The organism is Bacillus sp. FMQ74 (assembly GCF_001875785.1).
In the GTDB taxonomy this organism is placed as follows: domain Bacteria; phylum Bacillota; class Bacilli; order Bacillales; family Bacillaceae; genus Bacillus; species Bacillus stercoris.
Genome location: NZ_MOEO01000002.1, coordinates 171,414 through 286,756 on the forward strand (window position 1 = coordinate 171,414; position 115,343 = coordinate 286,756).

Annotated in this window: 107 protein-coding genes, 1 tRNA gene, 2 pseudogenes, 1 riboswitch and 2 other annotated features (1 of these 113 only partly in view); of the genes and pseudogenes, 94 read left to right on the plus strand and 16 right to left on the minus strand. The window is 44.8% G+C overall.

The window, feature by feature from the left end; genetic code table 11:
• Nucleotides 1-81 precede the first annotated feature (81 nt).
• The 6 genes from ystJ to BLL41_RS05380 all read left to right on the plus strand — a co-directional run bounded on the left by ystJ (nt 82) and on the right by BLL41_RS05380 (nt 6,903).
• Nucleotides 82-1,314, plus strand: a complete 1,233-nt coding sequence (gene ystJ / locus BLL41_RS05355) for an NADP-dependent malic enzyme (RefSeq protein ID WP_014664951.1) — start codon at nt 82-84, stop codon at nt 1,312-1,314.
• 334 nt (nt 1,315-1,648) lie between these two features.
• Nucleotides 1,649-2,521, plus strand: coding sequence for an acetyl-CoA carboxylase, carboxyltransferase subunit beta (accD, locus tag BLL41_RS05360; protein ID WP_071577050.1), 873 nt, complete (start codon nt 1,649-1,651; stop codon nt 2,519-2,521).
• Nucleotides 2,506-3,483, plus strand: coding sequence for an acetyl-CoA carboxylase carboxyl transferase subunit alpha (gene accA, locus BLL41_RS05365; protein ID WP_071577051.1), 978 nt, complete (start codon nt 2,506-2,508; stop codon nt 3,481-3,483). The genes accD and accA overlap by 16 nt, the downstream gene beginning before the upstream one ends.
• Nucleotides 3,484-3,666: 183 nt before the next feature.
• The gene (pfkA, locus tag BLL41_RS05370; protein ID WP_017695751.1) at nt 3,667-4,626 is read left to right on the plus strand and encodes a 6-phosphofructokinase; all 960 of its coding nucleotides are present in this window, start codon (nt 3,667-3,669) and stop codon (nt 4,624-4,626) included.
• Between the two features lie 42 nt (nt 4,627-4,668).
• On the plus strand, nt 4,669-6,426 hold the full coding sequence (gene pyk, locus BLL41_RS05375; RefSeq protein WP_071577052.1) for a pyruvate kinase: 1,758 nt from the start codon (nt 4,669-4,671) through the stop codon (nt 6,424-6,426).
• Between the two features lie 93 nt (nt 6,427-6,519).
• Complete coding sequence (locus BLL41_RS05380; RefSeq protein WP_071577053.1) at nt 6,520-6,903, plus strand: FxsA family protein; 384 nt, start codon at nt 6,520-6,522, stop codon at nt 6,901-6,903.
• Between the two features lie 31 nt (nt 6,904-6,934).
• Here BLL41_RS05380 and ytvI read toward each other — a convergent pair whose 3' ends face one another.
• Nucleotides 6,935-8,050, minus strand: a complete 1,116-nt coding sequence (gene ytvI, locus BLL41_RS05385; protein WP_071577054.1) for a sporulation integral membrane protein YtvI — start codon at nt 8,048-8,050, stop codon at nt 6,935-6,937.
• Between the two features lie 96 nt (nt 8,051-8,146).
• Between ytvI and BLL41_RS05390 the strand changes: the two genes are divergently transcribed.
• From BLL41_RS05390 to coaE, 10 genes and pseudogenes are all read left to right on the plus strand, one after another.
• The gene (locus tag BLL41_RS05390) at nt 8,147-8,611 is read left to right on the plus strand and encodes a DUF441 domain-containing protein (RefSeq protein WP_004398695.1); all 465 of its coding nucleotides are present in this window, start codon (nt 8,147-8,149) and stop codon (nt 8,609-8,611) included.
• A gap of 333 nt (nt 8,612-8,944) precedes the next feature.
• Nucleotides 8,945-10,063 (plus strand): citrate synthase, encoded by a 1,119-nt coding sequence (citZ, locus tag BLL41_RS05395; protein ID WP_004398810.1) that lies wholly within the window; start codon nt 8,945-8,947, stop codon nt 10,061-10,063.
• 164 nt (nt 10,064-10,227) lie between these two features.
• Nucleotides 10,228-11,499 carry an NADP-dependent isocitrate dehydrogenase gene (gene icd / locus BLL41_RS05400; RefSeq protein WP_003229433.1) on the plus strand — a complete coding sequence of 424 codons (1,272 nt, stop codon included), beginning with the start codon at nt 10,228-10,230 and terminating at the stop codon, nt 11,497-11,499.
• A 43-nt stretch (nt 11,500-11,542) separates the two neighbouring features.
• On the plus strand, nt 11,543-12,481 hold the full coding sequence (gene mdh / locus BLL41_RS05405; RefSeq protein ID WP_003237775.1) for a malate dehydrogenase: 939 nt from the start codon (nt 11,543-11,545) through the stop codon (nt 12,479-12,481).
• A 211-nt stretch (nt 12,482-12,692) separates the two neighbouring features.
• Entirely contained in the window at nt 12,693-13,415 is a 723-nt protein-coding gene (phoP, locus tag BLL41_RS05410; RefSeq protein WP_071577055.1) for a two-component system response regulator PhoP, read from the plus strand.
• The gene (gene phoR, locus BLL41_RS05415; protein WP_071577056.1) at nt 13,408-15,138 is read left to right on the plus strand and encodes a sensory box histidine kinase PhoR; all 1,731 of its coding nucleotides are present in this window, start codon (nt 13,408-13,410) and stop codon (nt 15,136-15,138) included. The genes phoP and phoR overlap by 8 nt, the downstream gene beginning before the upstream one ends.
• A 242-nt stretch (nt 15,139-15,380) precedes the next feature.
• The gene (gene polA, locus BLL41_RS05420; protein WP_071577057.1) at nt 15,381-18,023 is read left to right on the plus strand and encodes a DNA polymerase I; all 2,643 of its coding nucleotides are present in this window, start codon (nt 15,381-15,383) and stop codon (nt 18,021-18,023) included.
• Between the two features lie 22 nt (nt 18,024-18,045).
• Nucleotides 18,046-18,873 carry a DNA-formamidopyrimidine glycosylase gene (gene mutM / locus BLL41_RS05425; RefSeq protein ID WP_083427939.1) on the plus strand — a complete coding sequence of 276 codons (828 nt, stop codon included), beginning with the start codon at nt 18,046-18,048 and terminating at the stop codon, nt 18,871-18,873.
• Nucleotides 18,874-19,024: 151 nt separating this feature from the next.
• Nucleotides 19,025-19,675: pseudogene (gene ytaF / locus BLL41_RS05430) on the plus strand (sporulation membrane protein YtaF); the annotation flags it as partial.
• Nucleotides 19,676-19,690: 15 nt separating this feature from the next.
• On the plus strand, nt 19,691-20,284 hold the full coding sequence (gene coaE / locus BLL41_RS05435) for a dephospho-CoA kinase (protein WP_071577059.1): 594 nt from the start codon (nt 19,691-19,693) through the stop codon (nt 20,282-20,284).
• 40 nt (nt 20,285-20,324) lie between these two features.
• On the opposite strand, the gene ytbE is transcribed toward coaE, so the two are convergent.
• Both ytbE and BLL41_RS05445 read right to left on the minus strand, forming a co-directional pair.
• Nucleotides 20,325-21,167, minus strand: a complete 843-nt coding sequence (gene ytbE / locus BLL41_RS05440) for an aldo/keto reductase YtbE (protein ID WP_071577060.1) — start codon at nt 21,165-21,167, stop codon at nt 20,325-20,327.
• Between the two features lie 23 nt (nt 21,168-21,190).
• Entirely contained in the window at nt 21,191-22,381 is a 1,191-nt protein-coding gene (locus BLL41_RS05445; RefSeq protein WP_071577061.1) for an MFS transporter, read from the minus strand.
• Between the two features lie 182 nt (nt 22,382-22,563).
• Here BLL41_RS05445 and BLL41_RS05450 point away from each other — a divergent pair, with 182 nt between their 5' ends.
• From BLL41_RS05450 to thrS, 9 genes are all read left to right on the plus strand, one after another.
• Nucleotides 22,564-22,944: a winged helix-turn-helix transcriptional regulator gene (locus BLL41_RS05450; protein ID WP_071577062.1), complete on the plus strand. Its 381-nt coding sequence runs from the start codon at nt 22,564-22,566 to the stop codon at nt 22,942-22,944.
• 207 nt (nt 22,945-23,151) lie between these two features.
• Entirely contained in the window at nt 23,152-24,174 is a 1,023-nt protein-coding gene (locus BLL41_RS05455; protein ID WP_040082168.1) for a glyceraldehyde-3-phosphate dehydrogenase, read from the plus strand.
• Nucleotides 24,175-24,412: 238 nt separating this feature from the next.
• Nucleotides 24,413-24,793, plus strand: a complete 381-nt coding sequence (gene speD / locus BLL41_RS05460; protein ID WP_003223584.1) for an adenosylmethionine decarboxylase — start codon at nt 24,413-24,415, stop codon at nt 24,791-24,793.
• Between the two features lie 269 nt (nt 24,794-25,062).
• Nucleotides 25,063-25,521 (plus strand): transcriptional regulator NrdR, encoded by a 459-nt coding sequence (gene nrdR, locus BLL41_RS05465; RefSeq protein ID WP_003223586.1) that lies wholly within the window; start codon nt 25,063-25,065, stop codon nt 25,519-25,521.
• A gap of 114 nt (nt 25,522-25,635) precedes the next feature.
• Entirely contained in the window at nt 25,636-27,054 is a 1,419-nt protein-coding gene (gene dnaB / locus BLL41_RS05470) for a replicative helicase loading/DNA remodeling protein DnaB (protein WP_071577063.1), read from the plus strand.
• A 27-nt stretch (nt 27,055-27,081) separates the two neighbouring features.
• Nucleotides 27,082-28,017 carry a primosomal protein DnaI gene (gene dnaI, locus BLL41_RS05475; RefSeq protein ID WP_014480531.1) on the plus strand — a complete coding sequence of 312 codons (936 nt, stop codon included), beginning with the start codon at nt 27,082-27,084 and terminating at the stop codon, nt 28,015-28,017.
• 33 nt (nt 28,018-28,050) lie between these two features.
• Nucleotides 28,051-28,692: a TVP38/TMEM64 family protein gene (locus BLL41_RS05480; RefSeq protein WP_071577064.1), complete on the plus strand. Its 642-nt coding sequence runs from the start codon at nt 28,051-28,053 to the stop codon at nt 28,690-28,692.
• Between the two features lie 78 nt (nt 28,693-28,770).
• Nucleotides 28,771-29,616, plus strand: a complete 846-nt coding sequence (gene ytxC / locus BLL41_RS05485; protein ID WP_071577065.1) for a putative sporulation protein YtxC — start codon at nt 28,771-28,773, stop codon at nt 29,614-29,616.
• Between the two features lie 398 nt (nt 29,617-30,014).
• Complete coding sequence (gene thrS, locus BLL41_RS05490) at nt 30,015-31,946, plus strand: threonine--tRNA ligase (protein ID WP_014480529.1); 1,932 nt, start codon at nt 30,015-30,017, stop codon at nt 31,944-31,946.
• 39 nt (nt 31,947-31,985) lie between these two features.
• On the opposite strand, the gene BLL41_RS05495 is transcribed toward thrS, so the two are convergent.
• Nucleotides 31,986-32,768 (minus strand): HAD family hydrolase, encoded by a 783-nt coding sequence (locus BLL41_RS05495; RefSeq protein ID WP_071577066.1) that lies wholly within the window; start codon nt 32,766-32,768, stop codon nt 31,986-31,988.
• A 166-nt stretch (nt 32,769-32,934) separates the two neighbouring features.
• Here BLL41_RS05495 and lytS point away from each other — a divergent pair, with 166 nt between their 5' ends.
• The 8 genes from lytS to BLL41_RS05535 all read left to right on the plus strand — a co-directional run bounded on the left by lytS (nt 32,935) and on the right by BLL41_RS05535 (nt 38,548).
• Complete coding sequence (gene lytS, locus BLL41_RS05500) at nt 32,935-34,716, plus strand: two-component system sensor histidine kinase LytS (RefSeq protein WP_071577067.1); 1,782 nt, start codon at nt 32,935-32,937, stop codon at nt 34,714-34,716.
• Complete coding sequence (gene lytT, locus BLL41_RS05505) at nt 34,694-35,419, plus strand: two-component system response regulator LytT (RefSeq protein WP_014664926.1); 726 nt, start codon at nt 34,694-34,696, stop codon at nt 35,417-35,419. Before lytS ends, lytT begins: the two co-directional genes overlap by 23 nt.
• A gap of 133 nt (nt 35,420-35,552) precedes the next feature.
• The gene (gene lrgA / locus BLL41_RS05510; protein ID WP_071577068.1) at nt 35,553-35,987 is read left to right on the plus strand and encodes an antiholin-like murein hydrolase modulator LrgA; all 435 of its coding nucleotides are present in this window, start codon (nt 35,553-35,555) and stop codon (nt 35,985-35,987) included.
• 20 nt (nt 35,988-36,007) lie between these two features.
• Nucleotides 36,008-36,703 (plus strand): antiholin-like protein LrgB, encoded by a 696-nt coding sequence (lrgB, locus tag BLL41_RS05515; protein ID WP_071577069.1) that lies wholly within the window; start codon nt 36,008-36,010, stop codon nt 36,701-36,703.
• A 204-nt stretch (nt 36,704-36,907) separates the two neighbouring features.
• Nucleotides 36,908-37,038 (plus strand) — a sequence feature (ribosomal protein L20 leader region).
• 58 nt (nt 37,039-37,096) lie between these two features.
• A complete protein-coding gene (gene infC, locus BLL41_RS05520) occupies nt 37,097-37,618 on the plus strand; it encodes a translation initiation factor IF-3 (RefSeq protein WP_010886591.1) in 522 nt (173 codons plus the stop codon).
• Between the two features lie 12 nt (nt 37,619-37,630).
• Nucleotides 37,631-37,831 (plus strand): 50S ribosomal protein L35, encoded by a 201-nt coding sequence (rpmI, locus tag BLL41_RS05525; protein WP_003222418.1) that lies wholly within the window; start codon nt 37,631-37,633, stop codon nt 37,829-37,831.
• 31 nt (nt 37,832-37,862) lie between these two features.
• Nucleotides 37,863-38,222, plus strand: coding sequence for a 50S ribosomal protein L20 (rplT, locus tag BLL41_RS05530; RefSeq protein ID WP_003222420.1), 360 nt, complete (start codon nt 37,863-37,865; stop codon nt 38,220-38,222).
• Nucleotides 38,223-38,278: 56 nt separating this feature from the next.
• Nucleotides 38,279-38,548 (plus strand): DUF1294 domain-containing protein, encoded by a 270-nt coding sequence (locus BLL41_RS05535; protein WP_071577070.1) that lies wholly within the window; start codon nt 38,279-38,281, stop codon nt 38,546-38,548.
• A 16-nt stretch (nt 38,549-38,564) separates the two neighbouring features.
• On the opposite strand, the gene ysdB is transcribed toward BLL41_RS05535, so the two are convergent.
• Nucleotides 38,565-38,957 (minus strand): sigma W pathway protein YsdB, encoded by a 393-nt coding sequence (gene ysdB, locus BLL41_RS05540; protein ID WP_003229493.1) that lies wholly within the window; start codon nt 38,955-38,957, stop codon nt 38,565-38,567.
• Between the two features lie 183 nt (nt 38,958-39,140).
• Between ysdB and BLL41_RS05545 the strand changes: the two genes are divergently transcribed.
• The 17 genes and pseudogenes from BLL41_RS05545 to BLL41_RS05625 all read left to right on the plus strand — a co-directional run bounded on the left by BLL41_RS05545 (nt 39,141) and on the right by BLL41_RS05625 (nt 56,359).
• Nucleotides 39,141-40,226, plus strand: a complete 1,086-nt coding sequence (locus BLL41_RS05545) for a M42 family metallopeptidase (protein WP_071577071.1) — start codon at nt 39,141-39,143, stop codon at nt 40,224-40,226.
• 199 nt (nt 40,227-40,425) lie between these two features.
• A complete protein-coding gene (abnA, locus tag BLL41_RS05550) occupies nt 40,426-41,397 on the plus strand; it encodes an arabinan endo-1,5-alpha-L-arabinosidase AbnA (protein WP_071577072.1) in 972 nt (323 codons plus the stop codon).
• Between the two features lie 181 nt (nt 41,398-41,578).
• On the plus strand, nt 41,579-43,069 hold the full coding sequence (gene araA / locus BLL41_RS05555) for an L-arabinose isomerase (protein WP_071577073.1): 1,491 nt from the start codon (nt 41,579-41,581) through the stop codon (nt 43,067-43,069).
• A gap of 13 nt (nt 43,070-43,082) precedes the next feature.
• Nucleotides 43,083-44,765, plus strand: coding sequence for a ribulokinase (araB, locus tag BLL41_RS05560; protein ID WP_071577074.1), 1,683 nt, complete (start codon nt 43,083-43,085; stop codon nt 44,763-44,765).
• 16 nt (nt 44,766-44,781) lie between these two features.
• Nucleotides 44,782-45,471 (plus strand): L-ribulose-5-phosphate 4-epimerase, encoded by a 690-nt coding sequence (araD, locus tag BLL41_RS05565; RefSeq protein WP_071577075.1) that lies wholly within the window; start codon nt 44,782-44,784, stop codon nt 45,469-45,471.
• The gene (araL, locus tag BLL41_RS05570; RefSeq protein WP_083427950.1) at nt 45,449-46,267 is read left to right on the plus strand and encodes a sugar-phosphatase AraL; all 819 of its coding nucleotides are present in this window, start codon (nt 45,449-45,451) and stop codon (nt 46,265-46,267) included. Before araD ends, araL begins: the two co-directional genes overlap by 23 nt.
• Nucleotides 46,264-47,448, plus strand: a complete 1,185-nt coding sequence (gene egsA, locus BLL41_RS05575) for a sn-glycerol-1-phosphate dehydrogenase (protein WP_071577077.1) — start codon at nt 46,264-46,266, stop codon at nt 47,446-47,448. The genes araL and egsA overlap by 4 nt, the downstream gene beginning before the upstream one ends.
• Nucleotides 47,449-47,477: 29 nt before the next feature.
• Complete coding sequence (araN, locus tag BLL41_RS05580; protein WP_071577078.1) at nt 47,478-48,779, plus strand: arabinooligosaccharides ABC transporter substrate-binding protein AraN; 1,302 nt, start codon at nt 47,478-47,480, stop codon at nt 48,777-48,779.
• A 35-nt stretch (nt 48,780-48,814) separates the two neighbouring features.
• A complete protein-coding gene (araP, locus tag BLL41_RS05585; protein ID WP_071577079.1) occupies nt 48,815-49,756 on the plus strand; it encodes an arabinooligosaccharides ABC transporter permease AraP in 942 nt (313 codons plus the stop codon).
• Nucleotides 49,757-50,602, plus strand: a complete 846-nt coding sequence (araQ, locus tag BLL41_RS05590) for an arabinooligosaccharides ABC transporter permease AraQ (RefSeq protein ID WP_071577080.1) — start codon at nt 49,757-49,759, stop codon at nt 50,600-50,602.
• A gap of 18 nt (nt 50,603-50,620) precedes the next feature.
• The gene (abfA, locus tag BLL41_RS05595) at nt 50,621-52,123 is read left to right on the plus strand and encodes an alpha-L-arabinofuranosidase AbfA (protein ID WP_071577081.1); all 1,503 of its coding nucleotides are present in this window, start codon (nt 50,621-50,623) and stop codon (nt 52,121-52,123) included.
• Between the two features lie 151 nt (nt 52,124-52,274).
• Nucleotides 52,275-52,601, plus strand: a complete 327-nt coding sequence (locus BLL41_RS05600) for a PadR family transcriptional regulator (RefSeq protein ID WP_071577082.1) — start codon at nt 52,275-52,277, stop codon at nt 52,599-52,601.
• Nucleotides 52,598-53,152 carry an HAAS signaling domain-containing protein gene (locus tag BLL41_RS05605; RefSeq protein WP_071577083.1) on the plus strand — a complete coding sequence of 185 codons (555 nt, stop codon included), beginning with the start codon at nt 52,598-52,600 and terminating at the stop codon, nt 53,150-53,152. The genes BLL41_RS05600 and BLL41_RS05605 overlap by 4 nt, the downstream gene beginning before the upstream one ends.
• Nucleotides 53,149-54,039, plus strand: a complete 891-nt coding sequence (locus tag BLL41_RS05610; RefSeq protein WP_071577084.1) for a DUF4097 family beta strand repeat-containing protein — start codon at nt 53,149-53,151, stop codon at nt 54,037-54,039. Before BLL41_RS05605 ends, BLL41_RS05610 begins: the two co-directional genes overlap by 4 nt.
• A gap of 110 nt (nt 54,040-54,149) precedes the next feature.
• Nucleotides 54,150-55,946, plus strand: a complete 1,797-nt coding sequence (gene cstA, locus BLL41_RS05615; RefSeq protein ID WP_071577085.1) for a carbon starvation protein CstA — start codon at nt 54,150-54,152, stop codon at nt 55,944-55,946.
• Nucleotides 55,889-56,076 (plus strand): annotated as a pseudogene (locus BLL41_RS22975) (hypothetical protein). Before cstA ends, BLL41_RS22975 begins: the two are co-directional and overlap by 58 nt.
• Nucleotides 55,991-56,359 (plus strand): VOC family protein, encoded by a 369-nt coding sequence (locus BLL41_RS05625; protein ID WP_256252390.1) that lies wholly within the window; start codon nt 55,991-55,993, stop codon nt 56,357-56,359. The pseudogene BLL41_RS22975 and the gene BLL41_RS05625 overlap by 86 nt, the downstream one beginning before the upstream one ends.
• A 38-nt stretch (nt 56,360-56,397) precedes the next feature.
• Here BLL41_RS05625 and BLL41_RS05630 read toward each other — a convergent pair whose 3' ends face one another.
• From BLL41_RS05630 to sspI, 4 genes are all read right to left on the minus strand, one after another.
• Nucleotides 56,398-57,732, minus strand: a complete 1,335-nt coding sequence (locus tag BLL41_RS05630) for a (Fe-S)-binding protein (protein WP_071577087.1) — start codon at nt 57,730-57,732, stop codon at nt 56,398-56,400.
• Nucleotides 57,729-59,141, minus strand: a complete 1,413-nt coding sequence (gene glcD, locus BLL41_RS05635; protein ID WP_071577088.1) for a glycolate oxidase subunit GlcD — start codon at nt 59,139-59,141, stop codon at nt 57,729-57,731. The genes BLL41_RS05630 and glcD overlap by 4 nt, the downstream gene beginning before the upstream one ends.
• A gap of 104 nt (nt 59,142-59,245) precedes the next feature.
• Nucleotides 59,246-60,352, minus strand: coding sequence for a CdaR family transcriptional regulator (locus BLL41_RS05640; RefSeq protein WP_071577089.1), 1,107 nt, complete (start codon nt 60,350-60,352; stop codon nt 59,246-59,248).
• A gap of 68 nt (nt 60,353-60,420) precedes the next feature.
• Nucleotides 60,421-60,636 (minus strand): small acid-soluble spore protein SspI, encoded by a 216-nt coding sequence (sspI, locus tag BLL41_RS05645; protein WP_003222464.1) that lies wholly within the window; start codon nt 60,634-60,636, stop codon nt 60,421-60,423.
• 118 nt (nt 60,637-60,754) lie between these two features.
• Here sspI and BLL41_RS05650 point away from each other — a divergent pair, with 118 nt between their 5' ends.
• Entirely contained in the window at nt 60,755-61,501 is a 747-nt protein-coding gene (locus BLL41_RS05650) for a TrmH family RNA methyltransferase (protein ID WP_071577090.1), read from the plus strand.
• Nucleotides 61,502-61,567: 66 nt separating this feature from the next.
• Here BLL41_RS05650 and BLL41_RS05655 read toward each other — a convergent pair whose 3' ends face one another.
• The gene (locus BLL41_RS05655) at nt 61,568-61,774 is read right to left on the minus strand and encodes a hypothetical protein (RefSeq protein WP_071577091.1); all 207 of its coding nucleotides are present in this window, start codon (nt 61,772-61,774) and stop codon (nt 61,568-61,570) included.
• 81 nt (nt 61,775-61,855) lie between these two features.
• On the opposite strand from BLL41_RS05655, the gene pheS reads away from it, so the two are divergent.
• Complete coding sequence (gene pheS / locus BLL41_RS05660) at nt 61,856-62,890, plus strand: phenylalanine--tRNA ligase subunit alpha (RefSeq protein WP_071577092.1); 1,035 nt, start codon at nt 61,856-61,858, stop codon at nt 62,888-62,890.
• A 14-nt stretch (nt 62,891-62,904) separates the two neighbouring features.
• The gene (pheT, locus tag BLL41_RS05665; protein ID WP_071577093.1) at nt 62,905-65,319 is read left to right on the plus strand and encodes a phenylalanine--tRNA ligase subunit beta; all 2,415 of its coding nucleotides are present in this window, start codon (nt 62,905-62,907) and stop codon (nt 65,317-65,319) included.
• Nucleotides 65,320-65,354: 35 nt separating this feature from the next.
• Here the strand turns inward: pheT and rnhC are convergent, their stop codons facing one another.
• Complete coding sequence (gene rnhC, locus BLL41_RS05670) at nt 65,355-66,296, minus strand: ribonuclease HIII (protein ID WP_071577094.1); 942 nt, start codon at nt 66,294-66,296, stop codon at nt 65,355-65,357.
• A gap of 133 nt (nt 66,297-66,429) precedes the next feature.
• On the opposite strand from rnhC, the gene zapA reads away from it, so the two are divergent.
• The 14 genes from zapA (at nt 66,430) to BLL41_RS05750 (ending at nt 82,811) form a co-directional block, all read left to right on the plus strand.
• Nucleotides 66,430-66,687 carry a cell division protein ZapA gene (gene zapA / locus BLL41_RS05675; protein ID WP_003229534.1) on the plus strand — a complete coding sequence of 86 codons (258 nt, stop codon included), beginning with the start codon at nt 66,430-66,432 and terminating at the stop codon, nt 66,685-66,687.
• Between the two features lie 6 nt (nt 66,688-66,693).
• Nucleotides 66,694-67,227, plus strand: coding sequence for a CvpA family protein (locus tag BLL41_RS05680; protein WP_014664899.1), 534 nt, complete (start codon nt 66,694-66,696; stop codon nt 67,225-67,227).
• 72 nt (nt 67,228-67,299) lie between these two features.
• Complete coding sequence (gene polX / locus BLL41_RS05685; RefSeq protein ID WP_071577095.1) at nt 67,300-69,012, plus strand: DNA polymerase/3'-5' exonuclease PolX; 1,713 nt, start codon at nt 67,300-67,302, stop codon at nt 69,010-69,012.
• A 20-nt stretch (nt 69,013-69,032) separates the two neighbouring features.
• Nucleotides 69,033-71,390, plus strand: a complete 2,358-nt coding sequence (locus BLL41_RS05690; RefSeq protein WP_071577096.1) for an endonuclease MutS2 — start codon at nt 69,033-69,035, stop codon at nt 71,388-71,390.
• 14 nt (nt 71,391-71,404) lie between these two features.
• On the plus strand, nt 71,405-71,809 hold the full coding sequence (locus BLL41_RS05695; RefSeq protein WP_003222485.1) for a DUF350 domain-containing protein: 405 nt from the start codon (nt 71,405-71,407) through the stop codon (nt 71,807-71,809).
• Nucleotides 71,810-71,997: 188 nt separating this feature from the next.
• Nucleotides 71,998-73,680, plus strand: a complete 1,683-nt coding sequence (lcfA, locus tag BLL41_RS05700) for a long-chain-fatty-acid--CoA ligase LcfA (RefSeq protein WP_071577097.1) — start codon at nt 71,998-72,000, stop codon at nt 73,678-73,680.
• 109 nt (nt 73,681-73,789) lie between these two features.
• Nucleotides 73,790-74,374 (plus strand): fatty acid metabolism transcriptional regulator FadR, encoded by a 585-nt coding sequence (fadR, locus tag BLL41_RS05705; RefSeq protein ID WP_069150016.1) that lies wholly within the window; start codon nt 73,790-73,792, stop codon nt 74,372-74,374.
• A 14-nt stretch (nt 74,375-74,388) separates the two neighbouring features.
• On the plus strand, nt 74,389-75,165 hold the full coding sequence (locus tag BLL41_RS05710; protein ID WP_071577098.1) for an enoyl-CoA hydratase: 777 nt from the start codon (nt 74,389-74,391) through the stop codon (nt 75,163-75,165).
• A 14-nt stretch (nt 75,166-75,179) separates the two neighbouring features.
• A complete protein-coding gene (gene etfB / locus BLL41_RS05715; RefSeq protein WP_071577099.1) occupies nt 75,180-75,953 on the plus strand; it encodes an electron transfer flavoprotein subunit beta in 774 nt (257 codons plus the stop codon).
• 35 nt (nt 75,954-75,988) lie between these two features.
• A complete protein-coding gene (etfA, locus tag BLL41_RS05720) occupies nt 75,989-76,966 on the plus strand; it encodes an electron transfer flavoprotein subunit alpha (RefSeq protein WP_071577100.1) in 978 nt (325 codons plus the stop codon).
• A 216-nt stretch (nt 76,967-77,182) separates the two neighbouring features.
• Entirely contained in the window at nt 77,183-78,670 is a 1,488-nt protein-coding gene (abfB, locus tag BLL41_RS05725) for an alpha-L-arabinofuranosidase AbfB (protein WP_071577101.1), read from the plus strand.
• A 322-nt stretch (nt 78,671-78,992) separates the two neighbouring features.
• Complete coding sequence (gene trxA, locus BLL41_RS05735) at nt 78,993-79,307, plus strand: thioredoxin (protein ID WP_003222500.1); 315 nt, start codon at nt 78,993-78,995, stop codon at nt 79,305-79,307.
• Between the two features lie 135 nt (nt 79,308-79,442).
• On the plus strand, nt 79,443-81,215 hold the full coding sequence (gene uvrC, locus BLL41_RS05740; protein WP_069150012.1) for an excinuclease ABC subunit UvrC: 1,773 nt from the start codon (nt 79,443-79,445) through the stop codon (nt 81,213-81,215).
• A gap of 64 nt (nt 81,216-81,279) precedes the next feature.
• Nucleotides 81,280-81,459: riboswitch (Lysine riboswitch) on the plus strand.
• Nucleotides 81,460-81,584: 125 nt separating this feature from the next.
• On the plus strand, nt 81,585-82,811 hold the full coding sequence (locus tag BLL41_RS05750) for an aspartate kinase (RefSeq protein WP_071577103.1): 1,227 nt from the start codon (nt 81,585-81,587) through the stop codon (nt 82,809-82,811).
• Nucleotides 82,812-82,854: 43 nt separating this feature from the next.
• Here BLL41_RS05750 and BLL41_RS05755 read toward each other — a convergent pair whose 3' ends face one another.
• The gene (locus tag BLL41_RS05755) at nt 82,855-83,301 is read right to left on the minus strand and encodes a YslB family protein (protein WP_003222508.1); all 447 of its coding nucleotides are present in this window, start codon (nt 83,299-83,301) and stop codon (nt 82,855-82,857) included.
• Between the two features lie 292 nt (nt 83,302-83,593).
• On the opposite strand from BLL41_RS05755, the gene sdhC reads away from it, so the two are divergent.
• From sdhC to BLL41_RS05820, 12 genes are all read left to right on the plus strand, one after another.
• Entirely contained in the window at nt 83,594-84,202 is a 609-nt protein-coding gene (sdhC, locus tag BLL41_RS05765) for a succinate dehydrogenase cytochrome B558 (RefSeq protein WP_003222512.1), read from the plus strand.
• Nucleotides 84,203-84,235: 33 nt separating this feature from the next.
• Complete coding sequence (gene sdhA, locus BLL41_RS05770; protein ID WP_014664887.1) at nt 84,236-85,996, plus strand: succinate dehydrogenase flavoprotein subunit; 1,761 nt, start codon at nt 84,236-84,238, stop codon at nt 85,994-85,996.
• 2 nt (nt 85,997-85,998) lie between these two features.
• Complete coding sequence (gene sdhB, locus BLL41_RS05775; protein WP_071577104.1) at nt 85,999-86,760, plus strand: succinate dehydrogenase iron-sulfur subunit; 762 nt, start codon at nt 85,999-86,001, stop codon at nt 86,758-86,760.
• A gap of 60 nt (nt 86,761-86,820) precedes the next feature.
• Complete coding sequence (locus tag BLL41_RS05780; protein WP_071577105.1) at nt 86,821-87,264, plus strand: acyl-CoA thioesterase; 444 nt, start codon at nt 86,821-86,823, stop codon at nt 87,262-87,264.
• Between the two features lie 115 nt (nt 87,265-87,379).
• Nucleotides 87,380-87,604, plus strand: a complete 225-nt coding sequence (gerE, locus tag BLL41_RS05785; RefSeq protein ID WP_003184172.1) for a spore germination transcription factor GerE — start codon at nt 87,380-87,382, stop codon at nt 87,602-87,604.
• Between the two features lie 246 nt (nt 87,605-87,850).
• Nucleotides 87,851-88,291: a MarR family winged helix-turn-helix transcriptional regulator gene (locus BLL41_RS05790; RefSeq protein WP_003229573.1), complete on the plus strand. Its 441-nt coding sequence runs from the start codon at nt 87,851-87,853 to the stop codon at nt 88,289-88,291.
• Between the two features lie 7 nt (nt 88,292-88,298).
• The gene (gene racE / locus BLL41_RS05795; RefSeq protein ID WP_083427940.1) at nt 88,299-89,117 is read left to right on the plus strand and encodes a glutamate racemase; all 819 of its coding nucleotides are present in this window, start codon (nt 88,299-88,301) and stop codon (nt 89,115-89,117) included.
• Between the two features lie 114 nt (nt 89,118-89,231).
• A complete protein-coding gene (gene gerM, locus BLL41_RS05800; RefSeq protein ID WP_071577107.1) occupies nt 89,232-90,332 on the plus strand; it encodes a spore germination protein GerM in 1,101 nt (366 codons plus the stop codon).
• Between the two features lie 110 nt (nt 90,333-90,442).
• Complete coding sequence (gene rph / locus BLL41_RS05805; protein WP_071577108.1) at nt 90,443-91,180, plus strand: ribonuclease PH; 738 nt, start codon at nt 90,443-90,445, stop codon at nt 91,178-91,180.
• Nucleotides 91,181-91,192: 12 nt separating this feature from the next.
• Nucleotides 91,193-91,789, plus strand: coding sequence for an XTP/dITP diphosphatase (locus BLL41_RS05810; protein WP_083427941.1), 597 nt, complete (start codon nt 91,193-91,195; stop codon nt 91,787-91,789).
• Nucleotides 91,790-91,804: 15 nt separating this feature from the next.
• Nucleotides 91,805-92,314 (plus strand): metallophosphoesterase, encoded by a 510-nt coding sequence (locus BLL41_RS05815; RefSeq protein ID WP_071577110.1) that lies wholly within the window; start codon nt 91,805-91,807, stop codon nt 92,312-92,314.
• Between the two features lie 129 nt (nt 92,315-92,443).
• Nucleotides 92,444-92,517: transfer RNA gene (locus BLL41_RS05820), tRNA-Arg, on the plus strand.
• Between the two features lie 63 nt (nt 92,518-92,580).
• Here BLL41_RS05820 and BLL41_RS05825 read toward each other — a convergent pair.
• The 3 genes from BLL41_RS05825 to cotQ form a co-directional block, all read right to left on the minus strand.
• The gene (locus BLL41_RS05825) at nt 92,581-93,405 is read right to left on the minus strand and encodes a YsnF/AvaK domain-containing protein (protein WP_071577111.1); all 825 of its coding nucleotides are present in this window, start codon (nt 93,403-93,405) and stop codon (nt 92,581-92,583) included.
• Nucleotides 93,406-93,573: 168 nt separating this feature from the next.
• On the minus strand, nt 93,574-94,035 hold the full coding sequence (locus tag BLL41_RS05835; protein ID WP_071577112.1) for a GNAT family N-acetyltransferase: 462 nt from the start codon (nt 94,033-94,035) through the stop codon (nt 93,574-93,576).
• 160 nt (nt 94,036-94,195) lie between these two features.
• Nucleotides 94,196-94,531 (minus strand): inner spore coat protein CotQ, encoded by a 336-nt coding sequence (cotQ, locus tag BLL41_RS05840; RefSeq protein ID WP_071577113.1) that lies wholly within the window; start codon nt 94,529-94,531, stop codon nt 94,196-94,198.
• Nucleotides 94,532-94,978: 447 nt separating this feature from the next.
• Nucleotides 94,979-95,225, plus strand: a binding site (T-box leader).
• Nucleotides 95,226-95,346: 121 nt separating this feature from the next.
• Here cotQ and ilvB point away from each other — a divergent pair.
• From ilvB to yihA, 13 genes are all read left to right on the plus strand, one after another.
• A complete protein-coding gene (ilvB, locus tag BLL41_RS05845) occupies nt 95,347-97,071 on the plus strand; it encodes an acetolactate synthase large subunit (RefSeq protein WP_071577114.1) in 1,725 nt (574 codons plus the stop codon).
• On the plus strand, nt 97,068-97,586 hold the full coding sequence (gene ilvN, locus BLL41_RS05850; RefSeq protein ID WP_004399096.1) for an acetolactate synthase small subunit: 519 nt from the start codon (nt 97,068-97,070) through the stop codon (nt 97,584-97,586). Before ilvB ends, ilvN begins: the two co-directional genes overlap by 4 nt.
• 23 nt (nt 97,587-97,609) lie before the next feature.
• A complete protein-coding gene (ilvC, locus tag BLL41_RS05855) occupies nt 97,610-98,638 on the plus strand; it encodes a ketol-acid reductoisomerase (protein ID WP_003222549.1) in 1,029 nt (342 codons plus the stop codon).
• Nucleotides 98,625-100,181, plus strand: coding sequence for a 2-isopropylmalate synthase (locus tag BLL41_RS05860; RefSeq protein WP_071577115.1), 1,557 nt, complete (start codon nt 98,625-98,627; stop codon nt 100,179-100,181). Before ilvC ends, BLL41_RS05860 begins: the two co-directional genes overlap by 14 nt.
• A gap of 20 nt (nt 100,182-100,201) precedes the next feature.
• Complete coding sequence (leuB, locus tag BLL41_RS05865; RefSeq protein ID WP_071577116.1) at nt 100,202-101,299, plus strand: 3-isopropylmalate dehydrogenase; 1,098 nt, start codon at nt 100,202-100,204, stop codon at nt 101,297-101,299.
• 50 nt (nt 101,300-101,349) lie between these two features.
• On the plus strand, nt 101,350-102,768 hold the full coding sequence (leuC, locus tag BLL41_RS05870; protein WP_071577117.1) for a 3-isopropylmalate dehydratase large subunit: 1,419 nt from the start codon (nt 101,350-101,352) through the stop codon (nt 102,766-102,768).
• Nucleotides 102,769-102,780: 12 nt separating this feature from the next.
• A complete protein-coding gene (gene leuD, locus BLL41_RS05875; RefSeq protein WP_071577118.1) occupies nt 102,781-103,380 on the plus strand; it encodes a 3-isopropylmalate dehydratase small subunit in 600 nt (199 codons plus the stop codon).
• A 118-nt stretch (nt 103,381-103,498) separates the two neighbouring features.
• Nucleotides 103,499-104,503: a DNA damage checkpoint antagonist DdcA gene (ddcA, locus tag BLL41_RS05880; protein WP_071577119.1), complete on the plus strand. Its 1,005-nt coding sequence runs from the start codon at nt 103,499-103,501 to the stop codon at nt 104,501-104,503.
• A 227-nt stretch (nt 104,504-104,730) separates the two neighbouring features.
• A complete protein-coding gene (tig, locus tag BLL41_RS05885) occupies nt 104,731-106,005 on the plus strand; it encodes a trigger factor (RefSeq protein ID WP_071577120.1) in 1,275 nt (424 codons plus the stop codon).
• A gap of 272 nt (nt 106,006-106,277) precedes the next feature.
• Nucleotides 106,278-107,540, plus strand: a complete 1,263-nt coding sequence (gene clpX, locus BLL41_RS05890) for an ATP-dependent protease ATP-binding subunit ClpX (protein WP_003229613.1) — start codon at nt 106,278-106,280, stop codon at nt 107,538-107,540.
• A 152-nt stretch (nt 107,541-107,692) separates the two neighbouring features.
• The gene (gene lonB, locus BLL41_RS05895) at nt 107,693-109,351 is read left to right on the plus strand and encodes an ATP-dependent protease LonB (RefSeq protein ID WP_071577121.1); all 1,659 of its coding nucleotides are present in this window, start codon (nt 107,693-107,695) and stop codon (nt 109,349-109,351) included.
• A 180-nt stretch (nt 109,352-109,531) separates the two neighbouring features.
• Nucleotides 109,532-111,856, plus strand: a complete 2,325-nt coding sequence (gene lon, locus BLL41_RS05900) for an endopeptidase La (protein ID WP_071577122.1) — start codon at nt 109,532-109,534, stop codon at nt 111,854-111,856.
• Nucleotides 111,853-112,440 carry a ribosome biogenesis GTP-binding protein YihA/YsxC gene (gene yihA, locus BLL41_RS05905; RefSeq protein ID WP_014114673.1) on the plus strand — a complete coding sequence of 196 codons (588 nt, stop codon included), beginning with the start codon at nt 111,853-111,855 and terminating at the stop codon, nt 112,438-112,440. Before lon ends, yihA begins: the two co-directional genes overlap by 4 nt.
• Before the next feature lie 21 nt (nt 112,441-112,461).
• On the opposite strand, the gene BLL41_RS05910 is transcribed toward yihA, so the two are convergent.
• Entirely contained in the window at nt 112,462-112,959 is a 498-nt protein-coding gene (locus BLL41_RS05910) for a hypothetical protein (protein WP_003229624.1), read from the minus strand.
• A 229-nt stretch (nt 112,960-113,188) separates the two neighbouring features.
• Between BLL41_RS05910 and hemA the strand changes: the two genes are divergently transcribed.
• Complete coding sequence (gene hemA, locus BLL41_RS05915) at nt 113,189-114,556, plus strand: glutamyl-tRNA reductase (protein WP_071577123.1); 1,368 nt, start codon at nt 113,189-113,191, stop codon at nt 114,554-114,556.
• 7 nt (nt 114,557-114,563) lie between these two features.
• Nucleotides 114,564-115,343 carry the 5' portion of a cytochrome c biogenesis protein gene (locus tag BLL41_RS05920; protein WP_003222575.1) on the plus strand. Its footprint extends 51 nt past the window's final position, so 780 of the gene's 831 nt are visible here — the first part of the coding sequence; the start codon lies at nt 114,564-114,566; the stop codon falls past the right edge of the window.

Sequence of the window (115,343 nt, forward strand, 5' to 3'; positions counted from 1 at the left end):
GATAGATTTTACTCCGCAGAATGCAGCAAACAACGCAGCAGTATACGAATCAAAAAATATCCATAAGGAGTGTTTAAGAGAATGTCATTAAGAGAAGAAGCATTACACCTGCATAAAGTCAACCAGGGGAAACTGGAGTCTAAATCAAAAGTAGAGGTCAGAAACGCGAAAGATTTAAGCCTCGCGTATTCTCCGGGTGTTGCAGAACCGTGTAAGGATATTCATGAAGACATTAACAAAGTATATGATTATACAATGAAGGGGAACATGGTAGCAGTTGTAACTGACGGTACAGCTGTGCTTGGCCTTGGAAACATCGGCCCTGAAGCCGCGCTTCCTGTTATGGAAGGAAAAGCCGTTCTATTCAAAAGCTTTGCGGGCGTAGATGCGTTTCCGATTGCTTTAAACACAAACGATGTTGATAAAATCGTAGAAACTGTTAAACTGCTTGAGCCGACATTTGGCGGCGTCAACCTTGAAGACATTGCAGCGCCAAACTGCTTTATCATTGAAGAGCGCCTCAAAAAAGAAACAAACATCCCTGTTTTCCATGATGATCAGCACGGTACAGCCATTGTAACGGTAGCAGGTCTTGTAAACGCGCTGAAACTGTCTGGAAAATCAATGTCATCCATTAAGGTTGTCGCAAACGGCGCGGGTGCGGCTGGCATTGCAATTATCAAGCTTCTTCACCATTACGGCGTTCGTGACATTGTGATGTGCGATTCTAAAGGGGCCATTTATGAAGGGCGCCCGAACGGCATGAACGATGTCAAAAACGAAGTGGCGAAATTCACGAACCAAGACCGCAAAGACGGTTCTCTGAAAGATGTCATCGTTGATGCTGACGTATTTATCGGTGTTTCTGTAGCGGGTGCGTTAACAAAAGAAATGGTTCAAAGCATGGCAAAAGATCCGATTATATTTGCAATGGCAAATCCAAATCCGGAAATCATGCCGGAAGATGCGCGTGAAGCCGGCGCAAGCGTTATTGGAACAGGACGTTCTGACTTCCCGAACCAAGTAAACAATGTCCTTGCATTCCCTGGCATTTTCCGCGGAGCGCTTGACGTGCGTGCTACTCATATTAACGAAGAAATGAAAATCGCAGCGGTTGAAGCCATTGCTTCACTGGTTTCAGAAGATGAACTTAGCGCAGACTATGTCATCCCTGCACCGTTTGATAAACGTGTTGCGCCTGCTGTTGCGAAGGCTGTGGCTAAAGCCGCGATGGAAACAGGTGTAGCAAGAATCACTGTTGACCCTGAGGAAGTCGCAGAAAAAACAAGAAAACTTACGATTATTGGCGAATAATTTTAATTCGTTCCAAAAATGGCAGCGCGTTGGCGGAGACCAGCGCGCTGTTCTCAAGTTAAACTGTCGGCTGAAATTTTTTTAGGGGGGCGGCCTTAAAAAAATTTCAGCCGGGTTTAACATTATTTTTGAATGCGCTGTCAACCTTGTCGTTTCAACACCTTATCTGATTTTATACAAGCCTTTCCGAGCACGTCGTCGAATAAAAAGTTGTCGAATTGAGGATGACAGCGTTTGACAAAAAAAGTACAATAGTTTCGGTAAAGTTATTAGCAAGTCTATCTGTTTGATGACATGCGGTGAAGAGAACCCTTCACAAAAGGGAGGTAATCATTTGTTAAAGGATATATTCACGAAAAAGAAAAAGTATGCTTCCGTACCATCTGATCAAGCGAAGCACGATGTTCCGGAAGGCATTATGACAAAATGTCCTAAGTGTAAAAAAATCATGCTCACTAAAGAGTTGGATAAAAATATGCGGGTATGCATGAACTGCGATTATCATTTCCCAATGAACGCAAAACAGCGTATCGAAAGCTTGATGGATGAACAATCCTTTGAGGAATTCAACCAAGGAATGCTGTCGGAAAATCCGCTTGGTTTCCCGGGATATCTGGAAAAGCTTGAAAAAGATCGCGAGAAAACGTCCTTAAACGAGGCTATTGTGACAGGTAAGGGCACCATCGGAGGACACCCGGCTGTTGTCGCCGTCATGGATTCTTCATTCAGAATGGGCAGCATGGGTTCAGTCGTCGGAGAAAAAATCACGCTTGCGATTGAAAAAGCAAAAGCTGATAAAGTTCCGTTTATTATTTTTACGGCTTCAGGCGGCGCTAGAATGCAGGAAGGCATATTAAGTTTGATGCAGATGGCTAAGACAAGCTCTGCGTTAAAACTGTTCAGTGAAGAACAGGGTCTTATCATTTCAGTGATGACACATCCGACTACAGGAGGCGTATCAGCAAGCTTTGCATCTCTTGGCGATTACAATTTCGCTGAGCCTGGCGCGCTGATCGGTTTTGCCGGAAGACGTATTATTGAACAGACAATAGGAGAAAAACTGCCTGAGGACTTTCAAACGGCTGAATTTTTATTAAAACATGGACAGCTTGATGCGGTTATTCATCGCGACGATATGAAAAAAACGTTAGAAAATCTGCTGGATATGCATCAAACAGGAGGTGACATTGAGTGGCTCCAAGATTAGAATTTGAAAAACCGGTGATTGAACTGCAAAACAAAATTGCCGAACTAAAAAAATTCACCCAAGATTCCGATATGGATCTAAGTGCGGAAATCGAACGGCTGGAAGACCGTCTCGCTAAGCTTCAGGATGATATTTACAAAAATCTGAAACCATGGGACCGGGTTCAAATCGCGCGTCTGGCTGACCGCCCGACAACGCTTGATTATATCGAACACCTGTTTACTGACTTTTTTGAATGTCATGGAGACAGAGCATACGGTGACGATGAAGCCATTGTCGGCGGGATTGCGAAGTTCCACGGCCTTCCTGTAACGGTAATCGGGCATCAGCGCGGCAAAGACACGAAGGAGAACCTTGTCCGCAATTTTGGGATGCCGCATCCTGAAGGCTACAGAAAAGCGCTGCGTTTGATGAAACAGGCTGACAAATTTAACAGACCGATTATCTGTTTTATTGATACGAAGGGGGCTTACCCTGGACGAGCAGCGGAAGAAAGAGGACAAAGCGAAGCCATTGCCAAAAACCTGTTTGAGATGGCCGGCCTCCGAGTACCTGTTATCTGCATCGTCATTGGTGAAGGCGGAAGCGGCGGAGCCCTTGGTCTGGGTGTAGGCAACCACTTGCATATGCTGGAAAACTCTACTTATTCTGTTATTTCTCCAGAAGGTGCCGCTGCACTTTTATGGAAGGATTCCAGTCTTGCTAAAAAAGCAGCAGAAACAATGAAAATCACTGCGCCGGATTTAAAAGAATTAGGTATTATAGATCATATGATTAAAGAAGTAAAAGGCGGAGCGCACCACGATGTAAAGCTGCAGGCAAGTTATATGGACGAAACCCTTAAACAATCGTTAAAAACTTTGTTGAAGCTGAGCGAAGAAGAATTAGTTCAGCAGCGCTATGAAAAATATAAAGCAATTGGCAAAGTCTCGGTTGAAGATCAATATATCGGGGTAAACTAAATAAACGTGAAGCCTTTGGCTCACGTTTATTTTTTGTGACATTCCTTAAATTTTATTTAAAAACAATTTATTTAATTGTATAATAGGTAAGGTTTCATAGGGAGGATGGAGATCCCTTTTCATTGTTTTTAGGGCAATGATCGTGTTATGTTTAATCATATATGTTGCTGAGGTGAATGGAGAATGAAACGTATAGGGGTATTAACGAGCGGCGGGGATTCCCCGGGAATGAACGCAGCAGTTCGCGCAGTAGTCAGAAAAGCGATTTATCATGACGTTGAAGTTTACGGTATTTACAACGGATACGCGGGATTAATCAGCGGAAAGATTGAAAAGCTTGAACTCGGTTCAGTTGGCGATATTATACATCGCGGAGGCACAAAGCTTTATACGGCAAGATGTCCTGAATTCAAAACAGTTGAAGGCCGTGAAAAAGGAATAGAAAACTTGAAGAAGCTTGGTATTGAAGGCCTTGTTGTTATCGGCGGAGACGGTTCCTATATGGGTGCGAAAAAATTAACGGAACACGGGTTTCCATGTGTAGGTGTACCGGGTACAATTGATAATGACATTCCGGGCACTGATTTTACAATCGGTTTCGATACAGCTTTAAATACAGTAATTGACGCAATTGATAAGATTCGCGATACAGCGACTTCTCATGAACGTACATATGTAATCGAAGTAATGGGCCGTCATGCCGGCGATATCGCATTGTGGGCCGGTCTTGCAGGGGGAGCGGAATCGATCTTAATCCCTGAGGCAGACTATGACATGCACGAAATCATTGCTCGCTTAAAACGCGGCCACGAACGCGGCAAGAAGCACAGTATTATTATTGTTGCCGAAGGTGTAGGCAGCGGTGTTGAATTCGGGAAACGCATTGAAGAAGAAACAAATCTTGAAACTAGGGTATCTGTATTGGGCCATATCCAGCGCGGAGGTTCTCCTAGTGCTGCTGACCGTGTGTTGGCAAGCCGTCTCGGCGCATATGCAGTTGAACTGCTGCTTGACGGAAAAGGCGGACGCTGTGTAGGTATACAAAACAATAAGCTTGTAGACCATGATATTATAGAAATACTGGAGACAAAACACACAGTTGAGCAAAACATGTATCAGCTTTCAAAAGAACTGTCTATCTAATGTGCAGCTGAAGGCTGAAGATTTCAGAAGGAAGTGAACCAAATGAGAAAAACTAAAATTGTTTGTACCATCGGTCCAGCAAGTGAAAGTATTGAAATGCTTACGAAATTAATGGAGTCAGGAATGAACGTGGCTCGATTAAACTTTTCTCACGGAGATTTTGAGGAGCACGGTGCAAGAATTAAAAATATCCGTGAAGCAAGCAAAAAACTTGGCAAGAATGTTGGAATTCTGCTTGATACAAAAGGTCCTGAAATCCGCACACATACAATGGAAAACGGCGGCATTGAGCTTGAAACAGGCAAAGAGCTTATCATTTCAATGGACGAGGTTGTAGGAACAACAGATAAAATTTCAGTGACATATGAAGGTTTAGTCGATGACGTTGAACAAGGTTCAACGATTCTGTTAGATGACGGCCTTATCGGTCTTGAGGTACTTGATGTAGATGCCGCTAAACGCGAGATCAAAACAAAAGTATTAAACAACGGAACACTGAAAAATAAAAAAGGTGTTAACGTACCGGGCGTAAGTGTCAATCTTCCGGGTATTACTGAGAAGGATGCGCGAGACATCGTTTTCGGTATTGAGCAAGGAGTAGACTTCATCGCGCCATCTTTCATTCGACGTTCCACGGACGTGCTTGAAATCCGTGAGCTTCTTGAAGAGCACAACGCTCAGGATATTCAAATCATCCCTAAAATCGAAAACCAAGAGGGCGTTGACAACATCGATGCGATTCTCGAAGTGTCTGACGGCTTAATGGTTGCGCGCGGAGACTTAGGTGTGGAAATTCCAGCTGAAGAAGTGCCGCTTGTGCAAAAAGAACTGATCAAAAAATGCAACGCGTTGGGCAAACCTGTTATCACAGCGACACAAATGCTTGACAGCATGCAGCGCAACCCGCGTCCGACTCGTGCGGAAGCAAGTGACGTTGCAAACGCGATCTTCGACGGCACAGATGCGATCATGCTTTCTGGTGAAACTGCTGCCGGAAGCTATCCGGTTGAAGCCGTTCAAACCATGCATAACATCGCGTCCCGTTCTGAAGAAGCTTTGAATTATAAAGAAATTCTCTCAAAACGCAGAGACCAAGTAGGCATGACAATTACAGACGCAATTGGACAATCTGTCGCGCATACGGCGATTAACCTGAATGCTGCTGCGATCGTAACGCCGACAGAAAGCGGCCATACAGCACGCATGATTGCAAAATACCGTCCGCAGGCACCGATTGTTGCGGTTACTGTAAATGACTCTATTTCCAGAAAGCTTGCCCTCGTATCTGGCGTATTCGCGGAAAGCGGCCAAAATGCAAGCTCAACAGATGAGATGCTTGAGGATGCTGTCCAAAAATCATTGAATAGCGGAATTGTAAAACACGGCGATCTGATCGTTATTACGGCAGGCTCTGTCGGTGAGTCTGGCACTACGAACTTAATGAAAGTTTATACTGTCGGCGATATCATCGCTAAAGGCCAAGGCATTGGACGCAAATCAGCTTACGGTACGGTTGTCGTTGCCCAAAATGCAAAAGAAGCTGAGCAAAAAATGACTGACGGTGCGGTACTTGTTACCAAAAGCACTGACCGTGATATGATTGCATCTCTTGAAAAAGCGTCTGCTCTTATTACAGAAGAAGGCGGCTTGACAAGCCATGCTGCGGTAGTCGGATTGAGCCTAGGCATTCCAGTTATCGTTGGTCTGGAAAATGCGACATCTATTTTGACAGAAGGTCAGGATATTACAGTTGACGCTTCCAGAGGCGCAGTCTACCAAGGCCGTGCGAGCGTTCTTTAATCACAGGTGAAAACGGAAGGGGAATCCCTTCCTTTTCTCTTTATCTTGCCTTATGTTGAACAGAGGCGTGTTACACGTGTGGGGGGCTTGGATATGAGATTTTTATTTTTGCTTTTTATTGTGTTTCCGGCAATAGAAATCGGCATATTCCTCTTTTCAGGCAAGCTGATTGGCATTTTGCCGACAGTTCTTTTAATGATTCTGACAAGCATTATCGGAGCAGCAGCTGCAAAAAAACAAGGAACCGAAGTGTATTATAAGGTTCAGCGTGATCTTCAATATGGCAAAATGCCTGGGGAAGCGATTGCTGACGGCCTGTGCATTTTCATTGGCGGCCTATTGCTGATGCTTCCGGGCTTTTTATCAGATTTGGCCGGCGCCTGTCTTCTTATCCCGTTTACCCGCGGCTGGTGTAAGCCGATTCTGTTCAAATGGCTGAGAGGAATGTCAAAGAATAAGCGGATCATCATCAAATAAAAACGGCAGCCATGTAAAATGGGCTGCTGTTTTATTTTTGCTGAACGGTGATGTAGGACCATACTTCCTTTAATGCGCCTGTCGTAATGAAAGCTTGGATGATGACGAGAACAGCCGGACCGGCAATCAGTCCTAAAAACCCGAATAATTTAAAGCCGGCAAACAGGGCGATGAGCGTTGCCAGCGGATCGATCCCGATAGATTTACTGAGTATTTTAGGTTCTGTCAGCTGCCGCTGAACAAGAACGACGAGGTACAGTATGCCAATTCCGATCGCTTGGGGCAGCTGGCCTGTAATCGATAAATACAAAATCCACGGCACAAATACGGAGCCCGCACCCAAGTAAGGGAGAAGATCAACAAGCCCGATTAAAAAAGCGATTGTTGCGGCATGTTCAACCTTTAAAAGAGAAAGGCCGATAAACACAATCACCATCGTGATGAAAACGAGGACGGCTTGTGCTTTGATAAAACCAGTCATTGCTTTTTTTAATTCGCTGCTGATCGCTTTGCTGTTAGCTGTCACACGATCCGGCAGAATCAAAACAAGCATTGCTTTCAGCTTATGCCAATCCTTTGTCATAAAAAATGTTGCCAGAAGAGAAAAAATCAGAACCGCCGCCGTATTGGGAAGAAGCGCGAAAAACCTCGGGATCATTTCTAGAATGTGGGACAGCAGCAGCCCGGCATTTTTAGCGGCTGAATCACCGAGTGTCTGGATGTGGGTGACGATGGAAGCCTGCTGGTTCGTTTCCAATTCTTGAAACAAAAGAGTTAACTCGTTATAGAGCGGCTGAATATGAGTTGTAAACAATTTTTCGCAATAGGAAATAAACGTGCTGATATGCGGAGGCAGCGTTTTTGCTAGATAGGCTGTTCCCGTTACGATTTCGGCTACCAGAATGGTGAGAACGCCGAAGGCTGCGAGCAGAAAAAAAGCAAGCACGCCCAGAACATTTATCGTTCGGGGGAATCCTGTCACTTTGTCCAAATAATCGACAACAGGATGAATCACTGATGAAAGAATAAGGGCGATCAGGAACGGATAAGTTAACGGAAACGAATAATAGGCCGCAGCTATCGACCCTGCGGTAATTGATATGACAAAGAGGGTTCTGAAAAAAATAGTGATATAAGATTGATTCACGAAAACGGTCCTCCTCTCGTCAGCATGTCCTATTTTTTATATGTATTCACGCTGCGGCTGAATATGAATACATTCATCTTAAAGGAGGGATGGCATGTGTTTACACAAGCGAATTTATTTTTAATTTTACTCTTGGCCATCGCACTTATCGCAAAAAACCAATCATTGCTTTTTGCTGTATCCGTCCTTTTGATCATCAAAATCGTTGGACTTGATCAGAAATTATTTCCGACCATCCAGTCAAAAGGCATTAACTGGGGTGTGACCATTATTACCATCGCCGTTCTTGTCCCGATTGCCACGGGAGAAATCGGATTTAAGCAGCTTGGAGAGGCAATGCGGTCTTCCTACGCATGGATCGCCTTGGGAGCGGGAATCGCAGTGGCGCTGATTGCCAAAAACGGCCTGACCCTGCTGGAAAATGATCCGCATATTACAACTGCTCTCGTGATCGGGACCATTCTTGCAGTCGCGCTTTTTGGCGGAGTTGCGGTGGGGCCGCTGATCGGAGCGGGGATTGCTTATTTAGCCATGCAGATCGTAAAACTGTTCACTTCATAAAAAAAAGCGGCCTAATAGCCGCTTTTTTTTTATGCAAAAAACCGCAAATAAAGGCGTTTTTTCGGGGAAATCACAGAATGAAAAAAAAAATTATAGGTAAACATTTAACAAATGTCTGATTATTGTTTATAATAAGAATAGGCTTAAACTTAAATAAGCTTATAAGAATTTGTTATGTTCTTTCATAAGCAAAGGGTTTTAGTACCAGCAGCCAGTAAAATGTAAGCATTTTCTTTTTGGGGGAGAGAAATACTTGCATCGTGCTTTTTAAGTAAGCCTCATGTTTTTACAACACTCTTAAAGGGGAAATTTATTGAAAAGGAGATGTTATATATGACAGCGACACGCGGTCTTGAAGGGGTTGTAGCAACAACATCATCTGTTAGTTCTATTATTGACGATACCCTTACATATGTGGGGTATGATATCGATGATTTGACAGAGAATGCAAGTTTTGAAGAAATCATCTACTTGCTTTGGCATCTAAGGCTGCCAAACAAAAAAGAGCTTGAAGAGTTAAAGCAGCAGCTTGCAAAGGAAGCTGCCGTTCCGCAAGAAATTATTGAGCACTTCAAATCTTATTCCCTCGAAAATGTTCATCCCATGGCTGCTCTTCGGACAGCAATTTCATTACTAGGCCTGCTTGACAGCGAGGCTGATACCATGAACCCGGAAGCCAACTACAGAAAGGCGATCCGCCTTCAGGCAAAGGTGCCTGGCCTGGTTGCAGCGTTTTCCAGAATTCGCAAGGGTCTTGAGCCTGTAGAACCGAGAGAAGATTACGGTATTGCGGAGAATTTTCTTTACACATTAAACGGTGAAGAGCCTTCACCAATTGAGGTTGAAGCCTTCAACAAAGCATTGATTTTACATGCTGACCACGAGCTGAACGCGTCAACGTTCACAGCGAGGGTCTGCGTCGCGACACTTTCTGATATCTATTCAGGCATTACTGCAGCAATCGGTGCGCTTAAAGGGCCTCTGCACGGCGGGGCGAATGAAGGCGTTATGAAAATGCTGACAGAAATCGGTGAAGTGGAAAACGCTGAGCCGTACATCCGCGCTAAACTTGAAAAGAAAGAAAAAATCATGGGATTCGGCCACCGTGTGTATAAGCATGGTGATCCGCGCGCGAAGCATCTCAAAGAAATGAGCAAGCGCCTGACCAACCTGACGGGCGAAAGCAAATGGTATGAGATGTCGATTCGTATAGAAGACATCGTCACATCAGAGAAAAAGCTTCCGCCTAACGTTGATTTCTATTCGGCTTCTGTATATCACAGTCTCGGCATTGACCATGATTTGTTTACACCGATTTTTGCTGTAAGCAGAATGTCCGGGTGGCTCGCTCATATTCTTGAGCAGTATGACAACAACCGTCTGATCCGCCCGCGGGCAGATTACACAGGCCCTGACAAACAAAAATTCGTTCCGATTGAAGAAAGAGCCTAAAGAACCATTGGAGGCTGGCTTGCGTCAATGAGGTTAGCCTCTTGTTCAGAACATCAAATTTGAGTTACACTTTAAATTGAATGTTGAGAAAAATCATTTTGTTTTCTATATAAGAAAAATAAAATGTTTTCTAAATATGAATTACATACTGGGAGGTTTTTATTGTGGCACAAGGTGAAAAAATTACAGTCTCTAACGGAGTATTAAACGTACCAAACAACCCGATTATCCCGTTTATCGAAGGAGACGGAACCGGTCCTGATATTTGGAACGCGGCTTCGAAGGTTTTGGAAGCAGCAGTAGAAAAAGCATACAAAGGTGAAAAGAAAATTACATGGAAAGAAGTTTATGCCGGAGAAAAGGCTTATAATAAAACAGGTGAGTGGCTCCCTGCTGAAACATTAGATGTGATCCGCGAATATTTCATCGCGATTAAAGGCCCGTTAACGACACCTGTCGGCGGCGGTATCCGTTCTTTGAACGTAGCGCTTAGACAAGAGCTTGACCTATTCGTCTGCTTAAGACCTGTAAGATACTTTACTGGAGTGCCGTCACCGGTAAAACGCCCTGAAGATACTGATATGGTCATCTTCCGTGAAAATACAGAAGATATTTACGCAGGCATCGAGTATGCAAAAGGCTCAGAAGAAGTACAAAAGCTTATCAGCTTCCTTCAAAATGAGTTAAACGTCAACAAAATCCGTTTCCCTGAGACATCAGGTATCGGCATTAAGCCTGTTTCTGAGGAAGGAACAAGCCGTTTAGTCAGAGCTGCCATTGATTATGCAATCGAGCATGGCCGCAAATCCGTAACGCTTGTTCATAAAGGAAACATCATGAAGTTCACTGAAGGCGCCTTCAAAAACTGGGGCTATGAACTTGCTGAAAAAGAGTACGGAGATAAAGTCTTCACATGGGCTCAATATGACCGCATTGCTGAAGAACAAGGAAAAGACGCTGCCAACAAAGCGCAAAGCGAAGCGGAAGCAGCAGGAAAAATCATTATCAAAGACAGCATTGCTGACATTTTCCTTCAGCAGATCTTAACGCGTCCAAACGAGTTTGATGTCGTTGCGACAATGAACTTAAACGGAGATTACATTTCTGATGCCCTTGCTGCGCAAGTAGGCGGAATCGGCATTGCTCCTGGAGCGAACATCAACTATGAAACAGGACATGCGATTTTTGAGGCGACGCACGGAACAGCTCCTAAATATGCAGGCCTTGATAAAGTAAATCCATCTTCAGTTATTCTTTCAGGCGTTCTGCTTCTTGAGCATTTAGGATGGAACGAAGCGGCTGATTTGGTTATCAAATCTATGGAAAAAACAATCGCTTCTAAAGTCGTAACTTACGATTTTGCCAGATTAATGGATGGCGCGACTGAAGTGAAATGTTCAGAGTTCGGAGAAGAACTGATCAAAAACATGGACTAAGCAAGGAAAAAGCCTAAAACTAGCCATAAAGGAGAAGAGAGACATGGGAAATACTCGTAAAAAAGTTTCTGTTATCGGAGCAGGTTTTACCGGAGCTACAACTGCATTTTTAATCGCTCAAAAAGAGCTGGCAGACGTTGTTCTTGTTGACATTCCGCAATTGGAGAACCCGACAAAGGGAAAAGCGCTTGATATGCTTGAAGCAAGCCCGGTTCAAGGCTTTGACGCAAAAATTACGGGAACATCCAATTACGAGGATACAGCTGGCTCTGACATTGTTGTCATTACCGCCGGTATCGCAAGAAAACCTGGTATGAGCAGGGATGATCTTGTCTCTACAAACGAAAAGATTATGAGAAGCGTTACGCGGGAAATCGTGAAATATTCTCCTGATTCTATTATTGTGGTGCTGACAAATCCTGTTGATGCAATGACATACGCGGTGTACAAAGAATCAGGCTTCCCTAAAGAGCGTGTAATCGGCCAGTCCGGTGTGCTTGATACGGCGAGATTCAGAACATTTGTGGCAGAGGAATTAAACCTGTCAGTGAAAGATGTGACTGGTTTCGTACTCGGCGGACACGGTGACGATATGGTGCCGCTTGTGCGTTATTCTTATGCCGGCGGTATCCCGCTTGAAACTCTCATTCCGAAAGAACGGATTGACGCAATTGTGGAGCGCACTAGAAAAGGCGGAGGCGAAATCGTGAATCTTCTTGGAAACGGAAGCGCGTATTATGCGCCTGCGGCTTCTCTGACAGAAATGGTCGAAGCGATCCTGAAAGATCAGCGCCGCGTCCTTCCTACAATTGCTTATCTTGAAGGAGAATACGGCTATGAAGGCATCTACCTTGGCGTTCCTACAATTGTAGGCGGCAACGGACTTGAACAAATCATTGAACTTGAACTGACAGACTATGAAAGAGCGCAGCTGAATAAATCAGTTGAATCTGTCAAAAATGTCATGAAAGTATTATCCTAATAAAAAGAGAGAAAGGCTTGCTTGATACAGCCTTTCTCTTTTTACTATGTATGAAAGCGTTATCATTCTCATTTTTATTTCTTTTAAAAATGGTGTAAAAGGCGAATTGTCGGAATGTCCTGCTTTCGGTAAAATAAAATCATGAAACATGTTAAGATGACATAAAATAGAGAAATAGGATGTCGGGGAATTATAATACTGGAGGCACAGCATGAACAAGAAAATTTTAGTTGTGGATGATGAAGAATCTATTGTTACTCTTTTACAGTACAATTTGGAACGATCAGGCTATGATGTTATTACCGCCTCGGATGGGGAAGAAGCACTCAAAAAAGCGGAAACAGAGAAACCTGATTTGATTGTGCTTGATGTGATGCTTCCAAAATTGGACGGAATCGAAGTATGTAAGCAGCTGAGACAGCAAAAACTGATGTTTCCCATTTTAATGCTGACAGCGAAGGATGAGGAATTCGACAAAGTATTAGGGCTTGAGCTTGGTGCTGACGATTATATGACCAAGCCGTTCAGTCCAAGGGAAGTAAATGCGAGAGTCAAAGCGATTTTAAGGCGTTCGGAAATGGCTGCGCCCTCTAGTGAAATGAAGAACGATGACATGGAAGGCCAGATCGTAATTGGCGATCTTAAAATCCTGCCTGATCATTATGAAGCGTACTTTAAAGAAAATCAGCTTGAACTGACACCGAAAGAATTCGAACTGCTGCTTTATTTAGGCAGACATAAAGGCAGAGTTCTAACAAGAGATCTGCTGCTGAGCGCAGTCTGGAATTATGATTTTGCCGGAGATACGAGAATAGTTGATGTGCATATCAGCCATCTTCGCGACAAAATTGAACATAACACTAAAAAACCGATCTATATTAAAACGATTAGGGGATTGGGGTATAAACTGGAGGAGCCAAAAATGAATGAATAAAAACCGTGTGCGCCTTTTTTCTGTATTCGTTGTCTGTTTGATTCTGGTGTTTTGTGTCCTCGGGCTGTTTTTACAGCAGCTCTTTGAAACATCTGGTCAAAGGAAAGCAGAGGAACACATTGAAAAAGAAGCAAAATACATGGCTTCGCTACTTGATGCCGGCAATCTAAATGATCAAACAAACGAGAAAATCATTAAAGATGCAGGCGATGCGCTTGATGTGAGGGCATCCGTTATCGATACAGACGGCAAGGTGCTGTATGGGTCAAACGGGAGAGCGGCAGATTCCCAAAAGGTGCAGGCGCTTGTTTCTGGCCATGAGGGGATTCTTTCAACAGCAGATAACAAGCTTTATTACGGACTTTCACTTAGAAGCGAAGGTGAAAAAACAGGATATGTGCTGCTTTCCGCCTCTGAAAAAAGCGACGGCTTGAAAGGCGAATTGTGGGGGATGCTGACGGCCAGTCTTTGTACTGCATTTATCGTCATTGTTTATTTTTATTCCAGCATGACCTCACGTTATAAAAGGTCAATAGAAGCAGCGACAAATGTAGCCACAGAACTTTCCAAGGGGAACTATGATGCACGGACGTACGGCGGCTATATCAGGCGCTCTGATAAGCTTGGCCGTGCGATGAACAGCCTTGCCATTGATCTGATGGAAATGACCCGAACGCAGGAGATGCAGCGGGATCGGCTGCTGACAGTCATTGAAAACATTGGCTCCGGACTGATTATGATCGACGGAAGAGGCTTTATTAATCTTGTAAACAGGTCTTATGCCAAGCAGTTTCATATCAATCCGAATCAGATGCTGCGCCGTCTTTATCACGATGCATTTGAACATGAAGAAGTGATCCAGCTAGTCGAAGATATTTTTATGACGGAGACAAAGAAATGCAAGCTGTTAAGACTTCCGATCAAAATAGAACGGCGTTATTTTGAAGTGGACGGCGTTCCGATTATGGGGCCGGACGATGAATGGAAGGGAATTGTGCTCGTTTTCCATGACATGACGGAAACGAAGAAATTAGAGCAGATGAGGAAGGATTTTGTGGCCAATGTTTCTCATGAGCTGAAAACGCCGATTACGTCCATAAAAGGGTTTACGGAGACGTTATTGGACGGGGCGATGGAGGACAAAGAGGCGCTTTCTGAATTTCTCTCTATTATTCTTAAGGAAAGCGAAAGACTTCAGTCTTTGGTTCAGGATTTGCTCGATCTCTCAAAAATCGAGCAGCAAAATTTCACGCTCAGTATCGAAACGTTTGAGCCAGCCAAAATGCTTGGTGAGATTGAAACGCTTCTGAAGCATAAGGCGGATGAGAAAGGCATTTCCTTACAACTGAATGTCCCGAAAGACCCTCAATATGTATCAGGTGACCCGTACAGGCTGAAACAGGTATTTCTTAATCTCGTAAACAATGCGTTAACCTACACGCCTGAGGGAGGTTCCGTGGCTATCAATGTAAAGCCCAGAGAAAAAGACATTCAGATTGAGGTCGCTGATTCCGGAATCGGAATTCAGAAAGAAGAAATTCCGCGCATCTTTGAACGCTTTTACCGGGTAGATAAAGACAGAAGCAGGAATTCGGGCGGAACCGGGCTGGGCCTTGCGATTGTCAAGCATTTAATAGAAGCTCATGAAGGGAAAATTGATGTCACAAGCGAGCCGGGGCGTGGAACTGTCTTTACCGTGACGCTGAAACGGGCCGCTGAATAATGTTTACAAAGGTTTAACAATATCTTCATGCACTGTTAAACCTATGCTGGTAGGATGTAGTAGAACCCCTTCATCCAAGGAGCCAATTTTGACGGCGGGAACCAATTTGTGTTCCCGTCCTTTTTTGTGTCTTCTCTTATAGTTCACGTATTTTCCTTTCAAATTGAACTTTGTTAAAATAAGAGGAGCTAATGACTATGTAAGAGATGAATGGAAGCTGAGGCTTCTTAGGAGGAAATTGAATGACGGAACGAAAAAAATTAGTGCTTGTAGACGGAAACAGTCTGGCTTACCGGGCGTTTTTTGCATTGCCGCTGTTAAGCAATGACAAAGGTGTTCATACAAATGCCGTATACGGCTTTGCGATGATTTTAATGAAAATGCTTGAGGATGAAAAACCGACGCATATGCTGGTTGCGTTCGATGCCGGGAAAACAACATTTCGTCACGGCACATTTAAAGAATATAAAGGCGGCAGACAGAAAACCCCGCCTGAGCTTTCCGAACAAATGCCGTTTATCCGCGAGCTGCTTGATGCCTACCAGATCAGCCGCTATGAACTGGACCAATATGAAGCGGATGATATTATCGGTACACTGGCCAAATCGGCTGAAAAAGACGGATTTGAAGTAAAGGTTTTCTCAGGAGATAAGGATTTAACCCAGCTGGCAACGGATAAAACGACAGTTGCCATTACGAGAAAGGGAATTACCGATGTTGAATTTTACACACCGGAGCATGTCAAAGAGAAATACGGGCTTACGCCTGAACAAATCATTGACATGAAGGGTCTGATGGGCGATTCCTCAGATAATATCCCGGGTGTGCCCGGCGTCGGAGAAAAGACTGCGATTAAGCTTTTAAAACAATTTGATTCCGTTGAAAAGCTGCTGGAGTCCATTGACGAAGTGAGTGGAAAGAAATTGAAGGAAAAGCTTGAGGAATTTAAAGATCAGGCATTGATGAGCAAGGAGCTTGCGACGATTATGACGGACGCTCCGATTGAGGTATCTGTTTCCGGCCTGGAATATCAAGGCTTTAATCGTGAACAGGTCATTGCCATCTTTAAAGATCTTGGCTTCAACACGCTTCTTGAACGGCTTGGGGAAGACAGTGCAGAAGCGGAGCAGGATCAGTCGTTAGAAGACATTAATGTCGAAATCGTTACAGACGTAACCAGCGGCATATTGGGTTCTCCATCCGCACTTGTCGTTGAACAGATTGCCGATAATTATCATGAAGAGCCGATTCTCGGATTTTCGATCGTAAATGAAACGGGAGCTTATTTCATTCCGAAAGACATTGCCGTTGAGTCTGAGGTGTTTAAAGAATGGATGGAAAATGACGAGCAGAAGAAATGGGTCTTCGACAGCAAGCGGGCTGTTGTTGCCTTGCGCTGGCAGGGCATTGAGCTAAAGGGTGCCGAGTTTGATACGCTCCTTGCGGCCTATATCATAAATCCGGGCAATTCATATGACGACGTTGCGAGTGTGGCAAAGGATTATGGCCTGCATATCGTTTCGAGCGATGAATCCGTTTACGGCAAAGGAGCAAAACGGGCAGTGCCGTCAGAAGACGTACTTTCTGAGCACCTTGTCCGAAAAGCGTTAGCGATTCAAAGCCTTCGGGAAAAGCTCGTTCAGGAGTTGGAAAACAATGACCAGCTTGAACTGTTTGAAGAGCTGGAAATGCCTCTTGCGCTTATTCTCGGCGAAATGGAATCAACTGGCGTTAAGGTCGATGTTGACCGTTTAAAACGGATGGGTGAAGAACTGGGTGCGAAGCTGAAGGAATATGAAGAAAAAATCCATGAGATTGCGGGAGAGCCGTTTAACATCAATTCTCCGAAACAGCTAGGCGTCATCTTATTTGAAAAGATCGGCCTTCCTGTCGTAAAGAAAACGAAAACAGGCTATTCTACGTCTGCCGATGTGCTTGAAAAGCTGGCTGACAAGCATGATATTGTCGACTATATTTTGCAGTACAGACAAATTGGCAAGCTTCAATCAACATATATCGAAGGGCTTTTAAAGGTGACGAGACCTGATTCGCATAAAGTGCACACGCGCTTTAATCAGGCCCTAACGCAAACTGGCCGTCTCAGCTCGACTGATCCGAATCTGCAAAACATTCCGATCAGGCTTGAGGAAGGACGAAAAATTCGCCAAGCTTTTGTACCGTCTGAAAAAGACTGGCTCATTTTTGCAGCCGATTATTCACAAATCGAGCTGCGGGTGCTTGCCCATATTTCAAAGGATGAAAATCTTATCGAAGCTTTTACAAACGATATGGATATTCATACGAAAACGGCAATGGATGTGTTCCATGTTGCTGAGGATGAAGTGACATCTGCGATGAGGCGCCAGGCGAAAGCGGTCAACTTTGGCATTGTTTACGGCATCAGCGATTACGGTCTGTCACAGAACCTCGGCATTACCAGGAAGGAAGCCGGTGCTTTTATCGACCGCTATCTGGAAAGCTTCCAAGGCGTAAAAGCGTACATGGAAGATTCAGTTCAGGACGCGAAGCAAAAAGGGTACGTAACAACACTTATGCATCGACGCCGCTACATTCCTGAGCTGACGAGCCGAAACTTTAATATTCGCAGTTTTGCGGAGCGGACGGCCATGAATACACCGATTCAAGGAAGCGCCGCTGATATCATCAAAAAAGCTATGATTGACATGGCTGCCAAGCTGAAAGAAAAACAGCTGAAAGCAAGGCTGCTGCTTCAAGTACACGATGAATTGATTTTTGAAGCGCCTCAGGAAGAAATTGGAATTCTTGAAAAGCTTGTTCCTGAAGTAATGGAGCATGCGCTTGCATTAGATGTGCCGTTAAAGGTGGACTTTGCATCAGGCCCATCTTGGTACGATGCGAAATAAACAGAGATAGGAAGTGATGGATGTGCCGGAATTACCAGAGGTTGAGACGGTCCGGCGCACTCTGACCGGGCTTGTAAAGGGAAAAACAATCAAATCGGTAGAGATCAGATGGCCGAATATCATCAAACGGCCTGCCGAACCGGAGGAATTTGCGCGAAATCTAGCAGGAGAAACGATACAATCCATCGGAAGAAGGGGAAAGTTTTTGCTGTTTCATTTAGATCATTATGTCATGGTTTCCCACCTGCGAATGGAAGGGAAATACGGGCTTCATCAAGCGGAGGAGCCTGACGATAAACACGTGCATGTCATATTTACGATGACGGATGGAACCCAGCTCCGTTACAGAGATGTTCGGAAGTTTGGAACCATGCACTTATTTAAACCGGGAGAAGAGGCGGGCGAGCTCCCGCTTTCTCAGTTAGGTCCGGAGCCGGATGCAGAAGAATTTACGAGTGCGTATTTAAAAGAACGGCTTGCCAAAACAAACCGCGCTGTCAAAACTGCCCTGCTGGATCAAAAAACGGTCGTTGGACTAGGGAACATTTATGTGGACGAGGCTCTTTTCAGAGCGGGTGTCCATCCCGAGACAAAAGCAAATCAATTATCAGATAAAACAATCAAAACCCTTCACGCTGAAATCAAAAATACCCTGCAGGAAGCGATTGATGCGGGCGGCAGCACAGTCCGCTCGTATATCAACTCCCAAGGGGAAATCGGAATGTTCCAGCTGCAGCATTTTGTGTACGGAAAAAAAGACAAGCCATGCAAAAATTGCGGAACGATGATTTCGAAAATTGTCGTCGGAGGAAGAGGCACGCATTTTTGCGCAAAATGCCAGAAAAAATAGCAGCATAAAGCTTCATCGTCCAAGCTGTCGGTGCATATATCAGTAACTCTGTAATAGAGGATGCCATTTTTGAAACACGGATTTTTCACTTCCCCATATATATGATTGTGATGAATCCCGGGCATTTCACATCTGATACAAGAGCACCAACAGAAAGGAAGAAACGGATATGCAAATGGTTTCTATACTGCTGCTGGCGTTGGCTGTCAGCTTGGACAGTTTTTCAGTCGGATTTACGTACGGATTGAGAAAAATGAAAATACCGTTTAAAGCGATTTTGGTTATCGCCTGCTGTTCCGGTGCTGTCATGTTTATATCCATGCTGATCGGAAGCTTTCTCACAAAGTTTTTTCCTGTATATGTGACGGAGAAGCTTGGCGGTTTGATATTGGTTGGAATTGGTGCGTGGGTTCTGTATCAATTTTTCAAACCGGCGAAAGACAAGGAATACCTATTGCATGAAAAAACGCTGCTTAATTTAGAGGTTCGGTCATTAGGGATTGTGATTCATATTTTGAGAAAACCGATGAGTGCGGATATCGACAAATCGGGTGTGATCAACGGAATTGAGGCGGTCTTATTGGGATTTGCCTTATCGATTGATGCTTTTGGAGCAGGTATAGGCGCAGCCATTCTCGGTTTTTCACCGATTGTGATGAGCATCGCCGTGGCCATCATGAGCTCGCTGTTTGTATCAATTGGGATCAATGCCGGCCATTTTCTCTCTAAGTGGAAATGGATCGATAAAATGGCGTTTTTGCCAGGGCTTCTGCTGATCACGATTGGGCTCTGGAAATTGTAAAAAGGAGTGGATCTCTTGACCTTAGTCATTGGTTTAACGGGAGGAATAGCTAGCGGCAAAAGCACGGTAGCCAATATGCTGATTGGAAAAGGAATAACAGTTATAGATGCAGATATCATTGCAAAACAAGCGGTAGAAAAAGGGATGCCGGCCTACCGGCAAATCATTGACGAATTCGGTGAAGACATACTGCTCTCAAATGGCGATATAGATCGAAAAAAGCTTGGGGCGCTGGTATTTACAAATGAACAAAAGCGTCTCGCCTTAAATGCAATTGTTCATCCCGCAGTCAGGCAGGAAATGCTTAAGCGCCGTGATGAGGCCATTGCAAATCGGGAGGCATTTGCTGTATTGGATATCCCACTTTTGTTCGAAAGCAAATTGGAATCATTGGTTGATAAAATTATTGTGGTCAGTGTGACAAAAGAGCTCCAACTGGAACGTCTGATGAAGCGCAATCAGCTGACGGAAGAAGAAGCAGTCAGCCGTATCCGCTCTCAAATGCCCTTAGAGGAAAAAACAGCAAGAGCAGATCAAGTCATCGATAACAGCGGCACGCTCGAAGAGACCAAAAGGCAGCTTGATGAAATCATCAACAGCTGGGCATAATACAAAAAACACCGTTCATATTGAACGGTGTTTTTTGCCATTAAAAATCAAAGTTGTCCGGATCAGGGCCGACGCGCAAGTTTTCATTCAGGGCATCGATTCGGTTCATGTCATCCTGTGTTAATTCAAAGTCAAAGATACTTGCATTTTCTTTAATACGGTGTTCTTTCGTTGATTTTGGAATCGTGATGATGCCATGCTGCAGATCCCAGCGCAAAATAATTTGCGCGACAGATTTGTTATATGTTTGAGCGATGTCAGCCAATACAGGATGATCCAGAAGCTGCCCCTGCATTAAAGGTGACCAAGCCTCCATCTGGATGCCCTGATTTTGGCAGTATCTAATCAATTCTTTTTGTGTGAGGCGCGGATGAAATTCCACTTGGTTAATCATAGGCTTAATTTCAGCTGCCGTCATCAGATCTTCAAGATGGTGAATTTGGAAGTTGCTTACGCCAATTGCTTTGATACGGCCTTCTTTATACAACGTTTCAAGCGCTCTCCAAGCATCTTTATACTTTCCTTCTACAGGCCAGTGGATGAGGTATAGATCTAAATAATCCAGACCGAGTTTTGACAGGCTTGTCTCAAATGCGGCGAGTGTTGCCTCGTAGCCTAAATCTGCATTCCATACTTTTGATGTAATAAACAGATCCTCTCTTGTGATGCCAGCCTCTTCAATGCCCTGCCGAATTCCTTCTCCGACTCCAGCTTCATTTCCATAAATAGCTGCAGTGTCAATACTGCGGTACCCGTGGGCAATGGCGGTTTTAACTGCGTTTACCAGTTCAGATCCTTCCTCCACTTGGAAGACGCCGAGGCCGAACCAAGGCATCTTCACCCCATTATGAAGTGTTGCTGTTGCTTGTAAATGTGTTGTCATGTTTATTCCCTCCTTTAAAATTGTCAGGCTTCCTGCCGATCCCGTTTTTCCATCAAGCGGCTCCAGCCTGTTAAAATGACTGCTCCGGCCACCATTAATCCGCCTATCCAAGCGGTATGAATTAATCCGATTGAATCGGTGATCACACCACCAAGGTATGAGCCAAGCGCGATCCCTGCATTAAAGGCAGCGATATTCATCGCGGATGCGACGTCAACTGCACTCGGGACAAAACGCTCAGCCAGCATGACGACATACACCTGAAGGCCGGGCACGTTCATAAAGGCCAGCAATCCCATACAAAGAATGGTGATGAGGCCTGCTGCTTGATATGAGGCCGTAAATGTCAGTACAAATAGAACGATTGCCTGTACGATAAACATATAGAATAAAGCGGCAATCGGATTTCGGTTAGACAGCTTTCCGCCAATCATATTTCCGATAGCGATAGCGATTCCATATCCGAGCAGAATCACTGCAACAGTTCCGGCTTTGAAGCCTGTTACTTCCTGAAGCAGGGGAGACAGATATGTGAATACAACAAATGTTCCTCCGTACCCAAGAGCTGTAATGACAAATAAAAGCAATAACCGGCCGTTTGTCACAAGTTTCAATTGATCCCGCATCGTTGTTTTTGTCCCTTTTCGTAGTTTGGACGGTACAAGAATGCCATTTGTAATGAAAGCAATGACTCCGACGGCGATAATGACCATAAAGGCAAAACGCCAGCCGAACTGCTGGCCGATAAACGTGCCGAAAGGAACTCCGGTTACAGTTGCCACAGTGAGGCCGGTAAACATAATCGAAATCGCGCTGGCCCTTTTATTTTCCGGGACAATATCCGCTGCGATTGTCGAGCCGATTGACATAAACACACCGTGCGAAAATGCCGATATAACACGTGCTGCTAATAAAATCCCGATGCTTGAAGCGGTTGCCGCCATCGTATTACCGGCAATAAAAATAAACATGATCCAAAGCAATAGTGTCTTACGAGACATGCTTGAGGTCAATGAAGTTAAAATAGGTGCTCCAAATGTAACGCCGAGCGCATAAAGGGAAACGGTCAATCCCGCTGTTGTGACTGGAATATGCAGGTCATCAGCAATGAGCGGCAAAAGGCCGACACTGATAAATTCGGTTGTCCCTATCGCGAATGCACTTACGGCCAAAGCCAGGAGTGCAGGAATACTGCTTTTATTGGCTGAAGTCATGATGTTCCTCCTTTGTATGTGTGTTGTATGATTGAAATTCTGCTGAGTAAGCTATATAAATAAAAAAGAGCAGATTCAAATCAGCCGGCAAATGTGATTATGAAACATATCGTTAGGAAAGAAAAGTACGTACTTTTAAGTGCTATAGTCACTTTTTGGTGCCTGTAAGGAGAATGGAATGTATGGAGAAGAAAAAATATAACATTTCTGTTGAAGCGACTCTTGAAGTGATTGGCGGGAAGTGGAAATGCGTTATTTTATGCCATCTGATGCACGGAAAAAAACGCACGAGTGAATTAAAGCGCCTGATGCCCAACATCACGCAAAAGATGCTGACCCAGCAGCTGCGTGAGCTGGAAGCGGACGGTGTCATTAACCGGATCGTTTATAATCAGGTTCCTCCCAAAGTGGAATACGAGCTCAGCGAATACGGGCGCAGCTTAGAAGGGATTTTAGATATGCTGTGTGCTTGGGGAGCGAATCATATTAACAGGGTGTACGGGGATACATTTTCTGTGTTAGAAGAAAGTGTGCTCAATGATAAGTTGAAACTGGAATCATAAAAGCATGAGGGCAGTCAGTGCAGAGCGCTGGCTGCTTTTTTGGTTCTTCGGCCTGATATTCTGTGCAAGAAAACATATGATGTATCATAAATTAGCGTTATAATCGTTGATTTTTATCAATATGTACTGGCGAATTCGTTTTAATGTGTTATACTAATTTTAGATAGCAACAAATTAGGATGGCATAATTGATAAGGGGTGTCCAACATGAAGGTAAAAGTAGCGATCAACGGGTTTGGAAGAATCGGAAGAATGGTTTTTAGAAAAGCGATGTTAGACGATCAAATTCAAATAGTGGCCATTAACGCCAGCTATTCCGCAGAAACGCTGGCTCATTTAATAAAGTATGACACAATTCACGGCAGATACGACAAAGAGGTTGTGGCTGGTGAAGACAGCCTGATCGTAAATGGAAAGAAAGTGCTTTTGTTAAACAGCCGTGATCCAAAACAGCTGCCTTGGCGGGAATATGATATTGACATAGTCGTCGAAGCCACAGGGAAGTTTAATTCAAAAGATAAAGCGATGGGCCATATAGAAGCGGGTGCAAAAAAAGTCATTTTGACTGCTCCGGGAAAAAATGAAGACGTTACCATTGTGATGGGGGTAAATGAAGACCAATTCGACGCTGAGCGCCATGTGATTATTTCAAATGCGTCATGCACGACAAACTGCCTTGCGCCTGTTGTGAAAGTGCTGGATGAAGAGTTTGGCATTGAGAGCGGGCTGATGACTACAGTTCATGCGTATACGAATGACCAAAAAAATATTGATAACCCGCACAAAGATTTGCGCCGGGCGCGGGCTTGCGGTGAATCCATCATTCCGACGACAACAGGAGCGGCAAAGGCGCTTTCGCTTGTGCTGCCGCATCTGAAAGGAAAGCTTCACGGCCTCGCCTTACGTGTCCCTGTTCCGAACGTCTCATTGGTTGATCTCGTAGTTGATCTGAAAACGGATGTTACGGCTGAAGACGTAAACGAGGCATTTAAACGCGCTGCCAAAACGTCGATGTACGGTGTACTTGATTATTCAGATGAACCGCTTGTATCGACTGATTATAATACAAATCCGCATTCGGCGGTCATTGACGGGCTTACAACAATGGTAATGGAAGACAGAAAAGTAAAGGTGCTGGCGTGGTATGACAACGAATGGGGCTACTCCTGCAGAGTTGTTGATTTGATTCGCCATGTAGCGGCACGAATGAAACATCCGTCTGCTGTATAAAATAAGGTCATGGACACAATTTAAAGAAAAAACCCTTAACAGCATATTTCTAAAAAAACGCACCTTGCAAATTAGACTTAAACACAGTATACTATTTTTCGTGAACTTCTTGCTTGAGACTGTTTCGGAATTACTTAAAGGGTTAGGACCTCTCCGGACTAACTTTCCCCCGTGGTAAATGGCCGACCCAGTTGTTGGAATTTCACTTTTTAATTCTTGTTAAGGGGGGTCCATGACTATGGAAACAATGGGGCGTCACGTTATCTCCGAGCTATGGGGATGCGATTTTGATAAGCTGAATGACATGGATTTTATTGAAAAAACGTTTGTAAATGCTGCTCTAAAATCAGGTGCTGAGGTGCGCGAGGTTGCATTTCACAAATTTGCACCGCAAGGCGTAAGCGGAGTTGTGATTATTTCTGAATCACACTTAACGATTCACAGTTTTCCTGAGCACGGATATGCGAGCATTGATGTTTATACTTGTGGAGACTTAGATCCTAATGTTGCTGCTGATTACATCGCAGAGGCATTACATGCTGATACAAGAGAAAACATTGAAATACCGAGAGGAATGGGGCCTGTGCAAATTAAACAGGCGCAAGCGAAAGTACTATAAAGTAAATGCGAACACAAAGGGAGCTGAAGCTAGAAAGCCATTATGCGCTTTTTAGCTTATGCTCCTTTTATTTTTATAAAGAAACGAGAGTGTCAGCTTTTTCTTTTTTCATTTTTTTTGTAAAATAAGAAGGAGATTTTCACAAACCACCTCATATAGAAACAAATTTAACAACGGCTCTCCCGACAGATGCTGTCACATCTATTTTTAAAAGGCGGAGGCTGCCGAAAATACATTGCAGGGAACGATATAGTTGGGAGCTGATTTTATTGAAATGTCCTTCATGCCAGCATAACGGAACGCGAGTCCTTGATTCACGGCCTGTGGATGACGGAAAATCGATTCGCCGAAGACGCGAGTGTGAATCCTGCCACTACCGGTTTACGACCTTTGAGAAAGTGGAGGAAACCCCGCTCATCGTTGTGAAAAAAGAAGGTGTGCGTGAGGAGTTCAGCAGAGAAAAAATGCTGCGCGGCCTCATAAAAGCATGCGAAAAAAGGCCTGTATCACTCAAAACGCTTGAAGACATGTGCTTTGATATTGAAAAAGAACTTCGCAATCAAGGCTGCTCTGAGGTGAAGAGCGAGCTCGTCGGAGAAATGGTCATGGACCGGCTGGCTAAGATTGACGAAGTCGCATATGTGCGGTTCGCATCCGTCTATCGGCAGTTTAAAGATATAAACGTCTTTATCGACGAATTAAAAGACTTAATAAAGAAAGAGCGTTAAAAGAGCTAAGAGGATTCTTCTAGCTCTTTTCTCATGTGCAAAATTGGCATTTGATAGATATAAGAAACGGTGTAAAATGAAAGGTAGAAACAAATTCGGAAGGTTTGAGAATGTATGGCTGACTATTGGAAAGATGTACTGCCTGTAGACCCGTATGTGGTTAAAAGCAGATCGATGCTGCAGGATATTGACAGACAAATTATTACACAACTGTACCAGCCCTTAATCGGCCCTGTTGCATTCTCTCTTTATATGACATTGTGGGGAGAGCTTGAACAAAACCGTCTGTGGGGCGGAGAGTCCACACATAGACAGCTGATGGGGATGACACAGTCCAACTTAAAAACGATCCATCAGGAACAGGGGAAGCTCGAGGGCATCGGATTGCTGAAAGTATATATGAAAGAATCCGAGCGGCAGGAGCGCCTCTTTATATATGAACTCCTTCCGCCGCTCAGGCCAAATGAATTTTTTGAAGACGGAATGCTGAATGTTTTTCTGTACAATAGGGTCGGAAAAACGAAATATCAGCAATTAAAACAATTTTTTACGCACCCGGCTATTTCAGAAGATGCGAAGGACATTACGCGGCCGTTTAATCACGCGTTTGAATCGCTGCAGCCGAGTGAATGGAAGCTCACATCTGATATGGAGGAAACGGTAAGACTTGCCGAGGGGACCGAGTATACTTCTGTCGGACAGGCTCCGTCCTACACCATAACGGAAGATGTGTTTGATTTTGATTTGTTTTTAGCGGGACTTTCTGAGACGATGATTCCGAGAAAATCGATGACCCAGCAGGTGCGGGACACAATCAAAAAGCTTTCTTATCTGTACGGAATTGACCCTTTGCAGATGCAAAATGTCGTGATGAGCGCAATTGATGAGCGTGATGTCATTACGACGGAGGCATTAAGAAAAGCGGCCAGCGACTGGTATCAAATCGAAAGAAACGGACAGCTGCCCGATTTGGTGGAAAAAACACAGCCGGTGCATCTGCGTGAAGGCGAAAAACCGGCAGAAGAGGATTCCCTGGACGGGAAGCTGATCGCTTTGCTGGAGGCGATTTCTCCGAAGAAGCTTCTGCAGGACATTGCTGACGGAACAGAGCCGTCAAAAGCTGATCTGAAAATCATAGAAGAAATTATGTTCGAACAGAAGCTCGAGCCAGGCGTCACAAATGTGTTAATTTATTATGTCATGCTGAAAACCGACATGAAGCTGTCAAAAAACTATATTCAAAAAATCGCGTCGCATTGGGCACGAAAAAAGGTAAAAACGGTCAGGGAAGCGATGAAGCTCGCGATAGAAGAGAACCGCCAATACCTTGAATGGGCTGAAGGAAAAACAAAGTCTTCGAAACGAAACCAAAAAGTGATTCGTGAAGAAAAGCTTCCTGATTGGATGACAGAAAAGGAAACAGCGTCCGATTCAGAATCCGGACAGCAGAAGCTGCATCCGCAGGATTTGGAAGAACAGAAGAAAAAGATGATGGAAGAAATGCAAAAACTGAAAAAATACTCTGCCTATTAAAGACAGAGATGCGGGGTGAAGGAATAGATGGAACCAATCGGCCGTTCCCTGCAGGGCGTAACCGGCAGGCCGGATTTCCAAAAACGTCTTGAACAAATGAAGGAAAAGGTCATGAAAGATCAAGATGTTCAAGCATTTTTGAAGGAAAATGAAGAAGTAATTGACCAAAAAATGATCGAAAAGAGCTTAAATAAGCTTTATGAATATATCGAACAAAGCAAGAATTGCTCCTATTGTTCGGAAGATGAAAACTGCAACAATTTGTTGGAGGGCTACCATCCGAAGCTTGTTGTCAATGGGCGGTCTATTGATATCGAGTATTATGAATGCCCAGTCAAACGGAAGCTCGACCAGCAGAAGAAACAAAAGTCTCTTATGAAAAGCATGTATATCCAGCAGGATCTTCTCGGAGCGACGTTCCAGCAGGTCGATATCAGTGACCCGAGCAGGCTTGCGATGTTCCAGCATGTTACAGATTTCCTGAAAAGCTATAATGAGACGGGAAAAGGGAAAGGATTATATTTATACGGGAAATTCGGGGTAGGAAAAACGTTTATGCTCGCTGCGATTGCCAATGAGCTGGCTGAAAAAGAGTATTCATCCATGATTGTCTATGTGCCCGAATTTGTGAGAGAGCTTAAAAATTCGCTGCAAGACCAAACATTAGAAGAGAAGCTCAATATGGTAAAGACCACACCCGTATTGATGCTGGATGACATTGGAGCTGAATCAATGACAAGCTGGGTAAGGGATGAAGTTATCGGAACAGTGCTTCAGCACAGAATGTCCCAGCAGCTGCCTACTTTCTTTTCTTCAAATTTCTCACCTGACGAGCTGAAGCATCATTTTACGTATTCGCAAAGGGGAGAAAAGGAAGAAGTAAAAGCGGCAAGATTAATGGAGCGGATATTATATTTGGCTGCTCCGATCCGCCTTGACGGAGAAAACCGCCGCCATCCGTAACTGCTGCGGTTCAAAGGGGAAGGAACTGAGGGTATGAAACGAAAAACCGCTTTTAAATGGCTGGCAGTGCTGGCAGGTGCAGGTTTAATCTTTTGGGGAAATAAAAGATATTTGAATGTATCGCCGAAAGAGATCAGGGTATGGGTATTGTCGTTCGGTGTTTTTGCTCCGCTGATGTTTATCGGGATATCCATCGTCAGGCCGCTCGTTTTATTTCCGGTGTCTGTTATTTCAATAGCGGGCGGACTTGCGTTTGGTCCGCTTCTCGGCACGTTTTATACGTTAGTCGGTTCAATGTGTGCTTCAGCTGTTTCGTATTTTGCGGCCGGTTTGTTTGCGGCAAAAAAGAACGGCTATTATGAAAAGCTTGAAGCCATCCAGAAGCAAATGGAGGATAACGGATTTTTCTATATCTTCCTTTTAAGAATCCTGCCGATCAATTTTGATTTCGTGAGCTATGCTGCAGGTCTTTCCAATGTCAAAGCGATGCCGTATTTTGCGGCGACGGCTGTGGGAATCATCCCTGGGACCATTGCGCTTAATGTTCTGGGAGCGAGCTTTTTGACTGGCAATCTGCCAGCTTTCTTTCTTGTTTTCACTCTGTATATCGTGTTTATTTCGCTGCCATTAATCTTCAGAAAGAAAATGCAAAACTTGTTCCAGGAATCAAATTAAGATTTGCCAGTGACCTTTACGTCTATTTTAAAAACATCCCCCATATACTTGTAACAGATGCCGTAAGGGGGGACAAACATGCTTGAAATAATCTTTGAAGATGACCATGATGCAGCCGCTTTTTTACATCTCATTCAGCATTCGGACGATCGGAACAATATCATTGTCCGTGAAGGCATACGAAAAATCGGGATTAAAAAAGCGAAGCCGGCTTTCTCTATTCAGCGTTTTATGGAGCCGATTCTGGTCAAATTTTTTTTGGAATGCAAAGAAGACGAGCATATGCTGTCATTGATTGAGGAAACATATTGTTTCACTGACCAGGATGAACAGCAGCAAATTCTTCAGCTCGCACACAGTATTATTGAAGGTGAAGCAGACGATCTTCCGTTTGAGCCGCTGAAGCTTTCACGGAAACAATCTATTTTGGATGAACTCCAAACGATCTGTTTAGAGGAAGGCGTATTTTACATTCGCTCCTTTCAGACCTTCCGACTTGGATCATACTATAAGCAGCTGAGAGATATTACAGAAGCAGCGATTGATGAATATAAGATGGAACAGGAATATCAAAACTTTATTCAAACACTCAGAGACTATGTAAACGCCAAACAGCCGCGTATCAAAAAAGTGCATATTGTCCATGATGGTTCCTTTACATTATGGGAGCTGCGCTATGTGCCGGAACGGGAAAAAATGAAATACATAGACAGGCGGTTTGTCCGGGATCATCCTATGTATATTGATTCTCATTTGCTTGCGCCGCTGATTTCAATTGCGCCTGATGAAGTCGTGCTTTATACCGACCAGCCCGAGCACATGATGGCAAGGACCATTCAAAACGTGTTTCAAGAAAGAGTGGAAATGCTTCCGCTGCACGCTTTTTCAGATGCAGAAATAACGGTGAAGCACTCGGAAGGATAAGGGCCGGCAGCCTGTATATATAAGGCTGTCGGTTAAAAAAAAGGAAACGTGATCGTGTTGATTTTTTGGATTGAACAATTTATAATACATAGGAGATTAAGAAAGACACACGTATTGATAAGGACACGAAGGAATGATACCGGCTCAAAGAGAGGGAAGCCCTGGCTGCAAGCTTCCCAGCTAAGGACCATTCGCTTTACCGCCTTTGAACTTCAGCTGTGAACCCCTTGAAAAGGAACAGTAATGGCTGACGGGAACTCCCGTTACAGAGCTTAGAGCCGCAGGTGCCGTCTATTGGCTTTGCGGAAAAAAGGGTGGAACCACGATTCCGTTTATTCAACCTCGTCCCTTTCATAGGGGGGCGGGGTTTTTTATATGCAAAAAAAGGAGTGACAAAGATGTCAGATATGGTAAAGATCACATTTCCTGATGGAGCAGTCAAGGAGTTTGCGAAAGGAACAACAACAGAAGATATCGCGGCATCCATCAGCCCGGGATTAAAGAAAAAATCATTAGCCGGAAAGCTGAACGGAAAAGAAATCGATTTGAGAACGCCGATCAATGAAGACGGTACAGTGGAAATCATTACAGAAGGCTCAGAAGAAGGTCTTCAAATTATGCGCCACAGTACGGCTCACTTGCTGGCTCAAGCGATTAAACGCATCTACAAGGATGTTAAATTCGGCGTCGGTCCGGTTATCGAAAACGGTTTTTACTACGATGTAGAAATGGACGAAGCGATTACACCGGAGGATCTGCCGAAAATCGAGAAAGAAATGAAAAAAATCGTCAATGCGAACCTTCCGATCGTTCGAAAAGAAGTCAGCCGTGAAGAAGCGAAAGCCCGTTTTGCGGAAATCGGTGACGACCTGAAGCTTGAACTATTGGATGCGATTCCCGAAGGAGAAACCGTTTCGATCTATGAGCAAGGCGAATTCTTTGACCTGTGCCGCGGCGTCCATGTTCCTTCAACCGGAAAAATCAAAGAGTTTAAGCTGTTAAGCCTTGCAGGCGCATACTGGCGCGGTGACAGCAAAAACCAAATGCTTCAGCGCGTGTATGGTACAGCTTTCTTCAAAAAAGCTGATCTAGAAGAGCATCTTCGTATGCTAGAAGAAGCGAAAGAACGCGACCACAGAAAGCTCGGCAAAGAATTAAAGCTGTTCGCGAACTCTCAAAAAGTCGGACAAGGCCTGCCGCTTTGGCTGCCAAAAGGCGCGACAATCCGCCGCGTCATCGAGCGCTACATTGTCGATAAAGAAATCAGCCTTGGCTATGAGCACGTATACACACCTGTGTTAGGCAGCAAAGAGCTGTATGAAACATCAGGACACTGGGATCATTATCAGGAAGGCATGTTCCCTCCGATGGAAATGGACAATGAAACACTTGTATTGCGTCCGATGAACTGCCCGCACCATATGATGATTTACAAACAAGACATTCACAGCTACCGCGAGCTTCCGATTCGGATTGCGGAGCTGGGAACGATGCACCGCTATGAAATGTCAGGTGCGCTGTCAGGGCTTCAACGCGTACGCGGAATGACACTAAATGATGCACATATCTTTGTGCGCCCGGATCAAATTAAGGATGAGTTTATCCGTACAGTCCGTTTAATCCAGGATGTATATGAAGATTTCGGTTTAAGTGATTACACATTCCGTCTGTCTTACCGTGATCCGGAAGATACAGAGAAATATTTTGATGACGATGAAATGTGGAACAAAGCGCAATCCATGCTGAAAGAGGCAATGGACGAAATCGGCCATGACTATTACGAAGCAGAAGGTGAAGCGGCATTCTACGGCCCTAAACTTGATGTTCAAGTGAAAACTGCGATCGGCAAAGAAGAAACACTATCTACGGTCCAGCTTGATTTCTTATTACCGGAACGTTTCGATCTGACATACATCGGTGAAGATGGCAAGCAGCACCGTCCGGTTGTCATTCACAGAGGCGTCGTCTCAACAATGGAACGCTTTGTCGCCTTCTTAATCGAAGAACACAAAGGCGCGCTGCCGACATGGCTTGCACCGGTTCAGTTCCAAGTTATCCCGGTTTCCCCGGCTGTGCATTTAGACTACGCGAAAAAAGTGCAGGAACGCCTGCAGCGTGAAGGCCTGCGTGTTGAAGTCGACAGCCGCGATGAAAAAATCGGCTACAAAATTCGTGAAGCGCAAATGCAAAAAATCCCGTACATGCTGGTGGTCGGTGACCAAGAAGCAGAAAACGGCGCGGTAAACGTGCGTAAATACGGAGAACAGAACTCTGAAACGATTTCTCTTGATGAGTTTGTGAAAAAGGCAGTAGCTGAAGCGAAAAAATAAAATAAAAAAGCATGATCTCATTGAAGAGATCATGCTTTTTTATTTCTCTAATATAGGAAACAAATCATGAAGGCTGCTGATGATGTAATCAGGCGATACGTCAGTTTCGTTTTTCTTATCCGTCCGGTTGATCCAAACGGTTTTGATTCCGGCTCTTGAAGCGCCTAAAATATCAGTATTCAAATTATCGCCGACCATGATGGCATCGTCTTTTTCAATATTCATCAGCCTAAGGCAATGTTCAAAAATGGAAACATCCGGCTTGCCCTTGCCGAATGCGCCCGAGATGACGATTTCATTGAAGTAAGGGGCGAGCTCAGGCACGCCGGCAAGCTTCTCCTTTTGCAGACTCGGATCGCCATTTGTCAAAAGCAATAATTCATACTTGCCTTTTAATTGATCGAGGACAGCAAATGTTTCATCATATACAAACGGACGTTTTCTGCGCTCTGCCGCAAAAAACTCTCCCAAGTATTCGCCATATGCAGGATCATTGATCCCAAGCGCTTTCAGTCCGTTTGTCCATGCGTTTCTTCTGTATTCCGGCACAATCTTGTTCAGCTTTTGAAAGCCCTCACTGATAGGCTCTGAGAAATTGGACCATAGTCCTTCAAACGGGTTAATGCCGATCATCACTGTATATGGATACGTCTCATATGACATGTACAATTCTCTCGCCGCTTCGCGAACAGCTCGTTCGAATTTCTCCGGGTCAAGGCCATATTTTTTCTCCGCCTGTAAGCAAGTTTCTGCAAATGTTGTTCTGACGCTTTTTTCGTCCCAAAGTAGTGTATCATCTAAATCAAAAAATACGGCTTTCATGATCTTCTCCTCTGCTTCAGATTCAAATCTTTCTGCCAAAAGGCTCATGTTTTATTTTACAATAGATAAAAGCCTTGTGAAATATGTTTTCAGACGATTTTAAAAAAACAGTCAGCCGTAAAACGAAAACATGCTAGAATGTAAACGGAAAGAACAGGTGACATGAATGATTCATTTGATGATTATGATGCTTGAGAGGGTAGGGATTATTGTTATATTAGGGTTCATTCTCGCCCATACGAAACTTTTCAGACAAGCTCTTCAGAATCAGGACGGCTATAAAGGAAAAGCGGTTTTGATTTCTATTTTTTCTCTTTTCAGCATCATCAGTAATTATACAGGTATCGAAATTCAAAGAAATATGATCGTAAACAATGACTGGGTGCTTACGATAGGTCCATCGGGCTCTATTGCGAATACCCGTATTTTGGGTGTGGAAATCGGAGGCCTTCTCGGAGGTCCGTTTGTAGGGACTGGAATTGGCATACTGGCGGGCCTGCATCGTCTTTCACTCGGTGGCAGCACGGCCTTAAGCTGTGCCGTATCATCCATTTTAGCGGGTGTTCTTGCAGGCTTGATCGGCAGGTATTTTACGAAGCGATATCGAATGCCGACACCGCGTATCGCCGCTCTTGTGGGAATCGGCATGGAGTCACTGCAAATGCTCATTATTTTGCTGATGGCAAAGCCGTTCAGTGACGCTTGGGAGCTTGTCAGCATGATCGGGATTCCGATGATCCTGATCAATGGTACAGGCAGTTTTATTTTTCTGTCGATTATTCAAGCAATCATTCGCAAGGAAGAGCAGGCGAGGGCTCTCGAAACGCATCGAGTGCTAACAATTGCTGATCAGACACTTCCATTTTTTCGCCAAGGATTAAATGAAAACTCCTGTAAAAGTGTTGCGGCTATTATCCATAAGCTGACTGGAACAGATGCGGTGTCTCTCACTGATAAAGAAAAGATCCTTGCGCATGTCGGCGCGGGAATGGATCACCACATCCCATCAAAAAGCTTGATCACCGGCCTGTCCAAAAAGGTAATTAAAACAGGGCATATCATGAAGGCGACTTCGCAGGAAGAGATTGAATGCACGCATGCTGAATGCCCTTTGCACGCTGCAATTGTCCTGCCGCTGACATCAAACGGCAATACAATCGGCACCTTAAAAATGTACTTTAAAAGCCCGGCAGGCCTGAGCCAGGTAGAAGAGGAGCTTGCTGAGGGGCTGGCCATGCTGTTTTCGACACAGCTTGAGCTTGGGGAAGCAGAGCTGCAAAGCAAGCTTCTCAAGGATGCTGAAATCAAGGCGCTTCAAGCACAGGTGAATCCGCATTTTTTATTTAATGCGATCAACACGATTTCTGCGCTCTGCCGCACAGATGTTGAAAAAACCCGTAAGCTCCTACTGCAGCTCAGTGTTTATTTTCGTTCAAACCTTCAAGGGGCGAGACAGCTGCTGATCCCGCTCTCAAAGGAGCTGAACCATCTTAACGCCTATTTGTCATTAGAACAGGCGCGTTTTCCCGGGAAATATAAAATTGAGCTCAATATCGACAGCAGGCTGGAGCAGATTGAAATCCCTCCGTTTGTTTTGCAGGTGCTTGTCGAGAACGCGCTTCGGCACGCGTTTCCGAAAAAACAAGACATGTGCAAGGTTACAGTCTGTGTCTTATCTGATGATGCATCCGTCTATATGAAGGTGACGGATAACGGACGCGGAATTCCGCCGGACGTCCTGCAGGAACTGGGGAAAAAGCCATTTCCGTCTAAAGAGGGAACCGGTACAGCGCTTTATAACCTAAATCAGCGGCTGATCGGTTTATTCGGACAGCAGGCCGCACTGCATATCAGTAGTGAGGTTCATAAAGGGACAGAGGTTTCCTTTCAAGTGCCAATGCAACAGATGAAAGAGGGAGAAGAACATGCTCAGGGTGTTAATAGTTGATGATGAGATGCTGGCAAGGGATGAACTGGCTTACTTGCTTAAGCGGACCAATGAGGAAATGGAAATCAATGAAGCGGAAAATATCGAATCCGCTTTTGACCAAATGATGGATCAAAAGCCTGATTTGCTGTTTTTAGACGTTGATTTATCTGGAGAAAACGGTTTTGATATCGCAAAGCGATTGAAGAAAATGAAGCATCCTCCTGCTGTTGTGTTTGCGACAGCGTATGACCAGTATGCGCTCAAAGCGTTTGAGGTGGATGCTCTTGATTATTTAACCAAGCCTTTCGATGAGGAAAGAATTCAGCAAACGCTGAAAAAATATAAAAAAGTTAATCGGGATATTGTCGAAACAGATCAAAACAGCCATGCCGGGCAGCATAAGCTCGCGCTATCTGTGGGAGAATCGATTGTGATCGTGGATACGAAGGACATTATCTATGCTGGAACAGAGGATGGCCATGTTAATGTAAAAACCTTCGATCATTCTTATACGGTCAGCGAGACGCTTGTTGTGATTGAGAAAAAGCTTCCGGATTCTGATTTTATCCGCGTCCATCGGAGCTTTGTCGTCAATACCGAATATATTAAAGAAATTCAGCCATGGTTTAATTCAACGTATAATCTGATCATGAAAGACGGATCGAAAATACCGGTCAGCCGGACATATGCGAAGGAATTGAAAAAGCTGCTCCATATTTGAGGGGCGGCTTTTTGCATTTCAGCCATTTGATTCTGCAACTCAGACCCGCTATTTGGCATGTTATCTTGTAAGCGCTTCATAACAAGGGTTTCTTATTTATAATGAGGGTACCAAAGAGAAAGAGGTGAAGAAAATGAGTGCTAAAAAAGTGTACGGGTTTTTAACACAAGCATTTATTTTTGCCGTCATTATGCTGGTTTCGAATATGATTGCCGCTATTGTCCCAATACCTATCCCCGCATCGGTTGTAGGGTTGGTCTTATTATTTCTCCTATTATGTTTGAAAGTTATTAAACTGGAACAAGTGGAAACGCTCGGAACGTCTTTAACCTCTCTGATCGGATTTTTATTTGTTCCGTCGGGTATATCTGTTATGAATTCGCTTGGTGTGATGCAGCAATACGGCCTGCAAATTGTTCTTGTCATTCTGCTTGCAACGATTATTTTGCTGGGGGCTACGGGATTGTTTTCTCAGCTGATTCTTTCGCTGGGCGGAAAACGCGCAGCGGACATGAAAACAAAAACAGTGCAAAGCCCGCAGAACAATAACGAACTTGTTCACCATTAAGGAAACAGGAGGTTCATCACATGGAAAGCACAATGAGTCCTTATTTTGGGATTGTCGTATCACTTGCTGCATTCGGCATCGGCACCTTTTTATTTAAGAAAACAAAAGGTTTCTTCCTTTTCACACCTTTGTTTGTTGCCATGGTGCTGGGGATCGCATTTTTAAAAATCGGCGGTTTTTCCTACGCGGACTATAATAACGGGGGAGAAATCATTAAGTTTTTCCTTGAACCAGCGACGATCGCTTTTGCCATTCCTTTGTACAAACAGAGAGAGAAGCTTAAAAAATACTGGTGGCAAATCATGGCTTCCATTATTGTCGGATCTATCTGCTCTGTCACGATTGTTTATTTGCTCGCTAAAGGCATTCATCTCGATTCGGCCGTAATGAAAAGCATGCTTCCGCAGGCGGCTACAACGGCAATTGCGCTTCCATTATCAAAAGGCATCGGAGGCATCAGCGACATCACGGCCTTTGCGGTCATCTTTAACGCTGTCATTGTATATGCGCTCGGAGCATTGTTCTTGAAGGTGTTTAAAGTGAAAAATCCGATTTCTAAAGGATTGGCTCTCGGAACATCCGGACATGCACTTGGTGTAGCAGTCGGGATTGAGATGGGAGAAGTTGAAGCTGCGATGGCGAGTATTGCGGTTGTCGTAGTAGGAGTGGTAACGGTTCTTGTCATCCCAGTGTTCGTGCAGTTGATCGGAGGATAAGCCAAGGCTGAATGCCTTGGCTGTTTCTTTTATGATGCGTGGCTGAGCGGTTCAGAAACTTTACATTCTGGTTGAGGATGAAAGATTTTCTATTTCTCTCTTGCGCTCATAGAAAACCCATGTTACAATGTAAAAGTTGTTCCGGATAAGTCGTCCTTGACTAAAGATCCGGTATTGTGTAGAATAGTTATTGAATTGAATATAAATCACAAGCAGAAGCACCCGCTTCTCACCTGATTGACACATGCATGTAGTTGGCAGGTTGACCGTACATTTTTATTGATACAGATGTTCGTAGTGTGGGTGTTTTATAATGCCCACACTTTTTGTTTGCCTGCAAAATGCAGTCAAAATGAGTTGTGAATCAATTCGAAGAAACTATGGAGGTGGCTCATTATTAGCAAAGATCAATTGGTTAATGAGGGTATCCGTGCACGTGAGGTCCGTTTAATCGGACAAAATGGCGACCAGCTTGGAATCAAGTCCCGTCAGGAAGCACTTGAAATCGCCGGCCGCGCAAATCTTGACCTTGTGTTAGTTGCAGCGAATGCAAAACCGCCTGTCTGCCGAATCATGGACTACGGTAAGTTCCGATTTGAGCAGCAGAAAAAGGAAAAAGAGGCACGCAAGAATCAAAAAATCATTAACTTAAAAGAAGTTCGGTTAAGTCCGACAATCGATGAGCATGACTTTAACACGAAATTGCGCAATGCGATTAAATTCCTTGAAAAAGGCGATAAAGTGAAAGCTTCTATCCGCTTTAAAGGACGCGCAATCACTCATAAAGAAATCGGTCAGCGTGTATTAGACCGTTTCTCCGAAGCATGTGCTGAGGTTGCGACAGTCGAAACAAAACCAAAAATGGACGGCCGCAGCATGTTCTTAATGCTCGCACCGAAAAATGAAAAGCAATAAGGAGGAAATCCCATGCCAAAAATGAAAACTCACCGCGGATCTGCTAAACGTTTTAAAAAGACAGGTTCTGGGAAGTTAAAACGTTCTCACGCGTACACAAGTCACTTATTCGCCAACAAATCTCAAAAGCAAAAGCGTAAGCTTCGCAAGAGTGCTGTTGTAAGCGCAGGAGACTTCAAACGTATCAAACAAATGCTTGCTAACATCAAGTAATCGGATAAGGAACAATTAGGAGGGAAATTCAATGCCAAGAGTAAAAGGCGGAACTGTTACACGTAAGCGTCGTAAAAAGGTTCTTAAATTAGCAAAAGGTTATTTCGGTTCAAAACATACATTATACAAAGTAGCTAACCAGCAAGTCATGAAATCTGGAAACTATGCTTTCCGTGACCGTCGTCAGAAAAAACGTGATTTCCGTAAACTTTGGATCACTCGTATCAACGCAGCTGCTCGCATGAACGGCCTTTCTTACAGCCGTTTAATGCACGGTCTTAAGCTTTCTGGTATCGAAGTAAACCGTAAAATGCTTGCTGATCTTGCTGTAAACGACCTTACTGCATTCAATCAGCTTGCTGATGCTGCTAAAGCTCAATTAAACAAGTAATCATATAGAGCCGCTCTCCAGCAGAGCGGCTTTTTCTATATAAAGGATGAGGCAACATGATGATTGCAGCTTATTTGGTGTTGATGAATCTGTGCGGTTTTTGGGTGATGGGCATTGACAAACGCAAAGCGCAGCAGCACAAATGGAGAATTTCTGAAGACCGGCTGTGGCTGATAGCCATCGTGTTTGGAGCGCTCGGTATCTGGCTTGGTATGCAAACCTTCAGACATAAAACGAAACACGCTTCTTTTAAGTACGGAGTACCGTTTCTTCTGGTAATAGAAGCGATTCTCATTGGTATTTACTACAGTCCGTTTGATTTATAAAAAGCAGAAAAGCGTTTTAACGCTCTTCTGCTTTTTTTGCAAGTTTAATGGGCTGGTCCCAGTCAATTTTACAATTTGGATATCGTTCCAGCACTTTTTCTTCAATGTTCTCAAAATCTTTTGCAGAGAAATGCTTCAGCTTCTCAGGAGATTCTGTCCAGACAAAGATGGTATGAATAAACAGCGGATGATCCTTGGAAGGAATATGCTTTTCCCCTTCAAAAAGCACGCCTTTATACGTCAGCTGAAAGTTCTTTCGGGTATTGTTCTGTTCATCGATAATATAAAAATGTTCTTTTGATTGGGCCAGCTTAAGCCTTCTCTTTGGATTCGCGACATATTTGACCACAGCATAAATACAATAAGCAAAAAGTGCAAGCAAAATAATCCTTAGAACCATAACAAACATTGTGTGAAGGCACCTCCCTTATTGTGATGATCTGATGTAATACGAAGAGCATAGAAAAAAGTTTCACTTTTTCTAAAAGAAAGTTCTAAAAACATATACCCGATTTTCAAGTGAAATAGTCGTATGGTTAGCGCCATGTTTTGTATAATAAGAATGCAGGACTGATGAAGGAGGGTTTGGAACATGGAAAAATTAGATAAAACATTGACCATGCTGAAAGATTTAACAGATGCAAAAGGTATACCGGGCAATGAAAGAGAAGTAAGGCAAGTGATGAAATCATACATAGAACCATTTGCTGATGAGGTGACAACAGATCGCCTGGGCAGTTTAATTGCTAAAAAAACTGGTGCAGAAAACGGCCCGAAAATTATGATCGCCGGACATTTGGATGAAGTCGGCTTTATGGTGACACAAATCACAGATAAAGGCTTTATCCGTTTTCAAACCGTTGGCGGCTGGTGGGCTCAGGTTATGCTTGCCCAGCGCGTCACCATCGTCACAAAAAAAGGAGAAATCACAGGGGTTATCGGATCTAAGCCGCCTCATATTTTGTCTCCTGAAGCAAGAAAAAAATCAGTGGAAATAAAAGACATGTTTATTGATATTGGAGCTTCAAGCCGGGAAGAAGCCTTGGAGTGGGGTGTGCTCCCGGGAGATATGATCGTTCCGCATTTTGAATTTACGGTCATGAACAATGAAAAATTCCTGCTCGCAAAGGCCTGGGACAACCGCATAGGCTGTGCGATTGCAATTGATGTGTTAAAAAACTTACAAAACACAGATCATCCAAATATAGTGTATGGCGTCGGAACTGTGCAGGAGGAAGTCGGCCTGAGGGGAGCGAAAACGGCTGCACACACCATTCAGCCTGATATTGCGTTTGGTGTCGATGTAGGAATAGCAGGAGACACGCCTGGCATTTCCGAGAAGGAAGCGCAAAGCAAAATGGGCAAAGGCCCGCAGATTATCGTTTACGATGCATCCATGGTCTCTCACAAAGGTTTGCGCGATGCAGTTGTAGCCACTGCGGAGGAAGCCGGCATTCCGTACCAATTTGATGCCATTGCCGGCGGCGGAACTGATTCTGGTGCCATCCATTTGACGGCAAATGGCGTTCCTGCGCTGTCCATTACCATTGCAACCCGCTACATTCATACGCACGCGGCCATGCTGCATCGTGATGATTATGAAAACGCGGTAAAGTTAATTACAGAAGTCATTAAGAAGTTAGACCGTAAAACGGTTGATGAGATTACGTACCAATAAAGATACGGAGGAATCCGCCCATTGAGGCGGATTCTATTTTTTTGTCTGTACAAATTACAGCATAGTGACTACAATAAAGGGGATACCGAAAATTTCCTGAATATGACGACATACGATACGCAGCTCATTTGAAAGGAAGGGAGGATAAACAATCTATTTCTTTGTAAGCGCTTTCTAATATAAAGGAGGTTGAACAAAATTGAAAAAGAAAAAAACATGGAAACGCTTCTTACACTTTTCGAGTGCCGCTCTGGCTGCAGGTTTGATATTCACTTCTGCTGCTCCCGCAAATGCCGCATTTTGGGGTGCATCCAACGAGCTGCTTCACGACCCGACTATGATCAAAGAGGGGAGCTCATGGTATGCGTTAGGAACAGGGCTTAATGAAGAACGGGGACTGCGGGTGTTAAAGTCTTCGGATGCTAAAAACTGGACCGTCCAAAAATCTATTTTCAGCACACCGCTATCGTGGTGGTCCAATTATGTGCCGAATTACGAGAAAAACCAGTGGGCGCCGGATATCCAATACTATAACGGAAAGTACTGGCTGTATTATTCAGTCTCCTCTTTTGGAAACAATACATCTGCCATCGGACTGGCATCCTCAACGAGCATCAGTTCGGGGAGCTGGAAAGACGAAGGCTTGGTCATCCGTTCGACAAGCTCCAATAATTATAACGCGATTGATCCGGAGTTGACATTTGACAAGGATGGCAACCCGTGGCTTGCATTCGGCTCGTTTTGGAGCGGAATTAAGCTGACCAAGCTTGATAAGAGTACGATGAAGCCTACAGGCTCGCTGTATTCGATTGCAGCCAGGCCGAATAATAACGGGGCGCTGGAAGCTCCTACTCTTACGTATCAAAATGGCTATTACTATTTAATGGTTTCATTTGATAAATGTTGTAACGGGGTAAACAGTACGTACAAAATTGCTTACGGAAGATCTAAAAACATTACAGGCCCTTATCTTGATAAAAGCGGAAAAAGCATGCTCGAAGGCGGAGGCACCATTTTGGATTCGGGCAATGACCAATGGAAAGGACCTGGAGGCCAGGATATTGTAAATGGAAACATTCTTGTTCGCCATGCCTATGATGCCAGTGACAACGGCATTCCTAAGCTTCTCATCAATGATTTGAATTGGAGCTCGGGCTGGCCGTCCTATTGAATCAAAAAGCCGGGGGCAGAGCCCGGCTTTTTTTAAAAGAAAAGATTGACAGTGTAATAGTCAATTACTATAATAAAGTTGTTCGTACAAATTATTATTTATAGGTTTGTTTTCTATCATTAGTACGTATCTTTTTCATGTGTTTGAAAGCGTTTTATTTTATGGGAAAGGGGCAGTTTACATGCTTCAGACAAAGGATTATGAATTCTGGTTTGTGACAGGAAGCCAGCACCTATACGGGGAAGAGACGCTGGAACTGGTGGATCAGCATGCGAAAAGCATTTGTAAGGGGCTCAGCGGGGTTTCTTCCAGATATAAAATGGTTCATAAGCCCGTCGTCACTTCACCGGAAACGATTAGAGACCTGTTAAGAGAAGCGGAGTACAGTGAGACGTGCGCTGGCATTATTACATGGATGCACACATTTTCCCCTGCAAAAATGTGGATAGAAGGCCTTTCCTCTTATCAAAAACCGCTTTTGCATTTGCATACCCAATATAATCGCGATATTCCGTGGGGTACGATTGACATGGATTTTATGAACAGCAACCAATCCGCGCATGGCGATCGAGAGTACGGTTACATTAACTCGCGAATGGGGCTTAGCCGAAAGGTCATTGCCGGCTATTGGGATGATGAAGAAGTGAAAAAAGAAATGTCCCAGTGGATGGATACGGCGGCTGCATTAAATGAAAGCAGACATATTAAGGTTGCCAGATTTGGAGATAACATGCGTCATGTCGCGGTAACGGACGGAGACAAGGTCGGAGCGCATATTCAATTTGGCTGGCAGGTTGACGGATATGGCATCGGAGATCTTGTTGAAGTGATGGATCGCATTACGGACGACGAGGTTGACACGCTTTATGCGGAATATGACAGACGATATGTGATCAGCGAGGAAACAAAACGTGACGAAGCAAAGGTAGCGTCCATTAAAGAGCAGGCGAAAATTGAACTTGGCTTAACCGCTTTTCTTGAACAAGGCGGATACACAGCGTTTACGACATCGTTTGAAGTGCTGCACGGAATGAAACAGCTGCCGGGACTTGCCGTTCAGCGCCTGATGGAGAAAGGCTACGGTTTCGCCGGTGAAGGGGATTGGAAGACAGCGGCCCTTGTACGGATGATGAAAATCATGGCTAAAGGAAAAAGAACTTCCTTCATGGAAGATTACACGTACCATTTTGAACCGGGAAATGAAATGATTCTTGGCTCTCACATGCTTGAAGTGTGTCCGACTGTCGCTTTGGATCAGCCAAAAATCGAAGTTCACCCGCTTTCGATCGGCGGCAAGGAGGACCCTGCGCGTTTTGTATTTAACGGCATTAGCGGTTCGGCCATTCAAGCCAGCATTGTTGATATTGGCGGGCGTTTCCGCCTTGTGCTGAATGAAGTCAACGGCCAGGAAATTGAAAAAGACATGCCGAATTTACCGGTGGCCCGAGTTCTCTGGAAGCCGGAGCCGTCATTGAAAACAGCGGCAGAGGCATGGATTTTAGCCGGCGGCGCGCACCATACCTGTCTGTCTTATGAACTGACAGCGGAGCAAATGCTTGATTGGGCGGAAATGGCGGGGATCGAAAGTGTTCTCATTTCCCGTGATACGACAATTCATAAACTAAAACACGAGTTAAAATGGAACGAGGCGCTTTACCGGCTTCAAAAGTAGAGGGGGATGTCACATGGCTTACACTATAGGGGTTGATTTTGGAACTTTATCTGGAAGAGCGGTGCTGGTTCATGTCCAAACAGGGGAGGAACTTGCGTCTGCTGTAAAAGAATACAGGCATGCTGTCATTGATACCGTCCTGCCCAAAACGGGCCAAAAGCTGCCGCGCGACTGGGCGCTGCAGCACCCTGCTGATTACCTCGAAGTCTTGGAAACAACCATTCCGTCTTTACTCGAACAGACGGACGTTGAACCAAAAGACATTATCGGGATTGGAATTGATTTCACGGCATGTACAATCCTTCCTATTGACAGCAGCGGACAGCCGTTGTGTATGCTGCCTGAATATGAAGAGGAGCCGCACAGCTATGTGAAGCTCTGGAAGCATCATGCGGCCCAAAAACATGCTGATCGGCTCAATCAAATCGCCGAAGAAGAAGGAGAGGCTTTTTTACAGCGATACGGAGGAAAAATTTCATCAGAATGGATGATTCCAAAGGTCATGCAAATAGCTGAGGAAGCGCCTCACATTTATGAAGCGGCTGACCGGATCATCGAGGCTGCGGACTGGATCGTGTACCAGCTGTGCGGCTCACTCAAGCGAAGCAACTGTACTGCAGGGTATAAAGCGATTTGGAGTGAAAAAGCGGGGTATCCATCAGATGGTTTCTTTGAGAAATTAAACCCTTCAATGAAAACGATTACAAAGGATAAATTGGCAGGGGCTATTCATTCAGTAGGGGAAAAAGCCGGCGGCCTGACTGAAAAAATGGCAAAGCTGACGGGGCTTCTTCCGGGAACCGCTGTTGCGGTTGCCAATGTGGACGCTCATGTTTCCGTGCCGGCGGTCGGCATCACAGAGCCAGGGAAAATGCTGATGATTATGGGAACCTCAACGTGCCATGTTCTTCTTGGTGAAGAGGTGCATATCGTTCCAGGTATGTGCGGCGTTGTGGACAACGGAATTCTCCCGGGCTATGCGGGATATGAAGCCGGGCAGTCCTGTGTCGGCGATCATTTTGACTGGTTTGTGAAAACGTGTGTTCCGCAAGCGTATCAAAAGGAAGCAAAGGAGAAAAACATTGGCATTCATGAGCTGCTGAGTGAGAAAGCAAACCATCAAGCGCCGGGTGAAAGCGGCCTGCTTGCTTTAGATTGGTGGAATGGAAACCGTTCAACTCTTGTTGATGCAGATTTAACAGGGATGCTGCTTGGCATGACACTGCTGACGAAGCCTGAAGAGATTTATAGAGCGTTAGTTGAAGCGACGGCCTACGGAACACGGATGATTATCGAAACGTTTAAAGAAAGCGGGGTTCCGATTGAGGAGCTGTACGCAGCCGGCGGAATTGCTGAGAAAAACCCATTTGTCATGCAGATTTATGCGGATGTGACAAATATGGACATTAAAATCTCTGGGTCACCGCAAGCGCCAGCTTTAGGATCTGCCATTTTCGGCGCGCTTGCCGCAGGCAAAGAAAAAGGCGGATACGACGACATCAAAGACGCAGCGGCGAACATGGGAAAACTGAAAGATATATCTTATACGCCAAATGCCGAAAATGCCGCGGTCTATGAAAAATTGTACGCTGAATATAAAGAGCTGGTTCATTATTTCGGAAAAGAAAACCATGTCATGAAGCGACTGAAAACCATCAAAAATCTTCAATTTTCATCTGCCGCCAAAAAGAATTGATAAAGGGTGATGGAGCATGCTTGAAACATTAAAAAAAGAAGTGCTGGCTGCCAACCTGAAGCTTCAAGAGCATCAGCTGGTAACCTTTACGTGGGGAAATGTCAGCGGCATTGACCGTGAAAAAGAAAGAATTGTCATCAAACCTAGCGGAGTCGAATACAGCGACCTGACAGCAGATGACTTGGTTGTTTTGAACCTTGAAGGAGAAGTCGTCGAAGGCTCGCTTAAGCCTTCTTCAGATACACCTACCCATGTTTATTTATATAAAGCCTTTCCGAATATCGGGGGAATAGTCCATACCCATTCTCAATGGGCGACAAGCTGGGCGCAATCGGGCAGAGACATCCCTCCGTTAGGCACGACCCATGCTGATTATTTTGACAGTGCGATTCCGTGTACTAGAGAAATGTACGATGAAGAAATCATTCATGACTACGAGCTGAATACAGGAAAAGTCATAGCGGAAACCTTTCAGCATCATAACTACGAACAGGTGCCGGGTGTGCTCGTGAACAATCACGGACCGTTCTGCTGGGGCACTGACGCCTTAAATGCCATTCATAACGCAGTTGTATTAGAAACGGTTGCCGAAATGGCCTACCACTCCATTATGCTGAACAAGGATGTAACCCCAATCAATACAGTCCTGCATGAAAAGCATTTTTATCGAAAACACGGAGCAAGTGCGTATTATGGCCAGTCATGATTTCGCTGTGTCACCGGCCGGCATTCTGATTGACTTGGACGGTACTATATTCAGAGGAAAAGAATTGATTGAAGGGGCAAGAGAAGCGATCCATACACTTCGGGGAATGGGGAAGAAAATTGTCTTTTTAAGCAATCGGGGGAATATCTCCCGTGCCATGTGCAGAAAAAAACTTCTTGGAGCGGGGATTGAAGCGGATGTAAACGACATTGTTCTGTCGTCTAGTGTAACGGCAGCCTTTCTGAAAAAACATTATCGTTTTTCAAAGGTATGGATGCTTGGAGAACAGGGTTTGGTTGACGAGCTGAGACTGGCCGGTGTGCAGCGTGCGAACGAACCGAAGGAAGCGGATTGGCTCGTGATCTCCCTTCATGAAACGCTCACGTACGACGATTTAAATCAAGCCTTTCAAGCGGCTGCCGGCGGCGCTCGTATCATTGCTACAAACAAAGACCGCTCTTTTCCGAACGAAGACGGAAATGCCATTGATGTTGCCGGAATGATTGGGGCGATAGAGGCTTCAGCTCAAGCGAAGACTGAACTTGTTGTCGGAAAGCCGTCATGGCTGATGGCGGAGGCTGCCTGTACAGCAATGGGGCTGTCCGCACATGAATGCATGATTATAGGAGACAGCATTGAATCTGATATTGCAATGGGAAAGCTTTATGGCATGAAAAGCGCCTTAGTGCTTACTGGTTCTGCGAAACCGGGAGAACAGCGTTTGTATAAGCCGGATTATGTGCTGGAGTCCATAGAGGATGTAACCAAATTGGCTGAGGAGGGGATTCTGATATGAATCGTATCGCAGCTGACGTTCAGCGTGCTTTTGAACACGCCGGAGAAGAGACGTCTCCTATAGAAGTTGAAGAAATTGTTCTCGGTAAACAAGCAGCTGATTCGCTTTTGGATTATGTAAAACGAAAAAACAACAAACATATTGTCCTTGTTTGCGACGCGAATACACACCGCATTGCAGGAATGGATTTGGAAAACCGACTGAATCAAGAAGGATTTCAGGCCGAGTGCCTGATCATTCCAGAAAATGAAGCCGGAGATGTGACAGCTGATGAACGATCACTCATTCATGCGCTGATCCATACGAAACAAACAACGGATGTCATGATTGCAGTCGGTTCGGGCACGATTCATGATATCGTCCGCTTTGCGGCGTTTCAGAGAGATTTGCCGTTTATTTCTTATCCGACTGCTCCATCTGTAGACGGTTTTACATCAGCCGGGGCGCCGATTATTTTATACGGCACGAAAACAACCATTCAAACGAAGGCCCCATCTGCGCTGTTCGCTGATCTGGATCTATTAAAAGCGGCACCGCAATCAATGGTGGCGGCTGGATTTGGTGACATGCTCGGTAAAATAACATCTTTAGCAGATTGGGAAATATCCCGGCATCTTGCCGGCGAGCCTTATTCGCCAGCAGGAGCTAAGATCGTTCAGGAGGCGCTTGACGCCTGTATCGCACACACAGAAGACATCGCGATGAAAACGGAAACTGGCATACGGGTTTTGATGGAGTCTTTAATCGTATCGGGGCTTGTCATGCTGGCCTTAGATCATTCCCGTCCGGCATCAGGCGGCGAGCATCATATTTCACATTGGATTGAGATGGAGTTAATGGAGAAAAAACGGCCTCAGATTCTTCATGGGGCAAAGGTGGGCTGTGCCGCTGTTTTATTAACTGACACATACAGAAAGCTCGCTAAGGATGAGGGATTGAACGAATTTTCACCAAGCCGGCGGCAAGCCATCCAATCGGCTTATCAAACACTCCCGAAAGGGGAAGTGCTCGCTGATTGGCTGAGATCAGCCGGAGGCCCTGCGTATTTTGACGAAATCGGTGTCGGGCAGGATTCCGTCAAAAATGCCTTCAGACACGCGCACACCTTAAGAGACCGCTGCACCGGATTAAGAATCATCAATGAAAACAAAACGCTGATCAATCATGGTCTATATGAATAGCCCGCACCTCGAATGGAAGGGGTAACGAGATGAAAAAAATGACTGTCTGTTTTCTTGTGCTCATGATGCTGCTGACATTACTCGTTGGCGGGTGTTCAGTAGAAAAGTCATCCGGCAAATCGGATGAAACTGAGCTGACCTTTTGGACATTTAACGGGCTTCATGAGCAGTTTTATGTGGAAATGGTGAAGGAATGGAACAAAAAATATCCTGACCGCAAAATTAAGCTGAATACGGTCGTTTATCCGTATGGACAAATGCACGATAACTTATCTATCTCCTTAATAGCGGGAGAAGGCGTCCCTGATATTGCCGATGTCGAATTGGCCCGTTTTTCAAACTTTTTGAAGGGCTCTGACATACCGCTTGCCGACTTGACTCCGCTGATTAAAAAGGACCGCGATAAATTCGTTGAGGCGCGGCTGACCCTGTACAGCAAAAACGGAAAGCTTTACGGACTCGATACGCATGTAGGGACAACGGTCATGTTTTATAACATGGATGTGATGAAAAAAGCCGGCGTCAATCCTGACGATATTAAAACATGGGATGATTACCATAAAGCCGGACAGAAAGTGCGCAAAGTGACCGGGAAGCCGATGGGAACGGTGGAAACAAATGATTCCGGAACGTTCTTATCTATGATTTCACAGCAAAACTCAGGTTATTTTGATAAAAAAGGCAAGCTGATCCTCAATAATGACACCAACGTAAAAACACTTCAGTATTTAAAGGACATGATCAATGATAAAACGATGATTCCTGCTCCAGGCGGCGGGCATCACAGTGAAGAATACTACGGCTTTATGAACCAAGGAGGAGCTGCTTCAGTCCTCATGCCGATTTGGTATATGGGAAGATTTATCGATTATATGCCTGATCTGAAAGGGAAGATTGCCATCAGGCCGCTCCCGGCATGGAAAGAGGGAGGCGACCGCTCGGCAGGCTTGGGCGGTACGGCAACCGTTGTGCCGAAGCAAGCCAAGCATGTTGAGTTAGCAAAAGAGTTTTTAGCCTTTGCGAAGGGCTCTAAAGAAGGAAACAAAAAGCTCTGGAGCGTACTAGGGTTTGACCCGCTTCGCTGGGATGTTTGGAGCTCCAAGGAATTGAAAGAGAAAAACAAATACACGGATTACTTCCAAAACGGAACAGGCATTTTTTCCGTGCTGCTCGATATCAAGGATGAAATCAATCCAATTTATTTACATGAGGATTTTGCCAAGGCTTCAGACCTTGTCAACAGAAGCGTATTGTTCGACGCGCTTAAATCTCAGCAAAAAACGCCTAAACAAGCCTTGGACAGAGCGGCAGGTGAACTGAAACAGAAATAGAATCCCATTCAAAAAGTGAAAGCGGGGAGGTTCTCATGAAACCTGTGAAAACGGGAACGGTTCATCCCGTTCCTTCAGCTGCGAAACAATCAGGCTGGCGAGATCTATTTTATTCGAAAAAAGCGGCGCCCTATCTGTTTACAGCGCCATTCGTTTTATCCTTTCTCGTATTTTTTCTATACCCCATCATTAGTGTCTTCATCATGAGCTTTCAAAGAATTTTGCCGGGAGAGGTGTCGTTTGTCGGATTGTCTAATTATACAGCGCTAAACAACCCGACGTTCTATACCGCCCTTTGGAATACGCTGGAATACACCTTTTGGACGCTGATCGTGCTGATTCCTGTCCCATTGCTTCTGGCCATATTCCTGAATTCAAAGCTGGTCAAATTTAGAAATATATTTAAATCGGCGCTATTCATACCGGCATTGACCTCCACCATTGTCGCGGGGATCATTTTTCGGCTGATCTTCGGAGAAATGGAAACGTCTCTGGCCAATTCCATCCTACTCAAACTAGGTCTATCACCTCAGAACTGGATGAACAATGAACATACCGGCATGTTTTTGATGGTGCTGCTTGCTTCGTGGAGATGGATGGGAATCAACATCCTTTACTTTTTAGCAGGCCTGCAAAATGTGCCGAAAGAGCTGTACGAAGCCGCTGATATAGACGGCGCGAATACGATGAAAAAATTTCTGCACATCACGCTGCCGTTTCTCAAGCCTGTTACCGTATATGTGCTGACCATCAGCATTATCGGCGGCTTCAGAATGTTTGAGGAAAGCTACGTGCTTTGGCAGAATAATTCCCCGGGTAATATTGGTCTGACTCTTGTCGGATATTTGTATCAGCAGGGGCTTGCCTACAACGAAATGGGGTACGGAGCGGCCATCGGCATTGTGCTTTTGATTGTGATACTTGTTGTCAGCCTGATTTCATTAAAGCTGTCAGGCTCGTTTAAGGGGGAGGGATAAATGTTGCGGCACAGTCCTCAGTTTAGCGTTTACAGAATTGCGCTGACTCTGTTTTTTATGATGCTGAGCCTATTGTATATTTTTCCGATTTTCTGTTTGCTTTTAGGATCCTTAAAGCCGTCATCTGAGCTTTTGCGTGTGGGGCTGAATCTTGACATTGATCCTAAAGTAATGAGTCTTGATAATTATACATTTCTGTTTAACGGCGGCAGCATTTATTTCAAATGGTTTTTTAACAGTCTTGTACTTGGGCTTTTCACAACGGTGCTCACCCTGTTTTTTTCTTCGATGATCGGTTATGGGCTTGCAGTTTATAATTTTAAAGGCAGAAGTATCATCTTTGTTCTTGTGCTGATTATCATGATGGTTCCGCTGGAGGTCATGATGCTTCCTCTGTTTAAGCTTACCGTCGGGCTGCACTTGATCGATTCATATACGGGTGTCATATTGCCGTTCATCGTTTCACCTGTTGCCGTATTCTTTTTTAGGCAATATGCGCTCGGTCTTCCAAGAGATCTGTTGGATTCTGCAAGGATGGACGGCTGTACGGAATTTGGCATCTTTTTCAGGATTATGGCACCGCTGATGAAACCGGCTTTCGGCGCGATGATCATCCTTCAGTCCTTAAACAGCTGGAACAATTTCTTGTGGCCGCTGATTGTGCTTCGGTCGAAAGAAATGTTTACGCTTCCAATTGGGCTGTCCAGCTTGCTGAGCCCTTATGGCAACAACTATGACATGCTTATCTCCGGCTCGGTATTTGCGATTTTGCCGGTCATTATCATTTTCTTGTTTTTCCAAAAATACTTTATCTCCGGCCTGACGGTAGGGGGAGTCAAAGGTTAATGAAGGAGGAAACGTGTGATGAAAAAAGCACGAATGATTGTAGACAAAGAATATAAAATCGGTGAAGTAGATAAACGGATTTACGGATCGTTTATCGAACATATGGGGCGTGCGGTATACGAAGGCATATATGAGCCTGATCACCCTGAAGCGGATGAAGATGGGTTTAGAAAAGATGTCCAGTCGCTGATCAAAGAATTACAGGTTCCGATCATCCGCTATCCGGGCGGAAACTTTCTATCTGGATACAACTGGGAGGACGGTGTCGGACCTGTCGAAAATCGCCCGAGACGGCTTGATTTAGCATGGCAAACGACAGAAACCAATGAAGTGGGAACAAATGAATTTTTAACTTGGGCAAAAAAGGTGAACACCGAGGTCAATATGGCCGTCAATCTCGGCACAAGAGGCCTAGATGCCGCCCGTAATCTCGTTGAATATTGCAACCATCCGAAAGGCTCTTACTGGAGTGATTTAAGAAGATCACATGGCTATGAACAGCCGTACGGCATTAAAACATGGTGCTTAGGAAACGAAATGGATGGACCGTGGCAGATCGGCCACAAAACAGCTGATGAATACGGACGGCTAGCCGCAGAGACGGCAAAGGTCATGAAATGGGTTGATCCATCAATTGAACTTGTTGCCTGCGGCAGCTCAAACAGCGGCATGCCGACCTTTATCGATTGGGAAGCGAAGGTGCTGGAGCATACGTACGAGCATGTCGATTATATCTCTCTTCACACCTACTACGGAAACCGGGATAACAATCTTCCAAACTACTTGGCCCGTTCCATGGATCTGGATCATTTCATTAAATCTGTCGCCGCAACCTGTGACTATGTAAAAGCAAAAACACGCAGCAAGAAAACCATCAATCTCTCTTTGGATGAATGGAACGTATGGTATCACTCAAATGAGGCTGATAAAAAAGTCGAGCCATGGATCACTGCGCGTCCGATTTTAGAGGATATTTACAATTTTGAAGATGCCTTATTAGTTGGCTCGCTCCTCATTACGATGCTGCAGCACGCAGATCGTGTGAAAATCGCGTGTCTTGCGCAGCTTGTAAATGTCATCGCGCCGATCATGACGGAAAAAGGCGGAGAAGCATGGAGACAGCCGATTTTCTATCCATACATGCATGCTTCTGTTTACGGAAGGGGTGAGTCACTGAAACCGCTTATTTCTTCTCCGAAGTACGACTGTTCTGATTTTACTGATGTGCCATATGTTGATGCTGCTGTTGTGTACTCTGAAGAGGAAGAAACCCTCACTATTTTTGCGGTAAACAAGGCTGAGGATCAGATGGAGACGGAGGTTTCGCTCAGAGGCTTTGAATCCTACCAAATCGCAGAGCACATCGTACTTGAGCATCAGGATATCAAAGCGACAAACCAGCATAACAGAAAAAATGTCGTCCCGCATTCCAACGGAACATCGTCTGTCAGCGAAAACGGCTTAACTGCTCATTTCACGCCGCTTTCCTGGAATGTGATCCGCCTGAAAAAACAGTCATAAGAGAAGCAAAGCCGGAGATTTCTCTCCGGTTTTTCTTTTTTTCTCAGTAGATATCATTCAGTACCTTGTAATGTTCAGTAGTGGATGTTACCATATAGATAAGTGGTGGGAAAAATAAACAAAATTGACCAGCCGCAGGGAGGATCTTATGATGAATGCTCAATTCAAAAAGGGAGCATTAGAGCTATGTGTGCTTGTATTAATATCCGAAAAAGACCAATACGGATATGAGCTTTCTCAAAACATTTCCAGGCACATGGTAATTGCTGAAGGCACCTTATATCCTCTTCTCAGGAGACTGACGAAAGAAGAGTATTTAGAAACATATATGGCGCCGTCTTCCGAAGGGCCTGCCAGAAAATATTACACGATGTCAAAGCTTGGTTTCATGCGAATGAAACTGCTGCTGGCAGAATGGGATCAGTTCACAGCATCTGTCAATCAAATCATTGATGCGGCAAGGGGAGGAGAACGATGAATCAAGAACAGTTTTTACAGGAGTTAAGTAAAGCGTTACAGCCGCTTTCTAAAGAAGAGCGGAATGAGATCTTATTTGATTTTGAAGAACATATTACAGAAGGGATGAAAGAAGGCAGGCCGGAAGCGGACATCATCAGGGAACTCGGCTCCCTAAAACAAATAGCAAAGGAATTGGTGCCAGATGTCACGGAAACGGCTCCAGCAGTGCAGCGCCCTAAGAAGAACCTCTTTCAGATGGCATGTTCAGCAGCAGCGATAAGCATCTTAAATTTGATTTTTGTGCTGGGACCAGCTATTGGCATTTTTGGAGTGTACGTGGGTTTATGCGGGGCGGCGCTTGCACTTTCTGTATCACCAATTATGTTTGTCGGCATGGTGATGTTTCAAATGAATACGCACATGATGCTGGAGTTCTTTTTATCACTCGTGTTTGGCAGTCTGGGACTGCTCTTGTGTATAGGGATGTGGCATTTAGGCAAGCTGCTGTATGGCATGAGTTTGCGATATATCAGATATAATTTAAAGCTGGTGACGGGGGCGCAGACATGAAAAAAATCATAATAGGATTGATCGCAGTATTTGCAGTCGGGGTAATCGGAGCTGTCATCTCTGCGGCTGCCTCGGATTTTACAGGAGAAGAGGTGAAAGCTGCCGAAACATATGATCCTGAAGATATTAAAAAAATTGAGGTAACAACGAGTTCGATGAATGCAGAGGTCAAAAGCGGGCAAACGGATGATATTCAGGTAGCTGCTGAAGGACAAGTCAGTGATAAAAGCAAAAAGCTGTTCGATGTGACACAAGATGGCAATTCATTAACAATCAATCAAATAGCACGCGAGAATATCATCTCTTTTATACCGTGGGGCAGCGAAAAGGATATGAAAATCACAATCACGATTCCGGAAAAGAAGTATGATGAGATAACCGTAACGACAACCTCTGGCGATATTTTGATAGAAAATACGCAAACGGATCAATCAGCTGCTGACTCTACATCAGGAAATATTGAGCTGAAGCATACACGCATCGAAAACGAGCTGACGCTAAAAACAACGAGCGGAGATGTTCAAACTGACCAAAATTCATTCGGTCAAGGTGAAGTAAAGACAACAAGCGGATCAATAAAAAGCAGCCACACAACAGCTGAAAAGGTGAACTATAAGACAACTTCCGGGGATATTGATCTTCTTCAGGCTCATCAGAACGAAGAGGTCGACATCGTCACTACGAGTGGAAGTGTGTCAGTAGAGTATCAGAAAGAACCTGCTTCTTTGGCAGTGGATTTTCAGGCAGACTCAGGTGATGCCGCGGCCAATCTCGATCACATCTTGTATAAAGAAAAATCAGAGCACCGTATTGTAGGTTATGTAGGTGATAGCCCCTCTAACCGTTTAAAAGTTCGTACAACATCTGGAGACATTGAACTAAACTAACTGCCTCAAGCCGGCCCTTCCCAGCCGGCTTTTTGTATAGGAAAAAATGACCGCTTTTCCCCATGAAATTATGATATATTTATGAAAAACAGCAAAGGGGATGGGAGAAAATGAATGCGGTTACAATTGTGATAGCGTCAATGTGTATTTTGGCTATTGCCTATCGTTTATACGGAACATTTATGATGGTGAAGGTTCTCAAAGTAAATGATGACAAGCCGACACCTGCTCACGTGCTTGAGGATGGGAAAGACTATGTGCCTACAAATAAATGGGTTTCGTTCGGACACCATTTTGCCGCGATCGCAGCGGCCGGGCCGCTGGTCGGACCAATTCTGGCGGCGCAGTTTGGCTATTTGCCGGGGCTATTGTGGCTGTTAATCGGGGCGGTAATAGGGGGAGCCGTCCATGATATTGTTGTGCTGTTTGCATCAATGCGCAAAAACGGAAAATCGCTGTCGGAAGTGGCGAAGGATGAGCTTGGCCCTGTTGCCGGCTTTTGTACGGGACTTTCCATGCTGTTTATTATCACGATTACGATGGCGGGTCTCTCGATGGTCGTGCTGCACGCGCTTGAACGCAATCCGTGGGGGACATTTGCGGTAGGGATTACGATTCCGATTGCGATGGGCGTGGGCTTATTTTATAAGAAAACGGGAAATTTAAAGCTCGCGTCAACGGTCGGTTTTCTCTTTTTAATGGCAGGAGTCTTTATCGGCCCATGGGTACAGACTACCGCGCTCGGTGACTTTTTAACACTAGATACGAAAACGCTTGCAATCGCGCTCCCTGTTTATGCGTTTTTTGCCGCTGCACTTCCTGTTTGGCTGCTTCTCGCACCGCGTGATTATTTAAGCAGCTTTATGAAAATCGGTGTTTTTATCGCTTTGATTGTTGGTGTGTTTGTCGTCAATCCGTCCATTCCGTTTCCTGCGTTTACAGAATTCGTAAAAGGCGGCGGGCCTGTGCTGGCAGGACCTGTCTGGCCGTTCATCTCAATAACCATCGCCTGCGGGGCGATCTCTGGGTTCCATGCCTTTGTCGGCTCAGGAACGACACCGAAAATGCTGAATAAATGGAGTGACATGAAGCCGGTGGCCTTTGGCGCAATGCTTGTTGAGTGTCTTGTCGGCATCATGGCGCTGATTGCGGCAACCGCCTTGCAGCCTGCTGATTACTTCGCAATTAACAGCACGCCTGAGGTTTTCCGTACGCTTGGCATGAATGTCGTACATCTGCCTGAATTGAGCAGGGAAATCGGCTTGGACCTAGAAGGAAGAACTGGGGGAGCGGTCACGCTTGCGGTGGGTATGACTTATATTTTTACCGGAATGCCGTTTTTCAGCCATTTGGCCTCATACTTTTTCCAATTTGTCATTATGTTTGAAGCGGTATTTATTTTAACAGCGATTGACGCCGGCACACGAGTTGCCCGTTATTTGATCCAAGATTTCTTCGGAGAGGTGTATAAACCGCTGAAGAAAACAGACTGGATTCCGGGTTCTGTATTTGCCAGCGCGCTTGCCTGTTTGATGTGGGGGTACTTGCTGTATTCAGGAGATATCGGTTCCATTTGGGCGCTGTTCGGCGTTTCCAATCAGCTGATGGCGTCAGTAGGGCTGATTATCGGAGCGACCATCGTGTTGAAAATCGCCGATAAACGCCGATACATTTTGACCTGTCTTATCCCGCTTGCCTATTTATATGTCACTGTCAACTATGCGGGCTATTGGATGGTGCGCCATGTATATCTTAACCCTGAAGCAGCAGGATATAGTGTATTGAATGGCGTATTATCTATCATCATGCTGGTGTTAGGCTTCATCATTATCGTGGCGGCCGTGAAAAAGTGGGCACAGATGTGGAAAGATCCGAGTTTAAGGATGGAAGCATCTATACCGGGCTAGAAGGACTATAGAAAATGCTGAGGGGGATGGCAATGAATCTATCAATGAAATATCTTATTCTATACGTGTCAGACAGCAAGCGGGCTGTTCATTTTTACCGCGATATTTTAGGACTGCCGATTCGTGCTGAACACGGCACGTATGTCGAATTTGAAACAGGGTCTACGATATTGGCGCTTAATACGCGGGAAAGCGCCAGAGACATCACGGCGCTGGACATTCCGGATACATCAGCTTCAAACACATTTGAAATCGGGTTTGTTACTGAAAATGTAGAGACTGTCATTAAAAGGATGAGAGAACAAGGCGTCTCGATTATCGGGGAGCCGAAAGTGAAACCATGGGGGCAGACGGTCGCCTATATCGCAGATCCGGATGGACATTATATCGAAATTTGCAGTCCGATGGAATAACGAACAAAAGCCCAAAACAATTTCTGTTTTGGGCTTTCTCATGTTGTTCTCTGCCCGGCTGCTTCCAATAGCAAATCAGCCAGGTGAACGGCTCTGACTTTACCGCTTAGTCCTTCGCGTTCAATCCCAAGCTTCATCTGCAGCAGGCAGCCGGGATTTGCTGTTACAATGAGGATCGCTTCGGTTGCTTTGACGGCAGCCATCTTACTGTCCAGTATTTTCATAGACATTTCAGCTTCGACGATATTGTAAATTCCCGCTGACCCGCAGCAGCTGTCTGCTTTCTCCATTTCTTTGAATTCAGCCCCTTTGATGCTTTGGAGCAGTTGGCGGGGCTCAAGCGACGTATGCATTACATTTCTTAGGTGGCATGAATCTTGATAGGTAACGACCTGAGGCGTCTCGAGCACTAAGTCCATTTGATGGAAATTGAGTTCAACCAAAACAGAAGAAAAATCCTTCAGCTTTTGAACAAAAACGGCTGCCCGCTCCGACCATTCCGGGTCATCCTTCAGCAAATGATCATATTCGGTAAGAAAGGCTCCGCATCCTCCTGCGTTTGTAATGACTGCATCCACGTCTAATGCTTCGAAAGCAGCGATATTTTGTTTCGCGAGCTCTTTCCCTGCGTTTTTTTCACCGCTATGCCCATGCAATGCCCCGCAGCAAGCCTGTTCACTCGGGATGGCAATGTCGCAGCCCGCCAGCTGCAGCAGCTTCAATGTGGCATTGTTAGTCGGTAAAAACATCGTATCCATTAAGCAGCCTGAAAAAAAGGCGACCCGTTTTTTCATGGGGCCAATGGACGGCAGGAAACGAGGCCGATTGTTCATTTCTTTGCTTTTTGGAATATCAGGAAGAACAGCTTCCATCGTCCGCAAATGCTCAGGCAGGACGCGAAGCATACCGGTTTTTCGCACAGCGGTTTGCAGTCCTGACCGCTGATACAAACCGATAAGGCTTACAGCTGCGCGCATTCGGTTTTGGTGCGGAAACAGCTCGTGAAAAGCCGTCTTTCGCATGACACGTGCGCCAAGCGAGTGTTTTTTATTTTGGTGGATAATATCTCTGGCTTCCTCCAGCAGCTGACCGTATTTCACGCCGGATGGGCATACGGGTTCACAGGCTCGGCAGCCGAGGCAAAGTGACAGCGAACGTTCGACATCATCATCCGGTTCAATCATACCGTCCGCAACGGCTTTCATTAAGGCGATACGCCCGCGCGGGGAGTGTGTTTCCTGAAATCCCGATTCGATATAGGTCGGACAGGAAGGGAGACAAAATCCGCAGCGCATACAATTTAATAACTCACCTTCATCCATACGCTCTTTAAATTCATTTTGGATCTGTTTCATTTCTTTTTCTGTTGTCATCTTTGTGCCACCACACGTTTTCTGGCATCTTTTGCAAACACCTTGCCCGGATTTAATATGTTCTGGGGATCAAATGCCGCTTTCAACGCTTTCATCGCATCAATGCCTTCTTTTTTCAGCTTCATTTCCAAGTAAGGCGCTTTCATGGCTCCGACTCCGTGCTCTCCGGTTATCGTGCCGCCAAGTTCAATCGCTTTCTCAAAAATCTCGGCAAAAGCCTGTTCGACACGCTCCATCTCATCTTCATTGCGTATATCTGTCGTGCATGTCGGATGGAGGTTTCCGTCTCCTGCGTGGCCGAAGGTGCAAATGGAAATATCGTATTTAGCAGCTATATGATTAATCGCTTTAACCATATTGGCGATTTCTGAGCGAGGAACAGTCGCATCCTCTAAAATCGTCGTCGGCTTGAGGCGTGCAAGGGCAGAAAGTGCAGAGCGCCGTGCTTCAGTCAGGGCGAATGCCTCCTCCTCCGTTTGTGCGGTCTGAACGGAAACGGCGTTGCCTTTTTTGCAGATCGCCTCAATCTTTTCCATATCCCGTTCAACGGTTTCAAGCGGCCCGTCTTGTTCAATTAACAGAACTGCCTTTGCGCTTGTCGGAAGTCCGATTTTGGCATAATCCTCTATTACCAATAGTGTAGGCTGGTCCAGAAATTCAAGCGTTGCGGGTATCATTTTCGCGGAAATAATGTCCGATACCGTTTGAGCAGCGGCATCGATGCTTTCATAAAGGGCAAGCAGCGTCTTCTTGGTTTCCGGTTTTGGAACAAGTTTGACGATGGCTTCTGTCACAATGCCGAGTGTTCCTTCTGAACCGACAAAAAGACGCGTCAGATCGTATCCGGCCACATCCTTCGCGAGTTTTCCTCCGGTGCGGATGATGTCTCCATTTGCGAGCACAACCTCCAGACCAATCACATAGTCGCGAGTAACGCCGTATTTTAATCCGCGGAGCCCGCCGGAATTTTCATTGATGTTTCCGCCGATTGTTGATATTTTCATAGAACTCGGATCGGGCGGATAAAATAAACCTTTGCTTTCAACTGCACGGATCATATCCAACGTAATGACGCCCGGCTGAACTGTGGCAGTTAAATTTTCTTCATCAATCTCAAGAATCTTGTTCATGTGCTTAAAGAGAAGCACAAGTCCGCCTTCAGTCGGGCACGTGCCGCCGCATAGGTTTGTCCCTGATCCTCTCGGAACGATTGGCACGCGATGTTCTCTGCAAATCGTTAAAATTTGTGAAACTTCATCTGTATTCCTGGGCGCAATCACGGCCTCAGGCATAGATTGAAACTGCGGCGTCGCATCATAAGAATAAACGAGCCGGCCGGCTTTTGAGTCATCAAAGTTTTCGGGTCCGACGATTTGAATCAGCTGTCCTTTTACATCCTTTGTGATCATTTCACCACAATCCCCCTTTTGAAAAACGCTTTCAATCTATTGTAAAAGAAAAAAAGCAAAGCTTTCCATGGAGAAACATACAAAAAATGAAGCTAAAACTCTTTCTATTTTGTATCTTGATCTAAAAAATAGAGTGCGACGTACATCGTGACGATGTCCTCGGTGCGGTCAAAGTGCAAACCGGTAAGCTGTTCAGCCTTAGCCAGACGATAACGCAATGTATTGATATGAATATGCATATCTTCTGCGGTTTGTTTCAAAGACAAATCATGTAGGAAGAAGGTCCGTATCGTTCTCATTAGTTCCTGATGCCGAAGCGTCTCTCCGAATACTCTTTGCGGAAATTCGTTTCTGGTCCCCGGGCTGATTTCCGTCAGACACATATCAAGCTTCAGATCCTCTTCGAATATGGGCGTTTTTCGCTTAAGGCTGACAGCCAGCGCTTTTTCCGCTTGCTCGTATGATTCTGACAGGCTGGAGCTTGCAACAGCCCTTCCGGCGCCAGCTGCTGCCAATTGGCTGTTTGCGGTATTTGCAAACGAACAAATGTGAAGGATCTGCCGTAAAAGCCGATCTCTTTGTTCATGCTGTGGCACTTCGTGATTAATCAAAATCCGTTCATTTCCCCACCTGATGAACAAATCCGCAGGGTACGAGGATTTCCAGATACGTGCCATTTGCTCGATATCATGAGGTGACCACTCATACCCCTGAATCAGAATCATTTGACGCCAGGAGGCAAGGTCCACACCAAGAAGCTGAGCTTTCTCAAGAAAACCCGAAGACCACTCTTTTAATTGCAGCCAATCGATCATAAAAGACTCCAGCATTCTTTCACGCCACTGGGACTGCTCTAAATGCCATGATTCCTTAATGAACAGCTCTGTCATTTTTCGAAGCAGCTCCCCGTAAGGCTGAATCTCAGCCGGCTCACCTGTCAGCCCGAAGACAGCGATCACATCATGATCAGAAAATACAGGGAGGTTGATGCCTGCCTTTACTCCTTTTAACCTTTTTTCATCTTCCTTTGTAATAATGACGCTGTGTTTTTCTTTTGCGCAGAGAAGCGCTCCCTCATGAAATTCTCCGACCCGCTCATCGTTTGTGCTCGCCATAATAAGGCCGTCCGTGTTTACGATAATGACCTCACGTTCGTACATTTTTTTGACTTCAGCAATAATTTTTTTTGCTAATAATGGCTGTAAAAACATGGCGTTCCCCCTCATCATGTTTTTATTATATAAGAAAAAAACCGGGCGCAGTCACCCGGTTTCATGTCTTATTGGGCGGGTTTTAGTCCGCCTTCAAGCGTTTTCAGCATTTCGTTTTTCTCACTTTCGGATGCGTGCTGCCAAATGACTTCAAATAAAACGCCGAGCCCTGGAAGCATTTTTTCTTCCCCGCTTTGAATCGCATCTACAATTGTATGCTCAAGCTGCTCCTGATTATTGCCGGTTACGTTGGCAATGACGGCATGCCGTAAATTAAGATCCATGTAAAACGCTCCTTTTCCTAAAATGTAATACGTATATTCTAACCCTGCACCTGGTTTATTATGTGCTGTTCTTGCGATATAATAACATCATGTTAAAAAAAGGAGCGCCGCACAGACAGTGAAACATATAGAATCAGCAAAAAACCAAAAAGTGAAGGATTGGAAGAAGCTTCACACAAAAAAAGAACGAACAAAAACAAATACATTTCTGATAGAGGGAGAACACCTCGTTGAAGAGGCGCTGAAAAGCCCGGGTACGGTGAAAGAAATTCTTGTAAAGGATGAAACAAAGATTCCTTCAGATCTTGAGGCGAGTATCCAGTGCTATGTGCTGAGTGAAGATGCGTTTTCGACTGTTACTGAAACCGAAACGCCGCAGCAGATTGCCGCTGTATGCCATATGCCTGAAGAACAGCTGGCAACGGCACGCAAGGTGCTGCTGATTGACGCTGTTCAAGATCCGGGAAACCTCGGCACAATGATTCGAACGGCTGATGCGGCCGGTTTGGATGCGGTTGTACTCGGTGACGGCACGGCGGACGCCTTTAACGGAAAAACACTGCGGTCTGCGCAAGGATCTCACTTTCATATTCCTGTTGTGAGAAAAAACCTGCAGTCATATGTGGACGAATTGAAGGCAGAGGGCGTAAAAGTGTACGGCACGGCGCTGCAAAACGGAGCGCCTTACCGGGAGATCCCTCGGTCTGAATCCTTTGCGCTCATTGTAGGAAATGAAGGCGCAGGGGTGGATGCTGCATTGCTGGAAAAAACGGATTTGAACCTGTACGTGCCGCTTTACGGACAGGCTGAATCATTAAACGTTGCGGTTGCGGCTGCCATCCTCGTGTATCACTTGCGAGGATAGTGTTGCGCCAAGCGTTGGATTTCTCTATAATAGAACATAATATTTTAAAAACCGTGACAGAGGACCTCAATTTCTGATCAACTGCTTTCCAGGGAGAAAATGCCGCTGACTGAGAGCATTTTTAACGCAGCCGGAAATTGGCTTCACCTCTTGAGTTGTCGCCGGGACCGCGCACACTGCGCGTAAAGGTGAACCGGAATCTGATTCCGTTATGTCAATGAAGCTGACGACAGCATCAGTCTGTCTGAAATAAGGGTGGTACCGCGGCCACAACTCGTCCCTTGTACAAGGGACGGGTTTTTTTTATTTTCTAAAGACATATGACGGTTTGTTTACATAAAAGGAGGATGCAAAATGGAAGAAAAGCTAAAACAGCTGGAACAAGAAGCCATAGAACAAGTAGAAGCAGCAAGCTCATTAAAGGTTGTCAATGATATTCGGGTGCAATATCTCGGAAAAAAAGGGCCGATTACAGAAGTGCTGCGCGGAATGGGCAAACTTTCTGCAGAGGAACGTCCAAAAATGGGGGCGCTCGCGAACGAAGTAAGAGAGCGTATCGCTAATGCGATTGCTGACAAAAACGAGAAGCTTGAAGAAGAGGAAATGAAGCAGAAGCTTACGGGACAGACAATTGACGTCACGCTGCCTGGGAATCCTGTTGCAGTCGGCGGCCGCCATCCGCTCACTGTTGTCATTGAAGAAATTGAAGATTTATTTATCGGGATGGGCTACACAGTCGAAGAAGGGCCAGAGGTTGAAACGGATTACTACAATTTCGAATCGCTCAACCTGCCAAAAGAACACCCTGCGCGCGATATGCAGGACAGCTTTTACATCACAGAGGAAACTTTGATGAGAACGCAAACTTCTCCTGTCCAAACACGGACGATGGAAAAGCATGAAGGCAAAGGGCCTGTTAAAATCATTTGCCCGGGTAAAGTTTATCGCCGTGATAACGATGACGCGACGCACTCTCATCAATTTATGCAAATTGAAGGGCTTGTCGTTGACAAAAACATCAGCATGAGTGATTTAAAAGGAACGCTTGAACTCGTTGCGAAAAAAATGTTCGGGCAAGACCGCGAAATCAGACTCCGCCCAAGCTTCTTCCCGTTTACTGAGCCTTCAGTAGAAGTGGATGTGACATGCTTTAAATGCGGTGGAAACGGCTGCTCAGTATGTAAAGGAACAGGCTGGATCGAAATCCTCGGCGCCGGCATGGTTCACCCGAATGTGCTTAAAATGGCTGGCTTTGATCCGAAGGAATATCAGGGCTTCGCATTCGGAATGGGTGTTGAGCGCATCGCAATGCTGAAATACGGCATTGATGATATCCGCCACTTCTATACAAACGATGTCAGATTTATTTCGCAGTTTAAACAGGCGTAAGAGGAGGATGAAGGATGTTTGTTTCTTATAAATGGTTAGAGGATTATGTTGATTTAAAAGGCATGGACCCGGCTGTTCTTGCTGAAAAAATTACAAGAGCCGGTATTGAGGTTGAAGGAATTGAATACAAAGGAGAAGGCATCAAAGGCGTTGTCATCGGCCATGTGCTGGAGCGCGAGCAGCACCCGAATGCTGATAAGCTGAATAAGTGCCTTGTGGATATCGGAGCTGAAGCCCCTGTACAAATCATTTGCGGCGCGCCGAATGTGGATAAGGGACAAAAAGTCGCAGTTGCAACAGTCGGAGCGGTGCTGCCGGGCAATTTCAAAATCAAAAAAGCCAAGCTTCGCGGTGAAGAATCAAACGGCATGATCTGTTCTTTACAGGAGCTTGGGATTGAAAGCAAACTTGTGGCGAAGGAGTATGCAGAAGGCATTTTCGTATTCCCGAATGACGCTGAAACAGGAAGCGATGCTTTAGCTGCTTTACAGCTTGACGATGCGATTCTTGAGCTTGGCTTAACACCAAACCGCGCGGATGCCATGAACATGCTTGGTGTTGCTTTCGAGGTTGCGGCGATTTTAGACACTGAGGTAAAGCTTCCGCAAACGGATTACCCGGCTGCTTCAGAACAAGCGTCTGATTACATTGCTGTCAAAATCGAAGATCAGGAAGCGAACCCGCTGTATGCTGCAAAAATCATAAAAAATGTCACGATTGCTCCGTCACCTCTTTGGATGCAAACAAAGCTGATGAATGCAGGCATTCGTCCGCACAACAACGTTGTTGACATCACAAACTTTGTCCTGTTGGAATACGGACAGCCGCTTCACGCGTTTGATTATGACAGATTTGGCTCTAAGGAAGTCGTAGTAAGAAAAGCAGCTGAGAATGAAATGATCGTCACTCTTGATGATCAAGAACGTAAGCTGTCTGCCGATCACCTTGTCATTACAAACGGAACGAAAGTGCAAGCCGTTGCCGGTGTCATGGGAGGAGCAGAGTCAGAGGTTCAGGAAGATACGAAAACAATTTTGCTTGAGGCTGCTTATTTCAACGGGCAGACGGTTCGCAAGGCTTCGAAAGACCTTGGTTTGAGAAGTGAATCAAGCGTAAGGTTTGAAAAAGGAATTGATCCTGCGCGTGTACGTCTTGCAGCAGAACGGGCTGCACAGCTGATCCATTTGTATGCCGGCGGTGAGGTGCTTGCTGGAACGGTTGAGGAAGATCACCTGACAATCGAAGCAAATAACATTCACGTATCTGCTGACAAAGTGAGCAGCGTTCTAGGCATGACGATCAGCAAAGAAGAACTGATCAGCATTTATAAACGTCTCGGTTTTACGGTTGGTGAAGCGGATGATCTTCTCGTTGTGACCGTCCCATCACGCCGCGGCGACATTACAATAGAAGAGGATTTAATCGAAGAAGCGGCAAGACTGTACGGCTACGATAACATTCCGTCTACGCTTCCTGAGACAGCGGGAACAACAGGCGGATTAACGCCATATCAGGCAAAACGCCGTAAAGTCAGACGTTTCCTTGAAGGCGCAGGCTTATCCCAAGCCATCACTTACTCATTGACAAATGAGAAGAAAGCGGCAGCGTTTGCGATTGAAAAATCACTGAACACTGTGCTTGCGCTTCCTATGAGTGAAGAAAGAAGCATTCTCAGACACAGTCTTGTTCCGAATCTGCTTGATTCTGTTTCTTACAACCTCGCGAGACAGACTGACTCAGTTGCACTGTACGAGGTCGGCTCTGTTTTCCTGACGAAGGAAGAGGACACAAAACCTGTTGAAACAGAACGCGTGGCAGGAGCTGTTACCGGATTATGGCGCAAGCAGCTATGGCAGGGTGAGAAGAAACCAGTTGATTTCTTTGTTGTCAAAGGTATTGTGGAAGGGCTGTTAGACAAACTCAACGTCCTAGACAGCATTGAATTTGTACAGTCTGAACGCAAACAGCTGCACCCGGGCAGAACAGCGAACATTTTACTGAATGGTTCTCTGATCGGCTTTATCGGCCAAGTCCATCCTTCATTGGAAAAAGAACTGGATATAAAGGAAACATACGTTTTTGAGCTTGATCTTCATGCGTTGCTCGCTGCAGAAACAGCACCGCTTGTTTACACGGCGATTCCGAAATATCCGTCTGTGACACGTGATATCGCTCTTGTAACAGATAAAACCGTTACAAGCGGCCAGCTCGAGAGCGTCATTAAAGAGGCCGGCGGCAAGCTTCTGAAAGAGGTAACCGTATTTGACGTATACGAAGGAGAGCATATGGAGGAAGGCAAGAAGTCAGTCGCTTTCTCACTCCAGTATGTTAATCCTGAACAAACACTGACTGAAGAAGAAGTGACAAAAGCGCACAGTAAAGTGCTGAAGGCGTTAGAAGACACATATCAAGCTGTTTTAAGAGGCTGATAAAAAAGCTTGCAGAGAAATCTGCAAGCTTTTTTCTATGAACGTTTTTTATCCGCAAGACGCTGCGCTTTTTGCGTATTGGCGAAATGGAGTTTTGTAAAGGCTCTGAGTGCAGATGCCCCTTTTTTGAGAATCAGCTTGGCGGCCGCTTCATCGACGTGCGGTCCGGCTCCTTTCGGCAGCGTCATTCCTGCCTCGCGTGATAGTTTATCCATTTCCATTAAAAACGAATATCTTGCAATGATTGAAGCAGCAGCAACAGCCAGGTGAATACCCTCAGCTTTTGTGCTAAAATAGGTCCGCTCCTTCACAATGTCTCTGCCCTTTAAATGATTGAAGTAGACGCCTGGCTCAGCAAATTGGTCAATCAAAATCGCCTCAGGTTTTACTCCATCCATTTTCCTTAATAAATGGGTGATCGCCTGATTGTGCAGCAATGCTTTCATTTTCCCTTGGCTCATGCCTTTTTCCTGCATGCTGTTATACTTTTCATTCTTTAAAACCAGCAGGCTGTACGGAATGGTTTTAATCAGGTTTCGGGCAATCTCGATGATTTGCGGATCCTTTAAATCCTTAGAATCCTTCACACCGAGTTCCTTCATTAAAGGAAGCATAGTTTTGTCAACGTACGCGCATACAACCGTCATTGGGCCAAAGTAATCCCCGGTTCCGACTTCGTCAGAGCCGATAACAGACATGCCGGCGATATCCGCCGGAGGGGCATAGCGGGGATCAGCCGGCTTTTTGGCAGGTTTTTTCTTTTCCTGAGGCTCAGCTGTTCCCCAGCGCGCGGATTCTGCCGCTGCGTTTTTGCCTTGAAACAAGACCTTGCCTGATTGATATGCTGTAATGGTACAGCCGGGCGGTTTCGCCTGAAAAACGGCTCCCTGCGGAACAGATGCGGTAAGCGAACCGCTGTATGTCATTTTCATTTGGTCAATAGCAGACAACGATACTTTTATCACTGAATGGGACACGTAATAATCTCCTTTTTTTACACTTTTCGCTGTATATACCAGTGTATCATAACAGCGGGAGGCTCGTCTTTCCATTCATTTAATAAACGTGTTATGATAAGAACTAGGATTCTCGCGGAATGGAGGAGAAACGTTGTCTGACGGCAAAAAAACAAAAACAACCGTTGACATTTACGGCCAGCACTTCACGATTGTCGGTGAAGAAAGCAGAGCCCATATGAGGTATGTCGCCGGAATTGTTGATGATAAAATGAGAGAAATCAATGAAAAAAATCCATACCTTGATATAAATAAACTTGCAGTGCTGACAGCGGTAAATGTGGTGCACGATTATGTCAAATTACAAGAGAAATGTGAAAAACTGGAGCGTCAGCTTAAAGAAAAGGATTGAACAACTATGCTAGATATCATCATCTTAATCTTGCTCCTGATGGGGACTTTACTGGGGTTAAAACGCGGTTTTATCCTGCAGTTTATCCGCTTGACGAGCTTTATTTTATCGATCGCCTTTGCGGCTTTATTCTATAAAAATGTGGCGCCGCATTTAAAGTGGATTCCCGCACCCGACTTTTCAGCGGGGCAGCCGGCTCTTTCTTTTTTTACGGGAAATTTAGAAGCGGCCTATTATAATGCGATTGCGTTTATCGTTTTATTTATCATCGCTAAAATCTTACTGAGAATCATCGGCTCGTTCTTGAGTATTGTCGCCGGCATTCCGGTGATCAAACAAATCAACCAGTTGCTGGGCGCCGTTCTCGGTTTTCTAGAAGTCTATTTATTTACATTTGTGCTGTTGTATGTCGCATCCGTTCTGCCGGTAGATGCGTTGCAGCAAATGATGGGGCAATCGTCTCTCGCAAATGTGATCATTAACCATACACCGTACTTGTCAGGGCTTTTAGAAGAGCTGTGGACACAGTACGGGGCATAAAAAACTTCTCTTGTCCGGAGAAGTTTTTTTCGAGTATGATGGAAACATATGTGAACGTCTGGGGGTTATTGTATGCATAAAAAAGATATTATCCGGCTGCTTGAAACCATCGCAGTCTATATGGAACTAAAGGGGGACAACCCGTTTAAAGTATCCGCATTCCGAAAAGCAGCGGCAGCCCTGGAACAGGACGACCGAAGCTTATCAGAAATGGACGATATGATGTCGCTGCCCGGCATTGGAAAAGGAACGTACAGCGTCATTAAAGAGTATATAGATGAAGGAAAATCAAGCACGCTCGAATCGCTGCAGAAAGAAGTGCCGGAAGGACTCGTGCCTTTATTGAAGCTGCCGGGGCTCGGCGGCAAAAAAATCGCAAAGCTGTATAAAGAACTCGGTGTACATGATGCAGAATCTCTGAAGGAAGCCTGTGAACAGCAAAAGGTGCAAGGTCTTGCGGGCTTTGGCAAAAAATCAGAAGAAAAAATATTACAGGCGCTCGGGGAAGCCGGAAAACAGCCTGAGCGGTTCCCAATTGGGTACGCCCTCCGGATCGCGCGGGATATTGAGGAGCATCTTTCCCAATTTACGCATATCATCAAATTTTCTCGTGCCGGAAGTCTTCGCAGAGCGCGGGAAACGGTGAAGGATCTGGACTATATCATTGCTACAGATCAGCCGGCTGAAGTAAGAGAGCAGCTTCTTGCTCTGCCAAACATCAAAAGCGTGATCGCGAGCGGAGATACAAAGGTATCCGTCATCCTTTCCTTTGAATATGAAACGAGCGTCGATTTCCGTCTTGTGACGGAAGAGCAGTTTCCGACAACACTCCATCATTTTACGGGATCAAAGGATCACAACATTAAGATGCGCCAAATTGCAAAAGAACGCGGCGAGCGGATCAGTGAATACGGCGTTGAGACAGTTGAAACCGGAGAGATCAAAACATTTCCGAGCGAACGTGAATTTTATGCGCACTTCGGCCTGCCGCTGATTCCGCCGGAGCTTCGTGAAAGCGGTCAAGAAGTGGAAACCTACAGCGATAGCATTGAACTCATAGAGCCCGAGCAAATCAAGGGAGATCTCCATATGCACTCAACGTGGAGCGATGGTGCGTTTTCGATCAGAGAGATGGCTGAAGCATGCATCAAAAAAGGCTATCAATACATGGCGATCACCGATCACTCACAATATTTAAAGGTCGCCAACGGGCTTACTGCAGAAAGACTTAAACAGCAGGCAAAAGAAATTGACGCGCTGAATGCTGAGTTCGAAAACTTTCGTATCTTAAAAGGCGTCGAGATGGATATCCTGCCTGACGGTACGCTCGATTATGATGACGATGTGCTGGCGGAAATGGATATCGTTATTGCATCAATTCATTCCAGTTTTAATCAGCCGGAACACGTGATTATGAAACGGCTTGAGACGGCACTGACAAACAAACATGTTGACATTATCGCACACCCGACCGGACGCCTGATCGGCAGACGGACCGGTTACGAAATCGATATTGATAAGCTGATTGATCTTGCGAAAAAAACAAATACGGCGCTTGAACTCAACGCTAACCCTGCGCGCCTCGATCTGCGCACAGAGCATTTACTGAAAGCAAACGAACAAGGGGTTACATTGGTGATTAATACTGATGCCCATAATATTGAGATGTTAGACGACATGAAAACTGGCGTTACTGCCGCGCGCAAAGGATGGACGGAAACGAAAAACGTTCTGAATGCCCGGTCGCTTGAAGACGTAGAGGCATTCCTGAAGCGCAACGATTAAGTAAGGAGGCTCACACAATCGTGCAGCAAAAAGTATTATCAGCTCTTGAATTTCATAAAGTGAAAGAACAGGTTATTGAGCATGCCGCCTCATCGCTCGGAAAAGAAATGCTTCTCGAGCTTAAGCCTTCTGCTTCTATAGACGAAATCAAAAAACAGCTGGATGAAGTTGACGAAGCTTCTGCCATTATCCGGCTGAGAGGCCAAGCGCCGTTTGGCGGTCTTGTTGATATCAGAGGAGCATTAAGACGAGCGGAAATCGGCAGCGTTCTCAGTCCTTCAGAATTCACTGAAATCTCAGGCCTGCTTTATGCAGTTAAACAAATGAAACATTTTATCACCCAAATGGCTGAAGACGGTGTTGACATTCCGCTGATCCATCAGCATGCTGAACAGCTTATCACGCTATCTGATTTAGAGCGGGACATTAATTCCTGCATCGATGATCACGGAGAAGTGCTTGATCATGCATCGGAAACATTGAGAGGAATCCGCACGCAGCTCAGAACACTCGAATCGAGAATCAGAGACCGGTTAGAGTCAATGCTGCGTTCCTCTTCCGCTTCAAAAATGCTGTCTGATACGATTGTTACGATTCGGAATGACCGCTTTGTGATCCCGGTCAAACAGGAGTACAGATCAAGCTACGGCGGAATTGTGCATGATACTTCGTCCTCCGGCGCAACACTATTCATTGAACCGCAGGCAATTGTAGATATGAACAATTCCCTTCAGCAGGCGAAAGTGAAAGAAAAGCAAGAAATTGAACGGATTTTGCGTGTGCTGACAGAGAAAACGGCAGAGCATACAGAAGAGCTATTTCTAGATTTGCAAGTGCTGCAGACGCTTGACTTTATTTTTGCAAAAGCAAGATATGCAAAAGCAGTCAAAGCGACAAAACCGATTATGAACGACACCGGATTTATCCGTTTGAAAAAAGCCCGCCATCCATTGCTTCCGCCTGATCAGGTTGTTGCCAATGACATCGAGCTTGGCGGCGATTTTTCAACCATTGTCATTACAGGGCCAAACACCGGGGGGAAAACAGTCACCCTTAAAACGTTAGGCCTGTTAACCTTAATGGCACAATCAGGTCTTCATATCCCGGCAGATGAAGGGTCAGAAGCGGCGGTATTTGAGCACGTATTCGCTGATATCGGTGATGAACAGTCGATTGAGCAAAGTTTAAGTACGTTCTCATCCCATATGGTGAACATTGTCGGCATTTTAGAACAGGTCAATGAAAACAGCCTTGTGCTTTTCGATGAACTTGGTGCAGGGACAGACCCGCAGGAGGGGGCTGCCCTCGCCATGAGCATCCTGGATGACGTGCATCGCACCAATGCACGAGTGTTAGCGACGACGCATTATCCAGAATTGAAGGCGTACGGCTATAACAGAGAAGGCGTCATGAATGCGAGCGTTGAATTTGACATCGAAACGCTGTCACCGACCTATAAACTTTTAATTGGTGTGCCGGGACGAAGCAACGCTTTCGAAATTTCAAAACGCCTTGGACTTCCAGACCATATCATCGGGCAGGCGAAGTCAGAAATGACGGCCGAGCATAACGAAGTTGATACGATGATTGCGTCGCTGGAACAAAGCAAAAAACGTGCGGAAGAAGAGCTTTCTGAGACAGAATCAATCAGAAAAGAAGCGGAAAAACTGCATAAAGAGCTGCAGCAGCAAATCATCGAGCTTAACAGCAAAAAAGACAAAATGCTCGAGGAGGCTGAACAGCAAGCGGCTGATAAAGTAAAAGCGGCAATGAAAGAAGCCGAAGATATTATTCATGAATTGCGCTCCATAAAAGAAGAACACAAATCCTTTAAGGATCACGAGCTGATCAACGCGAAGAAACGGTTAGAAGGCGCAGTTCCTACCTTTGAAAAGTCCAAAAAACCGGAAAAAACGAAAACGCAAAAACGTGACTTCAAGCCAGGTGATGAGGTGAAAGTCCTCACCTTCGGGCAAAAAGGAACACTGCTTGAAAAAACCGGCGGCAATGAATGGAATGTTCAAATCGGCATATTAAAAATGAAAGTAAAAGAAAAAGATCTGGAGTTTATCAAGTCAGCTCCGGAGCCAAAAAAAGAAAAAATCATTACGGCGGTCAAGGGAAAGGATTATCACGTATCGCTTGAGCTTGATCTTCGCGGCGAACGCTATGAAAATGCCCTCAGCCGTGTTGAAAAATATTTGGACGATGCAGTGTTAGCCGGATATCCTAGAGTGTCAATCATCCACGGAAAAGGAACCGGCGCTTTAAGAAAAGGCGTGCAGGATCTTCTGAAGAATCACCGCAGCGTCAAAAGCTCCCGTTTCGGTGAAGCAGGTGAGGGAGGATCAGGCGTTACGGTTGTTGAACTAAAATAAAAGGGAGTATAGCCATGAGTGATTTTTGGGAAAACGAGCTTGTGGAAATCGCGGCGTATTACAGTGTCGCGGTTCTCTGCCTCGTCCTCTTTTTGACTGTGTTTGAGCTGGTGACGGCTTATAAAAACTGGGAAGAGATTCAAAAAGGAAATCTTGCGGTGGCAATGGCGACCGGCGGAAAAATTTTAGGAATCGCAAACGTATTCCAGCATTCCATCTCCCAGCACAATTCGCTGTTGCAAATGATCGGCTGGGGCGTTTACGGATTTGTTATGCTTCTGCTAAGCTACTTTATTTTTGAGTTTTTGACTCCGCGGTTTAAAATTGATAAGGAAATCGAAAATGATAACCGGGCTGTCGGCTTTATTTCATTTGTCATTTCTGTCGGGCTTTCATTTGTGGTGGCAGCCGGAATATAAGGGGACGGAGAATAGATGGAAAAGCTTGCAAAAGTACTGCTCGCCGCGGCGGGAATCTTTTTGTTAATTGGTCTTATATATCTGTTCGTATGATGAGAAAAAGAAAGATTTACCTTTCTTTTTCTTTTTTTTGTCGTCCATCTGCTATAATGATAGGGTGGAACTCTAAAATCGAAAGGGGAGGTTTTATGCAGTCTCAAAAGCCGTGGCTTGCCGAGTATCCCGACGATATCCCGCATGAGCTTCCGTTGCCGAATAAAACCCTGCAATCCATCCTGACAGACTCCGCTGCACGATTCCCTGACAAAACCGCAATATCTTTTTATGGAAAAAAACTCACCTTTCATGACATTCTGACGGATGCTCTTAAACTCGCAGCTTTTTTGCAGTGTAATGGCCTGCAAAAAGGAGACAGAGTGGCTGTTATGCTGCCCAATTGCCCGCAAACAGTGATTTCTTATTATGGTGTCTTGTTTGCTGGCGGCATCGTGGTGCAGACGAATCCGCTTTATACCGAGCATGAGCTTGAATATCAGCTCAGAGACGCTGAAGCAAGTGTGATCATCACCTTAGATTTGCTTTTCCCGAAGGCAATAAAAATGAAAACGTTATCAATAGTCGACCAGATTTTGATCACCAGCATAAAAGACTATTTGCCTTTTCCGAAGAATATTCTTTACCCGCTCACGCAAAAACAAAAAGTGCATATCGACTTTGACAAAACAGCTGACATTCACACGTTCGCTTCCAGTCTGAAGCAGGAAAAAACTGAACTCCTGACAATTCCGAAGATCGATCCCGAGCATGATATCGCTGTCCTCCAGTATACCGGGGGAACAACCGGAGATCCAAAAGGGGTTATGCTCACGCACCAAAATATTTTGGCCAATACTGAAATGTGCGCCGCTTGGATGTTCGATGTGAAGGAAGGTGCTGAAAAAGTGCTGGGCATTGTCCCGTTTTTTCATGTTTACGGACTGACGGCAGTCATGAACTATTCGATTAAACTAGGCTTCGAAATGATTCTTCTTCCTAAGTTTGATCCGCTTGAAACACTTAAAATCATCGATAACCACAGACCGACGCTCTTTCCAGGGGCACCGACAATTTACATTGGCCTTTTGCATCACCCCGAATTGCAGCATTATGATCTGTCATCCATTAAAAGCTGTCTTAGCGGATCAGCCGCGCTCCCTGTGGAGGTAAAACAGAAATTTGAAAAGGTGACTGGCGGAAAACTTGTGGAAGGCTATGGGTTGTCTGAGGCATCCCCAGTAACGCACGCCAACTTTATCTGGGGGAAAAACAAGCCGGGCAGTATCGGCTGTCCTTGGCCGAGTACGGACGCCGCGATCTATTCTGAAGAGACGGGTGAGCTTGCCGCTCCGTATGAGCATGGAGAAATCATTGTAAAAGGTCCGCAGGTCATGAAAGGATATTGGAACAAACCAGAGGAAACCGCCGCTGTTCTGAGAGATGGCTGGCTGTTCACCGGGGACATGGGCTATATGGATGAAGAAGGCTTTTTCTATATTGCTGACAGGAAGAAGGATATCATCATTGCCGGAGGTTACAATATTTACCCGCGTGAAGTAGAAGAAGCGCTTTATGAACATGAAGCCGTCCAGGAAATTGTTGTCGCAGGTGTGCCCGACTCCTACAGGGGAGAAACAGTAAAAGCATTTGTCGTATTAAAGAAAGGCGCAAAAGCCGATGCAGAAGAACTGGATGCCTTTGCGAGATCCCGACTGGCTCCCTACAAAGTGCCCAAAGCCTATGAGTTCAGAAAAGAGCTGCCGAAAACGGCGGTCGGAAAAATTTTAAGAAGACGTTTACTTGAAGAAGAAGCCGAAAATCATCATATCAAATAAAAAAAGAAAAAAGAACGCCTTTGAATAAACTTGACAAACCTGAAAATCCTTCTTATCATGAAATTATGAATGAATAGTCATTCATTTCTATAGGAAGGAACGATGAACATTGAAGCAAAAACGGCCAAAGTATATGCAGATTATTGATGCAGCAGTAGAAGTCATTGCGGAAAACGGCTACCACCAGTCACAGGTATCCAAAATTGCCAAACAAGCCGGAGTAGCGGACGGCACCATCTATCTCTATTTTAAAAACAAAGAAGATATTTTAATTTCTCTTTTCAAAGAAAAAATGGGTCAATTTATTGAGCGGATGGAAGAGGACATTAAAGAAAAAACAACAGCGAAAGAGAAATTGGCGCTTGTGATTTCAAAGCATTTTTCCCTTTTAGCAGGTGACCATAATCTCGCGATTGTCACTCAGCTTGAACTCCGCCAATCCAACTTGGAGCTGCGCCAGAAAATCAACGAAATATTAAAAGGCTACTTAAATATTTTGGATGGCATTTTGACGGAAGGTATACAATCAGGCGAAATAAAGGAAGACCTCGATGTCCGCCTCGCCCGGCAGATGATTTTTGGAACGATTGACGAAACCGTGACAACTTGGGTGATGAATGACCAAAAGTACGATCTCGTTGCGCTTTCAAACAGCGTTTTAGAATTATTGGTATCCGGAATTCACAATAAGTAAAGGAGTTCTGTCCTATGAATGCAATTTCACTTGCGGTTGATCAATTTGTGGCAGTCTTGACGATTCACAATCCGCCGGCAAACGCGCTTTCCAGCCGGATATTAGAAGAGTTGTCTTCCTGTCTTGATCAATGTGAGACAGATGCAGGCGTACGAAGCATTATCATTCACGGCGAGGGAAGATTTTTCTCAGCCGGCGCTGATATTAAAGAATTTACATCGTTTAAAGGCAATGAGGATTCCTCATTGCTCGCTGAGCGCGGCCAGCAGTTAATGGAGAGAATCGAAAGCTTTCCAAAACCGATTATCGCAGCGATTCACGGCGCTGCTCTCGGAGGCGGGCTGGAGCTTGCAATGGCCTGTCACATCAGAATCGCGGCAGAAGATGCTAAGCTGGGGCTCCCGGAGCTTAACCTTGGTATCATTCCGGGTTTTGCGGGAACACAGCGTCTTCCGAAATATGTCGGTACAGCCAAAGCACTAGAGCTCATCGGCTCAGGAGAACCGATATCCGGAAAAGAAGCGCTTGATCTCGGACTTGTCTCAATTGGAGCAAAAGATGAGGCAGAAGTGCTTGAAAAAGCAAAAGCACTTGCCGCTAAGTTTGCAGAGAAAAGCCCGCAAACGCTCGCATCTTTGCTTGAGCTTCTTTATTCCAACAAGGTGTATTCCTATGAAGGCAGCTTAAAGCTTGAAGCAAAACGATTTGGGGAAGCATTTGAGTCAGAGGACGCCAAGGAAGGCATCCAGGCATTTCTCGAAAAAAGAAAGCCTCAGTTCAAAGGCGAATAAAAGGGGATATGATCATGAATCTATTTGTACTGATGAAACGGACGTTTGACACAGAGGAAAAAATCGTCATTGAAGCTGGAAAGATTCAAGATGACGGAGCGGAATGGATCATTAATCCATACGACGAGTATGCAATAGAGGAAGCCATCCAGTTGAAGGAAAAGCACGGCGGTTCGATCACCGCCGTCATGGTTGGCGGTGAAGAAGCGGAGAAAGAATTGCGTACTGCGCTTGCCATGGGATGTGACCAAGCCGTTTTAATCAACATAGAAGATGATCTCGAAGAACCCGACCAATACTCCATTTCTCAAGTTTTATACCATTATATGAAGGATCAGGAGTTTGACTTGATTCTCGGCGGAAATGTTGCCATTGACGGAGGCTCAGGACAAGTGGCGCCTCGGCTTGCCGAGCTACTGGACATTCCGTGTATCACTACGATTACCAAACTCGAAATCAACGGCACTGATGCAGAAGCAGAAAGGGACGTCGAAGGGGATGTTGAAAAAATCAAAACGACGCTTCCATTGCTTGTCACAGCTCAGCAGGGCTTAAACGAGCCGCGCTATCCATCACTTCCGGGAATTATGAAGGCTAAGAAAAAGCCGCTTGAAGAGCTTGAGCTTGATGATCTTGACCTGGACGAGGAGGACGCCGAACCAAAGCTGAAAACCATTGAACGTTTTCTGCCGCCGGAAAAAGAAGCCGGGAAGCTTCTCCAGGGTGAGCCTGCCGAACAGGCAAAAGAGCTTGTCTCATTGCTCCGCAGCGAAGCCAAAGTCATTTAAAGCTTGGACATTCAAAGAAACAGGGGGATGTTAGAATGGGAAAAAAAGTGATCGTACTCGGAGAAATACGCGATGGGGAATTGCGGAATGTCACCTTTGAAGCAATAGCTGCAGGAAGAACGATTTCAGGCGATGGAGAAGTTATCGGTGTTCTGATCGGTGAAAATGTGCAAAGCATCGCACAAGAGCTTATCCATTACGGAGCAGATAAAGTTCTCACAGCCGAGGATCCGAAGCTGAAATCATACACGGCAGACGGATACAGCCAGGTCATGAGAGGTGTGATTGAGCAAGAAAAGCCTGATTCAGTCATATTCGGGCATACAGCTATGGGGAAGGACCTTTCGCCGAAGCTTGCTGCCCGGCTGCAAACAGGCTTAATTTCTGATGCTACAGATGTAAGCGTTACCGGAGGGAATGTTGTGTTCACACGCCCGATTTATTCGGGGAAAGCTTTTGAACGCGTCATTTCAACCGATCCGATGATTGTTGCAACGATTCGCCCTAATAACATTCAAGCTTCAGAAAAAGACACCAGCAGGTCGGGAAACATCGAAAGCGTTGATGTTTCTCTTACTGACCTCCGTACAGTGATCCAAGAGGTCGTGAAAAAAACAGCCGACGGTGTTGATCTCTCTGAAGCGAAAATTATCGTTGCGGGCGGCCGCGGAGTCAAAAGCAAGGAAGGATTTCAGCCGCTTCAGGAGCTTGCTGAGGTCCTGGGAGCCGCAGTCGGGGCTTCTCGCGGGGCATGTGACGCTGATTATTGCGATTACGCTCTCCAAATCGGGCAGACCGGGAAAGTCGTCACTCCGGATTTGTACATTGCATGCGGCATTTCCGGGGCCATCCAGCATTTGGCCGGCATGTCAAACAGCAAGGTGATCGTCGCCATCAATAAAGACCCTGAAGCCGATATCTTTAAAATAGCCGATTACGGCATTGTCGGAGATTTATTTGAAGTCGTCCCGTTATTAACTGAGGAATTCAAACAGTTGAATATACACTCATAAAGGAAACCCTGGACTTTAAAAGTCCGGGGTTTTTTATATTTGTGAATGCATACGTACAAATATAAATAAAATAGAAAATATCGTTGACATGTACGAACATATATAATATGGTTACTTTAAAAGCGCTTACATTCATGCTGACTCCTCAGGCAAACGACAGATCACATATTTGACTGTGGTGCTTTTCATATTCGTATGAAAGGAATGATCAGGGGCATGTCTGAACATCAAGCTGTGATTCAAACAGATATCGTAAAAGGAACCATTAACAAAAATATATACGGTCATTTTGCTGAGCATTTAGGAAGAGGGATTTATGAGGGGATCTGGGTTGGAACGGACTCAGACATTCCCAATATCAACGGAATACGAAAGGACGTGCTGGAAGCGCTCAAACAGCTGCATATTCCTGTCCTCAGGTGGCCGGGCGGGTGTTTTGCGGACGAATACCATTGGGCAAACGGTGTCGGTGACCGTAAGACAATGCTTAACACTCACTGGGGCGGTACAATTGAATCAAATGAATTCGGAACGCATGAATTTATGATGCTTTGCGAGCTGCTTGAATGCGAGCCATATATTTGCGGCAATGTCGGAAGCGGAACCGTTCAGGAAATGGCGGAATGGATTGAATATATGACATTTGAAGAAGGCACGCCCATGTCAGACTGGAGAAAACAAAATGGAAGAGAAGAGCCTTGGAAGCTGAAATATTTCGGCGTGGGCAATGAAAACTGGGGCTGCGGCGGCAACATGCATCCCGAATACTACGCAGATCTGTACCGGCGCTTTCAGACTTATGTCCGCAATTACAGCGGGAATGAAATTTATAAAATTGCAGGCGGCGCAAATGTGGATGATTTTAACTGGACGGACGTGCTTATGAAAAAAGCCGCTGGTCTGATGGACGGGTTGAGTCTTCATTATTACACGATTCCGGGTGATTTCTGGAAGGGCAAAGGATCAGCCACAGAATTCACGGAGGATGAATGGTTCATTACGATGAAAAAAGCCAAATATATCGATGAATTGATTCAAAAACACGGCACGATTATGGACCGGTACGATCCAGAGCAGCGGGTCGGCCTGATTATTGATGAATGGGGCACGTGGTTTGATCCTGAGCCAGGCACGAATCCAGGTTTCCTTTATCAGCAAAACACCATACGTGATGCGCTGGTCGCGGCTTCTCATTTTCACATTTTCCATCAGCATTGCCGACGGGTGCAAATGACCAACATCGCTCAAACAGTAAACGTTCTTCAAGCGATGATTTTGACTGAGGGAGAGCGGATGCTTTTGACACCGACGTACCATGTATTTGATATGTTTAAGGTGCACCAGGACGCTTCTCTTTTAGACACAGAGTTAATCTGTACCGACTATGAATGGAAGGGTGAAACGCTTCCGCAAATCAGCATTTCAGCGTCAAAACAAGCTGAAGGCGATATCAATATCACGATTTGCAACATCGATCACCAAAACCAAGCGGAGGCTGAGATCGAGCTGAGAGGCCTACACAAGGGAGCGGACCATTCCGGAATCATTCTTACGGCAGAGAAAATGAATGCACATAACACGTTTGACGATCCTCATCACGTCAAACCGGAATCGTTCAGACAATATACGCTCAGCAAAAACAAACTGAAAGTAAAACTCCCCCCAATGTCAGTCGTCTTGCTTACACTGCGTGCTGATTCGTAATCGCGCGAGAGCGCCGGCGCTTTATGCCGGCGCTTTTTCATGTTTTAAAACAGCATCAAAAGGGCATGGTAAAGTACATGACAGTGAAGAGGAGATGTTATCCTATGCTTCGTACCATTCTAATGATTATCGGGGCTATCGTAGTAATCGGGGCCATTATCAGATTCGTGTTTTAATAAAAGTGACACATCCCATTCAACCCGGATAAAAATGAGTAAACCGGTTATGATCAGGAAAAAATAATTTGTAAGCATTAAGATAGCGTGAACGAATGGGAGATGCTATACTAAAAATCATCATTTCACATTGGAGGAATTCAATAATGGCTATCGTAAAAGCAACTGATCAATCTTTCTCAGCTGAAACAAGCGAAGGCGTCGTACTGGCAGACTTCTGGGCTCCTTGGTGCGGACCTTGTAAAATGATTGCACCTGTTCTTGAAGAACTGGATCAAGAAATGGGAGACAAACTGAAAATCGTAAAAATCGATGTAGACGAAAACCAAGAAACAGCTGGAAAATACGGCGTTATGAGCATCCCGACACTTCTTGTCTTAAAAGACGGAGAAGTAGTTGAAACTTCAGTCGGTTTCAAACCGAAAGAAGCGCTTCAAGAGCTTGTAAACAAACATCTTTAATTTTCGGCTGCTTACATGCCAGAGCGATTCCGATTGAGGGATCGCTTTTTTTATTCGCCAATTGTGAACCATAGAGAAAAACAAACGTTCGTGTTAAACTGGAAACAAAGGATTAAATATAAGGAAGGGTACCATATGAACAAACAACTGAAAGAAAAACTCGCCCTCCTTCCCGATCAACCGGGTTGTTATCTCATGAAGGACCGGCAGCAGACTGTGATCTACGTAGGAAAAGCAAAGGTGCTGAAAAACAGAGTGCGCTCCTACTTCACCGGTTCTCACGACGCGAAAACCCAAAGGCTTGTGACGGAAATCGAGGATTTTGAATATATCGTGACGTCCTCCAATCTTGAAGCGCTTATTTTAGAAATGAATCTGATCAAAAAGTATGATCCAAAATACAACGTCATGCTCAAAGACGACAAAACCTATCCTTTCATAAAACTCACCCATGAACGCCACCCAAGGCTGATTGTCACCCGCAATGTCAAAAAAGACAAAGGGCGATATTTTGGGCCGTACCCGAATGTACAGGCAGCAAGGGAAACAAAAAAACTGCTCGACCGTCTGTATCCTCTCAGAAAATGCTCCAAGCTGCCGGACAGAGTGTGCCTTTACTATCATCTGGGCCAATGTCTTGCTCCGTGCGTAAAGGACATTTCCGAAGAGACGAACAGAGAGCTGGTTGAAAGCATTACCCGTTTCTTAAGGGGCGGCTATAATGAGGTCAAAAAAGAGCTCGAAGAAAAAATGCATGAAGCCGCTGAGAATCTTGAGTTTGAACGGGCAAAAGAGCTTCGTGACCAGATCGCCCATATTGAATCAACGATGGAAAAACAAAAAATGACGATGAACGATCTAGTCGACCGTGACGTATTTGCGTACGCATACGATAAGGGCTGGATGTGCGTGCAGGTCTTTTTCATCCGCCAAGGGAAGCTCATTGAGCGCGATGTCAGCATGTTCCCGCTTTATCAGGAAGCGGATGAAGAGTTCCTTACATTCATCGGACAGTTCTATTCAAAAAACAACCACTTCCTTCCGAAGGAGATTTTAGTTCCGGACAGCGTAGATCAATCCATGATCGAGCAGCTGCTGGAAACAAACGTTCACCAGCCGAAGAAGGGCCAGAAAAAAGAACTGCTCATGCTGGCCCATAAAAATGCGAAAATCGCTCTGAAAGAAAAATTCTCCTTAATCGAACGGGACGAGGAGCGTTCAATCGGGGCTGTGCAGAAACTCGGTGAGGCATTGAATATTTATACGCCGCACAGAATTGAAGCGTTTGATAACTCAAACATACAGGGGACAAACCCGGTTTCCGCGATGATCGTGTTTATCGACGGCAAGCCGTACAAAAAGGAATACCGCAAATATAAAATCAAAACCGTTACAGGTCCGGATGATTACGGTTCTATGAGAGAGGTCGTCAGAAGACGATACACAAGAGTGCTTCGTGAAAATCTGCCGCTGCCTGATCTGATCATCATTGACGGAGGAAAAGGGCAGATCAACGCTGCAAGGGATGTCATTGAAAATGAACTCGGCTTGGATATCCCGATCGCCGGTTTAGCGAAAGACGAAAAGCACAGAACCTCAAACTTACTGATCGGGGAGCCGCTGGAGGTGGTGTATCTGGAACGAAACAGCCAGGAATTTTACCTCCTGCAGCGCATTCAGGACGAGGTCCACCGTTTTGCAATCAGTTTTCACAGGCAAATCCGCGGAAAAAGTGCGTTTCAATCCGTATTGGATGATATCCCGGGTATCGGAGAGAAAAGAAAGAAAATGCTGTTAAAGCATTTCGGTTCCGTTAAAAAAATGAAGGAAGCAAGCCTTGAGGACATCAAAAAAGCGGGTGTTCCCGCTGCGGCGGCTCAGCTCCTTTACGATAAATTGCAAAAATAATGTTGTCCTTTTAAATAAGATCTGATAAAATGTGAACTAATTTCATAGTTAGATCGTGTTATATGGTGAAGATAGAGGTGCGAACTTCAAGAGTATGCCTTTGGAGAAAGATGGATTCTATGAAAAAGGCTGAAAGGGGAGCGTCGCCGAAGCAAATAAAACCCCATCGGTATTATTTGCTGGCCGTGCATTGAATAAATGTAAGGCTGTCAAGAAATCATTTTCTTGGAGGGCTATCTCGTTGTTCATAATCATTTATGATGATTAATTGATAAGCAATGAGAGTATTCCTCTCATTGCTTTTTTTATTGTGGACAAAGCGCTCTTTCTCCTCACCCGCACGAACCAAAATGTAAAGGGTGGTAATACATGGGTCTTATTGTACAAAAATTCGGAGGTACTTCCGTCGGCTCAGTCGAAAAAATTCAAAATGCGGCAAACCGTGCGATTGCAGAAAAACAGAAAGGCCATCAAGTCGTTGTTGTCGTGTCAGCTATGGGAAAATCCACTGACGAATTGGTCAACCTTGCAAAAGCCATTTCTGACCAGCCGAGCAAACGCGAAATGGACATGCTGCTGGCGACAGGCGAACAGGTCACGATTTCACTCCTCTCAATGGCATTGCAGGAAAAAGGCTATGACGCTGTGTCTTATACTGGCTGGCAGGCGGGAATCCGTACGGAGGCCGTTCACGGAAACGCCAGAATTACAGATATCGACACATCGGTTTTAGCAGACCGGCTTGAAGAAGGAAAAATCGTCATTGTTGCAGGATTCCAAGGCATGACAGAGGATTGTGAAATTACGACATTGGGCCGTGGCGGTTCAGATACAACAGCAGTTGCGTTGGCTGCCGCTTTAAAAGCTGATAAATGTGACATATATACAGACGTGCCCGGCGTGTTTACAACTGATCCGCGCTATGTGAAATCAGCGAGAAAACTTGCCGGCATCTCATACGATGAAATGCTTGAGCTTGCCAATTTAGGCGCCGGCGTTCTTCATCCGAGAGCTGTTGAGTTCGCGAAAAATTACCAAGTGCCGTTAGAAGTGCGTTCAAGTACAGAAACCGAGGCGGGAACATTAATTGAGGAGGAATCATCCATGGAACAGAATTTAATTGTCAGAGGCATTGCATTTGAAGATCAAATCACAAGGGTAACCATTTACGGGCTGACTAGCGGCCTGACAACTTTGTCTACTATTTTTACGACACTTGCTAAAAGAAACATAAACGTGGATATCATTATCCAAACGCAGGCCGAGGACAAGACTGGAATTTCCTTCTCTGTCAAAACAGAAGATGCAGACCAAACCGTTGCGGTGCTTGAAGAGTATAAAGACGCGCTGGAATTCGAGAAAATCGAGACAGAAAGCAAATTGGCCAAAGTATCCATTGTTGGATCCGGCATGGTCTCAAATCCCGGTGTAGCGGCAGAAATGTTTGCTGTACTGGCGCAAAAAAACATTTTAATCAAAATGGTCAGCACATCTGAAATCAAAGTGTCAACCGTCGTAAGCGAAAACGATATGGTGAAAGCAGTCGAATCGCTTCACGATGCATTTGAGCTTTCAAAACACCCTTCAGCTGTGTAATGACAATCAAAAAGGCGGGACTATGCAGTCACCGCCTTTTTGATTACACTGGGTCTTTCATATCCCATTTCACAGTCAGAACCACTTTATCGGCTCTCTTTTTCACTTGTTCATATGATTCGGCAATCTGATCATTCATTAATTGAATTTGTTCAGCGATAAAACCAGCTTCCAGCTGAAAGCAAGGTTCTTTCTGATGTTTAAGCCGGTTGGAAATGATCGGCCCTTCGAGTTCAAATTCAAGCTCTTGTTTTTTAGCGCTTACGTTGGTGAGGGTTCCCCAGCCCGCTTCTTCAAAGAAGGCCGGAAATTCCTCCCATGATTCAAGAGGAAACTTACGGGCGAGATGTTTTCCTGCCCAATACATCATGGAAGAGTAATCTTGGCCAAGCATATCTGGGAGAACGATCTCTCGTATTAGTTCGTAGGCATAGGCGTTCATTTCAATTTCTTTTAGGTTGTCAATAGATGCTTCAAATTTAGACTTCATATCTGTCTCCCCTCTCTCCTGCGTATATTATAGCTCAAACAGGGGTGAGGATTACAGAATGATCCTGTAATTCTTATGAAAAATTAATTGAGAAATATATATTGATAAAATAAAATTTTTCAATCAACTAATCAATTCGGAAAATTATAATTTATGTACGCGTTTTCTTGACGCCCTTTTGAGGGAGGAGTAAAATGAAATTGTCAATAAATCTTAATAAAGTGCTTACAATTGAAAGAAGTGGGGGAAGAGATTTAGCACATTTCGCACTTATCAAACAGGGGGTAAAGTAATGTCTGGGAACAGAGAGTTTTATTTTCGAAGATTGCATTCCTTGCTTGGCGTCATACCGGTCGGCATCTTTCTCATTCAGCATTTAGTCGTCAACCAGTTTGCCGCAAGGGGCGCTGAAGCATTCAATAGCGCTGCTCATTTTATGGATAGTCTGCCTTTCAGGTATGCCTTGGAAATTTTTATTATCTTCTTACCATTAATTTATCATGCAGTTTATGGTGTGTACATAGCGTTTACTGCGAAAAATAACGCAGGCCAATACAGCTATATGAGAAACTGGCTATTCGTCCTGCAGCGTGTAACCGGTATCATCACTCTCATTTTCGTCAGCTGGCACGTGTGGGAAACCCGCATTGCCGCACAAATGGGCGCTGAGGTCAATTTCGACATGATGGCGAATATTTTGAGCTCTCCGGCTATGCTTGGATTTTACATTGTCGGTGTTTTATCAACAATTTTCCACTTCTCGAACGGTTTATGGTCTTTCGCTGTTACATGGGGCATCACGGTAACGCCTCGTTCTCAAAGAATTTCGACATATGTTACGCTGATTATTTTTGTTGCACTGTCATACGTAGGCTTAAAAGCGATTTTTGCATTTGTTTAAGAGTACTAGATTACTAGAGGGAGAGGGGCTATCATGAGTCAATCAAGCATTATCGTAGTCGGCGGAGGTCTTGCCGGCCTCATGGCGACAATTAAAGCAGCGGAATCAGGAATGGCGGTTAAGCTGTTTTCCATCGTTCCTGTCAAACGTTCTCATTCAGTTTGTGCGCAAGGCGGCATAAACGGAGCGGTCAATACAAAAGGGGAAGGTGACTCTCCGTGGGAACATTTTGATGACACGGTATACGGGGGAGACTTTCTTGCCAACCAGCCGCCGGTCAAGGCGATGTGTGAAGCGGCGCCTTCGATCATCCACTTATTAGACCGGATGGGTGTTATGTTTAACCGGACGCCTGAAGGCCTGCTTGATTTCCGTCGATTCGGGGGTACACAGCATCACAGAACGGCTTATGCGGGTGCGACGACGGGACAGCAGCTGCTTTATGCACTGGACGAGCAAGTGCGCAGATACGAAGTTGCGGGTCTGGTCACAAAATACGAAGGCTGGGAATTCCTTGGCGCTGTATTAGATGATGACAGAACCTGCCGCGGAATTGTTGCGCAAAACCTGACAAACATGCAAATTGAATCCTTCCGTTCTGACGCGGTCATTATGGCGACGGGCGGACCGGGGATCATTTTTGGAAAATCAACGAACTCCATGATTAATACAGGATCTGCTGCTTCAATCGTTTATCAGCAGGGAGCGTACTATGCAAACGGTGAATTCATTCAAATCCACCCGACAGCCATCCCGGGCGATGACAAACTAAGACTGATGAGTGAATCAGCGCGTGGTGAAGGCGGCCGCGTATGGACATATAAAGACGGCAAACCGTGGTACTTCCTGGAGGAAAAATATCCGGCATACGGAAACCTGGTGCCGCGTGATATTGCGACACGTGAAATATTTGATGTGTGTGTGAACCAGAAGCTCGGCATTAACGGTGAAAACATGGTCTATCTCGATCTGTCTCATAAAGATCCGAAAGAGCTAGATATTAAGCTTGGCGGCATCATTGAGATTTATGAGAAATTCATGGGAGACGACCCGCGCAAGCTTCCAATGAAAATCTTCCCTGCGGTCCATTATTCTATGGGCGGTTTATGGGTGGATTACGATCAAATGACAAACATCCCTGGACTGTTTGCGGCTGGGGAATGTGATTACTCTATGCATGGAGGCAACCGCTTGGGAGCGAACTCCCTGCTGTCTGCGATTTACGGAGGCATGGTGGCCGGACCGAACGCGGTGAAATATGTAAACGGCTTAGAATCTTCAGCGGAAGATATGTCTTCTTCTTTATTCGACGCTCACGTTAAAAAAGAAGAGGAAAAATGGGCTGATATTATGAGTATGGACGGAACAGAAAATGCCTATGTTCTTCACAGAGAGCTCGGTGAGTGGATGACGGCGAACGTAACGGTTGTCCGCCATAATGACAAGCTTTTGAAAACGGACGACAAAATTCAGGAGTTAATGGAGCGCTTTAAAAAGATCAACATCAATGACACGACAAAATGGAGCAACCAGGGGGCGATGTTCACACGCCAGTTCTCGAACATGCTCCAGCTTGCGAGGGTAATTACCCTTGGCGCTTACAACCGTAATGAAAGCCGGGGCGCCCATTATAAACCGGATTATCCTGAACGTAATGATGATGAATGGCTCAAAACAACAATGGCTAAACATGTAAGCCCGTATGAAGCGCCGGAATTTGAGTATCAGGATGTCGATGTATCACTGATAACGCCTCGGAAACGGGATTACTCGAAGAAGAAGGTGGCGAAATAATCATGAGTGAACAAAAAACCATACGATTTATTATCACACGTCAAGATACAGCCGACAGCACGCCTTACGATGAAGAATTTGAGATTCCATACCGCCCAAATCTGAACGTCATTTCCGCTCTGATGGAAATCCGCCGGAATCCGGTTAATGCCAAAGGCGAGAAGACAACCCCTGTCACATGGGATATGAACTGTCTTGAAGAAGTATGCGGCGCATGTTCAATGGTCATAAACGGAAAGCCCCGCCAGTCTTGTACGGCGCTTATCGACCAGCTTGAACAGCCGATCCGTTTAAAACCAATGAAAACATTCCCAGTCGTTCGTGATTTGCAGGTTGATCGCAGCAGAATGTTAGATTCATTGAAAAAAGTAAAAGCGTGGATACCAATTGACGGTACGTACGACTTAGGACCGGGGCCGAGAATGCCTGAAAAACGCCGTCAATGGGCATATGAATTATCAAAATGTATGACATGCGGCGTCTGCCTCGAAGCCTGCCCGAATGTGAACAGCAAATCGAAGTTCATGGGGCCTGCACCGATGTCGCAAGTTCGTCTGTTTAACGCACATCCGACAGGCGCCATGAATAAATCTGAACGATTAGAAGCATTAATGGATGAAGGCGGCCTTGCAGATTGCGGCAACTCGCAAAACTGTGTCCAATCCTGTCCGAAGGGCATTCCGCTGACCACTTCCATTGCAGCTTTGAACAGAGATACAAACTTACAAGCGTTCCGCAATTTCTTCGGAAGCGACAGAGTATAAGAAGAAAAAACCTCTTCCGCATGGGAGAGGTTTTTTAAAACAATAAGGAGATGAAAAAAGATGAAGCTTCCCGCTTATATTGATATGCCGTTTCCAGAATGGAAAATATCCTTTTCTTTTTTTAATGAGGTATCCGTAAGATTTTCCGAGACGGACATGTTTGGGCATATGAATAATGTAACCCCTTTTATATATTTTGAGGAGGCGCGAATTTCTTATTTTAAAAAGCTGAATATGATGAGTGAAAACAAACAGACCATGACAGTTGTGGCAAGCCAGCAGTGCGATTATTTGCGCCAAGTCATGCCTTATGAAGAGTTGCGCATCTATGTGAAAACAAGCGCTGTCGGCAGTTCATCTCTTACCTTGCATTATCTCGGAGAGAACCGTAAAGGCGAACCCTGCTTCACCGGAGCAGTCGTGATGGTTCAAGTCTCGAAGGAAAGCGGCAAGGCTGTCAGCTGGACGGATGATGAGAAAGAAACGCTTCTCCATACACGATAAACTAATTCTCTTGTAAACGTCACCTCCTGCGCCCTTCTTACATATGATATCTCGACTATATCAAAACCCATTCGTTTCTGATTCGCTCTCACCTTAGCAAGGAGGGTTACAATACTTGAAGGAGAAAGAATTTCAATCGAAGCCGCTGCTAACGAAAAGAGAAAGAGAAGTGTTCGAATTGCTCGTTCAAGATAAGACAACAAAGGAGATTGCAAGCGAGCTATTTATCAGTGAGAAAACCGTTCGAAACCATATTTCAAATGCCATGCAGAAATTGGGTGTGAAAGGGCGTTCGCAAGCCGTTGTTGAGCTTCTTAGAATGGGTGAGCTAGAGCTTTAATCCTTGCCGGTATTCCTTCTTTTCAGGAAGGAGCCGGTTATTGCTGTTTGTTTGGAACATTCGAAACCATATTTCTGAATGCTGTGCAAAACGTAGGCAAGTCATAAAATACATTTTTTTGCTTGATGTTGTTTGACTAAAGTCCTCTATTTCTCTCCTGCGAGTCTTGCATTTTCTTCAAAAAAGAAGGAAAATAGACACGGAACGCTTTTGTGCGTAAGAGATCCTTGAGTGAGGGATGGACAAATGACATCAAAACCTTTGGAGCATGTTGCGGATATTGAAAAGTCTCTCCGCCACATTGCCGCGATCATTAAGCAAAAAGGACGAGAAATCCTTAACCAATATGCAATTACGCCGCCGCAATTTGTCGGCCTGCAATGGCTTTATGAACTGGGAGATATGACAATCGGCGAACTATCGGGCAAAATGTATCTGGCATGCAGCACGACAACGGACTTAATCGACCGCATGCAAAAAAATGAGCTTGTTGAGCGGGTCAAGGACCCGGCGGACAGACGTGTTGTCAGGATACATCTGCTGCCTGAAGGAGAACGGATTATCCAAGAGGTCATTACAAAAAGGCAGGAATATTTGCGTGATATGTTCGAATCGTTTACAGATGAAGAAATAGCCATCTTCGAAAAATCTTTGATGAAACTGCAGCATGAAATGAAGAGAAAATGAGGCGATTTTGTTGGAACAACCAATAGGAGTCATTGATTCCGGGGTTGGCGGTTTAACCGTTGCGAAGGAAATCATGAGACAGCTACCTAAAGAAAATATTATCTACGTCGGGGATACGAAACGGTGTCCTTATGGGCCGCGCCCTGAAGAAGAGGTGCTTCAATATACGTGGGAGCTGACGAATTATTTACTCGAAAACCACCATATCAAAATGCTCGTGATCGCCTGTAACACAGCAACAGCGATCGCATTGGATGACATCCAGCGCAGCATCGGTATACCGGTGGTCGGAGTGATCCAGCCTGGTGCGAGAGCAGCGATAAAAGTGACAGATAATCAGCATATCGGTGTCATCGGCACAGAGAATACGATTAAGAGCAATGCATACGAAGAAGCGCTTTTGGCATTAAATCCTGATCTGAAGGTTGAAAACCTTGCCTGCCCGCTGCTTGTGCCTTTTGTGGAAAGCGGGAAGTTTCTCGACAAAACAGCAGACGAGATTGTCAAAACCTCGCTGTATCCGTTAAAAGGCACATCGATTGATTCGCTGATTTTAGGCTGCACCCATTACCCTATTTTAAAAGAAGCCATTCAAAGATATATGGGAGAGCACGTAAACATTATTTCGTCCGGCGATGAAACAGCCCGGGAAGTCAGCACAATTCTCTCTTATAAAGGGCTGCTGAACCAGTCTCCGATTGCCCCGGATCATCAGTTCCTGACAACAGGGGCGCGTGATCAGTTTGCAAAAATTGCAGACGATTGGTTTGGCCATGAAGTGGGACATGTGGAATGTATCTCACTGCAAGAACCGATTAAAAGATAGTTTTTCCCGCAACGGAATGTTGCGGGTTTTTTTCTGTTTTGCCGGAATTCTTCGGTCTATTTCCTAAAGAGGCTCGTATACATAATAGTACAAACATCCTTAGGAGGGAAAAGTATGCTGAAAAAAGGACCTGCAGTCATTGGTGCGACTTGTCTCACCTCTGCCTTGCTTTTATCCGGATGCGGTTTGTTTCAATCTGATAAGGCAGCCAAGGAAATTGATCCGCCTCAAGACGTTACATACGTGAACGATGAAGCGGAGGCTAATTCAAATACTACAGCAGCCGAAAAAACAGAGAATAAAAAGAGTGATACCGCAAAAGCGGATCAAGCCTCATCTACTGTTATGAGGGAGCTTTATCTCATTGATAAAAACGGGTATGTTGTTGCGCAAACGCTGCCTCTCCCTAAAAGTGAGAGCACGGCTAAGCAGGCGCTTGAATATCTCGTACAGGGCGGGCCTGTGTCTGAAATTCTTCCGAATGGCTTCAGAGCTGTATTGCCGGCTGACACAACCGTTAACGTTGACATTAAAAAAGATGGGACTGCGATAGCTGATTTCTCTAATGAGTTCAAAAATTATAAGAAAGAGGACGAACAGAAAATCGTTCAATCTGTGACGTGGACGCTGACGCAATTTAGTTCGATAGATAAAGTGAAGCTGAGAATAAACGGGCATGAATTGAAGGAGATGCCTGTAGGAGGGACACCGATCTCAGATGATTTAAGCCGCAAAGACGGCATTAATTTGGAAACAGCCGGTGTAAATGATCTCACTGCTACCCATCCGCTGACAGTCTATTATTTGGCGGAAAACGAGGACAGTGAATACTACGTGCCGGTGACGAAACGAATCGACAATTCGGAAAAGGACGACATTACAGCAGCCATCAATGAATTGGCTAAAGGCCCAAGCAAGGTGAGCGGGCTGTTAACAGACTTCAGTGAAGATGTAAAGCTGGTCAGCAAACCGAAAATTAAAGACGGGCGCGTGACGTTGGATTTCAATCAATCTATATTCGGCAGCGCCGATGAGAAGACGAAAATGATTTCTTCAGAAGTACTGAACAGCATTGTGCTCACGTTAACGGAGCAGCCGGATATAAAAGGCGTGTCTGTTAAAGTGAACGGAAAATCAGAGCTTGTAAATGAAAAAGGCGAAAAGCTCACAGAACCGGTCTCCAGACCTTCTCAAGTGAATACGGGTAGTTTTTAAATTGGGATTTTTGATATACTAGAAAGAAAGAGGTTAGCGTTCCGGCTGCCTCTTTCTTTATTCAATTCCGGGACAAAAATGGTTTATGTACATACAATCGGAGGTAAAACATGAGACATGACGGAAGACAACACGATGAGCTGCGTCCAATCACATTCGATTTGGATTTTATCAGCCATCCGGAAGGTTCTGTTCTAATAACAGCGGGAAATACAAAAGTAATCTGCAACGCGTCTGTCGAGGACCGCGTACCGCCGTTTTTGCGGGGCGGAGGAAAAGGCTGGATTACGGCAGAGTACAGCATGCTGCCGCGGGCTACAAACCAAAGAACAATCAGAGAATCTTCTAAAGGGAAAATTTCCGGCAGAACAATGGAGATCCAACGCCTGATCGGCCGCGCGCTTCGAGCTGTTGTAGATCTGGAAAAGCTCGGTGAACGGACGATTTGGATTGACTGTGATGTCATTCAAGCTGATGGAGGAACTAGAACAGCTTCCATTACAGGCGCATTTCTTGCGATGGCGATTGCGATTGGCAAGCTGATCAAAGCAGGAACGATCAAGACAAATCCGATCACTGATTTTCTTGCTGCGATCTCTGTGGGAATTGATAAGGAACAAAGAATTCTGTTAGATTTAAATTATGAAGAAGATTCCTCTGCTGAAGTTGACATGAATGTCATCATGACAGGCAGCGGCCGTTTCGTGGAACTGCAGGGAACCGGCGAAGAGGCGACTTTTTCAAGGGAGGATCTGAACGGTCTTCTCGGTCTTGCGGAAAAAGGAATTCAAGAGCTGATTGACAAGCAAAAAGAAGTGCTGGGGGATTCTCTGCCAGAACTGAAATAAAGACAGAAGGGCTTGATCATCATGAAAGAAGCAATTATTGCGACACATAATCCGGGAAAAGTGAAGGAATTTAAAGAAATTCTTGAGCCAAAAGGCTATGATGTCAAATCGTTAGCTGAAATTGGATTCACAGAAGAAATTGAAGAAACAGGCCATACATTTGAAGAGAATGCCATTCTGAAAGCAGAAGCTGTTGCCAAAGCAGTGAACAAAATGGTGATTGCGGACGACTCCGGTCTATCCATCGATAATCTTGGCGGCAGACCCGGAGTTTATTCAGCCCGCTATGCAGGGGAACAGAAAGACGACCAGGCAAATATCGATAAAGTGCTCAGCGAGCTGAAAGGAATCGAAAAAGAACAGCGCACCGCCCGTTTCCGCTGCGCACTGGCCGTGAGTATTCCCGGTGAGGAAACAAAAACAGTCGAAGGCCATGTTGAAGGGTATATTGCTGAAGAACCGAGAGGAGAATATGGCTTTGGCTATGACCCAATCTTTATCGTGAAAGATAAAGATAAGACAATGGCCGAACTGACAAGTGATAAAAAAAATAAAATCAGCCATAGGGCTGACGCGCTTAAAAAGCTGTCTAAGCTTTTGGAGGCATAAGGAGGAAGCTTGTACATGAACGTGCTGATTATCAGTGACAGCCATGGGCTTGAAGAAGAACTCCAAACCATTGCGGAACGGCATGAGGCAGAAGTTGATCTCATGATTCATTGCGGAGACTCTGAGCTTGAAACGGGGCACCCTGCATTGGAGCCTTATGCGGTTGTAAAAGGCAATTGCGATTTTGCCGGCGATTTTAAGGACGAGCTTCTTCTGACTGCCGGTTCAAGAAAAATACTGGTCACACACGGCCACCTTCACGGTATAAAACAGACCTTGTTAAACGTATACTATCGTGCAGAGGAGCTCGGAGCGGATATTATCTGCTTCGGGCATTCGCACATCGCGGGAAGCGAAGTGCTGCGCGGAAAACTGATGGTTAACCCAGGCAGCATCCGGCTTCCAAGGGTGCGCAGGACAGAAAGCTATGCTATACTGACATTAGAAAATGATGCTGCGACAGTCCGTTTTTACGACCAAGCAGGCAATGAAATTGAGGATCTGCAAAACCGAGTCACACTATGAAAATGTCATGAGGAAGAAAATTTTCTTCCTCATGAAAAAAATTCTAAAAAACCGTTGACTTCTTGTTGTATCCCATATATAATAAATCTTGTCGCTGATAGTTAAAGCGAAAAATAAAAAACAAAACGTGTCCCAGTAGCTCAGCTGGATAGAGCAACGGCCTTCTAAGCCGTCGGTCGGGAGTTCGAATCTCTCCTGGGACGTACCAAAAGAAAAACCTCAAATCCTAAATGGATTTGAGGTTTTTTGTTGTCGGCTTATGATTTTCATTTGTTATTTAACGGATCATCATCCAAGCCGTCAACTTTTCCTTCTTTATTCAGACGAGGTTCTTCTTTTTTCACAGTTTCAGAAATATGTTCATTTTCTTCAACAGTGCGTTTGCCGACAACCACTTCATCAGTGACAACCGGTTTTTTAGTCACTTCAAGCTTTTCCTCAACGATTGGCACTCTGATCTCTTCCGAATCGTTGACGGGAGAAGCATCCGCTTTATTTTCATCCACTGGCCGGCGTTCCACATAAATTTCATCATGTCTCACCGGGATGTCCATATCTCTTTTTTCTGTTTTCACTTCTTTTCCTATCTCTACTTCGCCGGTTTGAACGTCTTCTTTATCGACTTTCAGCTGTTCTTCCCGGAGCGGCATCGTTTTTTCTTCCTTCGTTGTATAATCCGCCATTTCATTTGTGCTTGAAAAGCCGCCTGAAAGGGCACTGCCGTTATCAAGAGGAGCATTTACATCTGCATCTGTATCGACGGCTACCAGAAGTTTTCCGTCATCCAAATCTTCTTGATACTTGTCTATTTCATCCGTTTTAATATCCAAATCGGATAATGTTTTGCTGTGTGTAGCAGTATCATCCATTGTGAAATAATCTTTCAGTTTATCGAAAAAAGATTCAGACTCGCCCTGATGTGCATCGATGGCTTGATTGACTTCTGTTCCTGTACGTGACTCCAAATAATCTGTATCTCGCCGGCTTGTTACAACAGAGATGTCGTCAGAATCATAGCCTTTTGTGAGTAAGCCTTCAATCGCTGCGATGGTTTCCTGCGGAGTTTCGAATACACCAACTATGCTTTTCATATCAATCTCCTCCTTCATGAATTTGCATGATATCGTTCATGTCGTTTGTAATTCCCGCTGTTCTTTGAATTAAACAAAATTGAAAACATTGGGCGGGTATCAAAAGGGTGAAAAGTGTGTAAATACAAAAAAATAGATAAGACAGACTTTCCTCTGTCTTATCTATCTTCATAGTTGCAGCTCCTTCGTTATAAACACACTGTTCGGATCTTCAACATAGTCTGCAAACGGTTCGCAATACTGAAAACCGAAGCTTTCATACAATTTTCTTGCCGGCTCAAATGAAGCCATTGAACCCGTTTCTAAGCTTAGTCGCTCATAACCTCGCTTCTTGGCTTCTTCAATGATGTGCTGGAGAACTTGTTTGGCAACGCCTTTTCTTAAATGTGATGCAGATGTTCGCATTGATTTGATTTCTCCGTGCCGGCTGTCCAGTTCTTTTAGCGCTCCGCAGCCGGCTAGTTCATCACCCTCCCATGCACTCCAAAATGTTATTTCAGGACCTCTTAGTTTCTCTAAACCTAAGGCATGGATGCTTTCCGGCGGGGACATAAGCGTCATGCTATGTAAATGTTCATTCACCAGTGAACCCACCTGATGTCCAGTTAAATCATCTATTTTGATATACATTTTATTCCTCCTCAAACATTCATCTTAAACATATTCCATCCTGTTTCCAACTATAAAGACAGAAAATCTGACAGTATTGAAGCACTTTTGGAATGTATGAGTTGCAGAAGTTGCTTGAAAGAAAAAAAGAGGCCGAAATCGTTGTTCGGCCCTTGTAGTCTTAATATCTAAAGCCTCCATGCACACCGGCTGTTCCGCTAAAACCGCCGACATGCGTCGCCGGAATACTGAACCCGCCGCTATGGCCGCTGAAGCCAGTGCCTGAAAATTGCTGCCCGAAAAAATCTGAAGTGTATGGATAAGAGGAGTACATAGCAGAGGGAGTGGTCAACGGGCTGTATGCCTGGCTGAATGGCTGACCGTATCCGTAGCCTCCAAATGGCTGCTGGCTTTGCTGGTAAAAGGCAGGGGCAGCAGGATAATACTGCTGCGGAAAGCTCGGGAAGCTTGGAAAGCCCGCAGGAAATCCTTGCATGTCTGCAAATGATTTATTCATCATATCACCTTTTCTTTGCAAGATACCATTAATGTATGCCGGGGGAATAATAGGAGTGCCTATCCGAATTGAAATGGTCTGCAAGATGATCTCTCAAACTCAATTCATATACGAATCATATTGCGTTATAAAATCTTACATGTTTATATAAAATTGAATAATTCTGGTGTAATCTTGATAGATTAATAAAAAAATTATAAAAACTTTTAATATTTGCAATTCCTTTTGTATCAATAATGAAAGCGTATACAATATAGTTTGATTAATCGAAATTGTCTAATAATTTTAAAAAATGCTGTTGACACTGCGTCCAAAGCGGCGTAATATGAGTTCAACAAAAGATAAACGCAAGCTTCACAAGCGAAAATGATCGCAATATGATTCTTAAAAATTGAAAAACAATCGACCTTCCTTGAACAGCTTGCAAGCCGTTCTGAAGGCTGAATATGAAAAGCGCAGATGAGGATAAGTAGCCTTGAAAAAGTTTTCCACAGAGAACCGGGTTAGCTGAGAACCGGCGAAGCTTTACAAGGTGAACTCGCCTCAGAGTGCCAGTCTGAAATGACAGTAGGACTTGGCCGGGTGAACTTGATTCACTCGTTACTAAAGCGGATAGAAATATCCATGAGACGGCCGACTAAAAGGCCGTAAACAAGGGTGGTACCGCGGAAAGAAAAGCCTTTTCGCCCCTTTTAGCTATCGCAGTTACTGCGCGGCTGATTGTGGGTGGAAGGGCTTTTTTTATTGAATAATCAGCTATATAGCTAATGAAAAGACGATCTTTAAAGGATGAAAATCCAAAAGGAGGAACTAAAATGGGGACTAATGTACAGGTGGATTCAGCATCTGCCAAATGTACACAGACGATGAGCGGAGCATTAATGCTGATTGAATCATTAAAAAAAGAGAAAGTAGAAATGATTTTCGGTTATCCGGGTGGGGCTGTGCTTCCGATTTACGATAAGCTATACAATTCAGGGTTGGTACATATCCTTCCCCGTCACGAACAAGGCGCGATTCATGCAGCGGAAGGATACGCAAGAGTCACTGGAAAACCGGGTGTCGTCATCGCCACATCAGGACCGGGAGCGACAAACCTTGTTACAGGCCTTGCTGATGCAATGATTGATTCATTGCCGTTAGTTGTCTTTACAGGGCAGGTAGCAACCTCTGTAATCGGGAGCGATGCATTTCAGGAAGCAGACATTTTAGGGATTACGATGCCAGTGACAAAACACAGCTACCAGGTTCGCCAGCCGGAAGATCTGCCGCGCATCATTAAAGAAGCGTTCCATATTGCAACAACTGGAAGACCCGGACCTGTATTAATTGATATTCCAAAAGATGTAGCAACAATTGAAGGAGAATTCAGCTACGATCATGAGATGAATCTCCCGGGATACCAGCCGACAACAGAGCCGAATTATTTGCAGATCCGCAAGCTTGTGGAAGCCGTGAGCAGTGCGAAAAAACCGGTGATCCTGGCGGGTGCGGGCGTACTGCACGGAAAAGCGTCAGAAGAATTAAAAAATTATGTCGAGCAGCAGCAAATCCCTGTGGCGCACACCCTTTTAGGGCTCGGAGGCTTCCCGGCTGACCATCCGCTTTTCCTAGGGATGGCGGGAATGCACGGGACGTATACAGCCAATATGGCCCTTCATGATTGTGATCTATTAATCAGCATTGGCGCCCGTTTTGATGACCGTGTCACAGGAAACCTGAAACACTTTGCCAGAAAAGCAAAGATCGCCCACATCGATATTGATCCAGCTGAAATCGGAAAAATCATGAAAACACAGATTCCTGTAGTCGGAGACAGCAAAATTGTCCTGCAGGAGCTGATCAAACAAGATGGCAAACCAAGCGATTCAAGCGAATGGAAAAAACAGCTCGCCGAATGGAAAGAAGAGTATCCGCTCTGGTATGAAGATAATGAAGTAGAAGGTTTTAAACCTCAGAAATTGATTGAATATATTCATCAATTTACAAAAGGAGAAGCCATTGTCGCCACGGATGTAGGCCAGCATCAAATGTGGTCAGCGCAATTTTATCCGTTTCAAAAAGCAGATAAATGGGTCACGTCAGGCGGACTTGGAACGATGGGATTCGGTCTTCCGGCGGCGATCGGTGCACAGCTGGCTGATAAAGATGCTACTGTCGTCGCGGTTGTCGGGGACGGCGGTTTCCAAATGACGCTTCAAGAACTCGATGTCATTCGTGAATTAAATCTTCCGGTCAAGGTAGTGATTTTAAATAACGCTTGTCTCGGAATGGTCAGACAGTGGCAGGAAATTTTCTATGAAGAACGCTATTCAGAATCTAAATTCGCTTCTCAGCCTGACTTCGTCAAATTGTCCGAAGCTTACGGCATTAAAGGCATCAGAATTTCATCAGAAGCGGAAGCGAAAGAAAAGCTGGAAGAGGCATTAACGTCAAGAGAACCTGTTGTCATTGATGTGCGGGTTGCCAGCGAAGAAAAAGTATTCCCGATGGTGGCTCCGGGAAAAGGGCTGCATGAAATGGTGGGGGTGAAACCTTGAAAAGAATTATCACATTGACTGTAGTGAACCGCTCAGGCGTGTTAAACCGGATCACCGGTCTATTTACAAAAAGGCATTACAACATTGAAAGCATTACAGTTGGACACACAGAAACAGCGGGCGTTTCCAGAATCACCTTTGTCGTTCACGTTGAAGGAGAAAATGATGTTGAACAGTTAACAAAACAGCTCAACAAACAGATTGATGTGCTGAAAGTCACAGACATCACAAATCAATCGATTGTCCAGAGGGAGCTGGCCTTAATCAAGGTCGTCTCCGCACCTTCAACGAGAACAGAGATTAATGGAATTATAGAGCCGTTCAGAGCCTCTGTCGTTGATGTCAGCAGAGACAGCATCGTTGTTCAGGTGACAGGCGAATCTAACAAAATTGAAGCGCTTATTGAATTGTTGAAACCTTATGGCATTAAAGAAATCGCGAGAACAGGTACAACGGCTTTTGCGAGGGGTACCCAGCAAAAGGCGTCATCCAATAAAACAATATCTATTGTATAAAACATAACAAGGGAGAGATTGAAATGGTAAAAGTATATTATAACGGTGATATCAAAGAGAACGTATTGGCTGGCAAAACAGTAGCGGTTATCGGATACGGTTCGCAAGGCCACGCACATGCCCTGAACCTTAAAGAAAGCGGAGTAGACGTGATCGTCGGTGTTAGACAAGGAAAATCTTTCACGCAAGCCCAAGAAGACGGACATAAAGTATTTTCAGTAAAAGAAGCGGCGGCCCAAGCCGAAATCATCATGGTTCTGCTTCCTGATGAACAGCAGCAAAAAGTATACGAAGCTGAAATCAAAGATGAATTGACAGCAGGAAAATCATTAGTATTTGCTCACGGATTTAACGTACATTTCCATCAAATTGTTCCTCCGGCGGATGTAGATGTATTCTTGGTAGCGCCTAAAGGCCCGGGACACTTGGTCAGAAGAACATATGAGCAAGGAGCCGGCGTACCTGCATTGTTCGCAATCTATCAAGATGTGACTGGAGAAGCAAGAGACAAAGCTCTCGCATATGCAAAAGGAATCGGCGGCGCAAGGGCGGGCGTATTAGAAACGACATTTAAAGAAGAAACAGAAACAGATTTGTTCGGTGAGCAAGCGGTTCTTTGCGGCGGATTAAGCGCGCTTGTCAAAGCTGGATTTGAAACATTAACTGAAGCAGGTTATCAGCCTGAACTTGCATACTTCGAGTGTCTTCATGAGCTGAAATTAATCGTAGACCTTATGTACGAAGAAGGACTTGCAGGAATGAGATATTCAATTTCTGACACAGCACAGTGGGGAGATTTCGTATCAGGACCTCGTGTTGTGGATGCTAAAGTAAAAGAATCGATGAAAGAAGTATTAAAAGATATCCAAAACGGTACATTCGCAAAAGAATGGATCGTCGAAAACCAAGTAAACCGTCCTCGTTTCAACGCTATCAATGCAAGCGAGAACGAACATCAAATCGAAGTAGTGGGAAGAAAGCTTCGTGAAATGATGCCGTTTGTGAAACAAGGCAAGAAGAAGGAAGCGGTGGTCTCCGTTGCGCAAAATTAATTTTTTCGATACGACGCTTCGTGATGGTGAACAGTCCCCTGGAGTGAACTTGAATACACAGGAGAAACTTGCCATAGCTAAGCAGCTCGAAAGACTCGGGGCAGATATCATTGAAGCGGGATTTCCCGCTTCGTCCCGAGGTGACTTTTTAGCTGTTCAGGAAATCGCTAGAACCATTAAAAATTGTTCAGTGACTGGTCTGGCCCGTTGTGTAAAAGGTGATATTGATGCTGCTTGGGAAGCGTTAAAGGATGGTGCTTACCCGAGAATTCATGTTTTTATCGCCACATCGGACATTCATTTGAAACACAAGCTGAAAATGACACGTGAGCAAGTGATTGAAAGAGCAGTTGAAATGGTGACATACGCAAAAGAACGTTTTCCGGTTGTGCAATGGTCAGCTGAAGATGCCTGCCGCACTGAACTGCCGTTTCTGGCAGAAATCGTCGAGAAAGTGATTGACGCAGGCGCCAGTGTTATCAATCTTCCAGACACTGTCGGCTACCTGGCTCCAGCGGAATACGGAAATATCTTTAAATATATCAAGGAAAACGTTCCGAACATTCACAAAGCAAAGCTTTCAGCTCATTGTCATGATGATTTGGGAATGGCAGTTGCAAACTCTCTTGCTGCGATTGAAAATGGCGCTGATCAAATTGAATGCGCTGTGAACGGGATCGGTGAAAGAGCCGGAAACGCGGCATTAGAGGAAATTGCCGTTGCCCTTCATATCAGAAAAGATTTCTACCAAGTCGAAACAGGTATTACATTGAATGAGATTAAGAGAACAAGCGATTTAGTAAGCAAGCTGACCGGCATGGCTGTCCCGCGCAATAAAGCAGTTGTGGGCGATAATGCATTTGCCCATGAATCAGGCATCCATCAGGACGGCTTTTTAAAAGAGAAATCAACTTATGAAATTATTTCACCGGAGCTTGTTGGTGTAACCGCAGATGCGCTTGTCCTAGGTAAACATTCTGGACGCCACGCATTTAAAGACCGGCTGACTGCTTTAGGATTCCAATTTGACAGTGAAGAGATTAATAAATTCTTTACGATGTTTAAAGAGTTGACTGAGAAGAAAAAGGAAATCACTGATGAGGATCTTGTTTCTCTTATTTTAGAAGAAAAAGTAACAGATCGCAAGATTGGGTATGAATTTCTTTCTCTGCAAGTACATTACGGAACTAGTCAGGTCCCTACGGCTACTCTTTCTTTGAAAAATCAAGAAAACGGTGAGCTTATTCAGGAAGCTGCAACTGGGGCCGGAAGCGTGGAAGCAATCTACAACACGCTCGAGCGTTGCATTGATAAAGACGTAGAGCTCTTAGACTACCGCATTCAGTCTAACAGAAAAGGCGAAGATGCATTTGCCCAGGTGTATGTAAGAGTTTTGGTGAACGGAAAAGAATCAGCAGGGCGGGGCATAGCGCAAGACGTATTAGAAGCATCAGCGAAAGCCTATTTGAACGCAGTAAACCGTCAATTGGTTTTCGAGTCGAATATGAGCGGATTGAAAAACCACACAGCTGTCGGATCATAAAAGAAAGGAGAACGGTTAACTTGAAGAAACGTATTGCTCTATTGCCCGGAGACGGGATCGGCCCTGAAGTATTAGAATCAGCGACAGACGTACTGAAAAGTGTTGCCGAACGCTTTAACCATGAATTTGAATTTGAATATGGCCTGATCGGAGGGGCGGCGATTGACAAACATAACAACCCCCTCCCAGAGGAAACCGTTGCCGCTTGTAAAAATGCAGACGCGATATTGCTTGGCGCTGTCGGCGGACCGAAATGGGATCAAAACCCTTCGGAGCTGAGACCGGAAAAAGGGCTGCTCAGCATCAGAAAACAGCTTGATTTGTTTGCGAATTTACGGCCAGTGAAGGTGTTTGAAAGCCTTTCTGACGCTTCGCCTTTGAAAAAAGAATACATCGATAATGTTGATTTTGTTATCGTCCGTGAGCTGACAGGCGGCTTGTATTTCGGCCAGCCGAGCAAACGCTATGTAAACACTGAAGGTGAGCAGGAAGCAGTAGACACCCTGTTTTATAAGCGGACGGAAATTGAACGCGTGATCAGAGAGGGCTTTAAAATGGCAGCAGCCAGAAAAGGAAAAGTAACCTCTGTTGATAAAGCAAACGTTCTAGAATCAAGCAGACTGTGGCGTGAAGTGGCTGAGGACGTTGCAAAAGATTTTCCTGATGTAAAGCTGGAGCACATGCTTGTGGATAACGCAGCCATGCAGCTGATTTATGCACCGAATCAATTTGATGTCGTGGTGACTGAAAATATGTTTGGTGACATTTTAAGCGATGAAGCGTCGATGCTTACAGGCTCACTCGGAATGCTCCCGTCAGCCAGCCTATCAAGCTCAGGTCTTCATCTGTTTGAGCCTGTTCATGGCTCCGCGCCTGATATTGCCGGCAAAGGGATGGCAAATCCATTCGCGGCCATATTGTCAGCGGCAATGCTTTTGAGAACATCTTTCGGGCTTGAAGAGGAAGCGAAAGCTGTAGAAGATGCGGTAAACAAAGTCTTGGCTTCCGGAAAAAGAACAAGAGACTTGGCACGAGGTGAAGAGTTCAGCGGCACTCAGGCCATTACGGAGGAAGTTAAGGCAGCAATCATGAGTGAAAATACAATTTCTAATGTGTGACAGCTTACGATAAGCGGTCTTAGTTCATAGGTAGAGGGAGGAAATAAAAGATGATGCCTCGAACAATCATCGAAAAGATTTGGGATCAGCATATTGTAAAGCATGGTGAGGGAAAACCCGATCTTCTCTATATTGATTTGCATCTCATTCATGAGGTGACGTCTCCTCAGGCATTTGAAGGTTTGAGACAAAAGGGAAGAAAGGTCAGAAGACCCCAAAACACATTTGCGACAATGGACCATAACATCCCGACCATCAATCGTTTTGAGATAAAGGATGAAGTTGCGAAACGCCAAGTAACGGCGCTTGAAAGAAACTGTGAGGAATTTGGCGTGCGTCTTGCCGATCTTCACAGTGTGGATCAAGGGATTGTCCATGTCGTTGGCCCTGAACTGGGCTTAACGCTTCCAGGGAAAACGATCGTGTGCGGTGACAGTCATACATCGACACATGGCGCTTTCGGCGCTCTTGCATTTGGAATCGGGACGAGTGAAGTTGAACATGTCCTTTCCACACAGACTCTTTGGCAGCAGCGTCCGAAAACACTTGAAGTGCGCGTAGATGGAATGCTTCAAAAAGGGGTCACGGCAAAGGATGTCATTCTTGCTGTCATCGGCAAATACGGTGTGAAATTCGGCACTGGCTACGTCATTGAATACACTGGGGAAGTATTCAGAAATATGACGATGGATGAACGAATGACCGTTTGCAACATGTCAATTGAAGCAGGAGCAAGAGCAGGTTTGATTGCACCTGACGAGGTAACGTTTGAATATTGCAAAAATCGCAAGTACACGCCAAAAGGCGAAGAATTTGACAAGGCCGTAGAGGAATGGAAAGCGCTGCGCACAGACCCGGGCGCTGTTTACGATAAATCTATCGTCCTTGACGGCAACGACATTTCTCCTATGGTGACATGGGGCATTAACCCGGGAATGGTTCTTCCTGTCGATTCTGAAGTTCCTGCGCCGGAAAGCTTTTCTGCAGAAGATGACAAAAAAGAAGCGATTAGAGCTTATGAATATATGGGACTGACTCCCCATCAGAAAATTGAAGACATTAAAGTGGAGCACGTATTTATCGGTTCCTGCACAAATTCCCGCATGACTGACCTTCGTCAGGCTGCTGATATGATCAAAGGGAAGAAGGTAGCTGACAGCGTTAGAGCCATCGTCGTGCCAGGATCCCAAAGTGTGAAGCTTCAGGCTGAAAAAGAAGGGCTTGACCAGATTTTCTTGGAAGCTGGATTTGAATGGAGAGAGTCAGGCTGCAGCATGTGTTTGAGTATGAATAATGATGTTGTTCCTGAGGGAGAGCGCTGTGCGTCAACTTCTAACCGCAACTTTGAGGGCAGACAAGGAAAAGGTGCAAGAACGCATCTCGTCAGCCCGGCAATGGCTGCGATGGCTGCCATTCACGGACACTTCGTTGATGTCAGAAAGTTTTATCAGGAAAAAACAGTTGTGTAAGGAGTGCGCGAGATGGAACCTTTGAAATCACATACGGGGAAAGCGGCCGTATTAAATCGGATCAATATTGATACTGACCAGATTATTCCTAAACAATTTTTGAAGAGGATTGAAAGAACAGGCTACGGGCGTTTTGCATTTTTTGACTGGAGATATGATGCGAATGGTGAACCGAACCTTGAATTTGAATTAAACAAGCCTGTTTATCAAGGAGCTTCCATTTTAATAGCAGGAGAAAACTTCGGCTGTGGATCATCGCGCGAACACGCTCCGTGGGCGCTTGATGATTATGGGTTTAAAATTATCATTGCGCCGTCATTTGCTGATATTTTCCATCAGAACTGCTTTAAAAACGGGATGCTTCCGATCCGCATGCCATATGACAATTGGAAACAGCTTGTCAGCCAGTATGAAAACCAGTCATTGCAAATGACTGTTGACCTTGAAAATCAGCTGATTCATGACAGTGAAGGCAATCAAATTTCATTTGAAGTTGATCCGCATTGGAAAGAGATGCTCATCAACGGATATGATGAAATTTCATTAACGCTGCTGCTTGAAGATGAAATCAAGCGATTTGAATCGAAAAGAAGCTCTTGGCTTCAAGCCTGAAGAAGCGGCCGGTATTTGTCCGGCTGCTTTTTTTGCCTGGTGAAACCTTTCATTTCTTGTGTTTATTCACAGGTGTTGATACACTTGAACAAAATAAATGCCTGAAAGGAATATAGGTATGACGCATGACAAGAAGAACGCAAAAATTATTCCTTTTCCTCATCTGAAAGACCGCCTTGTGGAAAAAGGGATGTCATCACTCAAGGAAAAAAAGTATCAAGAAGCGCTTGAGCTGTTTTCAGAAGCGATGAACTATGATGATACTGAATCTGACCTTCACTTAGGGATGGCCATCTGCTTTTTAGAACTGGGCGAGCTGGAAGAGGCAAAAAGCGTGTGTGAAAAGATGCTCAAAGAAGGTTATGGCCATTATTTTACGGTTTTGCAAGTGTACATGACCATCTTAATTCAGCTCAAAAAATACGAAGAAGTCAAAAGCACCATTGAAGCCGTTTTGGAAGAAAATCAGCTGCCGGCAGAAAGCGCCGAACAATTTTACAAGCTGCTTGATTTCAGCCGGAGAATGACCGACCCGGATCGTGAGGACGAGGCTTGGGCCGAAGAATACGAGGATACAATTGACACCGAGAAAGTGCTGGCAAGCCCTGAGGAGCAAATGAATCTCATTCATTCCTTAAAAGACCGTAACGTAGCAAAGTATACAGGGTTGCTCAAAACAATCCTTCAAGACCCCTCAGCCCACCCGATTATCAAAACGATGATTGTCATGCTGTTGGCCGAGCATGAGTACAGTAAACCCGTGCACATTAGTAAATTTGGCGAGTCGTTGACAATTGAACCGTCTGAGATTGTCCCGCCTGATGCCGCTCCGATTCTGCACCGTGTTCTCAGGGTGCTGGATGAGACACTTGGAAATGAAAATCCAACCTTATATGCGGCAGTAGAAGAATTGTGGAGAAGACATTTATACGTTTTATATCCGTTCCAGCCGAAATTGCTGTCGGCTGATCTTTGGGCGGCTGCCCTGCATAAAGTCGGCTACGAGATGCACGGGATTGAAATTGAAAGAGAAGAACTTCATATGATGTATGAATGTACCGACAGAGAACTCGATGAAGCTTGCACAATGATAAAAGATATTGAAGAAATTTCTTATTTGTAAATCACGCCATATAGTTGAAAGCGCTATGTGTTATGTTATAATATAGTGGTTGTATTTATGTATAACGGGTTATAAGAAATACGGTTGGACAGGCTTTGCAGTTCATTATTAACATCTATACATAATGATTCTGATCTTTGGCAGCTTTGTTTTTGTTGGACGAAGCCGAATGATTGCTTTAGAATGGAAGACCGACACAACCTGAATAGATTTTTGGAGGGAAACACATGTCTGTAAAATGGGAAAAACAAGAAGGCAACGAAGGCGTTTTAACGGTTGAAGTTGATGCTGAAACGTTTAAAACAGCACTTGATGATGCATTTAAAAAAGTAGTAAAACAAGTTTCAATTCCTGGTTTCCGTAAAGGTAAAATTCCTCGCGGATTATTCGAACAGCGCTTTGGCGTAGAAGCTCTTTACCAAGATGCTTTGGATATTCTTCTTCCTGTAGAATACCCTAAAGCGGTTGAAGAAGCTGGAATCGAGCCTGTAGACCGTCCTGAAATCGATGTTGAAAAAATCGAAAAAGGCGAAAGCTTAATCTTCACTGCGAAAGTAACAGTAAAACCTGAAGTGAAGCTTGGCGACTACAAAAGCTTAGGCATTGAAAAAGACGACACAACTGTAACTGACGAAGATGTTCAAAACGAACTAAAAGCGCTTCAAGAGCGTCAAGCTGAGCTTGTTGTAAAAGAAGAAGGCGCTGTTGAAGAAGGAAACACAGTTGTTCTTGATTTCGAAGGATTCGTTGACGGCGAAGCATTCGAAGGCGGAAAAGCTGAAAACTACTCTCTAGAAGTAGGTTCTGGTTCATTCATCCCTGGCTTCGAAGATCAATTAGTTGGCCTTGAAGCAGGTGCTGAGAAGGATGTTGAAGTGACATTCCCTGAAGAGTACCACGCTGAAGATCTTGCAGGCAAACCAGCTGTGTTCAAAGTGAAAATTCACGAAATCAAAGCGAAAGAGCTTCCTGAGCTTGACGATGAATTCGCTAAAGATATCGATGAAGAAGTGGAAACACTCGCTGAATTAACTGAAAAAAGTAAGAAACGTTTAGAAGAAGCGAAAGAAAACGAAGCTGACGCTAAATTGCGTGAAGAGCTTGTTCTGAAAGCTTCTGAAAATGCGGAAATCGATGTGCCTCAAGCAATGGTCGACACTGAGCTTGACCGCATGCTGAAAGAATTCGAACAGCGTCTTCAAATGCAAGGCATGAACCTTGAGCTTTACACTCAATTCTCAGGCCAAGATGAAGCTGCGTTAAAAGAGCAAATGAAAGAAGATGCTGAAAAACGCGTAAAATCTAACCTGACTCTTGAGGCGATTGCGAAAGCGGAAAACCTTGAAGTATCAGATGAGGAAGTTGATGCTGAGCTTACAAAAATGGCTGAAGCATACAACATGCCTGTTGAAAATATTAAACAAGCCATCGGTTCTACTGACGCGATGAAAGAAGATTTAAAAGTTCGCAAAGCAATTGATTTTCTTGTAGAAAACCGTTAATATGGTGCATAATAATAGTACTAATAAAACAGGGCGCGAATCATTCGTGCCTTGTTTTGTACAATTATGAGTTATCTCTTTTTCTTGGGGCAAGATAGTTAATGCAGGGCAGTTTTTTGTCATACATATAGAATGTGCAAGTCAGAAACACATTGTTACCGTCTTTTTGGAAAGTATGGTAAAATGCAATACATACTCGTTTCGTTTCAAGAATCATTTTCTTTTGCTCTGCCGGTAAAAGAAAAAGTGAGACAAGATTAAGGGGTGAAAGAATGTTTAAATTTAACGAGGAAAAAGGACAATTGAAATGCTCGTTCTGTGGAAAAACACAAGATCAGGTTCGTAAGCTTGTAGCTGGGCCTGGTGTATATATATGTGACGAATGTATCGAACTCTGCACTGAAATTGTAGAGGAAGAACTCGGAACAGAAGAAGAAGTAGAATTTAAAGACGTACCAAAGCCTCAGGAAATTCGTGAAATTTTGAATGAATATGTCATCGGCCAAGATCAAGCGAAGAAATCACTTGCTGTTGCTGTCTATAACCACTATAAGCGCATCAACTCCAACAGCAAAGTCGATGATGTTGAGCTTTCAAAAAGTAATATTTCATTAATCGGACCTACAGGAAGCGGTAAAACCCTTCTGGCGCAAACGTTGGCTCGCATTTTAAATGTGCCGTTTGCGATTGCAGACGCTACATCTTTGACTGAAGCTGGATACGTGGGTGAAGATGTAGAGAATATTCTCTTGAAACTCATCCAAGCTGCTGATTATGATGTGGAAAAAGCCGAAAAAGGCATTATCTATATTGATGAAATCGATAAAGTGGCTAGAAAATCTGAAAACCCGTCTATCACACGTGACGTGTCAGGTGAGGGCGTGCAGCAGGCATTGCTTAAAATTCTTGAGGGTACAGTGGCAAGCGTGCCGCCGCAAGGAGGACGTAAGCATCCTCATCAAGAATTCATTCAAATTGACACAACAAATATTTTGTTCATTTGCGGCGGAGCTTTCGATGGTATCGAACAAATCATCAAACGCCGTTTAGGCCAAAAAGTGATTGGTTTCGGTGCCGACAACAAAGCTGCTGATCTTGAGAAAGAAGATCTTCTTTCAAAAGTGCTTCCTGAAGATTTGCTCCGCTTCGGATTAATTCCTGAGTTTATCGGACGTCTTCCGGTTATTGCAAGCCTTGAAAAGCTGGACGAAGAAGCTTTGGTTGCGATCTTAACAAAACCGAAAAACGCTCTTGTTAAGCAATTCAAGAAAATGCTTGAGCTTGACAACGTTGAGCTTGAGTTTGAAGAAGAAGCGCTTTCTGAAATTGCTAAAAAAGCGATTGAACGCAAGACTGGCGCACGCGGACTCCGTTCTATCATTGAAGGCATCATGCTTGATGTGATGTTTGAGCTGCCTTCTCGTGATGACATTGAAAAATGTGTGATTACCGGGGCAACTGTGACACATGGAGAGCCTCCTCGCCTCTTATTAAAAGACGGCACTGAGGTAAGCCAAGATAAAACATCTGCATAAAGATAAACACAAACCTCCTGAATGTAACCATTCAGGAGGTTTTTTTGCATGTAAACTCTTCCGGAAAAACGTTTATTCCTGCCTCCTGTGGGAGATACTAGCAATCAGAGGAATGAATTGGATACATAAATTGTTTTTCAGGAGGGACCACCATGAGTTGGACAGGGATCGCGTTATTTATTCAGCTGTTTTTTGGGATCATCATTGGTTTGTATTTTTGGAATTTGCTTAAAAATCAAAGGACACAAAAGGTCACGATAGATAAAGAATCAAAGAAGGAAATGGAGCAGCTTCGGAAAATGCGCGCCATCAGCTTGTCCGAGCCATTATCTGAGAAGGTCCGCCCCAAAAGCTTTCAAGATATTGTCGGACAGGAAGACGGTATTAAAGCATTAAAGGCGGCTTTGTGCGGACCGAATCCTCAGCATGTCATTGTCTATGGACCACCGGGAGTTGGAAAAACGGCTGCTGCGCGGCTTGTGTTGGAAGAAGCAAAAAAACATAAACAATCACCGTTTAAAGAGCAAGCTGTTTTTGTGGAACTCGATGCGACAACAGCCCGTTTTGATGAAAGAGGAATTGCCGATCCGCTCATCGGCTCTGTTCATGACCCGATATACCAAGGGGCCGGAGCAATGGGGCAGGCTGGGATACCGCAGCCGAAGCAGGGAGCTGTCACTCATGCCCATGGCGGTGTGCTGTTTATTGATGAAATAGGGGAGCTGCATCCTATTCAAATGAATAAAATGCTGAAGGTGCTTGAGGACAGAAAAGTCTTTTTAGACAGTGCGTATTACAGTGAGGAAAATACACAAATTCCGAATCACATTCATGATATTTTTCAAAATGGGCTGCCGGCTGATTTTCGCCTCATTGGCGCGACCACAAGAATGCCAAACGAAATTCCGCCAGCTATCAGGTCCCGCTGTTTGGAGGTTTTTTTCCGCGAGCTCGAAAAGGACGAACTGAAAACTGTTGCCAAAACAGCAGCGGATAAAATTGAAAAAAATATCTCTGAAGAAGGCCTGGATCTGCTGACCAGCTATACGCGGAACGGACGGGAAGCTGTCAATATGATTCAAATTGCAGCGGGGATGGCTGTTACGGAGAATCGGAAGGACATTACCATTGAGGATATTGAATGGGTTATCCACTCCAGTCAGCTTACACCGAAGCACGAGCAAAAAATCGGTGTTGAACCGCAGGTCGGCATTGTAAATGGGCTTGCAGTCTATGGGCCTAACAGCGGGTCGCTTCTGGAAATCGAAGTAAGTGTAACCGCAGCTCAAGATAAAGGATCAATTAATATCACAGGAATAGCTGAAGAAGAAAGCATCGGCAGCCAATCAAAATCAATCAGGCGAAAAAGCATGGCGAAGGGTTCGGTTGAAAATGTGTTAACCGTGCTCCGGACAATGGGAATGAAGCCGTCTGATTATGATATTCACATCAATTTCCCAGGAGGGATTCCGATTGATGGGCCGTCAGCTGGCATCGCGATGGCGGCGGGGATATTCTCGGCGATACACAAAATTCCTATTGACAATACCGTTGCGATGACAGGCGAAATCAGCTTGAACGGTCTTGTAAAACCTATCGGAGGCGTTATTCCGAAAATAAAAGCGGCCAAGCAGTCCGGTGCGAAAAAGGTGATTATCCCGCATGAAAATCAGCAGGCGATCTTAAAGCAGATTGACGGAATCGAGATTATTGCAGTGAAGACGTTCCAAGAAGTGCTTGATGAAATTTTAGTGAATCCGCCAACGGAACAAAAACCGTTTCATATTGAAATTAATAAAGAATCCGTTTAAACCCTATTTTGATAATAGGGTTTTTTTCATGAAGGACATCTTTTCCTTTTTCATATCAGAAAGAAAGGGTATACTACGAGGAGACTGCTTTATAGAAAATGGAACCATGCCGTTTATTGTACAAGGATGAAAAAGTTGTATTATAATGGTTCATACTAAAGTCACGGAGGTGTCAGTCACATGGCAGAAGAATTAAAACGCAGCATCCCGCTCCTCCCTTTAAGAGGTTTATTAGTGTACCCGACGATGGTTTTGCATTTAGATGTAGGACGTGACAAGTCGGTTCAGGCTCTTGAACAGGCAATGATGCATGATCATATGATATTTTTAGCCACTCAGCAGGATATTTCGATAGACGAACCTGGTGAAGACGAGATTTTCACTGTCGGCACCTATACAAAAATTAAGCAAATGCTGAAGCTTCCGAACGGTACGATTCGTGTGTTGGTGGAGGGCCTCAAGCGCGCCCAAATCGTCAAATATAATGAACACGAGGATTACACGTCGGTCGACATTCAACTTATTCATGAAGATGATTCAAAAGATACAGAAGACGAAGCTTTGATGCGGACGTTGCTAGACCACTTTGATCAGTACATAAAAATTTCTAAAAAAATCTCGGCCGAAACGTACGCCGCGGTTACTGATATCGAAGAGCCGGGGAGGATGGCAGACATCGTTGCTTCTCATCTGCCCCTTAAACTAAAGGATAAGCAGGATATTTTGGAAACGGCTGATGTCAAAGACAGGCTGAACAAGGTCATTGATTTTATTAATAATGAAAAAGAAGTGCTGGAGATTGAGAAAAAAATCGGCCAGCGTGTCAAACGTTCGATGGAGCGTACGCAGAAGGAATACTACTTGCGTGAACAGATGAAGGCGATCCAAAAAGAGCTTGGCGATAAAGAAGGCAAAACTGGCGAAGTTCAGACGCTGACTGAAAAAATTGAAGAAGCAGGCATGCCTGATCATGTGAAGGAAACAGCGCTTAAGGAATTGAACCGATATGAAAAAATTCCGTCAAGTTCTGCGGAAAGCTCCGTAATTCGCAACTATATCGACTGGCTGATTGCTCTTCCTTGGACGGATGAAACAGATGATAAGCTTGATTTGAAAGAAGCAGGACGTCTCTTGGACGAAGAGCATCACGGACTTGAAAAAGTAAAAGAACGTATTTTAGAATATTTGGCTGTCCAGAAGCTGACAAAATCCCTGAAAGGCCCGATCCTCTGTTTGGCAGGACCTCCAGGTGTCGGAAAGACGTCTTTAGCCAAATCAATTGCAAAAAGCTTGGGACGGAAATTCGTCAGAATCTCACTCGGAGGAGTACGGGATGAATCAGAGATCCGCGGACACAGACGAACCTATGTCGGAGCAATGCCAGGACGGATTATTCAGGGGATGAAAAAAGCCGGTAAGCTGAATCCGGTTTTCTTATTAGACGAAATTGACAAAATGTCATCTGATTTTAGAGGAGACCCGTCATCTGCTATGCTTGAAGTGCTTGATCCAGAGCAAAACAGCAGCTTCAGTGATCACTATATTGAAGAAACTTTTGATTTATCAAAAGTGCTGTTTATCGCAACGGCGAACAATTTGGCTACAATTCCGGGCCCGCTTAGAGACAGAATGGAAATTATTAATATCGCAGGCTACACAGAAATAGAAAAACTCGAAATCGTAAAGGATCACTTGCTTCCAAAGCAGATCAAAGAACACGGGCTGAAGAAAAGCAACTTGCAGCTGCGTGATCAGGCGATTCTTGATATTATCCGCTACTATACGAGAGAAGCTGGTGTAAGAAGCCTTGAACGCCAGCTTGCCGCAATTTGCCGTAAAGCTGCAAAAGCCATTGTTGCTGAAGAGCGAAAACGGATTACGGTTACTGAGAAGAACCTTCAAGATTTTATCGGAAAACGCATTTTCAGATATGGACAAGCTGAAACAGAGGATCAAGTTGGTGTAGTGACAGGGCTTGCATATACAACCGTTGGCGGAGATACGCTTTCAATTGAAGTATCGCTTTCACCGGGAAAAGGGAAATTAATCCTGACTGGAAAGCTCGGAGATGTAATGAGAGAGTCAGCTCAGGCAGCATTCAGCTATGTGCGATCCAAAACAGAAGAACTTGGCATTGAACCTGACTTTCATGAGAAGTATGATATTCATATACATGTACCAGAGGGTGCGGTGCCTAAAGATGGTCCGTCAGCCGGCATTACGATGGCAACAGCGCTTGTTTCTGCTTTAACGGGACGGGCGGTTTCGCGTGAAGTCGGCATGACTGGGGAAATCACGCTTCGCGGGCGCGTGCTGCCGATCGGCGGATTGAAGGAAAAAGCGCTTGGCGCACATAGAGCGGGATTGAAGACCATTATTGCGCCTAAAGAGAATGAAAAAGATATAGAGGATATTCCTGAAAGCGTCAGAGAGGGGCTGACATTTATATTGGCATCCCACCTAGACGAAGTTTTGGAACATGCCTTAGTAGGAGAGAAGAAATGAAAGTCACAAAGTCAGAAATCGTGATCAGTGCAGTAAAACCGGAACAGTACCCTGAAGGAGGGCTTCCGGAAATTGCATTGGCCGGAAGATCAAACGTAGGAAAATCGTCTTTTATCAATTCATTAATCAATCGCAAAAATCTTGCGAGAACATCATCAAAGCCTGGAAAAACACAAACGCTTAATTTCTACATTATCAATGATGAGCTGCATTTTGTGGATGTGCCGGGGTACGGTTTTGCCAAAGTGTCAAAGTCTGAGCGTGAAGCTTGGGGCAGAATGATTGAAACCTATATCACAACACGCGAGGAATTAAAAGCAGTGGTACAGATCGTTGATTTGCGGCATGCGCCATCCAATGATGATGTACAGATGTATGAATTCTTAAAGTATTACGGCATTCCTGTTATTATTATCGCTACAAAGGCGGATAAGATCCCGAAAGGAAAATGGGACAAACACGCGAAGGTTGTCCGACAAACATTAAATATTGATCCGGAAGACGAGCTGATTCTCTTTTCCTCAGAGACGAAAAAGGGGAAAGACGAAGCTTGGGGAGCGATCAAAAAAATGATAAACCGGTAGAGGGTCCTCTACCGGTTTTATTTATCGTATAGATTTTTTCCGTTTTATCAATAATAACAATAAACTGATTCCAATAAAGACAAACGGCCAATACTCCTTCAGAAGCGCTGTTGGGATATGCGCAGACTCAAGCCACGCCATAATTTGTTTGAAAAAGTACAAAAACAGGGAAAAACAAATCATCGACACAGCCTCATATACATATTCTTTTTTTTGAACGGTTGAAACGAGAAGTGAGAAGCCGATCATAAAGAGAAGCATTTCAAAATCATCCGGCCACCATACCCATTTCGGCTTGGCAAAAAAGTGTAAACCGATCCCGAAGAGAAGCAAACCGATAAAGAAATGGGGTGTAACGGCTTCTTTTTTTCCTTGATATACAAAGGCTGCGCCTAACAGCATGAGGAGAACAGGCCATTGATCCTGTCCTGAAAACAGTTCCGCTTGGCCGCTTTCAAGCCATGCATATACAGAAGCGGCAAGCAGCAGACAAGGGAATAAAATTGATTTTTGTTTCATGCATATCACCTTCTTGTTTTTTAGAGCTGATGTGTAGTAAATTTCTGCTGTTTTTGGTATTGTCAATAGGAATGCTTCTTTTCCCTGAAGCTTTTTCTAATATAGCATAAGAATTTTAAAATCTGTTCACATTTTGTGAAAGAATCTATGTTATAATTATTATAAATAATGAGTTCTATGTTAGAATAATTATAAATTAAGATTGGGTGTTGGGGGTGTAATTAAAGCGATGCATATACTTGTTGTGGGAGTAGATTATAAATCCGCCCCTATTGAGATACGTGAAAAAGTAAGTTTTCAGCCGAATGAGCTGGCAGGCGCGATGGTGCAGCTGAAAGAAGAGAAAAGCATTCTAGAAAACATCATTGTCTCCACCTGCAACCGCACTGAAATTTATGCGGTAGTCGACCAGCTCCATACCGGCCGTTATTATATAAAAAAGTTTTTAGCTGATTGGTTTCAATTAAGCAAAGAAGAGCTGTCACCGTTCTTAACATTTTATGAGAGCGATGCTGCTGTTGAGCATTTATTCCGTGTAGCCTGCGGACTGGATTCTATGGTGATTGGTGAAACGCAGATTCTCGGACAGGTACGCGACAGCTTTAAAACGGCTCAGCAAGAAAAAACGATCGGGACTATTTTTAATGAGCTGTTTAAGCAGGCCGTGACAGTGGGCAAACGGACTCACGCCGAAACAGACATTGGCTCAAATGCGGTGTCTGTAAGTTATGCTGCAGTTGAACTTGCTAAAAAAATCTTCGGAAATCTCTCAAGCAAGCACATATTGATTCTCGGTGCGGGAAAAATGGGCGAGCTTGCTGCGGAAAACCTGCACGGACAAGGAATCGGCAAGGTCACTGTCATTAACCGAACATACTTGAAAGCGAAGGAGCTTGCTGACCGTTTCTCCGGTGAAGCGAGAAGCTTGAATCAGCTTGAAAGCGCGCTTGCGGAGGCTGATATTTTAATCAGTTCAACCGGTGCAAGTGAATTTGTCGTGTCCAAAGAGATGATGGAAAACGCGAATAAGCTTCGCAAGGGACGTCCGCTGTTTATGGTGGACATTGCCGTGCCTAGAGATCTTGATCCGGCGCTGAATGATCTTGAAGGTGTTTTTCTTTATGATATCGACGATCTGGAAGGCATTGTAGAAGCGAACATGAAAGAGCGGAGAGAAACCGCTGAAAAAGTTGAACTGTTAATTGAAGAAACCATTGTCGAATTTAAACAATGGATGAATACACTTGGTGTTGTGCCGGTTATTTCTGCATTGCGTGAAAAGGCGCTTGCCATCCAGTCAGAAACGATGGACAGCATCGAGCGTAAGCTGCCTCACTTAAGCACAAGAGAGAAAAAACTGTTGAACAAACACACCAAAAGTATCATTAACCAAATGCTGCGCGATCCGATTTTAAAGGTGAAAGAGCTTGCAGCAGATGCTGATTCTGAAGAAAAGCTCGCGCTGTTTATGCAGATTTTTGATATTGAAGAAGCTGCGGGACGTCAAATGATGAAAACCCTTGAAAGCAGCCAGAAGGTCCACTCTTTTAAAAAGGCTGAATCAAAAGCGGGTTTTAGCCCACTTGTAAGTGAGTGAAAGCTGAATGATTGATACTGCAATGGCAAGACTTAATGAGGGGACAATCGTCATTTACGCGTTAAGTGTACTCTTTTATTTTATAGATTTTCTTCAACACAACCGGAAGGCTGGAAAAATGGCCTTCTGGTTGCTTTCTATTGTCTGGACTCTGCAAACCGTGTATTTGGCCTATTTTATGTGGGTGACGGGGCGGTTTCCGGTATTAAATGTGACGGAGGCGCTTTATTTTTATGCCTGGGTGCTTGTCACGCTGTCACTTGTACTGACAAAGCTTTTACGTGTTGACTTTATTGTGTTTTTTACAAATGTTATAGGATTTTCTATGATCGCCATTCACACATTTTCACCGACAGAGCAGCAGTCAGCGGCTTTTTCCGGGCAGCTTGTGTCAGAACTTTTGGTGATTCATATTACAATGGCGATTCTTTCATACGGCGCTTTTTCCCTTTCTTTCGTTTTTTCTGTGCTATATATGTTTCAATATCATCTGCTGAAAAAGAAAAAGTGGGGAAAATGGCTGTTGAGAATAGAAGATTTATCAAAGCTTGATTATATGGCGTATGTTTTAAATGTTATCGGCGTTCCGATGCTGCTGCTGAGTTTGATTCTCGGCGTCATTTGGGCGTATGTCTCACTAGAAACGCTGTATTGGTTTGACGCCAAAGTGCTTGGTTCGTTTGTCGTCCTGCTGCTGTACAGCTATTATCTTTATATCAGGCTGATTAAAGAGCTGCAAGGAAAGGTCGCTGCACTGTGGAATACGGCTTGTTTTCTCGTGCTGATG

Excerpts from the sequence above, each read along its gene's own strand:
- lytS (WP_071577067.1), top strand. The coding sequence starts at position 32,935 with ATGATTCATTTGATGATTATGATGCTTGAGAGGGTAGGGATTATTGTT.
- abfA (WP_071577081.1), top strand. The coding sequence starts at position 50,621 with ATGAAAAAAGCACGAATGATTGTAGACAAAGAATATAAAATCGGTGAA.
- araQ (WP_071577080.1), top strand. The coding sequence starts at position 49,757 with ATGTTGCGGCACAGTCCTCAGTTTAGCGTTTACAGAATTGCGCTGACT.
- BLL41_RS05535 (WP_071577070.1), top strand. The coding sequence starts at position 38,279 with ATGATGATTGCAGCTTATTTGGTGTTGATGAATCTGTGCGGTTTTTGG.
- BLL41_RS05625 (WP_256252390.1), top strand. The coding sequence starts at position 55,991 with ATGAAATATCTTATTCTATACGTGTCAGACAGCAAGCGGGCTGTTCAT.
- phoP (WP_071577055.1), top strand. The coding sequence starts at position 12,693 with ATGAACAAGAAAATTTTAGTTGTGGATGATGAAGAATCTATTGTTACT.
- BLL41_RS05495 (WP_071577066.1), bottom strand. The coding sequence starts at position 32,768 with ATGAAAGCCGTATTTTTTGATTTAGATGATACACTACTTTGGGACGAA.
- gerM (WP_071577107.1), top strand. The coding sequence starts at position 89,232 with ATGCTGAAAAAAGGACCTGCAGTCATTGGTGCGACTTGTCTCACCTCT.
- trxA (WP_003222500.1), top strand. The coding sequence starts at position 78,993 with ATGGCTATCGTAAAAGCAACTGATCAATCTTTCTCAGCTGAAACAAGC.
- rph (WP_071577108.1), top strand. The coding sequence starts at position 90,443 with ATGAGACATGACGGAAGACAACACGATGAGCTGCGTCCAATCACATTC.
- ytbE (WP_071577060.1), bottom strand. The coding sequence starts at position 21,167 with ATGACAACACATTTACAAGCAACAGCAACACTTCATAATGGGGTGAAG.
- araB (WP_071577074.1), top strand. The coding sequence starts at position 43,083 with ATGGCTTACACTATAGGGGTTGATTTTGGAACTTTATCTGGAAGAGCG.
- rpmI (WP_003222418.1), top strand. The coding sequence starts at position 37,631 with ATGCCAAAAATGAAAACTCACCGCGGATCTGCTAAACGTTTTAAAAAG.
- BLL41_RS05480 (WP_071577064.1), top strand. The coding sequence starts at position 28,051 with ATGAAACGAAAAACCGCTTTTAAATGGCTGGCAGTGCTGGCAGGTGCA.
- glcD (WP_071577088.1), bottom strand. The coding sequence starts at position 59,141 with ATGATCACAAAGGATGTAAAAGGACAGCTGATTCAAATCGTCGGACCC.
- polX (WP_071577095.1), top strand. The coding sequence starts at position 67,300 with ATGCATAAAAAAGATATTATCCGGCTGCTTGAAACCATCGCAGTCTAT.
- lrgB (WP_071577069.1), top strand. The coding sequence starts at position 36,008 with ATGGAAAGCACAATGAGTCCTTATTTTGGGATTGTCGTATCACTTGCT.
- lytT (WP_014664926.1), top strand. The coding sequence starts at position 34,694 with ATGCTCAGGGTGTTAATAGTTGATGATGAGATGCTGGCAAGGGATGAA.
- BLL41_RS05445 (WP_071577061.1), bottom strand. The coding sequence starts at position 22,381 with ATGACTTCAGCCAATAAAAGCAGTATTCCTGCACTCCTGGCTTTGGCC.
- leuC (WP_071577117.1), top strand. The coding sequence starts at position 101,350 with ATGATGCCTCGAACAATCATCGAAAAGATTTGGGATCAGCATATTGTA.
- BLL41_RS05780 (WP_071577105.1), top strand. The coding sequence starts at position 86,821 with ATGAAGCTTCCCGCTTATATTGATATGCCGTTTCCAGAATGGAAAATA.
- BLL41_RS05630 (WP_071577087.1), bottom strand. The coding sequence starts at position 57,732 with ATGACAACAGAAAAAGAAATGAAACAGATCCAAAATGAATTTAAAGAG.
- ilvB (WP_071577114.1), top strand. The coding sequence starts at position 95,347 with ATGGGGACTAATGTACAGGTGGATTCAGCATCTGCCAAATGTACACAG.
- BLL41_RS05695 (WP_003222485.1), top strand. The coding sequence starts at position 71,405 with ATGAGTGATTTTTGGGAAAACGAGCTTGTGGAAATCGCGGCGTATTAC.
- ysdB (WP_003229493.1), bottom strand. The coding sequence starts at position 38,957 with ATGTTTGTTATGGTTCTAAGGATTATTTTGCTTGCACTTTTTGCTTAT.
- BLL41_RS05450 (WP_071577062.1), top strand. The coding sequence starts at position 22,564 with ATGGAGAAGAAAAAATATAACATTTCTGTTGAAGCGACTCTTGAAGTG.
- araP (WP_071577079.1), top strand. The coding sequence starts at position 48,815 with ATGAAACCTGTGAAAACGGGAACGGTTCATCCCGTTCCTTCAGCTGCG.
- uvrC (WP_069150012.1), top strand. The coding sequence starts at position 79,443 with ATGAACAAACAACTGAAAGAAAAACTCGCCCTCCTTCCCGATCAACCG.
- lon (WP_071577122.1), top strand. The coding sequence starts at position 109,532 with ATGGCAGAAGAATTAAAACGCAGCATCCCGCTCCTCCCTTTAAGAGGT.
- BLL41_RS05640 (WP_071577089.1), bottom strand. The coding sequence starts at position 60,352 with ATGTTTTTACAGCCATTATTAGCAAAAAAAATTATTGCTGAAGTCAAA.
- dnaI (WP_014480531.1), top strand. The coding sequence starts at position 27,082 with ATGGAACCAATCGGCCGTTCCCTGCAGGGCGTAACCGGCAGGCCGGAT.
- lcfA (WP_071577097.1), top strand. The coding sequence starts at position 71,998 with ATGCAGTCTCAAAAGCCGTGGCTTGCCGAGTATCCCGACGATATCCCG.
- yihA (WP_014114673.1), top strand. The coding sequence starts at position 111,853 with ATGAAAGTCACAAAGTCAGAAATCGTGATCAGTGCAGTAAAACCGGAA.
- abfB (WP_071577101.1), top strand. The coding sequence starts at position 77,183 with ATGTCTGAACATCAAGCTGTGATTCAAACAGATATCGTAAAAGGAACC.
- sdhC (WP_003222512.1), top strand. The coding sequence starts at position 83,594 with ATGTCTGGGAACAGAGAGTTTTATTTTCGAAGATTGCATTCCTTGCTT.
- hemA (WP_071577123.1), top strand. The coding sequence starts at position 113,189 with ATGCATATACTTGTTGTGGGAGTAGATTATAAATCCGCCCCTATTGAG.
- polA (WP_071577057.1), top strand. The coding sequence starts at position 15,381 with ATGACGGAACGAAAAAAATTAGTGCTTGTAGACGGAAACAGTCTGGCT.
- BLL41_RS05605 (WP_071577083.1), top strand. The coding sequence starts at position 52,598 with ATGAATCAAGAACAGTTTTTACAGGAGTTAAGTAAAGCGTTACAGCCG.
- BLL41_RS05825 (WP_071577111.1), bottom strand. The coding sequence starts at position 93,405 with ATGAAAAGCATAGTTGGTGTATTCGAAACTCCGCAGGAAACCATCGCA.
- BLL41_RS05455 (WP_040082168.1), top strand. The coding sequence starts at position 23,152 with ATGAAGGTAAAAGTAGCGATCAACGGGTTTGGAAGAATCGGAAGAATG.
- pheT (WP_071577093.1), top strand. The coding sequence starts at position 62,905 with ATGTTTGTTTCTTATAAATGGTTAGAGGATTATGTTGATTTAAAAGGC.
- thrS (WP_014480529.1), top strand. The coding sequence starts at position 30,015 with ATGTCAGATATGGTAAAGATCACATTTCCTGATGGAGCAGTCAAGGAG.
- BLL41_RS05815 (WP_071577110.1), top strand. The coding sequence starts at position 91,805 with ATGAACGTGCTGATTATCAGTGACAGCCATGGGCTTGAAGAAGAACTC.
- BLL41_RS05835 (WP_071577112.1), bottom strand. The coding sequence starts at position 94,035 with ATGTATATCAAAATAGATGATTTAACTGGACATCAGGTGGGTTCACTG.
- dnaB (WP_071577063.1), top strand. The coding sequence starts at position 25,636 with ATGGCTGACTATTGGAAAGATGTACTGCCTGTAGACCCGTATGTGGTT.
- ilvC (WP_003222549.1), top strand. The coding sequence starts at position 97,610 with ATGGTAAAAGTATATTATAACGGTGATATCAAAGAGAACGTATTGGCT.
- phoR (WP_071577056.1), top strand. The coding sequence starts at position 13,408 with ATGAATAAAAACCGTGTGCGCCTTTTTTCTGTATTCGTTGTCTGTTTG.
- egsA (WP_071577077.1), top strand. The coding sequence starts at position 46,264 with ATGAATCGTATCGCAGCTGACGTTCAGCGTGCTTTTGAACACGCCGGA.
- mdh (WP_003237775.1), top strand. The coding sequence starts at position 11,543 with ATGGGAAATACTCGTAAAAAAGTTTCTGTTATCGGAGCAGGTTTTACC.
- araA (WP_071577073.1), top strand. The coding sequence starts at position 41,579 with ATGCTTCAGACAAAGGATTATGAATTCTGGTTTGTGACAGGAAGCCAG.
- BLL41_RS05600 (WP_071577082.1), top strand. The coding sequence starts at position 52,275 with ATGAATGCTCAATTCAAAAAGGGAGCATTAGAGCTATGTGTGCTTGTA.
- BLL41_RS05910 (WP_003229624.1), bottom strand. The coding sequence starts at position 112,959 with ATGAAACAAAAATCAATTTTATTCCCTTGTCTGCTGCTTGCCGCTTCT.
- cotQ (WP_071577113.1), bottom strand. The coding sequence starts at position 94,531 with ATGAATAAATCATTTGCAGACATGCAAGGATTTCCTGCGGGCTTTCCA.
- cstA (WP_071577085.1), top strand. The coding sequence starts at position 54,150 with ATGAATGCGGTTACAATTGTGATAGCGTCAATGTGTATTTTGGCTATT.
- BLL41_RS05545 (WP_071577071.1), top strand. The coding sequence starts at position 39,141 with ATGGAAAAATTAGATAAAACATTGACCATGCTGAAAGATTTAACAGAT.
- BLL41_RS05380 (WP_071577053.1), top strand. The coding sequence starts at position 6,520 with ATGAGATTTTTATTTTTGCTTTTTATTGTGTTTCCGGCAATAGAAATC.
- sdhB (WP_071577104.1), top strand. The coding sequence starts at position 85,999 with ATGAGTGAACAAAAAACCATACGATTTATTATCACACGTCAAGATACA.
- BLL41_RS05750 (WP_071577103.1), top strand. The coding sequence starts at position 81,585 with ATGGGTCTTATTGTACAAAAATTCGGAGGTACTTCCGTCGGCTCAGTC.
- BLL41_RS05680 (WP_014664899.1), top strand. The coding sequence starts at position 66,694 with ATGCTAGATATCATCATCTTAATCTTGCTCCTGATGGGGACTTTACTG.
- clpX (WP_003229613.1), top strand. The coding sequence starts at position 106,278 with ATGTTTAAATTTAACGAGGAAAAAGGACAATTGAAATGCTCGTTCTGT.
- ddcA (WP_071577119.1), top strand. The coding sequence starts at position 103,499 with ATGACGCATGACAAGAAGAACGCAAAAATTATTCCTTTTCCTCATCTG.
- BLL41_RS05610 (WP_071577084.1), top strand. The coding sequence starts at position 53,149 with ATGAAAAAAATCATAATAGGATTGATCGCAGTATTTGCAGTCGGGGTA.
- araN (WP_071577078.1), top strand. The coding sequence starts at position 47,478 with ATGAAAAAAATGACTGTCTGTTTTCTTGTGCTCATGATGCTGCTGACA.
- lonB (WP_071577121.1), top strand. The coding sequence starts at position 107,693 with ATGAGTTGGACAGGGATCGCGTTATTTATTCAGCTGTTTTTTGGGATC.
- araD (WP_071577075.1), top strand. The coding sequence starts at position 44,782 with ATGCTTGAAACATTAAAAAAAGAAGTGCTGGCTGCCAACCTGAAGCTT.
- etfA (WP_071577100.1), top strand. The coding sequence starts at position 75,989 with ATGGGAAAAAAAGTGATCGTACTCGGAGAAATACGCGATGGGGAATTG.
- pyk (WP_071577052.1), top strand. The coding sequence starts at position 4,669 with ATGAGAAAAACTAAAATTGTTTGTACCATCGGTCCAGCAAGTGAAAGT.
- ytxC (WP_071577065.1), top strand. The coding sequence starts at position 28,771 with ATGCTTGAAATAATCTTTGAAGATGACCATGATGCAGCCGCTTTTTTA.
- leuD (WP_071577118.1), top strand. The coding sequence starts at position 102,781 with ATGGAACCTTTGAAATCACATACGGGGAAAGCGGCCGTATTAAATCGG.
- citZ (WP_004398810.1), top strand. The coding sequence starts at position 8,945 with ATGACAGCGACACGCGGTCTTGAAGGGGTTGTAGCAACAACATCATCT.
- tig (WP_071577120.1), top strand. The coding sequence starts at position 104,731 with ATGTCTGTAAAATGGGAAAAACAAGAAGGCAACGAAGGCGTTTTAACG.
- sspI (WP_003222464.1), bottom strand. The coding sequence starts at position 60,636 with ATGGATCTTAATTTACGGCATGCCGTCATTGCCAACGTAACCGGCAAT.
- pfkA (WP_017695751.1), top strand. The coding sequence starts at position 3,667 with ATGAAACGTATAGGGGTATTAACGAGCGGCGGGGATTCCCCGGGAATG.
- BLL41_RS05790 (WP_003229573.1), top strand. The coding sequence starts at position 87,851 with ATGACATCAAAACCTTTGGAGCATGTTGCGGATATTGAAAAGTCTCTC.
- speD (WP_003223584.1), top strand. The coding sequence starts at position 24,413 with ATGGAAACAATGGGGCGTCACGTTATCTCCGAGCTATGGGGATGCGAT.
- etfB (WP_071577099.1), top strand. The coding sequence starts at position 75,180 with ATGAATCTATTTGTACTGATGAAACGGACGTTTGACACAGAGGAAAAA.
- BLL41_RS05710 (WP_071577098.1), top strand. The coding sequence starts at position 74,389 with ATGAATGCAATTTCACTTGCGGTTGATCAATTTGTGGCAGTCTTGACG.
- ystJ (WP_014664951.1), top strand. The coding sequence starts at position 82 with ATGTCATTAAGAGAAGAAGCATTACACCTGCATAAAGTCAACCAGGGG.
- pheS (WP_071577092.1), top strand. The coding sequence starts at position 61,856 with ATGGAAGAAAAGCTAAAACAGCTGGAACAAGAAGCCATAGAACAAGTA.
- lrgA (WP_071577068.1), top strand. The coding sequence starts at position 35,553 with ATGAGTGCTAAAAAAGTGTACGGGTTTTTAACACAAGCATTTATTTTT.
- BLL41_RS05755 (WP_003222508.1), bottom strand. The coding sequence starts at position 83,301 with ATGAAGTCTAAATTTGAAGCATCTATTGACAACCTAAAAGAAATTGAA.
- rplT (WP_003222420.1), top strand. The coding sequence starts at position 37,863 with ATGCCAAGAGTAAAAGGCGGAACTGTTACACGTAAGCGTCGTAAAAAG.
- sdhA (WP_014664887.1), top strand. The coding sequence starts at position 84,236 with ATGAGTCAATCAAGCATTATCGTAGTCGGCGGAGGTCTTGCCGGCCTC.